Genomic DNA, 115,343 nt, shown 5'->3' with positions numbered 1-115,343 from the left:
CTGGTCGGTGCCGCGCCGGTCTACCACCTCAACGTGCTGCCGTCGAAGTACCGGGACGAGCTCGTCGCCAAGCTCGGCGCGGACGCCCGCAACGTCGACCTCAACGTCGCCTCCATGACGACCTCGAAGACGGCGTTCTCCTGGAACCACTCCAAACTCCTCGTGGTCGACGGCCAGTCCGTGATCACCGGCGGCATCAACGACTGGAAGGACGACTACCTGGAGACCGCCCACCCGGTCGCCGACGTCGACCTCGCCCTGCGCGGGCCGGCAGCCGCGTCGGCGGGCCGGTACCTGGACGAGCTGTGGTCCTGGACCTGCCAGAACAAGGGCAACATCGCCAGCGTCTGGTTCGCCTCCTCCAACGGCGCCGCCTGCATGCCCGCGATGGCCAAGGACACCGCCCCCGCCACGCCCCCGGCGACCCCGGGCGACGTACCGGCCGTGGCCGTCGGCGGACTCGGCGTCGGCATCAAGCGGAGCGACCCGTCGTCGGCGTTCCGGCCAGCGCTGCCCAGCGCCCCCGACACCAAGTGCGTCGTCGGCCTGCACGACAACACCAACGCCGACCGCGACTACGACACGGTCAACCCGGAGGAGAGTGCGCTGCGGACCCTGATCTCCAGCGCGAACCGGCACATCGAGATCTCCCAGCAGGACGTCAACGCGACCTGCCCGCCGCTGCCCCGCTACGACATCCGCGTCTACGACGCCCTGGCCGCGCGGATGGCGGCCGGCGTCAAGGTCCGCATCGTCGTCAGCGATCCCGCCAACCGCGGCGCCGTGGGCAGCGGCGGCTACTCGCAGATCAAGTCGCTCTCGGAGATCAGCGACACCCTGCGCGACCGCCTCGCCCTGCTGACCGGCGACCAGGGCTCGGCCAAGGCGACCATGTGCTCCAACCTCCAGCTGGCCACCTTCCGCAGCTCCCAGAGCCCGACGTGGGCCGACGGCCACCCGTACGCGCAGCACCACAAGGTGGTCTCCGTCGACGACTCGGCCTTCTACATCGGCTCCAAGAACCTGTACCCGGCGTGGCTCCAGGACTTCGGCTACGTGGTGGAGAGCCCGGCGGCGGCCGCCCAGCTGAACACCGGGCTCCTGGCCCCGCAGTGGCAGTACTCCCGCGCGACGGCCACGATCGACCACGAACGCGCCCTCTGCCAGTCCTGACCCCCTCCCACCACCCACGCGAAACCGCCCCCGGCAGCCACTGCCGGGGGCGGTTCTCGCGCTGCTCGTCGGCATCAGCCGTCGATGGGCCCTACGGGAGGGGTACGGGCAGCGGGGCGGTGCTCAGCGCGGGGATGGTCCAGCGCTGGGGGTTGGTGGCGTTGCAGTCCCAGAGGTAGAGCTGCGTGCCGGTGTTCATGTTGCTGGTGTCCAGGCAGCGGCCGGACTTGGGGTGGTAGATCGTGCCGTCGGCGTGCGGCAGGAACTGCTGGCCGTAGCTGCCGTTGCAGGGGTAGAGCCAGATGAGCGTGCCGTTGGCGGTGCCGGCGTAGGCGGGGTCGATGCACTTGCCCGCGACGCGGATGGTGCCGTCGGCCCGGATCTCGAACTTCTGGGCGTCGCCGCCGTTGATCATGTTGCAGTCCCAGGCCTGGATCTTGTTCCCGTCCGTGGTGCGGCCGTTGTCGTTGTCCAGGCAGTGGCTCGGCTTGGCCGACAGGGACATCGGGCCGGTGGCTCCGGGCGCGGTGAGGGAGGCGGCGTAGGGATAGACGGCGAGGTTGCTGATCCCGCCGGTGAAGCCCCCGAAGTAGTCGGGAGCGCCGTTGACCTTGTAGCGGCCGGACACGAGCGAGCCGCTGGGGGCGGGGCTGGCGGAGGCCACGTGGTGGCCCGTTGCGCTGAGGGTGCCGTTGACGTAGAGGCTCATCAGGGCGGTGTCGGCGTTGTAGACAGCGGTCAGCTGCGTCCATGCATCCGGGACGAAATTGGCCGAGTCGTTGACGCCCGCGTCCGACCAGTCGTAGGCCCAGCCGTCGACGTCGCCCTTGGCCAGGGCGAACCGCCACTGCTTGGTGGCGGGGTCGGCGTAGAGGGTGAACGCGCTGTTGCGGGTGTTGTCCTGGCTGAGGACCAGGGCGCCGGTGCCGGAGACCTTCGCCCACGTACTGATGGTGAAGCTCTTGCGGGTGTCGATCACCGACTTGTTGGTGGTCATGGTCGCCTGACCGCCGCCGAACGCCGCGTACGCGGTGCTGCGACCGCCGATGGTCGCGGTGGGCCAGGTGACCCCGCTCGTGGTCGCGGGGTAGTCACCCACGGCGCTCGGCGTGATGCCGCCGCTCTGCCCGGTGAGCTTCCAGTGCGCGGCGGGAGCGGAGAGGTTGCCGAGGAACGCCGGCGTCTGGCTGACGCCGGTGATGTTCAGCGGCTGAGCGGTACCGGTTCCGGCGAACGTGGCGAGCTGCCGGTTGGCGCTGACGGCCCACAGGTCGGCGAGCTTGTCGCCCGTGACGTCGCCCGAGGTGCCGATGGCCGGGAAGGCCGCCTGCTCCAGGCCCGAGGCGATCTTGACGCGGCCCGCGGCGTTGCCCCAGGTGGTCGGGTCCACGTTGCCGTCGGCACCCTTGCTGCCGTACGTGCGCAGCAGGTCACCGGTGGCGTTGTCACGCAGCCAGAGGTCGGGGACGGAGTCGCCGTTGAGGTCGCCGGGGGCGGCGACGGTGAACTTGTCCCAGTCGCCGTTGCCGACGAGTACGGGCTGGCCGTTGCTGTCGAGGGTTCCGAAGACACTGGTGTAGTAGGCCCAGAGCTGTTTGCCCTGCTTGACCAGGAGGTCGGGTACGCCGTCGCCGTTGAGGTCGCCGGGGGCGATGATCTGCTCGGCGTTGTACCAGTGGTCGTCGCCGTTCCAGTCGTCTCCGTAGTCGCAGCCCATGGCGGGGTCCTTGACGGGGCAGGCGACGGTGAGTTCGACGGGGTTGTTGACGGCGGTGCCCTGGCCGTTGTTCGCGTAGGCCCAGAGCTTCTTGCCGGTCATACCGGCGGGCTGCTGGAGGGAGACGAGGTCGTTGTACCCGTCGCCGTCCCAGTCGCCGAAGGTGTCGATCTGGGCGCCGCCGAAGGACACGCCGCCGTCGGCGGCCGGCGCGAACTTGCCGTTGCCCTGGCCGGCGTACATGAGGAGCGTGCCCCGGGAATCGACGGTCCAGATGTCGCGGTTTCCGTCGCCGTTGAGGTCCTTGGGGCCGTCCACGGTCTGCGAACGCGTCGCGTAGTACAGGTAGGACGCGGTGTCCGAGCGGTTGCCGGCCTTGTCCACGCTGTAGGCGTAGACGAAGTGCGGGCCGGATCCCGAGGGAGCGATGGTCACGCTGCCGCTCGCGGGCACCGGGCGGTTCCACGGTTCGAAGTCCGTCGAGTAGATGATCTCCTTCACGTCGGTGACGCCGTTGGCGTTGAAGGTGAAGGTGCCGGGGGTGCGGGCCTTGCCGGTGGTGGCGGGCCAGCCGTTCCTGCCGTCGGGGAACTGGGTGGAGCTGATGACCGGGGGCTTGCTGGGCCGGTTGCGGTCGACGGAGAACTTGCAGCTCGGCGACCACACGGAGGTGGCGCCGTCGCCGTCCTTCGTGCGGACCTGCCAGGTGTAGTCGCCGCTCGGCAGACTGGCGTCGGGGACGCTCCAGGTGGTGACCTTGCCGTTGTTGGCGGGGAGGGTCTGGGTGGCGACCGGGGTGCTCTGGCCGGTCTTGAAGACCTGGTACTCGGCGTTCAGGTTGCCGGCGTCACGGTCGGAGAAGGTGGCGTAGAGCCCGACGTGGGTGTTGCCGATCGCGCCTCCGTTGGTGCAGGAGGTGGAGGGGGAGGTGCCGAGTGCGGACGGGGTGTCCGGCGGGTTGTTGTACTCGGTCTCCAGCGTGATCGTCTTCGGGTCGAAGCGCTTCCACTGGTACTGGTCGCCCTCGTTCGGAGCGTAGAGGCCGAGCGTGAGGGAGGACCAGCCCTTGGAAGCGGACTCCTTGGCGAGGTCCGTGGCGTTGAACTCAAGGTTGCCCGCGCCGCATTCGGCGCGGCCCTTGGCGGCCGTCACGGTGTCGAGCTTGCGGCCCTTGCCGGGCTGGTTGTTCCAGGTCGTCTTCGGTGAGATGGCCCCGGTGCTCCAGAGCTCGACCGGCGTCGCCGTGCACGACCAGGACCACGTCTCCTTGACGCGGAACGTGGACTTCGTGACCTGGGCGCCCTTGAGGTTGGAGGTGTCGAGCTGGAAGAAGGACCGTGACAGGCCGTTGGTCTCGCTTTCGTAGCCGACGCGGACGTCCTGCTTGGTGTTCCAGTAGGAGTTGTTGGGCCAGCTGCGGTAGGCCCAGGCCCAGTTCTGGCGCTCGCCCCAGGCGACGGAGGGGTCGATGTAGACGGGGTACTTGGTGGCCGCGCCGGTCAGGAGGGCTTGGTCGGGCTTGATTTCCAGGTTCCCGCCGGCCACGGTCGTGGGCATCTGGGCGTCCTTGGCGCCGGAGGGCGGCACGAAGGCGTCGGAGGGTGCGGGCGGGGTTTCGCCGGCGGCGGCGAGCATGCCGGGTGCCGCGGTCTTGGACTTCAGGAGCATGCTCGCCCCGCCACTACCGCCGCCGGGGGTGGTGGTGGAGTCCCACATCATGGGGGTGGAGGCGGTGAAGACGCTCTGTCCGGCGGGGTTGACGGCGTTGATCAGGCCGGTCGTCGCGTCGGTGGTCACGTTCAGGCCGATGGTGTCGAGCTTGAACTTCAGTGTGGCGAGGTCGGGGTGCTGGGCCGCGGCCGGGGTCTTGACGACCAGGAGCTGGGAGAAGCCCTCGACTTCGGCTTTGAGCTGGAGGTCGACGTCGGGCAGGACGTTCGCGTAGGTGGCGACGTTCCCTGCGAGGGTGGGCTTGGGCAGTGCCTTGGGCCAGGTCAGGGACAGGGTCCGGCCGTCGCGCACACCGGTGAGGAGTGCTCCGGTCCCGCCGCCGGAGAAGGTGACGGAGACCGCGGAGGCCTTGGGGGCGACCCGTCCGTCGGGGGCGAACTGCAGGGTCGCGTCCGTGGGCAGCCACACACCGGCGCGCAGGATCCGCACGGTGGTTCCGTGCCGGTTGACCGACCACTTGCCCGTCGGCAAGGCCCACGTGTCGGACGACTCGGTCCGGGCGGAAGTCAGCTCGTAGGGCTGGCCGGTCTCTTTCGCCTTGGCGAGAGCGAAGTCCTTCGCACTCATCGAGCCCTCGGCCACCGGATCCGAAACGGCCGAAGCCGTCGCCGCAGGGTGCAGGACACCCAGACCGGAGGCAAGAATTCCGCCTGCCGCGGCCACGGAAGCGAGCCGTGAAATTCTGCGCCGGTAGGTCTTTTGGTGAGGGCTGGTTTTCATTGCCACGCAAACTCCAGTTGTCAGATATTCGGGGCGACTCTACTTGAATGCGCCGCGGGAGCGCTCGCACTGACCTGGGCTTTTTACGCCAGGCTTACCCTAACTGCCCGATTCGTCGACAAGATCCATTTTGCTGTGGTTGGAGATTTGAGGGGCGATCTTCCGCGAGATGTCCGGAGTGCCGGTCGAGGCAATTCAGCCTGTATTCTGCGGCGGAAAATTGCACAGGAACATGAGGTAAGTGTGAGAACATTTCGCATGCGAGGACTCTCTGTGGCATTGGCCGCAGCAGTCCTCTCAGGCATGCTGCCCGGCGCTGCCGCCGTGGCAGACAGCAAAGACCGGCCGCCGTTGCCGGGCATCAAGCAGCCGAAGGCCGTACCGGTCCAGCGGGTGCGCGCGGGCGGCGAGAAGAAGAAGGACGACGCCGACACCGGCCCCTGGAAGGCGCCGAAGGTCGTCTGGCCCGCAGCGGGATCGGCCGAGGTCGACCTGGCCTCCGGCTCCGTGTCGAAGTCGTTCCTGTCCGGCTCGGCCCGGACCCCGGCCATCGGCTCGGGACCGCGGAAGGCCGGCAAGCTCCCGGTCGCGGTGGACGTACTCCCCGGCAAGGCCTCCGAGGCCCCTGCCAAGGTGAACGTCACCGTCACCTCACACGACGCCGCACGCAAGGCCGGCGTGGACGGCGTCCTGCTGTCGGTGGGCCGCGCGGACAACGCCACGCAGTCGGCCTCCGCGAAGGTCGAGGTGGACTACAACTCCTTCCGCGGTGCCTACGGCGGCGACTACGCCGCGCGCCTGCGGCTGGTGGAGCTCCCGGCCTGCGCGCTGACCACTCCCGACCGCGCGGAGTGCCGTACGCAGAAGCCGCTGGCCACCGAGAACGACACCCGCGGCGGCACGCTGACGGCCCAGGTCACCACTCCCGGTACCACCGGCCGCTCGGCCAAGTCCGGGGAGACCTCGAAGTCGGCCCCGGCGGCCGCATCCGCCGCAGCTGCTCCCGCCATGGTCCTCGCGGCCACGGCGGACGCCTCCGGCCCGACGGGCGACTACAAGGCGACTTCCCTGCAGCCGTCCGGGTCCTGGACCGCGGGCGGTTCAGCGGGTGCGTTCTCCTGGTCCTACGACATCGCCACGCCTTCCGTGCCCGGCGGCTTCGCGCCGAAGATCTCCCTCGGCTACAGCTCCCAGGCGGTCGACGGCCGCATGGCGGCGTCCAACACCCAGGCGTCCTGGATCGGTGACGGCTGGTCCTGGGAGCCGGGCTTCATCGAGCGCCGGTACAAGTCCTGCGAGAACGACAAGACGGGCGGGACGAACACCACCAAGGTCGGCGACCAGTGCTGGTTCAACGACAACGCCACGTTGTCGCTGAACGGCAAGTCCACCGAGCTCGTGTTCGAGCAGGGCAAGGGCTGGCACCCGGCGGCCGACACCGGCGAGAAGGTGGAGAAGCTCACCGGGGCCGTCAACGGTGACAAGGGCACGGCGGGCGTCGACGGCGTGGGCGAGCACTGGAAGATCACCGCCACCGACGGTACGCAGTACTTCTTCGGCCTGAACCGCCTGCCGGGCTGGAAGGACAACGGCACCGCCGCCGACGATCCGACCACCAACTCCACCTGGACCGTCCCGGTGTACGGCAACCAGGCGGGCGAGCCCTGCTACAACGCCTCCTTCGCGAGCGCGTGGTGCCAGCAGGCCTGGCGCTGGCAGCTCGACTACGTCGTCGCGCCGACCGGCAACGCGATGGCGTACTACTGGAAGACCGAGACCAACAACTACGCCCGCAATTTCTCGCCGACGACGGGCAAGGGCACGGTCACCCCGTACGTCCGAGGCGGCTGGCTCGACCACATCGACTACGGCCTGCGCTCCGACTCGGTCTACACGGCCAAGGCCATGGGCCAGGTCACCTTCGACGTGTCCGAGCGCTGCCTGAGCACCTGCGGCACCTTCGACGAGACCAACGCCAAGAACTGGCCCGACTCCCCCTACGACCAGTTCTGCAAGGACGGTTCCACGGAGTGCAAGAACCAGTTCTCGCCGACCTTCTGGTCGCGGATGCGTCTGACCGGGATCAACACGAAGGTCCTGACCGGGGGCGTGTACAAGGACGCGGACTCCTGGACGCTCGATCACAGCTTCCCGCCCGCCGGTGACGGCATATCGACGCCGCTGTGGCTGAAGTCCATCACCCGCACCGCCAAGGCCGGTGACGCGGCGGACCTGCCGATGCTGCCGGTGACCTTCGCGGGCGAGCAGCGGCCCAACCGCGTCGACGCCCTCGGCGACGGTCTCGCCCCCTTCGTCCGCCTGCGCATGTACCAGGTCACCACGGAGACCGGCGGCACCATCGGCGTCACGTACTCGCAGCCCGACTGCACCGCCACGACGCTGCCCAAGCCGGACGCGACGAACACCACCCGCTGCTATCCGGTCAAATGGGCCTGGGAGGGTGACACCTCCAAGGTCGACTGGTTCAACTCGTACGTGGTCACCCAGATCGTCGAGGGCGACAACCTGGCCTCGACGCCCGACAAGGTGACGTCGTACAGCTACCTGGGCGGAGCGGCCTGGGAGAAGAGCACGGACGAGTTCACCAAGGCCGACGACCGCGTGCACTCGCTCGCCCGCGGCTACGAGCTGGTCCAGACCCGTACCGGCGCCGCGTCCGATCCGAAGACGCTGAGCGAGAAGCGCTACTTCCGCGGCATCGACGGCAAGGACGTGAAGGACTCGGCGGGGGTCGCGGTCACCGACCGCCCCGAGTTCGCCGGCATGCCGAGGGAGACCGCCACGTACGACGGCGACGACACGGGCAAACTGATCTCCGCCACCTCCAGTACGCCGTGGCGCTCGGCACTCGTGGCCAAGCGGACCCGCAGCGGCCTGCCCGACCTGGTCTCGTACAAGACGGGCACGGAGAAGCAGTCCACCCGTACCACCGTCACGGGCGGCACCCGCACGACCGAGACCGTCCGTCACTACGACGACTACGGCATGGTCGACTGGGAGTCCCAGCTCGGCGACACCGCCAAGACCGGCGACGAGCAGTGCACCACCACCAGCTACGCGCGCAACACCGCGAGCTGGATCCTGGGCAAGGTGAGCCGCGTCGAGACGGTGGCCGTGCCCTGTGGCACCGCCGCGAGCCGTCCGGCCGATGTCGTCGCCGACTCCCGTACCTACTACGACAACGGCGCGATCGACACCGTTCCCGGCCCGGGCCTCGTCACCAAGACCGAGAAGATCAACGCGAAGGGCGACGGGTACGACCCGGAGTCCTCCGTCCCCAGTACGTGCGGCCCGGCGAACAACCAGCTCTGCTACGACATCTACGGTCGCCAGCTGGTCGCGGCCGACGCGTACGGCAAGGTCACCACGACCGCGTACACCCCGGCCGCCGGTGAGGTCCCGACCGCCACGCTCGTGACCAACCCGAAGGGGCACACCGCCTCCTCCGAGCTGGACCCGGTGCGTTCGCAGCCCACGAAGACCACGGACGCCAACGGCAAGGTGACGACGACGGCCTACGACGCCCTCGGCCGGGTGACGAAGGTGTGGCTGCCGAACCGGCCGGCCGCGACGTTCCCCGACGCGCCGAGCCGGGTCTTCGACTACGCGATCCGCAACGACGGACCGAGCGTCATCACCAGCAAGTCGCTGACCCACGACTACAAGTACTCCGTCAGCTACTCCATCCAGGACGGTCTGCTGCGTGAGCGCCAGACCCAGACCCAGTCGCCCGACCTGTCCGGACGGCTGATCTCCGAGACGTTCTACGACACGAGGGGCCTGGCCTGGCGGACCTCGGGCACCTACTACGCCGACGGGGCCCCCGAGCCGCAGCTCGTGACCGGACAGGAGACCAATTACCCGGCCTCCACGGACACGGTCTACGACGGCGCCGGCCGGACCACGGCCGTCATCTCGAAGAAGTACGGGCAGGAGACCAAGCGGGCCACCACCCTCTACACGGGCGACACCACCACCGTCATCCCGCCGCAGGGCGGCACCGCGACGACCACGGTGGTGGACGGCATCGGCCGCACCGTCGAGACCAAGCAGTACACGGACGCGGCCCGTACGGCGTCCCAGTCCACGCTGTACGCCTACAACAAGCTGGGGCAGCTGGCCCAGGTCACCGACCCGGGCAACGCCAAGTGGACGTACACGTACGACGTCCGCGGCCAGCAGGTCGAGTCGAACGACCCCGACAAGGGGACCACGAAGACCGCCTACGACGCCGGCGGCAGGGTCACCGACGTGACCGATGCGCGGGGCGTCACGCTGCACAGTGAGTACGACGAGCTGGGGCGCCCCGTCGCCCTCAAGCAGGGTGCGACCACCCTGAGCGCGAGCGTCTACGACACGGTGGCCAAGGGCCAGCTGACGAAGTCGGTCCGTTACGTGGACGGCAAGGCGTTCGAGTCGGAGGTCACCGCCTACAACGACCTCTACCAGCCGCTCGCCTCGAAGATTACGATCCCGGCCACGACCGACACGGGCGCCCTGGCCGGCACCTACAACTGGACCAACACCTACAACATCACCGGCCAGCTCCTGACGACCAAGCAGCCGGCCATGGGCGACCTGCCGGCCGAGACGGTCGGCAGCACCTACAAGAGCGTCTCCGGTCTGCTCAACAACATGGCCGCGGGCAGTAGCCGTCTCGTCTCGGCCATGACCTACGACCACTACGGCCGCACCTCCCGCCAGGAACTGGGGGCGCTCGGTCAGCGGGTCTACCGGTCGACCGAGTACGACGAACACACCGGCGCTACCACCCGCTCCTACACCGACCGTGACGTGGCACCCCAGCGGATCGAGGACACCCGCTACACGACCGACCCCGCGGGCAACCTCACGTCCATCGCCACCGCGTACGGCCAGGACACGGCCCGCACCACCGACACCCAGTGCGTCAACCTGGACGCGCTGCGCCGCATCACGCAGGCCTGGACCAATGCGGGCGAGTCCTGCGCCGCATCGCCTTCCGCCGGTGTCATCGGCGGTGAGGACCCGTACTGGACGACCTACACCTACGACGCGGTCGGCAACCGCAAGACCGAGACCAAGCACAAGACGGCCTCCGGTCCGACGGCCGACACCGTCCGCACGTACGCGGCGCCCACGGCAGGCAAGCACGACCTGCCCAAGGTGACCCAGACGGGCACCGGTGCGCACGACGAGACGTTCACCTACGACGAGTCCGGCAACACCAAGACCCGCAAGAACGGTACCGACGAGACGCAGTACCTGACCTGGGACGCCGAGGGCCACCTCAAGTCCTTTGATCAGGGCCCGTCCAGCAGCTCGTTCACGTACGACACCTCGGGCCAGCGCCTGATGAGGAAGGACTCGACCGGTACCACCCTCTATCTGCCGAACGGCAACGAACTGCGCCTGGACAAGGCCGGGGCCCTCAAGGGAACCCGCTATTACGGCGACGTCGCCATGCGGACCGGCGGAAAGCTCGTCTTCGCCCTCGCCGACCACCACGGCACCGGCACGACCCAGGTCAGCGCCGATGCGGTGCAGACGGTGACGCGGCGCAAGACGGGGCTCTTCGGCGAGGAGCGGGGCACCAAGCCCACGAACTGGTCGGGCGAGAAGGGCTTCGTCGGCGGCACGAAGGACGCGGACAGCGGACTCACCCACATAGGCGCTCGCGAGTACGACCCCCTGATCGGCCGCTTCGTCTCGGTCGACCCGATCATGGATCTCAAGGACTCGCAGCAGCTCCACGGCTACACCTACGCCAACCAGAACCCGTTCACGTTCTGGGACCCGAGCGGCAAGCAGCTCGAAGAGTGCGCCAGCGGCATGTACAAGTGCCACAACGGCAACGATCCGTACGCCTACGGCAACCGCTACGAGACCATTGTGGACTCCGTCGGCGGAACCGTGTCGGACGACTATCTCAACTACAGGCACTACGGGTGCGTGGACTTCGCCTGCAAGAGGGGGAGCTCCGGAAGTTCCTCCACCAGTTCCTCCACCAGCAGGCCCACCCCGCCGCAGGCACCGAAGCCTCCGAAGAAGCACGACTTCAGCTGGTCCAACCCGGTCAGTGAGGCCTTCTACGGCATCATCGGAAACGTCGCACACGCCTCCTCCATGTTCGGCTGGATAGCCGACGGCGACTGCTGGAACGGCGGCGCAGGCGCTCCCGGCTGTGACTACGGGGGCGACTACGAGGAGTGGCTGCAGGACCAGGGAATCGACACCTCCAGCGACTGGTATGAGGTTCCTGTATTCCTGGGGGCGATGTTCTCCCACCGCGAAGCGGGCGTTGGCAGCGGGATCCGGGGCGGGAAGGGCAGTCAATGCTTCCTGGCCGGCACGCTCGTTCTCATGAGTGACGGTTCGACGAAGAAGATCGAGGACGTCGAGGTAGGCGACCAGGTCCTCGCGACGGATCCCAGGAGCGGTGAGTCCGCGCCTCATGCAGTCACCCAGCTGATCCGCTCGCAGGGACAGCGGGACCTCAACACCTTGTCGATCGAAACGCCGACCGGGGTGGAGGAGCTCACCGCCACCCGCGACCACCCGTTCTGGTCGCCCAGCGTCGGTGGCTGGGTGCACGCCGGGGACGTCAGTCCTGGCACGACGCTCCTCACCGATCAGGGTGCGGAGGTTCGCGTCTCGGCAAACCGTGCGTTCACCGAGTTCGTGAAGACGTACAACTTCACCGTCTCGGACGTGCACACGTACTATGTCCTGGCGGGCAAGACACCGGTTCTGGTTCACAATTCCTGTGCGCCTGCCGAGACAGTCAAAAACCTGCCGGAGGTCACGGCCCCAAAGCCCATTAAGCCTTCTCAGGCCGATCAGGCGTGGAGTGATTTCTTGGGGCCTGGTCCGTACACAAACATTCACCCGCGAACTGGGCAGGTGGATCCCAACCGTCTCGTATCTTCCGATGGGCGCCGTAGCATCCGGATGGGGGATCACGAGATGAACAGCAAGCCCACGAAGTTCCACTTCCATATGGAGACATGGGATTGGAACTCCGTCACAAACGAATGGACTGTCGGCAATACGATGCAGCGAGTTCCCTTGGGGGTGAAATGATGAGAGTAGAAGTTCTGCAAGTCCTGACCCCATCGCAAGGGATCGTGCGTTTCAAGTGCGAGTCTGGCATCGCATCTGGCCGCTGGATGGGGCCGAACCCCGCCGAAGTAGGTCAATTCGATGTCGAGATCGAAGTTCCGGAAGAGGTCGCAGATTGGACGGCGGGCCCCTCGGGCGCCACTTCCCTCTCGGAGGTCGGGGTGGATTCTGCCACCCTGATCACGGGCCGAGTTGTTAAATTCGACGATGGTGATGACTCGGTCGTGGAGATCAGAGTAGGGTCGGACATTCTCCTGATTGAAATCCCGAACCGAAGGTCGGAGCTTCCTGCGGAGGGTTTTATTTCCTTCCGGGCCTCCGAAATTCAGCTCTACCCGTATGATCTGTAAGTGACCTACCCGAAAGGTGTAGGTGTCAATCCCATGGGATTCACCCTGGAGGGCCCTGCGTGGGTTCTCGTGAGATTGGTGTTTGACTCTCGGTAGCTTCGGTCGACTGGGATTCCAATACCGCGATGAAGCCCCACCGAGCGTTTTCGGTGGGGCTTCTGGGATTCTTGACGGCAACGTCAGCGGACGCCTGCCGCGGCGGGTGGGTCGTTGGGGTCGTCGTTGACAGGTCCGAGGGCGCCGTTCAGGGTGTCAATGGCTTGGTGTTGCAGCGGACCTCACGTGGGCGTAGACGCCGGCGGTGACGCCGATGTGGGCGTGGCCAACAGTTCCTTGATGACGACGAGGTCGACGCCCTCTTCTAGGAGTAGGGTCGCGGTCGAATGCCGTAGGTCGTGGAAGCGGATGCGTCGGAGTCCGGCCCGGTTGAGGAAGCTGCGGAAGCGGCGGGTGAGGTTGGCAGGGTCGAGAGGCCCGCCAGTCGGCGTGGTGAAAACGAGTCCACTGTCCTTCCAGCCCGATCCGGCTGTCTCTCGCTCCTTGTCCTGCCGTTTCCTCTGCTCCTTGAGGGAGCGGAGGCATTCGGTCGGGAGGGCGATGCGGCGTTCGGAGGCGCAGGTCTTGGTGGGCAGGTGGGTGAGGCCACCGGTGCGGGTGCGCTAGAGCGAGCGGCGAATGGCGGCGGTGCCTACGCGGAGGTCGAAGTCTTCCCAGTGGAGGCCAAGGAGTTCGCCCTTGCGGAGGCCGGTTCGCAGAGCGAGTTCGTACAGCGCGTGGAGCCGGTCGGCGCGGGCGGCGTCGAGGATCTGGCGGGCCTCCGCTGTGGTGAGGGGCCGGAATCGCCGGGGCCGGGCCGTAATGGTCTTGACGTTCCGGGCGACGTTGCGGGGCAGCTCGTCTTCGCGGCAGGCGTGTTCCAGTGCCGACTTGAGTACTGAGTGCACGTAGGTCACGGTCAAGGCGGACAGCCGCTTCTGGCAGCACTCGCCGACCGCGCAGCACCTCTTCCGCCCGGCGTCGAGTGCCCGAGAGCCGGTGGAACATGCGTGTCCGCGTACGGTGACGGCCCTCGCATCGAGGTTTCACCGGTCCTTCCGGTGGGACCTCTGCCGTTCCCGGACTCTATGCAGAACGCCCCCGGGCGCAGCGTCGGCTTCATCCGGCGTTCGTTCGGGGCGCGCAAGCTCGGCCGGGAAGGACCCCCTCGTTTCGGCCACCACCGTGGCCCCCGCCCGGGAGCGACCATGACCTCTGCCCCGACGCCCTCCGCCCGGCCGCGCGAACAGCGCCTGCGCCGGTACCTGATGTGCCGCCCCTCCCACTTCGAGGTGGTCTACGCGATCAACCCCTGGATGGACCCGCGCAAGCCGGTCGACGCCGCTCTCGCCGTCCTCCAGTGGGAGCGGCTGCGCGACCTGTACCGCGCGCTCGGGCACACCGTCGAGCTGATCGACCCCGTGCCCGGACTGCCCGACATGGTGTACGCGGCCAACGGGGCCACCGTCGTCGGCGGCCGCGTCCTCGGCGCCCGCTTCCGCAACGCCGAGCGCGTCGCCGAGGGTCCCGCGTACCTGGACTGGTTCCGCGCGAACGGTTTCACCGAGCTGCACGACCCCGAGTACGTCAACGAGGGCGAGGGTGACTTCCTGGTCACCGCCGGCGCCGTCCTGGCCGGGTACGGCTTCCGCAGTGACGAGCGCGGCCACCGGGAGGCGGAGGCGTTCTTCGGCCGGCCCGTCATCAGCCTGGAGCTGGTCGACCCGCGCTACTACCACCTCGACACGGCGCTCGCCGTGCTCGACGGTGACGAGATCATGTACCACCCGCAGGCCTTCGCGCCCAGCAGCCGCGCAGTCCTGGAGACGCTGTTCCCCGACGCGCTGCTCGTATCCGCGGAGGATGCCGCCGTCTTCGGGCTGAACGCCGTCAGCGACGGCCTGAACGTGGTGCTCCCCGAGGCCGCCGCAGGGCTCGCCGGGCAGTTGCGCGGACGCGGCTTCCACCCGGTCGGCATGGACCTGTCGGAACTGCTCAAGGGCGGCGGCAGCGTCAAGTGCTGCACCCTGGAGATCCGGCTCTGATCCCTCCCCGTCCCGCCGCCGGTGTGCCGCGGCCCCGGGCGGGGCCGCGGCACACGGCTCGTGCGGACGTGCGGATACGGGGTCAGTGGAACAGCATCGACGCGTCGCCGGCCGCCGTCGTGACCGAGCCGGGGCACAGGAAGCTGCCCGAGGTCTTGGTCGCGGTGAAGGCCTGGTTGACGTACTTGCGGGTGGCTCCGTCCCGGTTCCACGTGATGTTCGTGGCCTTGTAACGGCAGGAGATGAAGCTCTGCTTGCCCGTGATGTCGATCGCGTCCGTCTTGGCGAGGCCGGCGGCGTCGTCGAAGGTGAACGCGGGGTTGTTGTTGAGGGAGGCGGTGATGCCGCCGTTGCAGCCGAGGTTGCCGCCGGGTGCGTTGATGGTGGTGCGGTCGACGGTCAGTGCGCTCGGGGGGTTGGCGCTGGTGCGTGCGTTGGTCCACGTACAGGTGTTGCCGGCGACGACGATGACGCCGTCGAGCCGCTGATCCGCGCTGGGGCCCAGGGCGGTCGCCGATGTCGCTCCACCGACGATCACCGCTGCTGCCAGTACGGTCGCGCCCGGCCATGTCGAGATCTTCATGCTGTCGCTCCTCTTCGCCACGTCCTTGTGGGGTGTGTAGCGGGGCCTTGGGGGGCCTCGCCGGCGTGCGCCCGGCCCGACGGTGGCGGTTCCGCACCGGCCGGGGGAGAGAGCTTTCGAGACACGCCAGGGAAGGTCCCACAGGGACCTTGAAATGTCAGGCCCATGTCAATCGATTGGCTGGAGTTCGCCCCGGCGCGCCGGACAGTACGAGGGCGCGCGGCGTGCCGACAGGTGCCGGCGCAGGCCGGGATGGCGCAAAAGGGACGCGAGCGTACGGGGAGCTTCCGCTTCTCCTGCGAGCGGTATGGAACGGATCGGTTCCCGATGATGTCTAGCCCTGTGCGCCGGTCCAGGCGGCGCCGCCGGACCGCAGGTCCGTGCCGACCAGGCCAGCGCAGAGAGTTCCCCTGATCCGTGAGTCTCACCAGCAGCACGCTCCTGACCGCCGTCGTACTCGCCACGGTGCTGGCCTTCGCCGCCGCGGTGTGGCTCTGGCCACGCCTCGGCCGCCGGGGCGGCCTGCCGGCGCTCGGTCGGGTCGGCGTCGTCCTGGCGCTCCAGGTGCTGCTGCTCGCCTCCGTCGGCCTCACCGCCAACCGCACCTTCCTGCTCTACGGCTCCTGGGCGGACCTCGCCGGGGCGGAGCGGCCGATGCCCTCCCTGGGCCAGGACGTGCCCGGAGGCTCGGCGGTCCGCGTCCTCGGCCGGCAGCCGACGGACGTGCCCGGCGGCGCGACGCCCCGCATCGGCGGTCAGATCGAGAAGGTCACGGTGCGGGGCGAGGGGTCCAAGGCCGTCGTCCAGGCGTACGTGTACCTGCCGCCCGAGTACTTCCAGAAGGGGAACGAGAACAGGAAGTTCCCCGCCACCGTGGTGCTCACCGGATTCCCGGGGATGGCCGAGAACCTGCTCAAGGGGCTGGACTACCCGAAGACGGCGTGGAGGCTCGCCAAGCAGAAGAAGATGCCGCCGATGATCATGGTGATGATGCAGCCCTCGGTGATACCGACCCGCAACAGCCAGTGCGTCGACGTGCCGGGCGGCCCGCTCAGCGAGACCTTCTTCGGTACGGACCTGCCCAAGGCGGTCTCCGGCGCGTACCGCGTCGGCACCTCGCCCTCGAACTGGGCCATCATGGGGGACTCCACCGGGGGGTACTGCGCGCTGAAGACCGCGTTGCAGCACCCGGAGCACTACGCCGCCGGCGTGGGCCTCTCGACGGACTACAAGCCGGAGCTGGACCAGTACTCCGGTGATCTCTTCCACGGGAACACCGCCGAAGAGAAACGATCCGACCTGCTGTGGAGCCTGGACAACCTGCCGCAGGGCAAGTCCTCCTTCCTGGTCGCCACCTCGGAGCAGGGCGAGCCGAACCGCAAGGACACGCAGAAGTTCATCGCGAAGGTGAAGGCCCCGGCACGCGTCTCGTCGATCACGCTCGACAGCGGCGGCCACGGTTTCAACACGTGGCGACGGGAGATCCCGCCCGCGCTGGAATGGCTCGGCGGCCGCGTCGGCGCCGAGTGATCCGGACTCACCCGACCGGAGCAGCCCGCGGCCGCGCGGATGCGGCGCCGGGCGTCCGGGCGGAGGCTGGGGCCATGCACCACGCGCCGATCCTCGTCCACCCGATCGCCCCGGCCGGCGGCCGCCGCGTCTCCCTGCGCGCCGAGGGCCGGGACGCCGTCCTCGGCCTGGCCTTCAGCGACGCCGACGTGATCGAGTTCCTGCGCCGGGCCGGCGTACCCGACCCCGACGAGGTGGTCCTCGGCGACTCGGAGCTCGTCGAATGGCAGGGCGACGAGCCGCACACCTACGAGGCGCAGCCCTCGGACACCGACATTCCGTGACTTCGTCCCCCGAACTCCCGCGCCCGGGCGACCGGGAAGGCACCATGGGGAGCGGTGGCTGACCCAAGCCGTCCGTTCAGGAGAAGAAGGGGAGACGGCATGCTGAAGGCCTTCACCGACCTGTCCACGCCGCTCGTGGCCGATGCCTGCGTCCGCGGCGGCGTGCCGGTGCGCGTGGCACCGCACGGCATCCGCGCGGTGCTGCCCGGCCACCGGGTCGCGGGGCGCGCGCTGCCGGTGCGCCACTACGGCAGCGTCGACGTGTTCATGGAGGCCTACGGATCCGCAGAGCCCGGCGACGTCCTGGTCATCGACAACGGCGGTCGGACGGACGAGGCCTGCGTCGGCGACCTCGCCGCGCTGGAGGCCGAGGGCGCCGGCGTGTCGGGCCTCGTGGTGTGGGGGCTGCACCGCGACACGCCCGAGCTGGCGGAGATCGGCCTCCCCGTCTTCAGCTACGGGAGCCACCCGCCCGGGCCGGCACGGCTGGACGAACGCGAGCCCGAGGCGCTGGTCACCGCCCGGTTCGGGCCGCATCTCGTCGGCGGCTGGGACTTCGTCTTCGGCGACGCGGACGGGGTGGTCTTCGTGCCCGCCGACCGCGTCGAAGAGGTGCTCGACACCGCCCTCGCGATCCGGGAGACCGAGCGCGAACAGGCCCGCCGGATCCGCTCGGGCGAGAGCCTGCGCAGCCAGACGGCCTTCGCCGACTACCTGGTCCTGCGCGAGGCCGACCCCTCGTACACCTTCCGCCGGCACCTGCGCCGGATGGACGGCGCGATCGAGGAGTGACGGCGCCCCCGCACGGACGGCGGGCGAGGACCGGTCACCCGGCGGCGGGCCGTCGTTCGCGCGGCCGGATCACCGGCGCGCCGCCGGGCACGCGGCGTCCCCCGCCGGCAGGGCGCCGTCGAGCAGATGGTCCTCGACGTAGGCGTCCACGCACGGGTTGCCGTTCTGGAACTGGCCGTGGTCGCCGCCCTCGACGGTGACCAGCCGCGACCCGGCCAGCCCCCGGTGGGCGCGCACGGCGGCCTCGTAGTACGTCGCCGGGTCGTTCTTCGAATTGAGCATCAGCACCGGCGGCAGCCCCTCACCGGTGACCTTGATGCGCGGCGCCTTGGAGCGCGGCCAGTTCGCGCAGACCGCCGCGTACGTCAACTCCCGCGCTCCGGCCAGCGGATGGCTGCGCGTTGCTTCGGCGCTCACCCTCACCCAGTACCGGCTGTCGCGGTTCCACGGGGTGTCCCCACAGGTGACCGCGAAGAAGTCGGCGACGAACTCCGCGCCGATCAGGTGCCGCAGCTTCCCGGCGACCGCCTTCCACGTCTGCTCCGGAGCCCGCTCCGGATGCTCCAGGAAGACCATGAGCGAGGCGAGGTCCGCGAACCGGTCCGCGTTGTAGAGGGCGTTCGTGGCCGCCGCGTCGAGGTGGTCGGGCGTGACGACCGTCCCCTCGACGTCCAGCGGCCGGTCGTGGAGGGCTGCCCGCACCCGCTCGTACGAGGCCTGCGCCTCCTCGGGGGTGCGCCCCTGGTGGTACGTGGCGTCGTTGGCCGCCAGCCACGGCAGGAAGTCCTGCTCGAAGCGGCGCTGGAAGCTCATCGGCTGCCCGGTCAGGAAGGACTGCCAGTCACCGGTGAAGTCGATGTTGCTGTCGAGGACGACCCGCTCCACGCGGCGGGGGAACCCGGTCGCGTAGTAGGCGCCGAGGAGGCTGGCGTACGAGGGCCCGTAGTACGAGATCCGCTCCGCGCCGAGCAACTCCCGGTACAGGTCCATGTCGTGGACGGCCTGATCGGTGGTGATGTACGGCAGCAGGGCGCCCGAATTGCGCTCGCAGTCCCGTACGAACTCCCGCGCGCGGTCGAAGGTCCGCCGGACGGCGGCCGCCGAGCGGTCGCGCAGATCGGCGCCGCCGAACAGGGCGTCGACCTCGTCCTGGTCCGAGCAGACGACCCTCGTACTCGCCCCCACCCCCCGCTGGTCGAAGCTGACGATGTCGTACGCGGCCGCCAGCTTCGGGCTGTACGAGGCGAGCCGGGCCGGCCGGGGGAGCCCCGAGGCCCCGGGGCCGCCGGCCGCCATCATGAGCACGCCCCGGCGCTTCGCGGTATCCGCCGCGCGGTGCCGGGAGAGCGCGATCGTCAGGTCCGGCCCGGAGTCCGGGTGGTACCAGTCCCGTGGCACGGACATCGAGGAGCACTCCAGCGAACCGCCCGAACCGCCTGAACCGCCCGAACCATCCGTACAGGGCTGCCAGTCGAGCTGCTGCTGCCGGTACCGGCCGGGCACCGGCGCAGTCGCGCCGACCGCCGCCGCGGGACCCGTGGGCCCCGCGGCGCTCGCCGGTCCGGCGGGCAGGGCCGCCGCGGCCAGCAGTGTGCAGGCGGCGGCCGCGAGCCGACGCCCGGGCTTCTTGAACACGTGCATGTCTGAACTCCCCCTGGGATCCGCTTGGTCTCCGTGATCGTCCCGCGCCGTCCCTCGCCCGCTCGATACCGCTGCCTTCCGCATCCGGGGTGGCACCAGTGCCACCACGCGGCGGTGCCGCGGCTTTGCCTCGGGGCGGGGAGTCTGTGGCAGAACCGATACTTCACGCCTCGGTGACGCGTATCGCACGCGGCGCTACATTGCCCACGCCCCGCGACTGCGGGGAGGTGCGGGCCGTTCGGCCGGGGGAGGGGCATCGACGATGGGCTCTGGAGTCTTCGCGAAGCTGGGAAGCGCGATCACCGTCAAAACGGCCGCCGTGGCCGCCGCGGGCGCCCTGGTGGTGTCGGGCGCGGTGGGGGCCGGGGTGTGGGCGCTGGGCGGCGGCCCGCAACTGGCAGTCGTCCAGCGCAGCGCCTCCGTATCGATCGCGGCGGGCGGGGAGCAGTCCGCGGTGGCCGCCTGCCTGCCCCACGAGAAGGCACTCGGCGGCGGGTACGCCGTCACCGGTACGGGCTTCGCCACGAGCAGCCTCTTCGCGGGTGATGCCTGGCTGGTGGCCGCGTACAACCCGGACGCCGCGCCCGCCACCCTCACCTCGTACGCGCTGTGCGTCAACGCGAAACCCGAGTTCCTGGGCGGCGCCACATGGTCGGAGCAGGCGCACGCCTTCCATGACCGGGGCAACAAGATGACCAGCGCCAGCGGCGGCGGGACGGTCCACGACCTGACGACCGACGGGCCGCTCGTGGACGCGGCCAAGCACGCCTCCGCCTCGCCCTCCTGCCCGGGCGACTTCACCTCGCTGGGCACCGAGTTCCGGTCGGGCCGCAGCGTGGCGGGCCGCGCGGTCGCACCGGTCCCGCTCGACAGCCTGACCACGAAGTCGGCGTGGGCCGGCGCCGCCAAGGCCGTGCCCTCCGTCACGCTCAACCCGGGCAGTCGGCTGAGCAGCGGGGTGTTCCCGATCCGCTCGTCCGATTTCATCACGCACCAGACCCGGATCGAGGACCCGCAGCCCCCGGAGGCGAACTACGCGGTCACCGTCCGGCCGATCTGCGTTCGGCTGGGGAGCGTGTCCGTGGCCACCGTCAAGGTGGCGGTGGCCGCGGGCGGCAGCGCGGACGCGGCCGTGTCCTGTCCCAAGGGGAAGCTGCTGGTCGGCGGCGGCTTCCAGTTCCCCGCGGCCAACGAGCAGGGCACCTCGGAGGCCCCGACGCGCTTCTTCGGCGACGGCTGGCTGTACGCCCCGGCCGACGCGCCGGCGGCCGGTGAGCCCTCGGGCCACAAGGTGACGGCCTGGCACGTCACCGGCAGGAACCAGCAGAAGGCCGGTCTCGACTACTACAACTCGGTCTGGGTCGAGCACAGCGACCGGGAGACGCTCACCGGGAACGGCTACTTCGACACGCACCGCCGCGGCCCGGACGACCAGGAGCTGCACGTCTCGCCGGTGCCGGACAGCCAGGAGCTGGTCGCCAGCGCGGTCTGCGCCACGATCGACGCCAAGGCCACCGAGCCCGCGAAGGCGCCTTCGCCGTCCGCCGTCACCAGGCCGGAACTGCCGCACGCCCTCGATCCGGCGCCGGGCCCGACGGACGGCACCGGCTCCGTGCCGCCCTCGTCCTCGCCCTCCGCCCCGGTGCCCGGCGCCTCGCCCACGACGGGCCCGTCCGCCTCGTCCGGTACCCCTGCGACCCCCGGCAGCCCCAACAGCCCCGGGACGCCGACCAGGACCGGCCCGACCCGGCCGGGCACCCCGTCGCAGAGCAGTTCGCCGACCCGACAGCAGCCGCAGGCCCCGGCGGTCACCATCCAGCAGCCCTCCGGCGGCGGCCAGTTGAGGCGCGGCTGCGAGGAGCCGTTCGCCGGGACGGCCCGGACCCGCCCGGGCGACCAGCCCCTCACCGACCCGCAGTACACGAGCTGGCGGATCAACGGGCCGAACGGGCCGGTGACACTGGGCGCGGGCGCGTCCGGCCGCTTCCTCGTCCCCCTGCTGCCGGACGGGACGTACAAGCTGGTGTTCACGGCCACCGATCCGGCGTCCGGACTCAGCGGCAGCGCGGAGACCTCCGTCAGGATCGTCGGGTGCCTGCGCTGAAGACCGGACACGGAAGACTGATCACTGAACACCTGCGGGGGGAACGGCGTCAGGAGGGTGGCCGGGGCCGGGCACGAAGAGGATCATGAGGAGGCGCCGGCCCGCCGGGCCCCGCCCCGCCACCGAGTCCAGGAGGTACGTGTGTCTGCCGCGTCGAGCACCGCGCCGTCGAGCACCGCGCCGTCGAGTTACGCATCCGGGGTCTTCGAAGTACCGCTGCTGGGCGACACGATCGGCGAGAACCTGGACCGCACCGTCCGACGGTTCCCCGACCGCGACGCCCTCGTCGACCTCGCCGCCGGGCGCCGGTGGACCTACGCGGAGTTCGCCGCCGACGTCGACGCCCTCGCTCTGGGCCTGCTGGACCTGGGCATCGGCAAGGGCGACCGGGTCGGCATCTGGGCCCCCAACCGCGCCGAGTGGACGCTGGTGCAGTACGCCACCGCCAAGATCGGGGCGATCCTCGTCACCGTCAACCCGGCGTACCGCTCGCACGAGGTGGAGTACGTCCTGCGCCAGGCCGGGATCCGGCTGCTCGTCGCGGCGGAGCGCTTCAAGTCCTCCGACTACGCCGGGATGATCGAGGAGGTGGGGCCGCGCTGCCAGGATCTGGAGTTCACCGTCCTGCTGGAGGGGCCGCAGTGGACCTCCCTCCTGGAGCGGGGCCGCCGCGGCGACCGGGCCGACCTGGTCCGCGCGGCGGCGGAGCTGAGTGCGGACGACCCCGTCAACATCCAGTACACCTCGGGGACCACGGGCTTCCCCAAGGGCGCGACCCTCTCGCACCACAACATCCTCAACAACGGCTTCTTCGTCGGCGAGTTGTGCCACTACACCGAGCAGGACCGGGTCTGCATCCCGGTGCCCTTCTACCACTGCTTCGGCATGGTGATGGGCAACCTCGCCTGCACCAGCCACGGCGCGGCGATGGTCATCCCGGCGCCGGCGTTCGACCCGGCGGCCACCCTCGCCGCGGTCGAGGCCGAGTCGTGCACCTCCCTGTACGGGGTCCCCACGATGTTCATCGCCGAGCTCGCCGCCCCCGGCTTCGACACGTACGACCTGTCCAGCCTGCGTACGGGCATCATGGCGGGCTCGCCCTGCCCGGTCGAGGTGATGAAGGAGGTCATCGACCGGATGGGCATGCGCGAGGTGTCCATCTGCTACGGGATGACGGAGACCTCACCGGTGTCCACCCAGACCCGCGCCGACGACTCGGTCGAGCGCCGGGTGTCCACGGTGGGCCGCGTCGGACCGCACCTGGAGGTCAAGGTGGTCGACCCGCAGTCGGGGCGGACCGTGCCGCGCGGGGAGCCGGGGGAGCTGTGCACCCGCGGCTACTCGGTGATGCTCGGCTACTGGGGCGAGCCCGAGCGCACCGCCGAGGCCGTCGACGCCGCGCGCTGGATGCACACCGGGGACCTGGCGGTGATGGACGGGGACGGCTACCTGAGCATCACCGGACGCATCAAGGACATGGTGATCCGCGGCGGGGAGAACGTGTACCCGCGGGAGGTCGAGGAGTTCCTCCACGGCCATCCGGAGGTCCTGGACGTGCAGGTCATCGGCGTCCCCGACGCCAAGTACGGCGAGGAGCTGATGGCGTGGGTGCGGATGCGCGAGGGGGCGCAGCCGCTGACCGCGGCGGCCGTCCGCGCGTACTGCGACGGACGGCTGGCCCACTTCAAGATCCCGCGGTACGTGCACGTCGTGGAGGAGTTCCCGATGACCGTGACCGGCAAGGTCCGCAAGGTCGAGATGCGCGAGACGGCGGCCCGCCTGCTGGGGCTCTCCTCGTAGCAGCGGTGCCGCCGCCCGGGCGCTTCAGTCGCGGGGGGACAGCTCGGCCATGGCGCTCCAGCCCTGGCCGGGCACCTCGACGTGGATGATCTCCGGCGTGCTGGCGATGGCACCTGCGAGGGTCTCCATACCGGCCTTGAAGTGGTCGGACGCCACGTGCGCGGCGCCCGCCTCGGCGTCGGTGAAGGCCTCCAGGAGCGTGTACTTGGTGGGGTCGTCGACGCTGCGCGACCAGTCGTAGAAGAGGTTGCCCGGCTCGTTGCGGGTGGCCCGGGTGAAGTCGTCGACGAGCGTGAGCCAGTTGTCGCTGTGCTCCGGACGGACGTCGAACCTGACGGCGATGAAGATCATGCCGACCAGCCTGGCACCCCTCCGGGTCCCGCGCATCCCCATCGCACCGTATTTCCGGCAGCGTCGGAAAACCGCCCGCCGGGCGGCCTCAGGCGCAGTCCGCCGCCGCTTGCCCGAGCGCGGTGCGGATCTCCCGGGGGCGCCGCCGGAACTCCTCGGTCGGCAGCGACACCGACAGGGCGTGCACCGTGTCGCCGTCGTGGTCCCGGCCGCGGGGCAGGGCGACGGCCAGGCAGGTGTACGCCGGATCGGCCTCGCCGATCGACAGGGCGAAGCCCTGTCCGCGGACCCGGGACAGCTCCGCCTCCAGAAGCTCTGCGCTGGTGATGGTGGCCCCGGTCAGGCGGGCCATCCCGTGCTCGGCCAGGTACCGCCGCCGCAGCGGCCGGGGCAGTTCGGCGAGCAGCACCTTGCCGTGTGCGGTGGCGTGCGCCCGCGTCTCCCGGCCGGGGGCGAAGGGATTCGCCGCGTCCGCGGCCGGGGCGGTGGTGTCGACGACCGTGATCAGGCCGCCCCGGTAGGCGGTGTAGTACGCCTCGGCGCCGGTGGTCCGGCGCAGCCGGGTCAGCAGACCGGCCATGCGCGGCGCCGGCTCCAGATGGCGCAGCAGGCTCCGGTGCAGCCCGGGGATCCGCGGCCCCAGCACGTACCCCCGCGCGGTGCGCACGAGGTACCCGCGTGCGGTGAGCGGGGCCAGGAGGTGGTAGGCGGTGGACAGCGAACACTCCATCCGGCGTGCCAGGGCCTTGGCGCCGACCGGTCCGGGCGCGTCGGCGACGGCGTCGAGGATCGCGAGCGCGCGATCGACGGACTGGGGACCGGTGGGCGGCATGCGGGGGTTCTCCCGGGTTGGTGACAGGACGGGTTGGTGACCGGACGGGGTGGTGACCGGACGGGTGGTGACCGGACGGACCCCCGAGCCTATGACGCAGTGGACGGGTGGCGTTCATCGGACGTTGACCCGACGCTGAGCCGGGGCGCGCACAGTTCTGCGTATGGACAGCGAACACGTCGCCCCCGCGAGGCCGCACAACCCGGCGGCTGCCGATCTCACCGGCGTCCGGGTCGCGCACCGCGCGATCCTGGCCGACATCGAGCGGCTCGCCGGGCTGCTCGCCGCTCTCGCCGCGGCCGCCGAACCGGCCGGGCCCGAGCGCGCGGAGGCCATTGCCGGGTACGTGCGCCGCTACAACGACGTCGTACGCGGCCACCACCGCGAGGACGAGATCCTGTGGCCGGTCGTCCTGGACGCCGTGCCCGACGCGGCCGAGGCGGTGGCCGGCATCGTCCGCTTCGTCGCCGACCGCCAGGCGCTCGACGCGCTGCAGGCCGACTGCGACGCGGTCGCCGTCCGCTTCGCCGCCGAACCCGGACGCCACGCAGGGCGGTTGGCCCGGATCCTGGCCGACCAGCGGGACCTGCTCGCCGCGCACATCGAAGCCGAGGAGGAGCACGTCCTCCCGGTCATCGCCCGCCGGGTGCCCGGCGCCGCCTATGCCGCCGCGCGGGCCCGCATCCGCGGGACGGACCGGTCGGCGGACCCGGCCTGGTCCCGCGCCTGGCTGCTGAGCCACGCCACCCGGGACGAGGCCGGCCGCCTGCTGCCCGAGGGCGCCGCGGCCCCGGCCGTCCTCGAACCGCAGCTGCGGGCGTACGCAGCCGAGGCGTCGGTGGTGTTCGCGGGCTGACCGGATGGTTCAGGGGTGCGTCCACTGCCGGGCGATCGAGGTGAAGGCGCGGACGACGGCGCTCTCGTACGCGCTCTCGCGGCGCAGCAGGACCACGGTCCGCGCCGGGAGGGCGGGCGTGAGCGGGACGGGGTGCAGCGGGGTGCGGTCGCGGGTGAGGGCGTCGGGGAGCACCGTGGCCAGCCCGGTGCGCCGGACGATCTCGGTGAGGGCGCTGATGGAGTCGGCCTCGACCGCGATCCGCGGTGCGACGCGGTGCCGGCGGAAGTACGCGTCGACGTGGGCCCGCGTGGCGAAGTGCCCGCTGAGCAACGCGAGCGGACAGGCGGGGAGTTCGGACACGGGCAGGGGTTCGGTGCGGCCGGCGTGCGGGTGGTCGGGGCCGACGACGAGCCCGAGGGTCTCGGTGAAGAGGTCGGTGGCGCCGATGCCGGGCAGATGAGCGCCCGAAAAGGCGATGCCGAGGTCGAGGGAGTCGTCCAGTAGCGCCGACTCCAGCTGCCCCTGCGTCATCTCCTTGACGTCCAGGGTGATTCCGGGATGGCGGGCATGGAGTTCCGCGGCGAGGGGGCCCAGGAGGTACGCGGTGAAGGTCGGGGTCGTCGCGAGGCGCAGGCTGCCGCGGGACAGGTCCGCGACGTCCAGTACGGCCCGTTCGGCGGCGGCCAGGTCCTGAAGTGCGCGGCGCGCGTAGGGGACGAAGGTTGCGCCGGCGTCGGTCGGCCGTACGGAGCGCCCCGTACGGTCCAGCAGCTGGACGCCCACGGTCCGCTCCAGCTGTTTGATCTGCTGCGACAGCGTGGGCTGCGAGATGTGCAGCTCCTCGGCTGCGCGGGTGAAGCTGCCGTGCTCGGCCACGGCCAGCAGATAGCGGAGGTGCCGCAGTTCCAGGGGCATGGAAGCAAGTATAGATCTCAGCAATAGCGATCATGCTCAGCATGTCTTGGACACTATAGACACAGGTCATGCATGGTGGATCTCGTCAGCCCGCCCGGGCAGGCACCACCGAAGGGAGTGACCGTGCACGACCTCAGCGACGGCCTCGCGCACTTTCAACAGGACGTCTTCCCGGCCAAGGCGGAGCTCTTCGCCCACCTGGCTACCACCCACCGGCCGCAGACGCTCTTCATCGGCTGCTCCGACGCCCGCGTCGTCCCGGAGCTGATCACCCAGCGGGAGCCCGGCGAGCTGTTCGTCATCCGGACCGCCGGCAACCTCGTACCGGCCCACACGGAGGGGGTGGACGGCGGGGACGGCGTCGCCGCCAGCATCGAGTACGCGGTAGCCGTCCTCGGCGTGAGCGACATCGTGGTCTGCGGACACTCCGCCTGCGGCGCCATGACCGCGCTCGCCGCCGGACAGGACCTCGCGGAGCTGCCCGCCATCGCCCGCTGGCTGCGCCATGCGGCCCCCGCCGGGGCCCCCGCCGGGGCTTCGGCCGACCCGCCGCCGCGCGAGCTCGGGGCCCTGGTCCGCGCCAACGTCGCCGCGCAGCTCGCGAACCTCGCCACGCACCCCGCGGTGGCCCGCGCCCTGGCCGCCGGGACCCTCACCCTGCACGGCTGGGTGTACGACATCCCCACCGGCACGGTCGAGCGGATCGACCCGGCCGTCGGCCGGTCCGCCGCCCTCGCGTCCTGAACGCCCTGCCGGCCGCCCCCCTGAACCCACCCCACCCCGTAGAGGAACCTCCCGTGATCCACGCCCAGTTCGACCCCTCCGCCCGCCAGGCCCTGGCCGTCGCCGCCGTCGACGCCAAGACCCGCAAGGACCTCTCCTGGCAGCAGATCGCCGACGCGGCCGGCCTGTCCGTCGCCTTCGTCACCGCCGCGGTGCTCGGCCAGCACCCCCTGCCCGCGGCCTCCGCCGAGGCCGTCGCCGAGCTCCTCGGCCTCGACGCCGACGCCGCGCGGCTCCTCCGGACCATTCCGACCCGCGGCTCGATCCCCGGCGGCGTCCCGACCGACCCGACGATCTACCGCTTCCACGAGATGCTCCAGGTCTACGGCACCACCCTCAAGGCCCTGGTCCACGAGCAGTTGGGCGACGGCATCATCAGCGCGATCAACTTCAGGCTGGACGTCAAGAAGGTCGCCGACCCGGACGGCGGGGAGCGCGCCGTCATCACCCTCGACGGCAAGTACCTCCCCACCAAGCCCTTCTAGCGACGGGTGGCGCCCGGCCGGGCGGGTGGGAGCTACCGGAGACGTGTCGCAGTCCGGATGAGGTCGGCGACGGCTCTGGACCGGCTGTGCGGCGGCCAGGCGATCACGGTGGTGACGGTCGGGGCGTCCAGCACGGGCACGGCGGCGAGGTCGTCGTGCAGTTGGGCCCGGCACGACTCCGGTGAGACCGCACAGGCACGGCCGAGCGCGACGAGCTGCAACAACTGCGCATGGTTGCGGACCTGCGGGCCGGGGCCGGGCGGGTAGGTGCCGTCGGGGGCGGGCCAGCGCGGGAGGGGCAGGCCCGGCAGTCCGGTGATGTCGGCCATGTGCACATGGGGCCGGGCGGTGAGCGGATGCCCGGCCGGCAGGACCACAACCTGACTCTCCGTGCTGAGCTCTTCGGTGTCGAATCCGGCCGTCGAGTCGAACGGCCGGTGCAGCAGCGCCACGTCGGCCCGGCCATCGCGCAGGAGTCGTTCCTGCTCGGCCGGACCGCACAGGATGACGTCGACGGGGACCGCGCCGGGTTCGGCGGCGTACGCGTCGAGCAGTCTCGCCAGCAGTTCCCTGGACGCGCTGGCCTTCGTGACCAGGACCACGCCGGGGCGGCCGGTCACGGAAAGGGCGGCGCGGCGGGTCCGACGCTCGGCGGCCTCGACCGCGTCGAGGGCCGCCCGGCCCTCGTCCAACAGCACCGAGCCGGCCTCGGTCAGCGTGACGGTTCGACTGGTCCGGTCGAACAATGCTGCCCCGAGTCGGCGTTCGAGCTGCTGGATCGTCCGTGACAAAGGCGGCTGCGCGATCCCGAGCCGCTGCGCGGCACGCCCGAAGTGCAGCTCTTCGGCGACAGCGACGAAATACCGCAGTTCCCGTGTCTCCATCCGGCCACGCTATCCCGGATCAATACCCTGACGGTATCGTTGCCCACCCGATCGGTCTTGGACGCCGCCGAGACCCGAAGGCAGCATCGTCCTCATGACTGAACGGACGATCGCGCTGGTCACCGGCGCGAACAAGGGAATCGGCTACGAGATCGCCGCGGGCCTGGGCGCGCTCGGCTGGAGCGTCGGCGTCGGCGCCCGGGACGAACGGCGCCGAAGCGCCGCGGTGGAGAAACTGCGCGCCGCCGGCATCGACGCGTTCGCCGTACCGCTGGACGTGACCGACGACGCGAGCGCGACCGCCGCCGCACGGCTGATCGACGAACAGGCCGGCCGCCTCGACGTGCTCGTCAACAACGCCGCCATCACAGGCGACATGCCACAGGAGCCCACCCGGATCGACCCCGCCACCATCCACACGGTCGTGGACACCAACGTCATCGGCGTCATCCGCGTCACCAACGCGATGCTGCCGCTGCTGCGCCGCTCCGCCGCACCACGGATCGTGAACATGTCCAGCAGCGTCGGCTCCCTCACCCGGCAGTCCGGACCCGCCGGCGAGCAGACGACAGGTCCGGTGTCCGCGGCGTACGCGCCGTCGAAGACGTTCCTGAACGCCGTCACCCTCCAATACGCCCGGGAACTGAGCGGTACGAACATCCTGATCAACACCGGCTGCCCCGGCTACGTCGCCACCGACCTCAACGGCTTCCGCGGCGTGCGCACCCCCGAACAGGGCGCGGCGATCGCCATCGAACTCGCGACCCTGCCCGACGACGGCCCCACAGGACAGTTCTTCGACGAAGCCGGCCCAGTGCCCTGGTGATCCCCGCGAGACCGCACAGCGTTCCGACCTGGCCGGCTGGGCCGAGCCGGGCCGCCATGCGCTCGCTGACCGCCTATGACCACCGACCCCTCGCATCATGCGTGGAGGTGGACGCTTCGAGGAGTGCCTCGGCGACCGCGGTGCGCGCGTACAGCACCGAGCGGCCCGCCCGGTGCGCGCTGGCCAGGCCCGCGTCGCGCAGCGCCGTCAGGTTCTGGGACACCCCGGCCGCCGACAGCCCCGTACGGCGGGCCAGTTCGGTGGTGGAGGCCGGCGCCTCCAGCTCCGTCAGCAGCAGGGTCCGGGTACGGCCGAGCACCGCGGCGACGGCATCCGCCCTCGCGGTCGGCGGCCGGGACGCCCACAGCGCGCCGACCCCGCGCGCCGGGTAGGCGATCTGCGGCGGATCCGGCGGAGTCATCCGGGTCAGCAGTCCCGGCCCGAGGAAGGCAGAGGGCACCAGCAGCAGCCCCCTGCCCGCCATCTCCCGGGTCAGCGGCCGGGTACGGCGCACCAGGCTCAGCGCGTTCTCATCCCAGCGCACCGCGCTGTGCAGCTCGTTGATGACCTGGCCGGCGCCCTGCTCGGCGGCCTGCCGGGCCCGGTGGAAGACATCGGCCTCCAGCACGGAGCGGATCCGCGCCCAGTACGGGGCGAGTGCCAGCTTCCAGTACGCCTCGACCTCGTGCGCCAACCGCGGCAGGCGGGCCGGGGGATCCGCGTACAGCGCCCGTGCGCGGGGGCCGGGCGCGCCCTGGTGGTGGCGCAGGTGGTCGAGGTTGCGGCGAACCGTCTCGGCGGGCGCCGCGACCAGTCCGGCCAGCTCTGCCGCCAGGGCGGGGGCCGGTCCGGCGGGCGCGGGATTGAGGAAGTGGGGCACGTACTTCGAGGACGGGATCAGCTCGGCGAGCCACCCCCGGTCCAGCCCGGCGGCCGCCAGCCGGGGCCGCACCTGCTCCGCCCAGGGCCGGTACACGGGCGACAGGCTCCCGTCGTCCAGCAGCCGACGGAAGCTGGTCACGACCTCCCAGAGCGGCGAGACGGCGAACCTCATCTGTGCCAGATCGCCCGCCGAGAACGCCAACTCCGCCAGCGGGACCACCCCTTGGATTCACACATGCCCGAATCAATGGCCCCGACCCTACCGCCCGCAGATCATTCCGGCATGACCTCCACCACCTCCACGACCTCCACCACCTCCATGACCTCCACCTCCTCCGCGACCTCCATGGCGTCCACACCGCCCCTGGCAGTCACCGCGGCCGCCTCCGGCACCTGGCGGCTCGGCGACCTCGAAGTGAACCGCCTCGGCTTCGGCGCGATGCGCCTGACCCAGAACGGCCCGGCTTTCGCCCCCGGCGCCACCCCCGGCGACCGCGGCCGGGCGATCGCCGTCCTGCGCCGCGCCGTCGAGCTCGGCGTGAACCACATCGACACCGCCGCCTTCTACTTCTCCCCGCTGCGCTCCGCGAACGAGCTGATCAACGCGGCCCTGGCCCCCTACCCGGACGACCTCGTCATCGCCACCAAGGTCGGCCCGGGCCGGGCCCTGTCGGGGGAGTTCCTGCCGCACGCCACGCCCGGGCAGCTGCGCGGCCAGGTCGAGGAGAACCTGCGCCAGCTCGGCCGCGACCACCTCGACGTGGTGAACCTGCGCATCGTCGGGACCGATTCGATCGCCGAGCGCTTCGGCGTCCTGGCCGAGCTGCGCGAGGCCGGACTCATCCGCCACCTCGGCCTGTCCAACGTACAGCCCGAGCACCTCGCCGAAGCCCGGGCCATCGCGCCGGTGGTCTGCGTACAGAACCTGTACGGGCTCGGCGCCCGGCCCGAGCAGGAGGCCTTCCTGCGCACCTGCGGGGAGCAGGGGGTCGCGTACGTGCCGTTCTACTCGATCGCCGGCGCGGGACGCGAAGCGGGCGCGAGCGGCGCCGAGCATCCGGAGGTGCTCCGCGTCGCCCGCGCCCACGGGGTGGGCACCGCCGGGATCCGGCTGGCGTGGACCCTGCACCGAGGACCGCACGTCCTGGCCATCCCGGGGACGGGGAACCCGGACCACCTGACCGCCAACGTGGCCGCGGCCTCCCTGCGCCTGTCCGGTGAGGACCTCGCCGTCCTGGACTCCGTGGGCCGCGACGACTGACGGCCGGGGCGGTGCGCGCCCCGGCCGTCACACCCGGCACCGTCAGCGGGGGCCGGCCGGCCCCTTCCCGGCGACGGTGTTGCCGGTGACCGCGCCGTCGGCGCCGGCCAGGGTCACCGCGTGCCGGACCCCGTCCGGACCGAGGACGACGGCCAGCCAGGCGCTGCCGCCGCCCTGCTGGGCCACGGCCCGCAGCGATTCGAGCTTGCCGCCCTCGACGGCGGCGGTGGCCTTTTCCACGGCCTGCGCCGCCGGCAGTGCGGGCAGCGGCACCGGGGCGGCCTTGGCGGAGCCGTCCGCCCGGCCAGCCGGACCGCGGCCCGCCGGCCCGCGGCCGCCCGGGAACGCGCGGTCGCCGTCGACGACCTCGGGCTCGCCGCCCTTGCGCGGCATCGGGCCCTCCCACCCCTCCATCGGCTCCTGCCCGGGCCCGTGCGCACGGACCTTGGCGGCGAAACCGCCCCGCATGTGGTCCCCGTGGCCGTGACCGTGTTCGGCCACGGCGACCGCCGCCAACCCGCCGCCGATCACGACGACCGCCCCGAGGGCCACCCATCTGGTACGGCCCTCACGGGCCAGCCGGACCAGCCGGCCGCGGCGGCCCGCCGCCGCACCGGTCGCGTCGGCCGCGGCCTTGGCCTCGCCCTGGCCCGCGGGCGGCTCGGTGGGCTGGGGACTGGACTGAGTCATCGACATGCTCCTCGCGTTCTCCGAGCCGTCTGCCCGGCTCGGCAGATCCTGCGCGCCGGAAGCTGAAGCCCTGCTGAAGCCGGCTGAAGACCTCTTCAGCAAGCGGCCGACGCGACCTGAGAACCTGTCCCCATGCGCGTACTGGTGGTCGAGGACGAACGGCGGCTCGCCGCCGCCCTCCAGCGGGGTCTGCGGGCCGAGGGCTTCACCGTGGACGTGGCCCACGACGGCCCGCAAGGGCTGTGGCTGGCGGGCGAGCACGACTACGACGCCATCGTGCTCGACATCATGCTGCCCGGACTCAACGGCTACCGGGTCTGCGCCCGGCTGCGCGCGAGCGGCTGCGAGTCGGGGATCTTGATGCTCACCGCCAAGGACGGGGAGTACGACGAGGCCGAGGCCCTCGACACCGGCGCGGACGACTTCCTCTCCAAGCCCTTCTCCTACGTGGTCCTCGTCGCCCGGCTGCGCGCCCTCATCCGGCGCACCGGCCGCCGCAGCCCGCAGATCATGGAGTTCGGCGATCTGGTGGTCGACCCGGCCCGGCAGCGGTGCACGCGGGCCGGCACCGAGGCCCGGCTGACCTCGCGCGAGTTCGCGGTCCTCGTGTACCTGGCCCGGCGGGCCGGAGAGGTCGTCCCCAAGCGGGAGATACTGGAGCACGTCTGGGACGCGGCGTACGAGGGCGACCTCAACGTCGTCGAGGTCCACGTCAGCGCCCTGCGCCGGAAGATCGACGCACCCTTCGGCCGGGCCGCCGTGGAGACCGTCCGCGGCGCGGGCTACCGGCTGGCGGCCGACGGTGGCTGAACGCGGCACCGGCAGCGCCGCCGCCCGTTTCCCCGGCCGCCTTCCCCGGCGCGCCTTCGGCCAGATCCGCGACCTCGCGCGGGGCCCGCGCCCGGAGTCCGTACGCGGCCTCGCGAGGCGGCTGCGCCCCCGGTCCGTCCGCGCCCGGGCCACGCTCGGCGCCTCCGCGGTGGTCGCCCTGGCCCTCGGCGCCGCGTCCTTCGCCCTGCTCGGGATCCTCGACGGCAACCTGATGAGCGACGCCCAGGCCGCAGCCGAACGCCAGGCCCTCTCCACCGCCGGGCTGGTGGCCGCGGGCGGCCGGTTCGACTCCGTGGTCACCCCCGGGCGCGGCGCCGACTTCGTCCAGGTCGTCGACGCCCAGGGCCGGGTCCTGGCGGCGAGCCCCAACCTCGCCGGCCGCCCCGCCCTCTCCCCGGCCCGTCCGGGCAGACCGGGCACGGTCCGCGACACCTGGAAGGAGGGCCCGGCGCGCGGCGACCGGCGCCACCGCGTCGTCCAGGTCACCACCGTCACCGCGGACGGGCTGGTCACCGTGTACGCCGGGACCTCCCTGCGGGAGGCCGACACCGCCGACGACGTCATCACCGGTGTGCTCGCCGTCGTGGTTCCGCTGCTCGTGCTCACCGTGGCCCTGGTCACCTGGAGGGTGACCGGCTGGGCGCTGCGGCCCGTCGAGGCGATCCGCGCCGAGGTCGCCGCGATCAGCGACCGCGACCTGCACCGGCGGGTGCCGGTGCCGAAGAGCCAGGACGAGATCGCCCGGCTCGCCGCCACCATGAACGCCACGCTGGACCGGCTGGAAGCCGCCGGGATCCGCCAGCGCCGGTTCATCGCCGACGCCTCCCACGAGCTCCGCAGCCCGATCACCGTGCTCCGCACCCAGCTGGAGGTCGCCCAGGCACACCCCGACCCGGCGCTGTGGGGCGAGCTGGTCAGCGGGGCCCTGGAGGACACCGTACGGCTGCAGGACCTCGCGGCCGACCTGCTCCTGCTGGCCCGCCTCGACACCGGGGAGGCGCCGCCGGACGCCTCGGTCGACCTGGCGGACGTGGCCCGGGAGGCGGCCCGTTCGCGTCGGCGGGACCGGATCCCCGTGGACATGGAGATCGCTCCCGAGGCCGTCGTACGCGGCAGCACGCTGTGGCTCTCCCGGCTCGTCACCAACCTGCTGGACAACGCCCAGCGCCACGCCGACCGGCGGGTCCAGCTGGTGCTGCGCGTCGACGCGCCCCGGCGCACCGCCGTACTGGAGGTCCGGGACGACGGTCCCGGCATTGCGGCGGCGGACCGGGAGCGGGTCTTCGAGCGGTTCACCCGCCTCGACGACGCCCGCAGCCGCGATGAGGGCGGCTCGGGCCTGGGCCTGGCCATAGCCCGCGACATCGCCACTCGCCTGGGCGGATCCCTCACTGCCGAGGACGCGCCGGCCGGCGCCCGCCTGGTGGCCAGGATCCCCCTGGAACCTGACGGAAGCGGGGCTGACACCGGGTTCTGATTGTTCCCCGTTCTGCTTTTTTCGCACCTGTCCAACTCTGTTCACTCCATGCTTGCTTCGGCTCCTGAAGGGGGGCGTGGCAACGCCATGAGCCGCATCCCGGACAGACACCAACCAGGCGCAAAAGCAGCCAGAGGACGGCGCGATGAAGAACAACCGGATGATCGTCACCGTGGTGGCGCTCTTAGCGATCTTCGCCTTCAGTGTGGTGATGGTGGTGGCGGGACAGCCCGTCGCGGCGATCACCGCCCTGATCCCGTCGGTCGCACTGGGAGTGCAGCAGATCGTGCAGGCGGGCACCGGGGTGGCCGAGAGCCGCCGCGAGCGGGCCGCCGCACAGGTGCCCGACCGGGACGAGGAGCCGCGGGGATGAACCTCCACTCCGCACCCCGGGACGTCCCCCAGGGCCGGCGCGGCAAGCCCGGCCGGCCGCTGGGTCCCATCGTCGAAGGCACCGGACCGGCGCACCGCGCCTGGCTGGAGCCGCTGCGCGAGGCCATCCACGGCAGGGGAGTGACGCTGGACGAGCTCCAGACACGCACCGGCCGGGACAAGGGCCACATCTCCGAACTGCTGCGGGCCGTCGGACGCTACCCCCGCTGGGTGTTCGTCCGTACGGTGCTCCTCGCGCTGGAGCGGCCCGGCCTTCCGTACGACACGATGCGGCTGCGCTGGGTGATCGCGGCCCAGGACATCGGCAAGCGCACCTCGTGGATCAAGGACTGTCTCCACGAGGGCGGCGCCCGCCACCGCACCGCGACCACTTCGGCCCCGCTGGACTTCCGGGCCTTCCAGCAGATGCACCGCCCGCACTACACCAGCTACGCCTCGGCGTTCCTGCGCCGGGGCGGACTGGTGGAGAAGGCGGTCGACGACGTCTTCACCCTCCTGCTGATGCTGTGGCACGACGCACTGGCCAGCGAGAACCCCGAGCGGTTCGCGTGGCCGATGCTGCGCCAGACCGTGCTCGAACGCGCCCCGAAGGAGAACGGCCGCCCCTCCCTCGTCGAGGCCGCCTTCGACACGGTCGCCCTCGACTTCGCCCCCGACCCGATCGGGCAGGTCGAGGAGTCGATGGCCCTGTTCCGGGCCGTCGGCGAACTCGCGCCCATGCAGCGGGACGTCATCGTCCTGCTGTACCTGTGCGGACTGGAGGAGGCCCGGGCGGCGGACGAACTGGGCGTCTCCCCGGCCTCCGTACGGTCCACCGCACGGCACGCCAAACGCAATCTGCACGCCGCCCTGTACCCGGACACCACCACCGAGGAGGAGGTCTCCGGTGACCTCGACCATTGACCAACTGCTGGCCCGCGCCCGCCTCCACACCACTTCGCACGCACCCGCCGACATCGCGGACACCGGCGGCGCGCCCCACCACGGGACGGCCGTCCGGTCGCCCGGCGCGGCGCCCGGCGAACCGCGCAGGGACATGCGGGGAGCCGCCCGCGACCTCCAGGCCCTGTGCGAGACGGCCGTCACGGGCACCGCCGTCACCGCACTCGGCGACTTCCTCACGCACAAACTGCCCCAGCCCTCCGGGGCCCGCGTCCTCGGCTGCATCCTGCTGCTCACCGACGCCGAGGACTCCGCCCGCTTCTGGTGGCAGTACGCGGCCGGCGCAGGGGACTCGATCGCCTCGTACTGCCTGTACCTCCACCACCTCGCGCTCGGCGAGAACCACGAGGCGGTCTGGTGGCGCCGCCAGACCGCCCCGACCGCCACCGGGCAGGCGGCGGACGCACCGGGAGCACCGGCCCCGTCGGGCGCGCAGGACGCGGCCACGGTGGTCTTCGACGGCGCCGAGCGCGACCTCGCCGCCGATGCGAGCCTGCCCACCACCCTGCGCGTCCTGCGGGCGCTACGGCCCGGCGGGGCCGGGACCAGGCGCGGCGCCGGTACCGTCAAGGCCGTCATGGAGTACGTGTCGGCCGCCGTCAGCTACGTCGACGACGATCTCGAACTTCCCCTGCCCGACCCGGACTTCACCGACCGCATCCGCGATCTGACGGCAGCGCCCGGCCGCCCGCCGAAGCCGGGCCCCCGTACCCCGCCCCGCCTACCGCCCCGCCTGCGGACTACGTGATCGGGTGGCAGGTTCGTCACCCGCTCGCTCTCCCGCACCGAGGCCGCGGGGATCGGCGGGGGTCAGCGCGAGCCGTGCTCCGGCAGGTCCTGCTCGGCCGGGGCCGCGGTCAGGGCCGGGAGCAGCGCGAAGCTGCGCTGGGCGGGGGCCGCCGACGGAGCCGCGGGCGGCGCCGGGGTCTTCTTCCCGCAGAACGCGCCTTCGAGCGTGCCGCCCAGTGCGGTGTTGGCCTCGCCCTTGTTCGAGGTGTTCGCCACCGCGGCCAGGCTGCGCTTCCCGTCGCGGGTGCTGAACGCGTACGTGTAGAAGCCCTGCACCGTGCCGGTGTGCCCGTACACCGAGGTACCGCACGACAGGTCGTAGCGGCGCAGGCCCAGCCCGTAGAAGCGGGTCTTCGCGGCGTCCGTCGGGGTCATGGTGAGCATGGCGTCCAGCATGCCCGGCGCCAGCAGCTTGCCGCCGAGCAGCGCGGACGTGAAGGTGTTCAGATCGGCCGCGTTCGAGATCATCGCACCGGCCGACTGCGCCCAGGACACCGTCTGCTCGGTGGAGTCGACCAGCGGCGCCCCCGCCTCGTCCGGGTGCAGGTAGCCGTGCAGGTGCGCGCCCTTGATCACCGTCGAGGGGTGTACGTACGAGGTGTTCTTCAGCTTCAGCGGCTTGATGATGCGGCGCTCGTACTCCTTGGCCACGCCGTGTCCGGTCGCCTTCTCGATGAGCATGCCGACGACCACGAAGTTGGTGTTGGAGTACTGGTACGAGACGCCCGGCTCGGTCGTGCGCGGCTCGCGCAGCGAGAGGGCGACCAGCTCCTGATACGTGAAGACCTTGTTCCGGACGGCCTCGAACCCCGGCACGGTCTTGTCGAACATCGCGTTCGTGTAGTCCGACAACCCGCTGCGGTGGGTGAGCAGGTGACGCACCGTGATGCGGTCGTCGGGCAGCAGGCCGGGCAGGTACTGGTTGACCGGGGCGTCCAGGCTCAGCTTCCCCTCCTCCACCAGCTGGAGCAGTACGACGCTGGAGAACGTCTTGGTGACGCTGCCGATCCGGAAGCGGCCGTTCACGTCCATGGCCGCGCCGGTGGTCCGGTCCTGGACGCCCACCGCACTGGTCAGCGGCGCACCGGAACCCGTGATGCGGACCATGGCGCCGGGGGCGCCGACGGCGGTGGTGTTCTTCAACGCCTGCGTCACGGCCTCCATATCGGGCTTCGGTGCGGCCGCCGCGGCAGCGGCCTGCGCCGCCGTCGGGGCGGAGAACGGGTTCGCGGCCGCGTGGGCGGCGGTCGCCGGCACCCCTGCGGCCACGACGGCGAGCAGGGCGGCACTGAGAGTCAGGCGTCGGTCGAGAGGTAGGCGCACGTTGTTCCTCAACTACGGGTAACGGAAGGGGTTTAGCTGTCGCAGTCGCGAACTCGCCGCCGCGGGGCGGTCAAGTCCGCGGGCTGTGATCGTACGTGCCCCCCGGGTACGGCTCGCGCGCCAGCCGCCTCAGGACCTGCAGGCGTGGCCACTTTTCAGCCACGCGATGCCCGTGCGCAGCCGGCAGATCTCCGCCAGGCGGGCGCCGGGGTCCGGGTTCCACAGCCGCACCGTGCCGTCGTTGCTGCTGCTGGCGACCGTCCACCCGTCGGGGGAGAAGACCACGCCCCACACCGCGCTGGTGTGGCCCGTCAGGGCCGCCCACAGCCGCCGCCCGGCCAGGTCCCACAGCCGCACCGTACGGTCGTTGCCGCTGCTGACCAGTCGGCTGCCGTCGGGGGAGAAGGCGATGGCGCGGACGGAGCCGGTGTGACCCGACAGCACGGCTCCGGCTCCGGCCTCGGCTCCTGCTCCGGCCCCCAACCGCCGGGCGTCCCACAGCCGTACGGTGCCGTCGTTGCCGCTGCTCGCCAGCGTCCGCCCGTCCGGGCTGAACGCCACGGCCCGTACCGCACCCGCGTGGCCGGTCAGCGTGGCCAGCGGCCGCCGCCCGGGGACGTCCCACAGCCGTACGGTCAGATCGTCGCCGGCGCTCGCGAGCGTGCGGCCGTCCGGGCTGAACGCCACGTCGTTCGCGAAGTCCGTGTGGCCGGTGAGCGTCTCCAGGGCGGTACGGGAGGCCGTGTCCCAGAGCCGGACCGTCCGGTCGGAACCGGCCGAGGCCAGCGTCCGCCCGTCCGGTGAGAAGGCCACCGCGTACACGATCCCGCTGTGTCCGGTGAGTGTGCCCAGAGCCGTACGGGAGGCCGTGTCCCAGAGCCGTACGGTCCCGTCGGAACCGGCCGAGGCCAGCATCCGCCCGTCCGGTGAGAAGGCCACCGAGAACACCGTCCCGGTGTGGCCCGCGAGCGTCCCGACCACCCGCCGCCCGGCCACCTCCCACAGCAGCACCGTGTGATCGGCGTCCGCGGTGGCCAGCAGCTTCCCGTCCGGGCTGTACGCGGCATGCCAGATCTCGGTGAACGGGCGCGAGGTCAGCACCGGACCCCGCAGGTCCCAGAGCACCACCGACTGGTCGAAGGCGGCGGTGGCCAGCATCGCGCCGCCGGAGTCCACGGCGACCCCGAGCACGTAGTCGGTGTGCCCGGCCAGCGTCGAGACCTGCCGGCCGCTGCGCACGTCCCACAGCCGGGTCGTGCCGTCGCCGCCCGCACTGACGACGGTGGTGCCGTCCGGGGTGTAGGCGACCGCGTTGATGTCGTCGTTGTGCCCCGTCAGCGCCATCGTCGGACGGCTTTCGGCCACGTCCCACAGACGCAGGGTCCGGTCGACGCCCCCGGAGGCCACCGTCCGTCCGTCCGGTGCGAACGCCACCCCCAGCACCTCACCGGTGTGCCCCGCGAGGACGGCCAGCTGACGTGCCGCCACCGGGTCCCACAGGCGTACGGTCTGGTCGGCGCCCGCCGACACCAGCGTCCTGCCGTCCGGCGCGTACGCCAGGGCGTCGACCCTCCCGGTGTGCCCGGCCAGTTCGGTCACGGCGGACCCGCCGCCCGCGGGATCGCACAGCCGGACGGTCCCGTCGGCGCCCGCGACGGCGAGCGCGTGCCCGTCGGGCGCGAAGGCCACGGCCCGGGCGTCCGCCGTCTGCGCGGGCAGCACCGCGATGGCGTGGCCGTCCGTGCCCCACACCCGGACCGGCCCTTCCGTGGAGGTCGCCGCGAGCGTCCGGCCGTCGGGCCCGAAGGCGATCGCGCGCACCTGGCCCGGCATGGTCAGGGTGACCGTCGTCCGCCGGTCCGCGACCCGGCGCAGCAGCACCTTCCCGTCGGAACCGGCGCTCGCCAGCAGCCGGTTCCCCGGGGCGAACGCCACCGCGTTGACCGGTCCGCCGTGCCCCCCGAGCCGGGCGAGGAACGGCTGGGACTGCGTGCTCAGCAGCGCTCCCCGCGATTCGGGGTTCGCCTCCGTGCCGTACGCCTCCTCCGCGAGCCGCATCGAGTCCTCGGGGCGACCGGTGGCGAGGGACGTGGACCGGACGGCGAGGGCTTGCGCCCGGGCGGTGCGCTCCTGGCCGAGGGCGCCCTCCCGCTGCCGGTACGCCACCGCCCCGGCGGTCAGGGCCAGGACCAGCAGGACGACGAGCAGCGCCAGCATCCGCTGCCGGAGGCGGACCTGGTGCCTGGCCTGCGTCCGCCGCGCGTCCTCGGCGGCCCGGCTCGCGCGCAGGAAGTCCGCCTGCCGGGGGCCGAGCCGGCTCCCGCCGTCGAGTTCGTCGGCCCAGGCGCCGGCGGCGCCCAGCCGGCTCCCGCGGTACAGCACGGACGGATCGCGGCCCTCGCGTTCCCACTCCTCGGCGGCTTGGGCCAGCTGCCGGTGGACCAGCAGTCCGTCCCGGTCGGCGTGGATCCAGCCGCGCAGCCGCGGCCAGGCGTGCAGCAGGGCCTCGTGGGTGATCTCGACGGTGTCGCTGTCCATCGTGATCAGCCGGGCCCGGACGAACGCGTCGAGGGCCGCCGCGGCCCGGTCCGCGCCGGCGAGCTGTTCCATCAGCTCGGTGCGGGCCGCACGCCGCCGTGTCGCCCCCGCGCCGTCGGCGACATGGACCAGTGCCACCAGGATCCGGCGGATCGTCCGCTGCTCTTCCGGGTACAGGCGGGCGAACACGCTCTCGGCGGTGTGCGCGACCGCGCCCTGGATGCCGCCCGTCTCCTCGTACCCCGCGACCGTCAGGGTGGCCCCGGCGCGCCGCTGCCAGGTGGCCATCAGCGCGTGGGAGACCAGTGGCAGCGCACCCGACGGCGTGTCACCGGGCGCGGCCGCCACGGCGCCGGCAGCCGCCGCGGGCTGCTCCCGCAAGCCCGCGTCGCGCAACAGCAGGGGGACCAGGCCCGGTTCGAGGGTGAGCCCGGCGAGCTCCGCCGGGCGGCTGATCGACTCGCGCAGCTCGGCGACCGACATGGGCGGCAGCACGAACAGCCCGTCGGTGCAGGCCGCGGCCAGCTCGGGCAGGTCAAGGCAGCTGCCGGTGAAGTCGGCCCGTACGCCGAGCACCACGACGGCCGGGTCGGGCTCCGTCGGCTCCGGCCCTGCCGCGGCCAGGGCGCACAGGACGCGGACGAAGCCGAGCCGCTCGTCCTCGTCGGTGCAGAGGGTGAAGAGTTCCTCGAACTGGTCGACGAGCAGTACCGGCCGTACGGAGGGCGGTCGGCTCTCTCCGGCCCCGTCCGGGGTGTGGTCCGCCGGTCCCTGGACGGCTTCGAGCAGCCGCCGCGGCCGGTCGCGCAACTCCCGTACGGTGATGCCGAGATCGCCGCCCAGCACTTTCGCGGTGCGGTCCAGCAGCTCCTGGAGGGGGTGCGCGGTCGGGGTGAACCGTACGACCGGCCAGCCGTCGGCGCCCGCCATGGGGAACCCGCCGGGGCGCCGCAGTGCCGGTACGAGACCCGCGCTGAGGAGGGAGGACTTGCCGGCGCCCGACCGGCCGACGAGTACCAGCGGGCCGCTGCCGGTCCGTTCGAAGACCCGCTCGACCAGGGCGGCGGTCACCCGGTCGCGACCGAAGTACCAGTCCGCGTCGCGCGAGGTGAACGCGGCGAGGCCGCGGTAGGGACATTCGCCCATCGACTGCGACGGCGACTGCGACTGCGACGGCCCGGCCGGCGCGGCGGTGCGGGGTTTCGGCACCTCGGCCTCCGGCACCAGCTGGAGGAGGGCGCCCCCCGCCTCCAGCACCCGGTCGCAGCGCAGCGCGACATCGTGGGTGACGCGCTTGGCGCCGGTCTCGATCTTGCTCAGGTAGCCCTTGCTGTAGTGCGTACGACGGGCCAGGTCGGCCAGCGAAAGACCGCGCTGCACCCGCAGCCGCCGCAACTGGGCGGGAAAGGCCGCGCCGGATCCGGCGGCCGAGGCCGCTTCGGGTGGATCGGGCTGGTGATCGGTGTGGTGATCGGTGTCGCGTCCGCGGTCCGGGTCCCCCACGGCATCCCCCATGGCACAGCGCGCCCAGGTCGTGAGATGGAACGTCCCAGGCTACCGCGGGGGTCGGACGGCGGAACGCGCATCGGGTCGGCGTGGCGGAAAACGCGCCGTACGGCAGCCTTCCGGGTCCGCCGGGGGAGCGGCGGACCCGGAAGGTCGCGAACAGGTGCCCGACTACGGGCGATTGAGGGTGATGGAGTTGATCGGCCCGAGGTCGGCGTAGACACCCGTGCCCTGGGCGATGGGGGATCCGCAGCCCTTGCCGTCGTAGCCGGTGCACAGGCTCGCCGTGGCCCCGCCGTACTGGTTGTTGAGGACCCAGTGGCGGCCGTACTGGTTGCTCAGGTTGTGGGCTCCGTAGCTGGTGAAGACGTGGCTCGGCTTGACCGCCGGGTTCTGGTCCTGCGGGTAGATGCAGACCGACCCGTACGGACAGCCGGCCCAGTCGTCGGCGGGCCTGGCGTCGGCCGGGCCGCTCAGTGCCACGACGGCCGCCGCGGCGGTGGCGAGCGCGGCGGCGCCGCGGATCATCTTGCGCATCATGTCCCCCTGTTGGGTTGCCTCGGTGTTGACGTCGGGAGACGGGAGGTCGTGTTCCTCCCGCCGTCCCGCCGTCCCGCTGTGCTGACGCCTTCAGCCTTGCCCGGCGGCCCGCGGGGGTCGACGGGTTTCCCGTCGCCCATGGCCGGTCCCGGCCGGGAAACCCTCCCTGACCTGCCCGGTCGCCGGACCGGAGGCAACCGTCACCGGTGGTCACCGGCCGGATCCCGTCCGGCGCCGTGATGTCTTCCTCCCCGATGGCGGGCAGAATTGAGGGGGCAGCCCGTGTCCGCCGTGCGGGCGCCGGTCAGCCGCGCGCGACGAGACGCGCGCAGAAGGGGGCCTGCCGATGCCATCGGACCGGTTGGGGGGCGCGGACGACCCCGGCCCGATCCGGTCCGAACCGGGGTCCTTGCTGGAACACGTGGTGGTGGCGGTCTTCGGCATCGACGACGAGGACCGGGTCTGCTACTGGGGCCCCGGAGCGCGGAACCTCTTCGGCCACGAGGCCGGGTCCGTCCTGGCCCGGCCCGCGGCACTCCTCTTCCCCGAGCCGGCCCCCGGCGACGGCCCCGGCACGGCCGCGCACCTCGCGGAGCGCGCCCGCACCCTCGGCTACTGGCGCGTACGGCTGCCCGCGCTCCACCGGGACGGCTCGGTGTTCAACTGCGGCTTCCGGGTCTTCCCGATGACCGGGGCCTCCGGAGCCTCCGTGATCATCGGACTGGCGAGCCGGGGCGACGAGCTGGACCGGGTCAAGACCAACCTGTCCTTCCTCGACTCCCTCTTCGAGACCTGCCCGATCGGCCTGGTGATGCTGGACGAGGAGCTGCGCTACGTCCACCTCAACCAGGCCTTGGCCGACATGGACGGGATCCCGCTCGACGCGCACCTGGGCCGCCGGATGGCGGACATCATGATCACCTCGGACGGCGGGGAGTACCAGCGCATGCTGCGGTCCGTGGCGGACGAGGGCCGGACCGTGATCGGCACCCTCGTGGGCCTGCGCACACCGGGCCACCCGGACCGCGACCAGGTGCGCTCGGTCAGCTTCTTCCCGCTCACCGGCGCGGGCGACACCCGGCGCGGGGTCGGCGGACTGCTGCTGGACGTCACCGACCGCGAGCAGGCCATCCTGGAGGCGACGGCCGCCCGGCAGCGCCTGGCCCTGCTCGACCGGGCGGCGGCGGGCATCGGCACCACCCTGGACCTGCACACCACCGCGCGCGAGCTGGTCGGCTCGGTCGTCCCGGAGTTCTGCGACGCCTCCGTCGTCGAACTCGTGGAGTGGATGGACGAGAGCGAGGCCTTCGACCCGGCGCTGCCCGTGACCACCCGCCGGATCGCCTCCGGCACCACCCTCCCCGAGCCCGCCGTCGAGCTCGTCAGCGGCCTGGAGGAGGTCACGTACCCGCCGGGCTCCAACATCCACCAGATGCTGAGCACGGGCCGCCCGCTCTGCTTCACGGTCGACGAGGACTTCGCCACCCGGACGGTGGTGCACCAGGAGCGCGCGCAGCTGCTGCTGGAGAGCGGGCTGACCTGCATCCTCATGGCACCGCTGATCGCGCGCGGCACGGTGCAGGGCATCGCCATGTTCGGCCGCTCCGCGGCGCGCCCGGCCTACGCCGAGGAGGATCTCGGCCTCGCCGGCGAACTGGCCTCCCGGGCCGCCCTGTGCCTGGACAACGCCCGGCTGTACGGCAAGGTCCGGGACATCGCCCTCACCCTCCAGCGGGCCCTGCTGCCCAGCGCCCCCGCGGCGGGACCGTACGTGGACATCAGCCACCGCTACCTGCCCGGCAGCCGCGGCACCGAGGTCGGCGGCGACTGGTACGACGCGATCACCCTGCCCGACGGCCGGGTGGCCCTGGTCGTCGGCGACGTGATGGGACACGGCGTACCGGCCGCCGCGGCCATGGGCCGCCTGCGGATCACCGCGAAGACGCTCGCCCGGCACACCGCCGAGCCCGCCGCCCTGCTCCAGGAACTCGACGCCTGCGCTCAGGAGGCCGGCATCGAGTGGGCGACCTTCCTGTACCTCGTGTACGACCCCCGTACCGGCCGCGCCCGCATCGCCAACGCCGGCCACCCGCCGCCCCTGGTACGGCACCGGGACGGGACCGTCCACGCCATCGGCGACGTGCTCGGGGTGCCGCTCGGGGTGGGCGGCGTACCGTACCGGTCGGTCGAGGTCGAGATTCCCGAGGGTGCCACGGTGGCCCTGTACACCGACGGCCTCGTCGAGGCCCGCGGCCAGGACATCGACACCGGGATCGAGGCACTGCGCGACCAACTGCGCGCACCGCTGGGCTCGCTGGAGGAGGGGGTCGACCGGATCCTCGCCAACCTGCTGCCCGACACGGCGACCGACGACACGGTCCTGGTCCTCGCCCGCATCAACGCGGTCCCCGGCCGCACTCCGGGTACGGGAACCGGATCACCGCGCCGGGCGTCGTCGTAACGTGCGAGGTCGGACGGAGAGCCGACCGGGAGCGGGAGCGGGGGCGCGTGGCTGAGCGGGAGGCGGGTCAAGCGGCGGGGCGGGGGCCCGGGCGACGGCCCCGGCCGTGGTCGTGGTCGTGGCGCGGCCGTGGACGCGTCCTCGTGTGTGCCGCGGTCCTCCTCGCCTGCCTGCTGGCCTTCCACGGCGCGGTGCCCGATGCGCTGCCGGGCCGCCCCGGCAGCCTGCTCGAAACGTTCCTGCCCTGGCTCGGCCTGGTCGTCCCGGTCCTCGCCGCCCTGGCCCTGCCGCGCCGTTCGGCCGCGGCCGGGCTCGCGGTGCTGCTGCCCGCCGCCGCCTGGACCGCCCTCTTCGGCGGCCACCTGCTGCCCGGCGACGACCGGGCACCGGGCCTCCTCGCCGTCCAGCACAACGTCAGCGACGAGAACCCCGATCCGGCGGGCACCGCCCGCGCCCTGGCCGCCACCGGCGCCGATCTCCTCGCGCTGGAGGAGCTGACGTCCGCCGCCGAGCCGGTGTACGCGGCGGTGCTGGCGCCGCAGTACCCCTACCACGCGGTGGCGGGCACGGTCGGAGTCTGGTCGAAGCACCCGCTGGCGGACGTACGGCCGGTGGACATCAGACCGGCCGGTGTCGGGGAGGACTGGAACCGCGGACTGCGGGCCACCGCCCGCACACCGCAGGGCGAAGTCGCCGTGTACGTGGCGCACCTGCCCTCCGTACGCCTGAGCACGGCGCACGGCTTCGGTTCCGTACGCCGGGACGAGAGCGCCGCACTGCTCGGCGCCGTGTTGGCCGCCGAGCCGACGGACCCGCTGATCCTGCTCGGGGACCTCAACAGCACCGTGGACGACCGCGGGCTGGACCCCGTCACCTCGCGGATGGACCCGCTGAGCCGGGACTTCGCGTTCAGCTGGCCCGCTTCGCTGCCGCTGGCCCGGATCGACCAGGTCATGACCCGTTCGGCGACCGTCACGCGGATCCGGTCGCTGCCCGCGACGGGCAGCGACCACCTGCCCGTCGCCGCTCACATCACGTGGCCCGCTCGTGGACGAGGTCGGTGAAGCGGCGCAGCCCGTGCTCGCTGTGGCCCAGGAAGAGGTTGGGCTCCACCAGCTCCAGCTCCATGACGACCGGCGCCCCGTCGTCCGCCGTCGCGATGTCGACCCGCGCGTACAGCAGGGCCCGCGACCCCGGCGCGGCCGCCAGCGCGGCCTCGGCCAGCGCCAGTTCGGCCGCGGACGGCAGGTGCGGAACCAGGTCCGGATGCGGCACGCGGTCGTTGTCGACGCCCCCGACGTCGGTCAGCACCGGTCCCTTGCGGATCGCGTGGCTGAAGGCGCCGCCGAGGAAGACGAGCGCCCTTTCGCCCTCGTCGATCCGGGTCAGGTACGGCTGCACCATCGCGGTCGATCCGGCCGCGTGCAGCGCCGCGACGTGCCCGGCGGCCGCATCGTGGTGGTGCTCCGCGTACCGGGCGGTGTCGCGGGCGCCGGCCGAGACGGTCGGCTTGACGACGAACTGGCCGTTCCCGGGCAGGTCGACGGCCTCGCCGGGGCCGATGAACCGGGTGGGAACGACCGGGACGCCGCGGCCGGCGAGCTCCCCGAGGTAGCGCTTGTCGGTGTTCCAGCGCACCAGAGCGGCCGGGTTGTCGAGCCGTGTCGCGCCCTGTACCGCGTCGGCCCAGGCCAAGTATTCCGGCCACCGCGCGGCATAGTCCCAGGTGGAGCGAATGACCACCGCCGCGCACCGCGACCAGTCGAAGTCCGGGGCGTCCCAGGCCGCCGCCACGGCGTCGACCCCGCGGGCGCGCAGCGCTCCGAGCACCAGCGGCAGGTCGGAGTCCCAGGCCAGGCCCGGGTCCGACGTGGCCAGGGCCACTCTGGTCGTGCCGGTCATCAGTTGCTCCCCGTCTCTTCGCCCGCGCGCGCCGCCGGCTGCCCCGGGCAGCCTAATGACCGGCCGGCCCCCCGGCCGGAGCCGGGGCCAGACCGTCGGCGACCAGCCCGGCGAGGACCGCCTCGCCCAGGGCGTGCACCGCGGACTGCGGCCTGACCATCACCGTGAACTCCTTGATCCGGCCGTCGTCGGCGAAGTGCAGCAGGTCGATGCCGTGGATCGCCTTGCCGTTCACCGTCGCCCGGAACAGCAGGATCTCCGACGGGGCCACGGAGCCGTCGACGCTCGTCTCGGCGCTGCCGGCGTACTGCCCCACGTAGTGGAAGTCCTCGAAGGTGCGCAGCAGCACCCCGAAGAGCCCCAGCACCATCGGCCGCCCCTCGAACGGCGCGAACTTCACGGGGCTGTACAGGCGCACGTCCTCGGTGAACAGGGCCTCCAGAGCGGCGAGGTCACGGCTGTCGACGGCGGCGCGGAAGCGGCTGCTGCGGTCACGGCTTCTCCCTGAGGGTCTACTCATCAATGTGATTAGTCAGTTTCTTGAGTATCATGCGGAGGGGGTCCGTGGACAGGGGCGCCCACTGGAACAGGGCGAGAAGGAGGCGATCCGATGGCTTTGCGCCACGCCGTACTGGCGGCGCTGCTGGACGAGGAGCTGAGCGGGTACCAATTGGCGAAGGCCTTCGACCTCGGCGTCGCGAACTTCTGGCACGCGCTCCCGCAACAGCTCTACGCCGAGCTGACCCGGCTGGAGCAGGACGGGCTGATCACGGGCCGGGAAGTGGTCCAGGACACCCGGCCCAACAAGCGCCTGTTCACCGTCACCGACGCCGGGCTCGCCGAGCTCGAACAGTTCACCGCATCCGCCACCAAGCCCTCCTCCATCCGCGACGACCTCATCGTCAAGGTCCAGGCCGCCGACCACGTCGACACCGCGACGCTCGTCGCGCAGCTCACCGAGCGCGCCGACTTCGCCCGGGCCAAGGTCGAGCTGTTCGGCGGCCTGCTGCGCACCATGCGACGCGACCGCTCCGAGGAGGACTTCCTGCGGGAGGGCGAGCGCATCGGCCCGTACCTGACCTGCCTGCGCGGTCTCGCCTTCGAGCAGGGCAACCGCGACTGGTGCGAGCGCACGATCGCGGTCCTGCGGGAACGGGAGGCGGCCCGTGCCGATCGCTGAGCACCCGTACCTGCGGTACGTGGCCCTGGGCGACAGCCAGACCGAGGGACTCGGGGACGGCGACGACACCACCGGCCTGCGCGGGCTGGCCGACCGGCTCGCCGAGCACCTCGCGCTCCACGGCCCCGGTGTCCGGTACGCCAACCTGGCCGTCCGCGGCCGCCTCGCCGGGCAGGTCCGCGCCGAGCAGCTCGGCCCCGCGCTCGCCCTGCGCCCCGACCTGGCCACCGTGGTCGCCGGGGTCAACGACGTGCTGCGGCCGCGGTTCGACGCCGACGAGGTAGCCGGTCACCTGGAGGCGATGTTCGGCGCGCTCACCGCCCAGGGCGCCCGGGTCCTCACCCTGACCTTCCCGGACCTCGCGCGGATCACCCCGCTCGCCCGCCCGCTCGCCCCGCGCGTGAGCGCCCTCAACGAGAGGATCCGCACGGCCGCCGGGCGCCACGGAGTGGTCGTCGTCGAGACGGGACACCATCCTGTGGTCACCGACCCCCGGCTGTGGAGTGCGGACCGGCTGCACGCCAGTCCGCTCGGCCACGAGCGGATCGCCGCCTCGCTCGCGCACGCCCTCGGCCTGCCGGGCAGCGACGACTCCTGGACCCACCCGCTGCCGCCCGACCGGACGGCCCGCCCCACGGTCGCCGCCGAACTGCGCTGGGCCGCCGCGTTCCTGGGGCCCTGGCTGGGCAGGCGCCTGCGCGGCCGCTCCTCCGGGGACGCCCGTACGCCGAAGCGCCCCGAGCTCCTGCCCGTGGCTCCCTAAAGGGTTGCCGCCGCCAGGCGGCGGCGCTGCACCGTGCGCGCGTAGAAGAGGTGGGCGATCGCCTCGGCGGCCAGCAGCAGCACCACCAGCCACGGCGGGAGGTGCCCGGCGGCCCAGACCACGAGCAGCGGGATGCCGATGCCGGGAACGGCCCAGACGGCGACGGAGGCCGGCGGCCGGCCGTAGCGCAACGCGATGGCGGCGTGGGCCGCGTGGTACAGGGCCAGGCCGCCGGCCAGGACCCACGCCGCGCCGGTCGGCAGCCGGGCGTGGTCGGCCTCCTCGACGGCGGTGGCCAGCCCGGCCGCCATGCACAGCACGCCCGCGGTCACGAAGAAGTGCAGGAAGCCGCCGACGTCGCGGGCGAGCAGGTAGGCCCGGCGGTCGTCGGCCCTGGCGAACATCAGTTCGGCCGAGGTCGAGCCGAAGTCGAAGTACGACCACCAGAGCGCGGCGAGCAGTACGAAGCCGAGGACGCCGACGACCCCGGCCCCCGGGGTCCAGGTGTGGTCGGCGGAGGTCACCAGCGCGATGACGGACTCGCCGAGCACGATGATGACGAAGAGGCCGACCCGCTCGACGACGTGCCCGGTGTCCAGTCGGGCGGGCAGCCCGCGGCCGCGCGCGGTGAGCAGCAGCGCCATCTCTGCGGCGATGAGCACCGCCCACACGACGTACTGCCAGGGCGCGGGTACCGCGGCGGATCCGGCCCACAGCAGGCCCGAGGCCAGGCAGTAGCTCAACGGGCGCCAGCGCGGGACGCGCAGGGGTTCGGGGTACTTGGTGGCCGGCCACCAGAGCCCGAGCAGCACCAGCCGGGTGCCGGCGTACCCGAGGGCGTAGACGGAGCCGCGGTCGGTGTCGGCCCCGGGCACGGCGCAAGCCATGACGGCGATGCAGAGCATGGCGGACAGCATGAGGAGCCGGCGGCGGGGGCTGTTGTCGACGAAGAGGTTCGCCGAGACCATCAGGTTGATCCACAGCCACCAGGGCGGGAAGTAGAGCCCCAGGAACACGGCGAAGTCGCGCGGGCTCGGATCGCCGTGGAGCTGGTGGGCGAGCTGGGAGGCGAGTGCGACGAAGACGAGGTCGAGGAAGAGTTCGAGCCAGTCGGCGTGCCTCCCCGCCTCCGGGTGACCGGCGTTGTCCGCCTCCGCGGCCGACTGGGGTGTGCTCATGCGTCCGCCCGGGTCCGTTCCGCCGCCCTCGCGGCCTGCTTCCCGTATGACATCACGGTATGACTAGTCGAGGGCGTGCGACGCGGCACGGGCCTCCAGGAGGTGCCGGCGTCCGGCGACGGAGGCGAGCAGGGCGCTCGTGGAGGCGAGGCAGACGACGAGGGAGGAGATGGTCAGGGACAGGGACACCGCCGGAGTGCCCACCGAGAGGGCGGAGGTCGCCAGCAGGGCGACGACCATGCCCGTGGCGTTGATCAGGTTGAGCCGGCGGCTCGCGTAGGCGTGCAGCACCTCGGCGCTGCCGGAGGGATGCTGACGCCGGGTCTGGAGCTGCTCCAGGAGGCTGGCCATGACCACGGCGACGGGGATCACGCCGGACCACTGCGCGTACTCCACGAAGAGCTCCAGGATCGTCGCGGCCAGGCAGACGAGCAGGCAGAACAGGTTGACCCAGATGACCCGGAGGACGTCCTTGCGGCGCGGCACGTAATCCAGCCGGAGCGTGGTGCGTTCGACCCGGTGGCCCCCTTCGCCGGCGGCCTCGTCGCCCTCCGCGGACTCCGCGGCCCGGGACTCCGCGAAGCGGACGACGAACTGCTCCGGCAGCCCGTGCGGGGCCTCGTCCTCCCCGTCGGACGGGGCGTGGGCCGGTTCGACGGCCCACCGCGCGTCGGACGTCCCGATGCCGGCCAGCTCGACCCCTTCGGGCGTGGGGACGGCCAGCTGGTTGCGGGCCTCGGTCGGCAGGCAGAGCTCCAGCTCCGCCGATACGCCGAGCAGCCCGCGCCGGCGCAGGACGCATTTGCCGTCGTAGCCGTAGTGCAATCGCGGGGAGGTGCCGTACGCGGTGTCCAACTCGGCGACCAGCGGGAGGTAGCGCGTGGCCGCGAGGATGCGGGCGCCGAGCTCGCCGCCCGTGACCTCGGTCGCCGTCGCCAGCAGCGTCGCGACGGTCTCGTGCTGGCGGCTCTGCACGGCCGAGCTGAGGGCGAGGGAGATCTCCCGGTGCGAGGTGCGGGCCTCGATACCGGGCCCGCGTCCGCGTCCGCGGCCGGTGTCGCCGTCGTCGCCCGCGTCTTCCCCGCTGTCGTCCGCGAGCCAGTACGAGACCGCGTTCGCGATGTACGACTGCACCTCGATCTGTTTCAGCGAGGGCACCACCCCGCCGTTCGCATCCCTGATGTCGAGCTTGTCCAGCGTCTCGCCGTAGTTCCAGGGGAAGATGTCGATCACCGCGTGGGCGTTCTGGATACCGGCGGCGTACAGCGTCGAGGTGATCGAGTGGTGCGCCCTGCGCCGGCCGACCACCTCGACCACGTGGTCGCGGACCATGACCGTGTGCGGGAAGTGCGCGAAGTCCTCCGCGACGGACAGGCTCGCCGACACCTCCGGCATGCCCCGCCGGTCCGAGCCCCGCCCGGCCTCCAGGGCCAGCGCCGCCGTCAGGGTAGGGGCGGGGGCCCGGCGTTCGCTGTAGTACGTGACCAGGTCGCGGGCGAGCCGGCCGATCCGCGCGGCGGCCAGGTCGCGCGGGGGCCGGGACCCGGCCAGGAGCCCGTCCAGACGTACGATCGCCCGGCCGTCGACCTCCGTCTGGGTGGCCAGGATCAGCGCGACCGACCGTACGACCTCCGCCAGCAGGGCCAGTTCGCGGGTGTCCGCCCCCGACGTGAGCGCGGCGGCCGCCGCCCGGCTCGCCGCCTCCGGATGGCCGGCGAGCAGGGCCGTGTGGCAGACGGCCGCCAGCCGGTTGAGGGCCCGGTCCGGGTTGGAACAGGCCAGGTGGCGGACCTGTTCGACGTACCAGCCGATCCTGTCGGTGTGGAACGGGTCGAGCGGCTGGTGGTAGTACGCGGCGGCCAGCCGGTGGGCGCGTCTGAGCGTCGCGTCCTCCTCCTCGCCGAGCCGGTCGAGGAGGTCCTTGCGCAGCAGGGGCCGCAGTCGGAACTCCTCGGTCGCCGCCATCGGGCGGGGCTCGATCACGGGCAGCCGTACCAGCGGCCCGCTGTCGGCCGGGACCCCGAGCGCATCGGCGGTGTACTCGACGATGTCCGGATCGAACCAGTCGTACACGCAGAGGTGTTCGAGCAGCGAGCGCCGGGCGGGCGGCAGCGCGGCGAACGTGCCGCGGATGCGGCGCAGGACGAGGTCCGTGTCCAGGGGTCAGCCCTCCCGGGTGAAGTGGGACAGGAACTCCGAGATCGCCGAAGGCAGCCCGTCCAGTTTGCTGCACAGCTCATCGGCGGAACCCTTGAGCTCTTCGATGCCGGCCAGGTCGATCCACTCCTGGACGGTCGCGGCGTCGAACGGGGGCAGGATCAGGTTCCGAACGGCGCCGGCGTAGGGGTGCGAGAGGCTGGGGACGCTCCGTCCGGCGAGGAGGACGGTGATGCGGCGGGTGGCCAGCAGGTCCGGCAGGAAGCTGGTACTGATCCAGCTCTGCAGCGGCGGCTCGCAGCGGTCGAAGCCGTCCAGGACCACGATCGGTCCGGAGCCGGGACCGGTGGCCGATTCCGCCAGGCGCGCGACGAGTTCGTCGCTCATGGCGGAGTTCTGGGTCTCGCGGTCGGCGTTGACGCTCAGGGCGATGTCGAGGTGCGAACGGTCCATCGACATCCCGTGGAAGTTCACGGTCGGCACCTCGCCGTAGCGCTGCTTGAGCGCGCGGAAGGAGTCCATCCGGATTCCCTGCCCGGAAGCCTGGCGGTAGATGTGGTTCAGTACGTCGAACGCCGCCCAGGTGGTGGCGAGGTCGACGTAGCAGACCGTGCTGTCACCGTGCCGCCGGTGGACCTCGATGAGCAGGGCCGTCTTGCCGATTCCCTCGTCGCCCTCGAAGAACAGGGCCCGGTGCGGGGCGCCGTCGCGGATCATCCGGGCGGTGTCCGCCAGTTGCCGGGCGCGGTCTACGTGCACGCTGTCTTCCCCCCCGGAAGTCCCCTGAGCGCTGCCGACCGGATCAGCTGGCGGGCTGCCCGCCGCCGCTGCCAGGTCCTGTACCCGTACCCGTACCCGTGCCCGTACCCGTTCCGGTGCCGGGCTCGGGGTCGCCGTCCTTGCGCACGACGATCCAGCTGTCCTTCACCTTGGTGTCGACGAGCCCGACCTTTGCGCCCTTGACGGTGCTGACCAGGGATTTCAGAATCTTGGAGCGCTTCGTGTGCACGGTCTGGTCGGCCGGGTCCCCCTCCGGGGCGGCCTCGACGGCGAGGCCCCACAGCCGCACCCGCAGCTTTTTGATCCGGTGCCGCATGGACCACAGGACGAGGCCCAGCACCAGCACGGCGACCCCGGCCACGGCGGCCTGCTGCCAGTTCTCGACGACCACGCCTACCCCCCTCGGTTGGCTTGATAGCGCCGAAGCATGGCACGGGGCGGACCGCTCGATTCCGAGTACCGATGGATTCAAGCCATGTGCGGATGTGTCGACAGCGCCGCCTCGACCGCGGCTTCGGCATGGATCCGTGCGGTGGGGAAGACGGGTACGGGGCTGTGTCCGGTGCCGATGAGCAGCTCGATCTCGGTGCAGCCGAGGATGATCCCCTGGGCGCCGGCGGCCACGAGCTCCTCGATGACGTGCTGGTAGGCGGCGCGCGATTCCTCGCGGACGATGCCCAGGCACAGCTCCTCGTAGATCACCCGGTGCACGAGCGCGCGCCCCGCGGCGTGCGGGACCGACACCTCCAGCCCGCTCGCGGCGAGTCGGCCGCGGTAGAAATCCTGCTCCATCGTGAACGCGGTGCCCAACAGGCCGACGCGCGTCAGCCCCGCCGCCCGCACGGCGTCGGCGGTGGCGTCGGCGAGGTGCAGCAGCGGCACCGAGATGCCGGCCTGGACCCGGTCGGCGACCTTGTGCATGGTGTTGGTGCAGATGAGGACGAGATCCGCACCGGCCGCTTCCAGCCGCCGGGCGGCCGCCGCCAGCACCTCGCCGGCCTCGGCCCACCGCCCTTCGGCCTGGAGCCGCTCGATCTCCGCGAAGTCCACGGAGTACAGCACGCACGGGGCCGAATGCAGCCCTCCGAGCCGGTCCCGGGTGAGCTCGTTCAACAGCCGGTAGTACTGGGCGGTCGACTCCCAGCTCATTCCTCCGAGCAGTCCGATCGTTTTCATAAGCGTGGAAGCTATCAGAGGAGATTTGTATAAGTATTCCTTTGGTGTGCTGGAGGGTGAACCACGCGCCGCCGGTGCCGGGGGTCCGGCGCCGGCGGCGCGTGGTTCAGTGGGTTGATCACCCCCAGATGTCAGGACTCCGCGGAGCCCTCGCGCATGACGTTTTGGAAGACCGTCATACACGGCATGCAGTGGAGGTCTGTATCGGCGTTGCCTCCCGGCTGGAGGGGGCGGCCGCACAGGGTGGCCCGGCGATCGCGGGCGACGACGTGCCATACGAGGCCAGGCCCTGTGGCCGCCTCACCGACCTGCATTTCATACATGAGAGTGCTCCATGTGGTGGACAGCTCCGTGTCTCCACCAAAGCAGTGCATGGCGCCGAAAGCCTGACGGGTGAGCCGTCCGGGTGACATCCGCCCGCCGGATTCGTTCACCTGTGCGAGGCGGGAGGGCGGGGGGTCGCAATACAGAAATACCCCGGACCAAATTGACGGCCGGGGTATTCATCAGCGTATATTTGATGTTTCACGCCCCAATGACGGCAGGGCATGAAAAAGCTTTACGAGGACATCGTATCGGTTCGGGAGTGGCATTGTCAACCGTGGAATTCCGTAATGAGCAGCAATTCATCGACGAGCTCTATGCGCGCCTGGACGACCTGCGAGACCAGGCGGAACGCGCCGTCCAGCAGGCCCTGTCCGGGGCGGGGACCGGCTTTCAGGCGAGGCTGGAGCGGGACGTGGTCGTCGCCGAGCAGTCCGGTCTGCTTTCCGCGCTGAACGCGGGCGAGAACGGCCTGTGTTTCGGCCGCCTGGAGTTCTCCGACGGACAGGACCACCACATCGGCCGAATCGGAATCAGGCAGGACGACGCGGACCGCACCCCCCTCGTCCTCGACTGGCGGGCCGAAGTGGCCCGTCCCTTCTACCTCGCCACCGGGCATTTCCCCATGGGGCTGCGCCGGCGCCGACACATCACCACCCGCGGCCGCGAGGTCACGGCCCTGCACGACGAGATCCTCGACCTCGCCGACACCGAGCGCACCGGCCACGAGGGGGCCGACGCCGACGCCGTGCTGCTCGCCGCGCTCGACGCCGCCCGCACCGGCCGCATGCACGACATCGTCCAGACCATCCAGGCCGAGCAGGACCGCATCATCCGCTCGCCCCACCGCGGCGTACTGGTGGTGGAGGGCGGCCCGGGAACCGGGAAGACGGCCGTCGCCCTGCACCGGGCCGCCTACCTCCTCTACGCCCACCGCGAGTTGCTCGCCAAGCGCGGCGTGCTGATCGTCGGACCCAACCCGGCGTTCCTCGGCTACATCGGCGAGGTGCTCCCCTCGCTCGGCGAGACCGGCGTCCTGCTGTCCACCCTCGGCGAGCTGTTCCCCGGCATCCGGGCGACCGGCACCGACCGCCCCGGCGCCGCCGCCGTGAAGGGCCGCGCCGAGATGGCCGACGTCCTCGCACGCGTCGTGCGCGACCGGCAGGCGCTGCCGGAGACGGTCCCCGCCGGCAGCGGCGAGGACAGCGCCGTGCTCCCGGAGCCGGCCGTGGAGATCGACCACGACGACTACGGCATCCTGCGGCTCGACCGGACCATGGCGTACGAGGCCCGTGACCGGGCCCGCGCCACCGGGCTGCCGCACAACCTGGCCCGCCCGTACTTCGCGTTCCGCGTCATCGACTCCCTCACGGAGCAGCTCGCCGACCGGCTCGGCGCCGACCCGTACGGCGGCCCCAACCTGCTCGGCGCCGACGACATCGCACAGCTCGGCAAGGAGATCGCGACCAGCGCCGAGGTGCACGCCGCGATCGACGCCCTCTGGCCGCCCCTCACGCCCCGGCAGCTCATCGCCGACTTCCTCGCCGAACCCACCCATCTCCCCTCCGCCGAGGCCGCGTTGATCCGGCGCACGACGGACGACTGGACACCCGCCGACATCCCGCTGCTCGACGAGGCCGCCGAGCTGCTCGGCTTCGACGACAGCGCGCAGCGCGCCGCCGAGGAGCGCGAACTGCAGGAGCGCATCGCGTACGCCCAGGGCGTCCTGGACCTGTCCCAGGGCTCCGAGTCGTACGAATTCGAGGACATGGAGAGCGAGTTCCTCGCCGCGCACGACATCATCGACGCCGAGCGGATGGCGGAGCGGCAGGAGGAGGCCGACCACCGCAGTGCCGCCGAGCGGGCCGCCGCCGACCGGACCTGGGCCTTCGGGCACGTCATCGTGGACGAGGCGCAGGAACTGTCCGAGATGGCCTGGCGGTTGCTGATGCGGCGCTGCCCCACCCGTTCCATGACGCTGGTGGGCGACCCGGCCCAGACCGGCGACGAGGCCGGCTGCGGATCGTGGCAGCGGATCCTGGAACCGTACGTCGGCGACCGGTTCGAGCTGGTGCGCCTCGGCGTCAACTACCGCACGCCCGCCGAGATCATGGACCTCGCGGCCGCCGTGCTCCGGGCCCGCCACCCCGGATTCGAGCCGCCGAGCTCGGTGCGGTCCACCGGGCGGCGGCCATGGGTCCGGGCGACGGACGACCTCGCCGCCGCGGTCGCGGAAGCGGTGCACGAAGGCGCTCCGGCCGAGGGGAGCGGCGGCCGGCTGGCGGTGATCGCTCCGCGCCCGCTGCACGCGGCGCTGGCGGCCGTGCTGCCCGGCGTACGGGCGGGGGAGGAGCCGGACCTGACCCGTACGGTCGTCCTGCTGGACCCGCGCCAGGCCAAGGGGCTGGAGTTCGACTCGGTGATCGTCGTGGAGCCCGCGGACCACGAGCCGAGCGATCTGTACGTCGCCCTGACCCGGGCCACGCAGACCCTCGGGGTGGTGCACACGGGCCGGCTGCCGGAGGGGCTGGCCGAGCAGTCGTAAGCGGGCCCGCGGGAGGGGCGGGGTGCGTCAGACCGCGGCCGGCGCGTGGAGTTCGAGCGGCTCGGACCACGCCGGCTGCTCCGGCCGCTCGCGGCGCTCCCGGCTCTCGAGCCGCTCAAGCCCCGCCAGCCGCTCCAGGCCCGCCCGGCTCTCCTCGTCGACCGGCACCATCGTCACCAGGCGCGGGCCCGCCGCCGGTCCGAGCCACAGATTGGTGTGCTCCAGGTGCAGCAGACCGACGTGCGCGTTGCGGACGTACTTGGTCTTGGCGCCCAGGCCGAGCACCTCGTGGCGTGCCCACAGCTCCCGGAACTCCGCCGACTCCGCCTCCAGCCGCGCCAGCAGGGCCTTCCATGCCGGCTCGGCGAGGTGCTCCGCCATCGCGGCCCGGAACTTGGCGACGATCGTGCGGTTCACCTCGGCGACGTCGGCCATCGACGCCCGCCAGTCCGCGTTGGTGAACGCCAGCCACAGGCAGTTGCGGTCCTCGGGCGGCAGCGCGTCCAGGTCGCACAGCAGCCGTCCGTAGCTGGCGTTGTACGCGAGGATGTCGTACCGGCTGTTCTGGATGCAGGCCGGGATGGGCCCGAGCTGGTCGAGCATCGACCGCAGCGCCGGGGTCACGCTCGGGCACGGCGCGTGCGGGGCCGGATCGAGGCTGCCGGCCAGCGCGAACAGGTGCGTACGCTCGCTGGCGTCGAGCAGCAGGGCGCGCGCCAGGGCGTCCAGGACCTGCGGGGAGACCTGGATCTCGCGGGCCTGCTCCAGCCAGGTGTACCAGGTGACACCGACGGCGGAGAGCTGGGCGACCTCCTCGCGGCGCAGCCCCGGAGTGCGCCGGCGGCGGCCGCGCGGCAGCCCCACCTGCTCGGGCGTGATCCGTTCCCGGCGGCTGCGCAGGAAGTCGGCCAGCTCGTGCCGGCGTACGTCGCTGTCGGAGGCAACTGTGGTCATGGAACCAGGGTGCCGCACCGCTCATCCCGTTGCCAGGTATTCCTGGTACCAGGATAAGAAGGCTCTGGTACCAGGCTGAGCGCGGGGCGATCGTTTCGGTGTGAGCGAAGCAACCGTACGCACCACCCGCCCCTCCCCGTCCGCCCCGACGGGCCGCCCGGCCCCCGGGCCCGCCCCGGCCGCGATCGGCCCGCTCGGGCTGTTCACCGTGCTGCTCGGCGCGGCCCTGCCCCTGATCGACTTCTTCATCGTCAACGTGGCGCTGCCCGCCATCGACAGCGACCTCGCGGCCGGTCCGGCCACGCTGGAACTGATCGTCGGCGGCTACGGCGTCGCGTACGCCGTGCTCCTCGTCCTCGGCGGCCGCCTCGGCGACACGGCCGGACGGCGCCGGCTCTTCCTGATCGGCATGGCCGCCTTCGGCGCCACCTCGCTCCTCTGCGGACTGGCGCCCACCGCATGGACCCTGGTCGGGGCGCGGGTGGCGCAGGGAGCCGCGGCCGCGCTGATGCTGCCGCAGGTGCTCGCCACCATCCAGGCGACCACCCAGGGGCCGCGCCGGGCCCGGGCGATGAGCCTGTACGGGGCCACCGCCGGGCTGTCGATGGTCGCCGGGCAGATCCTGGGCGGCGTCCTCGTCGCCGCGGACGTCGCCGGGCTCGGCTGGCGCTCGGTGTTCCTGGTCAACGTGCCGGTGGTGGTCCTCGGACTGCTGCTCGCCACCCGCGCCGTACCGGAGACCCGCTCGGACCGGCCGGCCTCGGTCGACGTACCGGGGACGCTGCTCCTCGCCCTGTCGCTGGTGTCCCTGCTGCTGCCGCTGACCGAGGGCCGGGCCGCCGGCTGGCCGCTGTGGACGTGGGTCTCGCTCGCGGTCTTCCCGTTCGCCGTCACGGCCTTCTACCGGACCGAGCGCCGCGCCGACCGCCTCGGCCGCACCCCGCTGGTGCCGCCGAGCCTGCTGCGCCTGCAGTCGCTGCGGCGGGGCCTGGCCCTGCTGGTGCCGTTCTCGATCGGCTTCAGCGGTTTCATGTTCGTCATCGCGGTGGTCCTGCAACAGGGGCTGCGGATGGACCCGGTGGAGGCCGGACTGGCGCTGGTGCCGATGGCGGTGGCCTTCTTCGCGGCCTCGCTCGCCGGGCCGCGGCTGGTCGGCCGGTTCGGGAGCCGCGTCGTCACCGCGGGCGGCGTCCTCCAGGGGGTCGGCGTCACCCTGCTCACCCTCGCGGTCCTGCGCGGATGGCCGGACCTCGGGCTGATGTCGCTCGCTCCGGGCGTGGCCGTCGCCGGCCTCGGCCAGGGGCTCCAACTGCCCGTCCTGATGCGGCTGATGCTGTCCGACGTACCGGCCGACCGGGCGGGCGTGGGCGGCGGGGTCATGATCACCACCCAGCAGTCCGCGCTCGCCCTCGGCGTCGCGACTCTGGGCAGCCTGTTCCTCGCCCTGATCCCGTCGGCGGGGATGCGGGACGCGCTCGCCCTCACCCTGCTGGCCCAGCTCGGCATGATCGCCCTGACGGTGCTCCTGAGCCTGCGCCTGCCGCGGGTCGTCCGGTAGGGGGTGTCGTCGAAGTAGCGTCGGGGCCGGGGGCTGCGGACCCCCGGGCGGGGTGTCACGAGACGCGTCCGCTCCCGTACAGTCCGTGATGCCCGCGCTCCGCCCGGGCCGGGACCAGCGGCGAACAGGAGAAGATCCGTGGCCACCGAAGCCGGCTTCGACGCCCGTCCGCCCGCTGGCCCGACGGGACGTCCGGTCCCCGAGGCGGACCCCGCCCTCGTGGAGCGGTGGCGCTCCGACGGGGCCGAACTGGTCGACCTCCTCACCCTGTTGCGCGATCGGCTCGGCGGGGTCGCGGCGTTCCGCCTCGGGCCGAGCCCCACGGTCCTGGTCACGGACCCCCGCGCGGTCCGGCACGTACTGGCCCTGCACCCCGACCGGTACGTCAAACGCTCCCACCGCGCCCGCCTGTTGATCGGCGACGGTGTGCTCGCCGCGACCGGCGAGGCCTGGAAGAGCCAGCGGCGGCTGCTGCAGTCCCAGTTCACCGGCACCGGCATGCGCCGCTACGAGCAGCGGATCGCTGAGGCAGCCCGCGTCACCGCCGGGCGCTGGGCCGCGTACGCCCGTACCGGGGAGCCCTTCGACGTCGGCCTGGAGATGCGCCGCTTCGCCCTGGACACCATCTGGCGCTCCCTCACCGGACACCCCCTCGACGACGGCACCGAGCGTGAACTGGGCGCCGTCGCCGCCGTGGTGGCCGCGATGCCCACCCTGCCGGCCGACACGGCAGGCGCCCGGGAGGCCGTCTCCGCCGACCTCGCCAGGATCGACGCCGTCGCGCACCGCGCCATCGGGGCCGCCCGGAGCGGCGAAGCCGGGCCTGACGGGCCGGGCCTCCTGCACCTCCTGCTCGGCGCCGCCGCCGAACGCCCCGAGTACACCGACCGGCTGATCCGCGACGAGCTGATCACGCTGCTCGTCGCCGGCCACGAGACCACCGCCACCACCCTGACCTGGCTCTACCTCCTGCTCGACCGGCACCCCGCGGCCCGTGGGGAGGCCCTCGCCGCAGGCGCCCCAGGCTCGGCGGAACGCCGTCGCGCCGTCGAGGCCCTGGTCCACGAGACGCTCCGGCTCTATCCGTCGGCGTGGATCCTGCCCCGGTACGCCGTCGAGGCGGACGTCCTGACCGGCTACGCCGTCGAAGCGGGCTCCGACGTGGTGGTCTGCCCGTACCTCACGCACCGCGACCCCGGACTGTGGCCGGACCCCGAGCGGTTCGACCCCCGCCGCTTCACCACCCCGGGCGGGCGCCCGACGCACCCCGGCGCCTACCTCCCCTTCGGCATCGGCCCGCGCGCCTGCCTCGGCCTCCGGTTCGCCCTCCGCGAGTCGACGGTCCTCCTCGAACAGCTGCTGCCCGCCCACGTCCCGGAGTTCCACTCCGTCCCCGCGAAGGCCGCGTACAGCATCACCGTCCGCCCCGACGGCCCCACCCCGGCGACCCTCACCCCGTAGAGCGCCTCTCCCGGCCCCCGCCCGCCCCGCGGCGCTCCCGCGCCCATCGGGACCACGCCCCGGGACGCTCCCCGTCACGGCCCGTGGCAGGCTTCCTCATGGCTCTGGGCCTCGCGCCGCGGCCCCGATCCGGGGGCGCGTGCGCCGAGTGGACCGCCGCCGGCCGGCGCCCGTCCAGGTCTGGCGTGAAGCAGTGAATCGGTGCTTCAATCCTTCCATGCCCTACCGTCGCCCGCCATCCGTGCAGGCCCGCCTCGACGCCCGGCGCGAGCGGGTGCTCGAAGCAGCCGTCCACCTGCTCTCCCGGGAGGGGTACGGCGGCTGCTCGGTCGCCGCCATCGCCGCCGAGGCCGGGATCTCCACCGGAAGCGTGTACCAGTCGTTCTCCGGGAAGTCCGAGCTGGCCGCCGCGCTCTTCCGCACCCTCGTGGCCAGGGAGCTGGAGGCCGTGGCCGCCGCGACGGAGCGCCCGGGCGGCGCCGCGCGCCGGGTGGCCGCGGCCGTCGAGACCTTCGCGTACCGGGCGCTGCAAGCGCCGCGGCGGGCCTTCGCCCTGCTGGCGGAGCCTGCCGACCCCGCCGTCGACACCGAACGCCTCGTCTTCCGGCGGGCGTTCCGCGACGTGTACGCCGAACAGATCGCCGCGGGCGTGGCGTCGGGGGAACTCCCTCCCCAATCACCCGAGTTGACGGCCGCCGCGCTCGTCGGCGCGATCGCCGAAGCGCTCGTCGGGCCGCTGGCCGACGGGGACGCGGCCCCGGGGGACGTCATCCCCGGTCTGATCACCTTCACCCTGCGTGCCCTTGGAGGACACGATGCCGCAGACGCATGAGGTCACCAACCAGGTGCCGCCGCACCTCGGTTACGACGCGGCCGCCGACCCGGCCCTGCTGGAGGCGGTCGCCCGCGAGGGCGCCGGGTGGGCGATACCCGAGATCCACCGGCTGGGCGCCCTCGCCGGCTCCGAACGGGCCGCGGAGTGGGGACGCGTCGTCAACGAGAACCCGCCGGTGCTGCGCAGCCACGACCGCTACGGCCACCGGATCGACGAGGTGGAGTTCCACCCGTATTGGCACGAGCTGATGGGCACCGCCGTCTCCCACGGGCTGCACGCCGCGCCCTGGGCGGACGACCGGGCCGGAGCGCACGTCGCGCGGGCCGCGAAGTTCCTCGTCTGGGGCCAGGTCGAGGCGGGCCACTCCTGCCCGGTGTCCATGACGTACGCCGCCGTACCCGCGCTGCGCGCGACCCCGGAACTCGCCGCCTGGCTGGAGCCGCTGCTCGCCTCCCGCACGTACGACTACGGACTGCGCCGGCCCGACACCAAGCAGGGCTTGATCGCGGGCATGTCGATGACCGAGAAGCAGGGCGGCTCCGACGTGCGCGCCAACACCACGACCGCCGTGCCGGCCCCGGACGGCACCTACCGGCTGACCGGCCACAAGTGGTTCACCTCCGCACCCATGTCGGACGTCTTCCTGACGCTGGCCCAGGCCCCGGGCGGGCTCTCCTGCTTCCTGCTGCCCCGGGTGCTGCCGGACGGCAGCCGCAACCGGCTGCTGCTCCAGCGCCTCAAGGACAAGCTCGGCAACCGGTCCAACGCCTCCGCAGAGATCGAGTACGACGAGGCGTTCGGCTGGCTGGTGGGGGAGGAGGGGCGCGGCGTCGCGACGATCATCGAGATGGTCAACATGACCCGCCTCGACTGCGTGCTCGGCGGAGCGTCCGGCATGCGCCTCGGTGTCATCCGCGCCGTCCACCACGCCACGCACCGGCGGGCGTTCGGCAAGGCGCTCATCGACCAGCCCCTGATGCGCAACGTCCTCGCGGACCTCGCCCTCGAATCCGAGGCGGCGACCGCCGTCGCGCTGCGCCTCGCCGGCGCCACGGACCGGGTCTCCCGGGGCAGCCGGGACGAGGCGCTGCTGCGCCGGCTGGGGCTGGCGGTCACCAAGTACTGGGTCTGCAAGCGTGCCCCGGGGCATGCCGCCGAAGCCCTCGAATGCCTGGGCGGCAACGGCTATATCGAGGACTCCGGGATGCCGCGCCTCTACCGGGAGGCCCCGCTGTCGTCGATCTGGGAGGGCTCCGGCAATGTCGCCGCCCTGGACTCGCTGCGGGCCATGGCCCGGCAGCCGCAGACCGTCGAGGCCTTCTTCGAGGAGGTCGGGCGGGCGGCGGGCGCCGACCGGCACCTGGACGCGGCGGTGGCCGGGCTCCACAAGCAGCTGGCCGATCCGGCCGAGGCCGAGTACCGGGCCCGGCAGCTCACCGAGACGATGGCCCTCGTCTTCCAGGCGTCGCTGCTGCTGCGCCACGCCCCGGGCGCGGTGGCCGAGGCCTTCTGCGCCTCCCGCCTGGGCGGTGAGCGCGGCGGCGCGTACGGGACGCTCCCGACGGGCGTGGACACGGCGGCCATCCTGGAGCGGGCGGTCACCACGGGCTGACCCCGCACCCGGGCCGTCCCCGGGCGCACTCCGGGTGACGGTCGCGCGGATGCGGGAAACCGTCCGGCGCGCCGTGGCCGTGGTGCACCTTTCGCCCTCTAATGTCGCGGTATGGCTGACATGTTCGATCACAATCCGCAGGTGTGGACCGCCGGCCGGCTCCGCGAGGCGCTGGCGGCACTGCCCGACGAGACCCCGATCCACATCGGCGTCGCGGACGGCCCCGGGGACTTCGAGGGCTACGGGGAGTTCGTCCTCGTGGACGCCGAGCCCGTCGAGGTGGACGTCGACTGCGAAGGCGAGGGCGGCCACGGCGGCGAGCCCGGCCCGCGGGTCCAGTTCACGCTGTTCGCCGACGCGGTCGCCGGGGCCTACCACCTCGACCTGGACTGACCTTCCCGGTCGGTCCCGAGGAACTCTGAGATCAGGCGGTTCGTCTGCGCGGACGCTGCCGTGGGCAGCGCGTAGTGGGTGAGATGCGGGAGCGTCTCGATCCGGGCGTGCGGTACGGCCTCGCGGGCGCGGGCGGCGACCTTCTCCGGATCGTGGGCGCCGCTGCGGCCCGCGAGCAGGACCAGCAGCGGGGCCCTCATCGCCCGGGCGTCCGGCCGGCGGCCGACGACCAGCTTCCGGTGGGCGACATCCGAGGCCGCCAGGGCGAAGAGCCGCTTCCACTGCGGGTCGGTGTCCGTGCCCGCCGTCTCGCGGTCGACGTAGGCGAGCACGCGGGCCGCCCGCGGGCGCACGAGCACGGGCAGTGAGCGCACCAGGAATCCGGGGCGGTATCCCGCGAAGCACTGGGTCGGGTCGAGGAGTACCAGCCGGTCGACCCGCTCCGCGGCGTGCAGCGCGTACGTCAGGGCGAGCCAGGCCCCGTACGAATGCCCCACGAGCGCGGCGCTCCGGACGCCGAGCCCGTCGAGGAGCGCGTCCAGCCAGGCCATCAGGTCGGCGGCCGTGCGCAGCGGGCGGCCCGCGCGCACGCTGCGGCCGGCGTCGCCGAGGATGTCGGCGGCGAGGACCCGGTGGTGCGCGCCGAGCGTCGCGGCGTTGGCGAACCAGACGGCGCCGGTGGAGCCGCCGCCGTGCAGCAGCAGGACCGCAGGGGCCCCGGCGGGGCCGTACGCGTGCACGCGGGTCGTTCCGTACGGGGTCGGGACGTCGAGCTCGGCCGTACCGGCCGGCCATCGCGCGAGCAGCGCGTCGTACGCACTGAAGAACTCCTGTGATGCGGGCACGGGCACGGGCAGGGGCGCAGGTACGGTCACGGCAGGCCTCCGGGGATCGTCGCATCGTCTCGTTGACCGAGTATCTCGCCCCACGAGATAATCGTCGAGTGAACGACGACGACACCCCTGCCATGCGGCTGGTCCACCTGCTGCGCGCGGTCACCGTGGAACTCCACCTGCGCGGTGCCGAGTTCGCGGCCGGCAACGGCCTGCACCCGACCGATCTGCGGGCGCTGATCCGCCTGCTGGACGCGGAGCGCGCGGGCGAGCCGGTCACCCCGGGGCGGCTCGGCGAGGCCCTGCGGCTCAACTCGGCGGGTACCACCGCCCTCCTCGACCGGCTGGAACGGCTGGGCCTGGTCCGCCGTAGCCGCGACCCGCACGACCGGCGCCGCGTCCTGCTGGCGGTGGAGCCGAAGGCCGTCGGGCTGGGCCGGTCCTTCTTCGGTCCGCTGATCGGCGGCCTGGTCGAGGCCGCCGAGGAGTTCACTGCCGCTGAACTGGACGTCGTGCGGCGCTACTTGACGGCGGCCCTGCACGCCGCCGCGCCCGGTGGAGAGCAGGAGGCGCCGTAGGGGCAACCCGGTGAACCCGGTGGCCGCGTCCGCGTCCCGGATGCGAGACTCGCGCCGTGGAAACGATCATCAAGGACATGGCGAATCGCCTGACCGGAGTGCCCGGTGTGGTCGGCGTCATGCTCGGCGGCAGCCGGGCCCGCGGAGAGCACCGGCCCGGATCGGACTGGGACCTCGGCGTCTACTACCGGGGCGACCTCGATCTCGACGCGCTGCGCGCGCTGGCCGGGCCCGGAGTGGACGTGGCCGCACCCGGCGGCTGGGGCCCCTGGGTCAACGGCGGCGCATGGCTGCAGGTCGAGGGGACCGCCGTGGACTGGATCCTGCGGGACCTGGACCGGGTCGCGCTGGTCTGGGAGCAGTGCCGAGAAGGCCGGTACGAGGTCGGCCTACAGGCGGGGCACCCGCTCGGGTTCTGGTCGCCCTGCTACGCGGGCGAGGTGGCGCTCGGGCAGGTGCTCGCCGATCCGACCGGCGAGCTGGCCGGCCTTCGACGGCAGACCGCCGACTATCCGGAGCCGCTGCGCCAGGCGCTGACGGCGGCGGCCTGGGAGGCGGAGTTCCTGGTCGAGGGCGCCGCGAAGGGCGCCGCCCGGGCGGACGCCCTGTACGTCTCGCTGTGCCTGTCCCGGGCCGTGGGCGTGCTGGTGCAGGCACTGTTCGCCGCGGACCGCCGCTGGTGCCTCAACGAGAAGGGCGCACTGGCCGTCGCCGAGACGCTGCCCGGCGCACCCGCCGACTTCGGTCGCGTCCGCGACCTGCTGGGCGCGCCCGGCACCACCGCCGAGGCGCTGACGGCCACCGTCGCCGAGGCCCGCGCCCTGGTCGCCCGGACCCGGGCAGCCCTCTGACGTATCGCTGCCGCCGCCCGCGGCCGCCGGTACGCCGCTCTGTTCCCGCACGCCCTGCTCGTCGTGCAGATCGGAGCGGGCCACGCCCCAGGGCTCGACGACCCCGAGCGGTCCACCGGGGCCGCCGCCGCGTCCGCTTGCCGCCGCGGGAGCCCCGAACCCGGCGTAGCCTGGTCTGACCGCCGTATCCGCCTGTGACCAGGGAGGCGGAGCATGACCGATCCGTACGGGTTCCTCCGGACCCCCCGCAACGCCGTCCCGTCGCGCCCCGCGGACCTGCGGCTCGGCGACTGGCGCGAGGTGCACGCCGGGCAGACGCTGCTGCCCCTGGTGTCGGAGCAGGCGAACCGCTGCATGGACTGCGGCGTCGCCTTCTGCCACGGCGGCTGCCCGCTCGGCAACCTCATCCCCGAGTGGAACGCCTATGCCGCGCACGGCGACTGGCGGGCCGCGGCCGAGCGGCTGCACGCCACCAACAACTTCCCCGAGTTCACCGGCCGGCTCTGCCCGGCCCCCTGCGAGGACTCCTGTGTACTGGCGATCAACGCCGACCCGGTGACCATCAAGAACGTCGAGCAGACCATCGCCGACCAGGCCTGGGAGCTCGGCTACGCCCCGCCGGCGCCGCCCGGCCGGCTCAGCGGTCAGACGGTGGCCGTCATCGGCTCCGGCCCGGCCGGGCTCGCCGCGGCCCAGCAGCTGACCCGGGCCGGGCACACCGTCGTCGTCTACGAGCGGGCCGACCGCATCGGCGGCCTGCTCCGCTACGGCATCCCCGCGTTCAAGATGGAGAAGACCCACCTGGACCGGCGGATCGCCCAGATGCGGGCCGAGGGCACGGTCTTCCGTACGGACGCCGACATCGGCGGCCGCGTGGACGCGGCGGAACTGCGCCGGCGCCATGACGCGGTCGTCGTCGCCGTCGGGGCCGAGGAGCGCCGGGAACTTGCCGCGCCGGGCCGCGACCTGCACGGAATCCACCAGGCCATGGAGTACCTGACCTGCGCCAACCGGGTCGGCGAGGGCGATTTCGCGGCGCCCGCTCTCACTGCCGAAGGCCGGCACGTGGTGATCGTCGGCGGCGGGGACACCGGCTCGGACTGCCTGGGCACCGCCCTGAGGCAGGGGGCGCTGTCGGTGGTCCAGCTGGACATCCGCCCGGAGCCGGGCCCCGAGCGGCCCGAGGGAGAGCCATGGCCGCTGGTACACCCGCAGGTGTACCGGATCTCCCACGCCCACGAGGAGGCGCGCGGGCGCCACGGCACCGACCCCCGCCTCTTCTCCAGCGCGACCCTGCACTTCGAGGGCGATGTGGACGGCCGGGTACGGGCCCTGCACCTCACGGCGGTCGAACCCGTGGAGCGCAGGCCCCTGCCGGGTACCGAGCGGGTCGTCGAGGCGGAGCTGGTCCTGCTGGCGCTCGGCTTCTCCGGTCCCGAGCGCGCCTGCCGGCTCGGCGAACAGCTCGGCCTCACCCGCGACGACCGGGGCAACTTCGCCCGGGACGCGGGCTACGCGGCCCTCGGCGGGCGGGGCGCGCCCCCGCCGGCGGCCCGTGCCGCGACGCCCAAGGCACCGCCCTGGGCCGAGGCCCCGGCGGCGGGCGTGCCGCCGGCCTGGGGCCCGCCGAGGGCGCGGCCCACCCGCCGCAGGCCCGACGGGGTCTTCGTGGCGGGCGACGCCGGGCGCGGCCAGTCCCTGGTGGTGTGGGCCATCGCGGAAGGGCGGGCGACGGCCGCCGCCGTGGACCGCTACCTCACCGGCTCGACGGCCCTGCCCGCCCCCGTCGGCGCCCACGACCGGCCGTTGTCGGCCTGACCGGCCCCCGCCGAACCCGGACCCGAAGGCCCGCTTCGCCCGACGCGGCTCCGGGCCGCCCCGCGGGGCGGCACAATCGTGGGGTGACTGCTGAAGATCGTTTCCTGTGGCTGGAAGACGTAGAGGGCGAGGACGCACTGGCCTGGGTGGCGGAGCGGAACGCGGAGACCGCCGCCGCGCTCGCCGACGACCCGGGCTTCGGGGCGTTGCGCGACGAACTGCGCGAGGTACTCGACGACGCCGACCGCATCCCGTACACCGCCCGGCGCGGGGCGCACCTCTACAACTTCTGGCGGGACGCGGACCGCCCGAAGGGCGTGTGGCGGCGTACGACGCTGGAGCAGTACCGCAAGGACGAGCCCGCCTGGGAGGTGCTCCTCGACATCGACGCCCTCGCGGCGCGGGAGGGCGAGGAGTGGGTGTGGGCAGGTGCCCGGGTGCGGTACCCGGACTACCGCCGCGCCCTGGTCCAGCTGTCCCGGGACGGCTCCGACGCCGTCGTCGTCCGCGAGTTCGACCTCGACGGCCGGGCCTTCGTCCCCGGCGAAGAGGGAGGCTTCCACGTCGCGGAGGCGAAGACCCGGATCGGCTGGATCGACGAGGACACCGTCTTCCTCGGCACCGACTTCGGACCGGGTTCGCTGACCGCCTCCGGCTATCCCCGTACGGTCCGCCGCTGGCGCCGGGGCACCCCGCCGGCGGAAGCCGAGCTCGTCTTCGAGGCCGAGGCCGGCGACGTGTCCGCCTCGGGCTGGCACGACCCGACCCCCGGCCACGAGCGCGACTTCGTCTCCCGTCACACCGACTTCTTCCACGACGAGCTGTACCTGCTCGCCGACGGCGACGGGCTCGTGAAGATCGAGGTCCCGGACGACGCCGGGAAGTACGCGTTCCGCCAGTGGCTGGTCGTCACCCCCAAGACCCCCTGGCTCGGACAACCGGCCGGCTCGCTCCTCGCCTTCGACTTCGACGCGTTCCTCGCCGGAGACCGCACCGCGCACGTGCTGTTCGCGCCGGACGAGCGCACCGCGCTGGCCGGGCACTGCTGGACCCGCCACCACCTGATCCTGGAGACGCTCGCCGACGTCGCCACCCGCATCGAGGTCCTCACCCCGGGCCCGGACGGCTGGAGCCGCCGGCCGCTGGCGGACGTGCCGGCCCTGTCCTCGGCGACCGTCACCGACACCGACGCGGACGTCAGCGACGAGTACTTCCTCAACGTCGACGGCTTCCTGCAGCCCTCCACCCTCGCGTACGGGCACATCGGTGCCGACTCCGAGCCGCTCAAGCAGGCCCCCGCCCGCTTCGACGCCCGCGGGCTGGAGGTCCGGCAGTTCTTCGCGACGTCCGCGGACGGTACGCGGGTCCCGTACTTCGTCGTCGGCCCCACCGACCGGAGCGGGCCGGGGCCAGCCCTGCTCTACGGGTACGGCGGCTTCCGGGACCAGCAGACCCCCGGCTACAGCCCGCTCACCGGGCGGGCGTGGCTCGCCCGCGGCGGTACGTACGCGGTCGCCAACATCCGCGGCGGCTCCGAATACGGCCCCGCCTGGCACCACGCCGCCCTCGGCGCGAACCGGGTACGGGCCTTCGAGGACTTCGCCGCCGTCGCCGCCGACCTCACCGCCCGGGGCATCACCACCCCCGACCGGCTGGGCATCACCGGAGCCAGCAACGGAGGCCTGCTCATGGGCGCCATGCTGGTCCGCCACCCCGAGCTGTTCGGCGCGGTCGTCGCGAAGGTGCCCCTCCTGGACATGCTCCGCTACCACCGCCTGCTCGCCGGGGCCTCCTGGGTCGCCGAGTACGGGGACCCCGACAGCGAGGCCGACCGACCCCACCTCGAAGCCCTCTCCCCGTACCACAACCTCCGCGGGGACCGGCCGTACCCGCCCCTGCTGCTGATGACCTCCACCCGCGACGACCGCGTGCACCCCGGACACGCCCGCAAGGCGGCCGCCCGGCTGCGGGAGCTGGGACACCGGGTGCTCTTCCACGAGAACACCGGCGGCGGCCACGGCGGAGCCAGCGACAACGAACAGGCCGCCGTCAACCACGCGCTCGCGTACACGTTCCTGTGGCGGCACCTGGGCGCCGGCACGCGGTGAGCGGCATGGGGTGACCGGCACGCGGTGACCGGCATGGGGTGAGCGGCGCGGTCGCGCGCCCGGGCACCGAAAATGCGTTGCCCGGGCGCGGGCGGCTCCCGCACGATGGCCCGCTGTGAGTACCGCCCGTTCCTCCCGCCTGCTTCCCGACCTCTCCCCGTGGCGTTCCAGCCGCGACTTCCGACTGCTCTTCTTCCAGGGCGCCGTCACGTACTTCACGTCCTTCATGGCGATGATCGCCCTCCCGCTCCAGATCAAGCACCTGACGGACTCGCCGCTCGCGGTCGGTGCGATGGGCGCGGTGGAACTCGTCCCGCTCGTCGTCTTCGGCCTCTACGGCGGGGCCCTGGCCGACGCGATCGACCGGCGGCGGATGATCCTGCTGAGCGAGGCCGGGCTCGGGCTGCTGGCCCTGATCCTGCTCGTCAACGCCCTGCTGCCGAACCCGCTGCTGTGGCCCCTGTACGTGGTCGCGGCCGGAGTCTCGGCGCTGGCCGGGCTGCAGCGCCCGGCCCTGGACTCGATGATGGCGCGGATCGTGCCGCACGAGCAGATGACCGCGGCCGCCGCGCTCAACGCGCTGCGCTACCAGATCGGTGCGATCGCCGGACCGGCGCTCGCCGGCCTGGTCGTCGCCTACGCCGGCTATCCGGCCGCCTACGGCGTCACCGTCGCCGGCTTCCTGCTGTCCGTCCTGCTGTGCGCCCGGCTGACGCCCGCGCCGCCGTCGCCCGACGCGGAACGGCCCTCGCTGCGCGGGATCGCCGAGGGCGCGCGCCACGCGTGGAGCCGGCCGGTGCTGCTGGGCACGTACGCGGTGGACCTGGCGGCCATGTTCTTCGCCTTCCCGAACACGATCTTCCCCTTCCTCGCGGACGAGCTCGACGCGGCGTGGGCGCTGGGGCTCATGTACTCGGCGGGCGCCGTCGGCTCCCTGGTCCTCGGGATGACCAGCGGCTGGACGTCCCGCGTGCGGCGGCACGGCCTGTTCGTCGTGTGCGGGGCGGCGGTCTGGGGCGTGGCGATCGCGGCGGCCGGCTGGTCCACCGACATCTGGGTGGTGCTGGCGTGCCTGGCGGTCGCGGGCGCCGGCGACATGCTGAGCGGCCTGGGCCGGGCGACGATCTGGAACCAGACCATCCCCGAGGAGCTGCGCGGCCGGCTCGCGGGCATCGAGGTCCTCTCGTACAGCGTGGGCCCGCAGCTGGGCCAGGTCCGCGCGGGGACGGTCGCGGGCTGGACGGGCACCCGGTCGGCGTTCTGGAGCGGAGGCCTGATGTGCGTGGCGGCGGTGGCGGCCCTGTCCGCGATGCTGCCGAAGCTGGTGACGTACGACGCCGATACGGACGAGGACGCACTGCGGCGCCGCGCCGCGAAGGAGCGCGCCGAGGGGGACCGCGGCGGGGCGGAGACGGGGCCGCTTCCCACGCCCACCTCCTGACCGGACGGTCGTGTTCCTGTCGTGCTCCGCTCGGCTTCGAGCGGACAGCCCTAGGCCGGCGGCGTTGCGGGTCCCCTCGCCGGGTCCGGGCCCCGCGGGGGCGGCGGGCGGTCGCCGGGTTCGGGCCGGGGCCGCGGGCGGACGACGTACTGGTTCTCCACGAGGTGCTCGTACACCTCGAAGTCGACGGCCTGCCACCGGTCCATGTCGCCGTGGACGGCCCGGAACTGGGCCGGAGTCGGACTGACCACCCTTCTCACCTCCACGTTCTCTCCCCCAGGCGGACGCCTCATACGACGCTAGAACACTTCGGGAACCCGTGCACTACGTGGTGACGGGTTCACCCGTGAGGCCGGTCAGGTGCAGCGCGCGGTGCATGGCGGGCAGGTCCCACTCCTCGTCCCGGTCCTCGTTGCCGGTGCTCGCGACCAGGGCGTCCAGGGCCCGGGGTGCCAGCCGGTACTCCTCGGCGGCCTCCAGGAGCTCCTCCGCGGCCGGGCCGTGGCCGGCCAGCAGGCCGAGGACTTCCCGCCGGTCGACGAAGCGGTCCATACCGCAGTCCAGGCCGTCGTCCTTGAGGTCCTCCGGGTAGGGCGCGCGGGCCCAGGCGCCGTTCTCATACCAGTAGACGCACCCCAGCTCCCAGCCCTCCAGCAGGTCGTGCAACCTCTCGTACGGGAGCCAGTCCGGGCCCTGCGCCAGCATGTCGACCGCGGGCTCGTGCCACTTGACGCCGCTCGACTCGTCCTCGCCGTAGAGCACGAAGCGGCCCCGGCCCATCCGGGCCAGGGCCCACCACGTGCAGCCGGCGTCGTCGAGACGGAGCGCGGCGCCGTCGATCCAGTGGCCGGTGCGGTGGATGCCGCGGCTCTCCGCCGCGGTGGTCGCCTCCAGTACGGCGACCAACGCCCACCGGGCCCACAGCAGTTCCGCCGCGGGCAGGTCCGTGGGCCGGCCCGGCCGGTGAATCGTCATGCTGTTCCTGCTCCTCGTGCCGGTGACGTACGCGTACCGGCACGAGGGTATCGGGCGGGCGGTGTCCGGCCGCCGCCGTCAGCCCGTCAGGGCCTCGCCTGCCGCGGGACGTCGGTGCACAGGGCCCAGATGACGAACACGCCGATGCCGATGGCGATGATCGACCAGAGCGGCTGGTAGGGCAGCCACATGAACTGGGCGATCACGTACAGGCAGGCCAGAGCGATACCTGCGATCCGGCCGGCCTCCATGCCCTTGAGGATCGCCGCACCGGCGAGGAGCACGAGGATGCCGACGATGAGATGGATCCAGCCCCAGGTGGTGAGGTCGAACTTGAAGGTGTAGTCGCCGACGCGCTGGGACACCTCGTCCTTCGCGAGGGCGACGATGCCCTCGATGATGCCGAAGATGCCGCTGACGATCATCAGGACACCCGCGAACGTCGTGCCGCCCGCCGCCCAGGCACTGTTGGTACGGGTCGGCATGCCACTTCCACTCGGCGTGCTGGTCATCGCGCCGCCTCTCTCTCGGGTGCGGGACCCAGGTCTTCGTGCCACATCGGTCCCGAAGTCCATCGTGCGTACTGGCGGCGCATGGCGCACCTCGGGGCGTGACCGCCCTGCTCGCAGAGCGCGAGCAGCCGGGCGGCCTGGCGGCCGGGCGACGGGATACCGGCCAAAGACAGGGGGCCCGGCTTGTCCGGGGGAGGCGCTGGGCAGGGCTTCGGGCATGTTGAGGCCTCAGCGTGAGCTGCCCCGCCAGATCTCCGACGCGCACGTCGACGCCCTGGTCGCGCTCGACCCGATCACCGGCACCTACCTCGGCACCTCCGTCGGCGCCGGCGGACTGCCGGACTTCTCGCCCGACGGGGCCGCCGCCGAGGCCGCTCTCGCGCGCGAGACCCTCGTACGGCTCGCCGGGAGCGCCCCCGCCCCCGACCCGGACTCCGGGGCCGACGCGGACGTCGAGAGGCGGTGCGCACGGCTGCTGCGGGAGCGGCTCGATGCGGAACTCGCCCAGTACGAGGCGGGTGAGCACCTGCGCGCGGTGAACAACGTCTCCTCGCCCCTGCACCGGGTCCGCACGGTCTTCGCGGTGATGCCGACCCGTACGCCGGAGGACTGGGCGGCGATCGCGCGACGGCTGCGGGCCGTGCCCGACTGCCTCGGCGGATACCGGGCCTCCCTCGCCGAGGGCGTGGGGCGTGGACTGGCCGCGGCGCCGCGCCAGGTACGGGCCAATGTGGCCCAACTGGAGGAGTGGCTGGGCTCCGGGGGCTCCACGGGCTCCGGGGGCGGTGGCTTCGCCCCGCTGGCCGCCGGGGCGCCGCCGCAGCTGCGCGCCGAGGTGGAGGCCGCGGCGCTGGCGGCGACGGGCGCCTTCGCCGAGCTGGGGGAGTGGTTCCGGCGTGAGTACGAGGCGGGGGCCACCGGGGCCGGAGCCGAGGACGCCGTCGGCCGCGAGCGCTACGGCCGTTTCGCCCGCTACTACACCGGCGCGGACCTGGACCTCGACGAGGCGTACGCGTACGGCTGGGAGGAGTTCCACCGGCTGCTGCCCGAGATGCGCGCCGAGGCGAAGCGCATCCTGCCGGGCGGACAGGACCCCTGGGTGGTACTGGCCTGGCTGGACGACCACGGCAAGAGCGTCCACGGAGTGGAGGAGACCAGGGTCTGGCTCCAGTCCCTGATGGACGAGGCCGTGTCGGCCCTGGACGGGCGGCACTTCGACATCGCCGAGCCGGTCAGGCACGTCGAGTCGTGCATCGCGCCCCCCGGTGGGCCCGCGGCCCCGTACTACTCGCAGCCCTCCCTGGACTTCGCCCGCCCCGGCCGGACCTGGCTGCCGACGCTGGGCCGGACCCGCTTCCCCACCCACAACCTCGTCTCGACCTGGTACCACGAGGGCTTCCCCGGGCACCATCTCCAGCTGGGGCACTGGACGTTCGCCGGCGACCGGCTCTCCCGCTACCAGACCAACGTCGCCAAGATCAGTGCCGCTACCGAGGGTTGGGCCCTGTACGCCGAACGGCTGATGGACGAGCTGGGGTTGCTGGCCGTCCCCGCGCACCGGTTGGGCCACCTCGACGCCCAGATGATGCGGGCCGTCCGCGTGGTGATCGACATCGGCATGCACCTGCGGGCGGCCATCCCCGCGCACTCGCCGTTCCGGCCGGGGGAGCGGTGGACTCCCGCGCTGGCGCGGGAGTTCCTCGGCCGCTACTCCAGCCGGCCCGCGGCCTACCTGGACAGCGAGGTCGTCCGCTACCTGGGCAGGCCCGCCCAGGCGATCTCGTACAAACTCGGCGAACGGGCCTGGCTGGAGGGGCGGGAGCGGGCCCGGGCCAAGCAGGGCCCGGACTTCGACCTCAAGCGCTGGCACATGGCCGCGCTCTCGCTCGGCTCGCTCGGTCTGACGGATCTGAGCGACGAACTCGGATCCCTGTAGGCGGGATCAGCGGCGGGCGGCGGTGTGCTCCAGGACGGCGCGGACCTCCGCGGTGATCGCGGTCTCGTTGCGCTCGAACTCGGGGCCCGTCAGCAGGCCCGGGTCCGCCGGGAGGCCGGTGAGGACCGGGGTGTGCAGGTGGCCGCCGGGCAGCTGCGGGGCGAGTTCGGCGCGCAGCCGGTTGGAGCGGTAGGCCACCTCGTTGGACAGGTAGCCGCCCCCGCCGCCCTCCACCGCCCGCGAACCGGGGGTCGGCCCGTCCGCGCGGTCCACCGGCTCGGCGGCGCCCGCCGGGATCTCGGTGACGGCGGTGTTGAGCAGCACCGGGTACGGGCTCTGCACGGCGTCGGTCGCCGCCCCGGTCGGGAGCGTGGTCCGGATGAACTCCGCGCCCGGGCCGAGGCCGGGGGCGGTCACCGGGTGCTCGCGGGTACCGCCGGAGAGGGAGCCGGTGTTGTCGGGGTACGGATCCGCCGACCGGGACCGGCCCGCCCAGGCCTCCAGGGTGAAGATGCCGGGGTAGCCCTGGCTGATCGTGGTGATGACGTCCGCGGCGCCGGGGCCGCCGGTCAGGCGCGGGGCGAAGGCGCGCTCCACGATGCCGGCGTCGAAGTCGGCGTACCGCACGGGCAGGACGACGGCCCGGATCTCGGCGCGGCTGCCGTCGGCGAGGGTGATCCGGCGCCCGTTGAGCTGGAGGGCGGCGGAACCCGAGGGGTTGGCGCGGCGCAGTTCGGAGTCGAGCCCGAAGGGGTCGAAGCCGCTGATGAAGACGCGTCGTATGCCCGCAGGCGTCCGGAAGCCGTTGTCGGCGAGGCCGCGGGAGGCGTCCTCGAAGCGGGCGCGCAGCGCGGCGCGGTCGACGGTGAACCCCGGTTCCCAGCGGGCGAGCGCGGTGGTCATGGACAGCCGGGTCCAGTACAGCGGGCGGTCGTCCCCGGCCGGGAGGTCGCCGCCGGGCCGCTGCCCCTGGGCGCGGCGCACGGCGGACTGCCAGAGCGCCTCGCCCCAGCTGTCGAGCAGCCGCTCGGCCTCGGCGGGGCCGCGCACTGCGCACAGCGCGGCGGGGAAGCGCCGTACGAAGTCACCGAACCCGGCGCGTTCGACGAGCGCGGTGGACCGTGCATCCGCGAGCCGCGCCTGCTCGGTGTCGAGGGGAGCGAAGGGTGCCGTACGGCAGGAGGAGGCGTCGTCCGCGTGCGCGGGCGCGGCGACGGCCAGGGGGAGAACGGTGGCAAGAAGGACCGCGAGCGAGGCGGTACGCCGTAAAAGCATCATGCGATGTGACATTACACAGTGGGTGCAACGCCCCACCAGACACCTTTTCGCGGGTCTGGCCGGTTCCCGTCACCCCGCCTCAGGCGTGTCGCGGCGGTGCCTGCGCAGTGTCGCGTCGAGGGCGGCGGACAGCTCGGAGACCGACGGCCTGTCCGCCGGATCGGGCCGCAGGCAGCCGTCGATGGCCGCCGCCAGGGCCGGCGGCAGGCGCCGGCGTGCGCACACCGGCGGGGCCGGACCTTCGAGCTGCGGATACCAGTCCGTGGCCTCACCGCCCGTGGCGGTCGCCCCGTCCGTCGTCCCGTCCGTCGTCCCGTCCGTCGTCGCGCCGATATCGAACGGGACGTCCCCGGTGGCGAGTTCGTACAGCGTGATGCCGATGCCCCATACGTCGGCCGCCGCCGACAGGGCCCCGCCGCGGGCCTGTTCAGGGGACATGTAGCCGAACGTGCCGACTCCGGCGGGTGCGGTGCCGGGGGCGTGGGCGACGCTGAGGTCGAGCACCTTCGCGCGGGCGCACTCCACCACGACGTTGGCCGGCTTCAGGTCCAGGTGCAGCAGTCCCTGGCCGTGCAGGTAGTGCAGCGCGGAGCACAACTGCACGCCCAGGACGGCCACGTCCTCGGCCGCCGCCCGCCGCGGCAGCCGGTCGATGAGGTGGGCCAGCGTCTCGCCCGCCAGTGTTTCGAGAACGACGAGCGGCTCGGGCGAGGTGAAGGTCTCGTACGCGCGGACCAGGTGCGGATGCGTAAAGCGCTGGAGCCAGCGGCCCTCGCGGACCAGCCGCTCGGCCAGCCGTCCTTCCCCGCGGCGGTCGGGGCGCAGGACCTTCACGACGCACCGGCAGTCCCGTTGCTCGCTCCAGCCGTCGTACAGGTCGAGCCAGCCGGTGCGGGCCAGGTGCGCCAGGATCTCGTACCCGGTCGCGGGCGTCGAACCGGGTGGGAGGGGCGGGGCCGCGGGGCGGGTCGCGGTCGGGGTCGCGAGGCTCATGAGGGGACCTTGAGCGGGGAGGCGGGAGCGGAGCCGGGCACCCTGCCGTTCATGCCGGGCGCGCCGCCGTTCATTCGGTGCAGACGGGCGTAGACACCGTCCCGTACGAGCAGTTCCTCGTGGGTGCCGCGCTCGGCGACCCGGCCCCGCTCCAGCACCACCGTGGCGGTGGCGTCGCGGACGGTCAGCAGGTTGTGGGAGATCACGATCGTGGTCCGACCGGCCATCAGCCGGCGCAGCGGTTCCATGATCCGGCGGGCCGACTCGGCGTCCAGACCGGTGGTCGGTTCGTCCAGGAGGAGTACGGGCGCGTCCCTGACCATCGCGCGGGCGATCGCCAGGCGCTGGGCCTGCCCGCCGGACAGCGTCCGGCCCCGCTGGCCCACGACGGTGTCGTAGCCCTCGGGCAGGAGCCGGATGAACCCGTCCGCGTCGGCGGCGCGCGCCGCCGCGACGATGTCCGCCTCCGTCGCACCGGGCCGCCCGTACGCGATGTTCTCCCGTACCGTGCCGTGGAAGACGAGCGTCTCCTGGAGCACCACCGCTACGTTCTCGCGCAGTTCGGCCAGCCGCAGCTCCCGCAGATCGGTGCCGTCGAGGAGGACCGCCCCCTCGTCCGGGTCGTAGAAGCGCAGTTGCAGCTTCCCGACCGTGGACTTGCCGGCGCCGCTCGCCCCGACCAGCGCCAGTGTGGCGCCGGGCCGCACGCGGAAGGACACCTCGCGCAGCGCCCATTGCGCCGTGCCCGGATAGCGGAACGAGACGCCGCGGAACTCGACATTGCCCCGGGCGCGTCCGATCCTCCGGGCACGGGCGGCTTCGACCTCCGCGACCTGGGGGTGCTGGTCGAGCAGTTCGATGATCCGCTCGGCCGACGCGGACGCCGCGTAGAAGGTGGTCGTGAGCTGGGACAGGTCGCGGATCGGGCTGTAGAGCCGGCCCAGCAGGGCTACGAAGACCAGCAGCCCGCCCAGGGTGAGTTGGCCCTGCGCCAGCTTCCACGTACCCAGGCCCATCACGGCCAGCGCGCCGGCCAGTTCGATCACCTCGACGATGGGGCCGTACACGGAGCGGATGCGGGCCGAGACCATCGCCGCGCGGAAGCGGCCCACGCTCTCGCGGGTGAACCGGCTCTCCTCCGTCCCCTGCCGGTTGTACGCCTGCACCAGCGCGATGTTGCCGAGCGACTCCTCGGCGATCGCGCTGATCGAGCCGCTGCGCCGCCGCCGCTCGCGCGAGGCGGCCTTGATCAGCCGGGAGAAGCGCCGGGCCGCGCCCCAGAACAGCGGCACGATCACGAGCGCGAGGAGGGTCAGGTCCCAGCTCAGGTAGAAGAGCAGGCCCAGGAAGACGCCCAACTGGATGACGTAGTAAAGGGCATTGGCCACGCCGGAGAGGAGGAACGTCTCGATCGCGTCGACGTCGCCGGTGATGCGTGACAGGACGTCACCCAGCCGCCGCCGCTCGAAGAACCCGAGGGAGAGCCCCTGGACGTGCCGGTAGACATCCGACCGAAGGGCCAGCAGAAAACGTTCGCCGACCCACGTGGACAACACGTCGTCGGCGAACTCCAGAATGCCCGAAGCGAGGACCAGCCCGAGGTAGGCGAGGGCGATCCAGAGGAACGGGCGCAGGTCGCGCGGAACGAGCACCTCGTCCACCACGACCTTGAAGAGCCAGATCTCGGCCGCGTCGATGAGGGGGCCGATGACGCTGAAGAGAAGGATCGGGACGAGCCAGCGGCGGCCGCCCCGGGTGTAGGGCCAGAACCGGCGGAACGCCTCGCGCGGAGTGACGGGGGGCGCGGCGGCGACGACCGCGTCGGGGTCTTCTGCCACCGAGAGCAGCCGCCGCACCACATGCCGCGCGACCCGTCCCATGGTGGTTACCAGTTGTTGCCGTGGTGGCCGTGGTTACCGGTGTTGTGGGTGCAGTGGCGGCGACGGTGACGGCGCCGGCCGGTGTTGTCGTTGTGTTCCGAGGTCATGTTCCTCTTTCCGCGACGGCGGTGCTTTGCGGGAACGAGGTGGGTGAAGATCGCCATGAGTCTTCCTCCATGAGTCGTCTCCTGGAGAGGCTTCCACAGGGGCATACGCTCCAGAGGGCTCGGGAGATTGCCCTTTCCGGAAAAATTCACTTTCCGAAATCCTCCGGATCGCCTTCCGAACGGCGGTCGCGCACCGCAGACAGGGCCCACGTCCGGGTGAATCGGCCGGGTTCGGGCCGGGCTGGTATGGGATGGCCCCCGCACACCCTCATGCGATGGGAGACCCACATGAAGATCCGTACCCTGGCCGTTGCGGCCTGTCTGCTCGGTGCGACGCTCGGCGGGATCGGCAGCGCCTCCGCCGACGCCAAGGCCGAGGGCTACGCCATCGGCTCGCCGGGCATCCTCTCGGGCAACGTCGTCCAGGTGCCGATCCACATCCCGATCAACATCTGCGGCAACAGCGTCAACATCATCGGGGTGCTGAACCCGACCGCCGGGAACACCTGCATCAACGCCTGATCCGTCGCGCCCGCGGTGTCTGCCGGTCCTTCCGGTGACACCGCGGGCGTGCCCGGTTCCACGGCGTTGCGGCAGGTCCCACGGGGTTCCCGTCAGGCCTACGGAACCCCGCGGATACGGCGGACCAGCACCGATCCCGCCAGGGCCAGAGCGCCCGCGAGTGCGTACAGCGCCGTGTACCCGCCGAAGTGCGTGACCACCGGCGCGGCGATCACCGGAGCCAGTACCTGGGGCAGCGCGTTGGCGATGTTGATGACGCCGAGGTCCCGGCCGCGGTCCTCCGCCGTCGGCAGCACGTCCGTCAGCAGGGCGAAGTCCACCGACGTGTAGACGCCGAACCCGACCCCCAGGACCAGCGAGGCGACGATCGCCCCGGTCCAGGTCTGCCAGACGGCGAGCAGCAGGGTGGCCGCCGAGATGACCAGCCCCGCGCCGATGACGTAGACCTTCCGGCGCCCCGTACGGTCGGAGCGGACACCGCCGACCACCACCGTGGCCAGCAGGGTGAGCGCGTTGAGCGCCGTCAGGACCAGTACGCCGGTGTCGGCGTCGCCCCCGTAGTGCACCGCGTCGGTCAGGTAGTACAGCAGGTACATCGTGCTGACGGAGTACGACAGGTTCATCAGGAACCGCGTCAACCAGGCCCAGCCGAAGTCGGGATGGCGCCTCGGGTCGATCCAGAAGCCGGTGGCGAAGGTCCGCCAATGGAACGCGGGCCGGGCGGCGGGCAACAGCCGTGCGTCGCGCCGCATCACCACGTACGGGACGGCCGCGAGCACCGAGAAGGCGGCGCAGGCGAGGTATCCGGCGGCGATGCCGCCCGCCAGCGTGGCCAGCGCGGTGCCGACCAGGATGCCGCCGACCTGCGAGACCCCGAGCCAGCCGCCGACCAGCCCCCGCCGGCGCGGCGGGACCTGGTCGGGCACGGCGGCGGTGAGGGCGGCGAAGGCCGCGTTGAGGGCGAGTTGGACCAGGCACCAGCCCGCCATCACCAGGGCGACGCTCGAAGCCCGTGCGAGGACGAGCAGTCCGGCCGCCCCGCCCGCGACCCCCGCCACCACCCAGGGGATCCGCCGGCCCACCGAGGCCGTCGTACGGTCCGACAGGGCTCCGAAGACCGGGTTGGCGACCATGGAGACGGCCGCCCCCACCCCCGTCACCAGGGCGAGGGTGGCCGCCTTGTGGTCCGGGGTGAGCTGCTCCGCCTGGCGGGCCAGGAGCAGTTGGAGCGGGCCGAACCAGCCGACCCAGACCCCGAGGTTGGCGAGGGACAGGGCGCTCACCCACCGCCCGCCGACCGGGCCCGCGGGATCGGCCGGGCCGGCGGTCCTCGACGCCGTCCCCCCGACGGTCATCTGCCGCCCTTGATCACGTCGCGGTACCAGGCGTACGACTCCTTCGGGCTCCGCTCCAGCGTCTCGTAGTCGACGTGGACCAGCCCGAACCGCTGCCGAAACCCCTCCGCCCACTCGAAGTTGTCGAGGATGGACCAGATGAAGTACCCCCGGACGTCGACTCCGTCCGCCATCGCCCGGTGCAGGGCGGCCAGATGGCCCGCGTGGTACGCGATCCGGCGGGTGTCGGCGATCCGCCCCGTCACGGGATCGGGGCCGTCCGCGTACGAGCAGCCGTTCTCGGTGATGTACAGCGGGGGCAGGCGCTCGCCGTAGCGCTCGCGCAGGGAGACGAGCAGCTCCCTCAATCCGTCGGGGACCACCGGCCAGCCGAAGTCGGTGTGGGGGTACCCCTCGATCGGCCGGACGGAGAAGGGGAGGTCGGCGGGGATCTCGATGCCGCCGAACTCGGACGCGGCGGCGGCCGGTCGCGGGGCACCGACGAGCATCGGGTTGTAGTAGTTGATCCCGTACCAGTCCAGCGGGGCCGAGATCACCTCCAGGTCCTCGGCCACCGGTCCGGGCAGCAGCGAGGCCAGGCCCTCGTCGGGATAGGCGCCGGTCAGGATGGGGTCGGCGAAGAGCCGGTTCGTGAGCATGTCGTACAACTCGGCGGCGCCGCGGTCCTCCGCGCCGTCGCTCGCCGGCCACACCGGGCTGTGCGAGGCGGCGATGCCGATCCGGCGGGCGCCCGCGGCCCGCAGCGCCTGCACGCCCAGGCCGTGGGCCAGCAACTGGTGGTGGGCCGCGGGCAGGGCGTCGAAGACGAGATTCCTGCCGGGGGCGTGCTCGCCGAGGCCGTAGCCCAGGAGGGTGACCTCCGCGGGCTCGTTGATGGTGATCCACATCGGGACGCGGTCGGCGAGCCGCTCCGCGACGACGGAGGCGTACGCGGCGAACCGCTCGGCGGTGTCGCGGTCGAGCCAGCCGCCCTTCTCCTCCAGGCCGAGCGGGGTGTCCCAGTGGAACAGCGTGGGCACCGGGGCGATGCCGGCGGTGCACAGCGCGTCGACCAGGCGGTCGTAGAAGTCCAGCCCCTTGCGGTTGACCTGCCCGTGGCCGTCCGGCAGGACCCGGGACCAGGACACCGAGAACCGGTAGGCGCCCACGCCGAGTCCGGCCATCAGGGCGACGTCCTCGCGGTAGCGGCGGTAGTGGTCGGTGGCCACGTCCGCGTGCGAGCCGTCCTTGATGCGCCCGGGCTCCTTGGTGAACGCGTCCCAGGAGGAGGGACCCCGGCCGTCGGCGGTGGGCGAGCCCTCGATCTGGAACGCCGAGGCGGAGACGCCCCAGAGGAAATCGGCGGGGAACGCGGGTATGGACGCTGTCATACGGGCTCACTTCGGTCGGGGCGTGCGCGGGCGCTGACGGCACACTGTTGGCCCGCGGCGCCCGCCCTGTCAATGGAAAGTGAACAATCCTCTACTCTTCTCGCCGGGCGGTGCCAGAGCCCGGGTCCGAGCCCGGTCCCGGTCCGCCGAGACGGACCCCGGTACAAGAGGCACCCTGGAGGCATGGCCAGGGCCAACGAGAAGGTCGAGGCGCTGCTGCAGGAGTACGCCGACCTCATCTCGATCAGCGGAGGCGACGCCTTCAAGGCGCGCGCGTACGAGAAGGCCGCCCGTGCCATCGGCGGCCACCCGGCCGACGTCGCACAGCTCGACGTCAAGGGCCTGCGGGAGATACCGAACGTGGGCAGGTCGATCGCCGAGAAGGTCGTCGAGTACCTGAGCACCGGGCACGTCCCGGACATCGAGGCGCGCAGGGCCGCCGTCCCGGCCGGGGTGCGGGCACTGACCGCGATCCCCGGGCTCGGACCCCGCAAAGCCCTGATCCTGTACGAGGAGCTGGGCGTCTCCTCCGTCGAGCAGCTGGAGGACGCCATCCGCAAGGAGCGGCTGCGCGACCTGAAGGGCTTCGGAGAGCAGACCGAGCAGAACATCCTGCACGGAATCTCCGTACTCCGGAACGCCGACGGCCGCATCCTGCTCGGCGCCGCGATGGACATCGCCGAGCAGATCGTCGCCGAGATGGAGCGGATCCCGGGGTGCGTGCGGTGCACGTACGCGGGCTCGCTGCGCCGGATGCGCGAGACCATCGGCGACATCGACATCCTGGTGGCGGCCGACACCTCCGCGCCGTTCATGTCGGCCCTCGCCGGCCTCCCGCTCGTGGCCGACGTCATCGCGCACGGCGCGAAGAAGACCTCCGTCCGCACGGGCACCGGCCTCCAGGTCGACCTGCGCGTCCTGCCGCCCGCCTCCTGGGGAGCGGGCCTGCAGTACTTCACCGGATCGAAGGCGCACAACATCCGCACCCGCGCCCTGGCGGTGCGCCAGGGGCTCAAGCTCTCCGAGTACGGGCTCTTCGACGCGGAGAGCGGCAAGAGCCTCGCCTCGGAGACGGAGGAGGAGGTATACGGCCGGCTCGGCCTGCCCTGGATCCCGCCGACGCTGCGCGAGGACCGCGGGGAGGTCGCGGCGGGGCTGCGGGGTGAACTGCCCGCCCTCGTGGCGGAGGGCGACATCCGGGGCGACCTGCACACCCACACCGACCTCACCGACGGGCTCGCCTCGCTGGAGGACATGGTGGCCGCCGCTGCCGCGCGCGGCTACGCGTACTACGCCGTCACCGACCACGCGCCGGACCTCGCCATGCAGCGCATGACCGAGGAGAAGATGCTGGCGCAGCGCGAGCAGGTACGGGCCCTGGACCGCACGGTGCGCGGGATGCGGCTGCTGCACGGCACCGAACTCAACATCGGCCCGGACGGCGGCCTGGACTGGCCCGACTCCTTCCTCGCCGGCTTCGACCTGTGCGTGGCCTCCGTGCACTCCCACTTCGGCCAGAGCCGGTCCGCCATGACCCGGCGCTTCATCCGGGCCTGCGAGAACCCGTACGTCTGCGTGATCGGCCACCCCACCACCCGGCGGATCGGCCGGCGTCCGGGCGTGGACGCCGACTTCGACGCCGTGTTCGAGGCCTGCGCGCGGACGGGTACCGCCCTGGAGATCAACGCGCATCCGGAACGGCTCGACCTCGGCGACGAGGACATCCTGCGGGCGAAGCGCCACGGGGTGAAGTTCGCGGTGAACTCGGACGCGCACGCCACCACGCACCTGCCGTACCTGCGCTACGGGGTGGGCACGGCGCAGCGCGGCTGGCTGACCGGGGACGACGTCATCAACACCTGGCCGTGGACCCGCTTGCGCCGGTTCCTGCGGGGCAAGCGGCCCTGACACGGGTCGGCCCGCCCCCGGGGGTCGGGGGCGGGCCGGGGCGTGCGCCGGGTGGGTCAGTTGTTCTGGGTGGCGTCGGAGTCCGCCTGGGCGGCCGCGCTCTCGGCGTCGTCCAGCTCCTGCTGCATGTCCTTGACCGTGGACTCGTCGGCGCCGCTCACGGACTGGGTGCCGCCGGGCTTGGCGGTCGCGCCGGGAGAGCAGCCGGTGAGCAGCAGCGCCGTCGCCGCGGCCAGGGTGACGAGCGCCGCGGCGGCGCGGCGGGGCGCGGTCACCCGGGTCACTTGGACTCCTGCGCGGAACACCAGGTGCTGACGGCCTTCAGGTCGTCCTGCCGCTTCTGGAGGGTGGGCAGCAGGCTCTTGCGGAAGGTCAGGCGGTCGTTCAGGTAGGTGTGGACCTCCGTGTGGCCGGCGGTCTGGGCGTTCGCGACGCGCTGCTCCAGGCGTGCGACGGAACCGAGGACGGTGGCATCGCCCTTGAGCCGGTTGATGGCCGTGCTGAGACGGGTCTCCGTCTTGGGCAGGCGCTTGCAGATCGCCTTGGCGCCGTCGCCCTTCGGAGCGGACTTGGCCGTCTTCGGCGCGGCGGGTGCCGGGCTCGCCGAGTCGGCCTGCGCGGGGGCGGCGGAGATCAGGGCGCCGGCCAGCGCGAGGGCGCCGATCGCGGCGGCGGCGGTCCTACGGTTCGGGAGCATGGCTGTTTCCCCTTCGGTGCTCACGGGCCGGCTCACTGGCGGCCGACCCGTCAGGACGGTAGGGGGTGTCTTTGTGGAAACTTTGTGAGTCCACGGGGACCGCAGTCCGGCGCCGTCAGTCGCCCCGGGAGACCCGGTAGTCGCCCCGGGAGATCCAGTCGCGCCGCTTCGGCAGCCGCAGGGTCGGGGCGTCGGCCGCCGACAGCGGCAGGCGCACCTCGAAGCGGGTGCCCGCACCTCCGGGCGGCGTCCCGATCTCGACCGTGCCCCGGTGCAGCGCGACCTGCTGGGCGACGAGCGTCAGCCCGAGCCCGGAACCGGGGCTGCCGGGGCGGTGGTGGAACCGCCGGAAGACGGCCTCCCGTTCGCCGGGCGCGATGCCGGGCCCGGCGTCGTCCACGGTGAGCACCGCGTGCCCGCCCTCGGCGTGCAGCCGTACCGTGATCCTGGCCGGCTCATCCGGCATGTGGCCGTGCACCGCCGCGTTGCCCAGCAGGTTGGCGAGCAGGATGGCCAGCCCCGCATCCCATCCGAACACCCTCAGCTCCGCGGGGAGCTCCGCGTCCAGCCGCGCCTCGGGATGGCGGCGGGCGCTCTCGCCGACCACGGTGTCCACCAGCTCGGACAGGTCGAGGGAGGCGAACGCGGACACCTCCACCAGATCGCCCCGGGCGAGCATCCGCAGGGCCGTGAGCAGGTCCAGCAGGCGGGCGTGGTCGCGCTGCAAGTCCCGTACGATCTCGGCCCGTTCGGCGGGGGAGAGGTCGGGATGGGCGGCCAGGACGTCCAGGTCGGTCCGCATGCTCATCAGCGGGGTGCGCAGCTCGTGCGAAGCGGCGGCGGAGAACGAGCGCGCGGTGTCCAGCGCCTGCGCCGTGCGGGCGGCCTGCTCCTCGTACCGGGCCAGCAACTGGCCGATGGCCAAGGACAGTTCGTCCACCTCGGCGATGTTCACGGGCGCGCTGGCGAAGGCGGCCGCACCTGCGCCCGGGTCGAGTTCGGCGGCCCGGCGGCTCAGCCTGCGTACGGAGGCGGTGGCGCGGCCGGCCAGCCCGTACGCGAGCAGACCGGCGACCGGCGCAGCCAGCAGGGCCACCAGCAGGACCCGGCGGCGTACGGCGACGACCTGCGGGTCGGCGGCCGAGGCCGGGGTGAACAGCCACAGCGTGCCCGGCGCGGGACCTGCCACCGGGACGGTCAGCACCCGCCAGGCGCGCCCCTTGGCCCGGACCGTGACCGGTCCGTCCGGGGTCCGCTCCGGCAGCCGCACCGGGTCGGCGGGCTGCGGGCCGCCCTCCAGGACGACGGCACCTTCCGCGGTACGGACGCGCAGGCCGGCGTCGAGCACGTCACCGAGGACCTTGCGGTGCTGGTTCTGCTCCACCTTCGGCTTCCCGTTGCGGTCGGCCGCGAGGAGCGTCTTGACGTCGGGGAGGACCGCGGAGGCCCGGTCCTGGAGCCGGGTGTCCTGCTGCTGGTGGAGATCGCGGCTGACCAGTCCGAGCACCAGCAGGCCGGCTGCGAGCACGAGCAGGGGCACCACCACCGTCACCGAGAGGGCGATGCGGGTGGCGAGCTTCACGGCCCGCCCTCCCGGGCCCCGGGGACGCGCAGGACGAAGCCGACGCCGCGCACGGTGTGGATCAGGCGCGGGCGCCCGCCCTCCTCCAGCTTGCGGCGCAGATAGCTCACGAAGGTGTCGACGGCGTCGCTGCGGACCTCGAAGTCGTACCCCCACACCCGGTCCAGCAGCTGGTCCCGGGTGAGGACGATCCCGGCATTGCGCACCAGCTGGAGCAGGAGCTCGAACTCGCGCCGGGTGAGGTGCAGTTCGGCCTGCTCGTGGAGCACCTGGCGGCGGGCCTCGTCGATCACGAGCGGACCCGCGCGCAGTACGTCCGAGGCGGGATCGGGGGTCGGGCGCCGCCGCAGCAGGGCGTGCAGGCGCAGGACGAGCTCCTCCAGGGCGAACGGTTTGACCAGGTAGTCGTCGGCCCCGGCCTGCAGTCCGGCGATCCGGTCCGCGACCTCGTCGAGGGCCGAGAGCATCAGGACGGGAGTCTCGTCACCGCGGGCGCGCAGGCCGCGGCAGACCTCGGTGCCGGTCAGGCCGGGCATCGAGACGTCCAGTACGAGGACGTCCGGGCTCTGGTCGGCGAGCAGGGCGAGTGCGGCGGGCCCGTCCTCGGCGAGCAGGACGGTGAAGCCGCTCAGCCGCAGCCCGCGCTCCAGGGAGCGGCGGATGGCGGCGTCGTCGTCCGCCACCAGTACCCGTCCGGTGGATGTACTGCCGGTGCCGGTCACACTGCCCTCCTCGCGCGCGGCCCCGTCGCGGAGCCGGGGCGACCATCTCACGGCCGCCGGAACGCCCGGAAGGCGGGGTGCGCAAGGCCGGTCTCCTTCCGGAGGCTCGCGGCGAGGTGCCCGCCGGTGTCCCGCAGGGCGCGGGGGACGCGGGCGCCGCGTTCGATGCTGAGGGTCGTGCGCGCCAGGGCGTTCAGGGCCCGGACGGAGCCGATGTCCGGGACGGACTCGACCAGCCCGGACAGCCGCGCTTCCGTCTCGCGCCAAGCGCCGGCCCGGGCGAGTACGGAGGCCAGCTCGGTGGAGAACAGCGACCGGTAGGCGGGTGCGCCACCCGCGGCCGCCGCTTCGTGGAGGAGGGACGCGGCGCCGTCGGGATCCCCCAGGTCGGCGAGGGCCAGACCGTGGTGACCGTCGAGTTCCGACCGGTCGAACCACCAGGTCCAGGACGGATCGCGCTCGCAGGGCCCGTCCGCCAGGAGTTCCCGGGCCGTGGCGAGGGACCGCAGCGCACGGCGGCCGTGCCCGATCCGGGCGAGTGCGCGGGCTTCCCGTACGTGGAAGATGGCGGCCACGCGCGCCGGGAGGTCCCGGCCGGCCAGGACCGACGAGGAGATGCGCAGCGATGCGGCGGGGCGCCCGAGGTGCTCCTCCTGCAGGCACAGCACGGACAGGACGAGCAGCTCGACGGAGCGGGCCTCCTCGGGGAGGGTGCGGGCCAGGGCGAGCGCCCGGCGGCTGAGCCGCTGCGAGATCCCGTGCCGCTCGGCGTCGAAGAGGATCCAGGCGGCGACCTGTAAGAGCTCCATCAGCGCCGACCGTTCGGCCGTGGAGGCGCTCCGGAGCGGGGTTCGGCCCGCGGCGGCGACGGAGGTGACGGAGGCCACGGCCCGCAGCGCCGCCGGGGCGGCCCGGCGCGCTCCCGCCGTGCGGTCCGTTTCGAGGAGCTCCGCGGTCAGTGCGGCGAGGTGTTCCATGGTCCAAGCCTGCGGCCTTCCGTACGCGGCGAACGAGTGCATTTCCGCACCCGGCATGATGGGGGCCGAGAAAAGCCGCCGATGCGGCACCACCGCCACCGAGGAGGAGCGGCATGTCCGCCCGGCCCACGCCGTATCCCGAACGCCCCGCGCAGGCCCCGGTCACCGGAGGCGGTCTCGCGGAGCTCCTGCGCAGGGTCCGCTACGAGGTCCTGCCGGCGAAGGCCACCGAGGACAAGGTCCTGGCGCACGTCCCGGCCGACGTGCCGGTCACCGTCACCGCCTCCCCGGCCAAGGGCATCGGCCCGACCCTGGACCTGGCCACCCGCCTGGCCGGGCACGGCTACCGGGTCGTCCCGCACCTCCCGGCCCGGCAGATCACCGACGCCGGCCACCTCGCGGACGTCGTGGACCGGCTGGTCGCCGCCGGCATCGAGGACGTCTTCGTACCCGCGGGCGACGCCGACCCGCCGGCCGGTCCGTACGACGCGGCCCTGCCCGTACTGCGCCGCCTCGGCGAGCTGGGCAGCCCGTTCGCGCACGTCGGCATCACCGGCTACCCGGAGACCCATCCCCTCATCGACGACGAGGTCGCTGCGCGGGCGATGTGGGACAAGCAGCCGCACGCGACGTACATCGTCAGCAACCTGTGCTTCGACCCGGCGACCCTGCGTCAGTGGCTCGGGCAGGTACGGAGCCGGCAGATCGTGCTGCCCGTGCACGTCGGGGTCGCCGGCCCCGTCGAGCGCGCGAAGCTGCTGGCCACGGCCACGAAGATCGGGGTGGGGGAATCGGCCAAGTTCCTGACCCGGCACCCCTCTTGGTTCCTGCGCTTCGCTGCGCCCGGCGGCTACTCCCCGGAACGGCTGCTGCGCCGCAGCGCCCCCGCGCTCGGAGCGCCCGGCGCGGCGGTGGCCGGTCTGCACCTGTTCACGTTCAACCAGATCGCCGAAACGGAGCGCTGGCGCCGCGCGATGCTGGACCGCATCGGAGGCTGATCGGGGCACATCCCGTCGGGGCACGTCCCGTCGGAGCACGTCGTCGTACACCTGGAATTCGCCTGACTCGACCCGGACTTGCACGCTGCCCCGCTAGCGTTCGCCTCGACGCCGGATCTACATGTACAGGTCAGGAGATGATGTGCGCAGCCTGCTGTCGCCGACGAGGACGATGAACGAGGACGCCGGGGCCGGGGCCTCCCGCCGGAGGCGGCGGTGGGCCGGATTCCGTCGGACCGCGACCACCGCCGGGCTCGGGGCCGCGGCGCTCGTGATGGCCCTTCCGGCCGTCGCCGTCGCCGACGTGATACCGGCCCTGCCGCAGAACGCGGACGGCCTCGAACAGACCTTCTCGCCCGCCTTCGACTACGACGGGGACGGCTGCTACGCCACCGCGGCGATCAGCAGCAGCGGCGTGCTCAACCCCGGACTCAAGCCCGGGGGAGCGGTGAACGGCCACTGCCGTGACCTCGTGCAGCTGCAGAACTCCAACACGTACTCCCGCGCGAAGTGCAACAACGGCTGGTGCGCCGTCATGTACGCGGGCTACTTCGAGAAGGACCAGGCCACGCTCGGCCCGCTGGCCATCGGACACCGGCACGACTTCGAGCACGTGGTGGTCTGGATCAAGGACAACGTGGTCCAGTACGTGTCGACTTCGCAGCACAGCGGCTGGAAGTGGTACCCGCGCTCGCAGGTCCGTTTCGACGGGACCCATGCCAAGGTCGTCTACCACAAGGACGGCGCCTCGACGCACTTCTACCGGCTGGCCAACGGCAACGACGAGCCTGCCGAGAACCACACCGGCAACTGGTTCTACCCGCGCCTCGTCGGCTGGAACGGCTACCCGGCGGGCCTGCGCGACAAGCTCATGAACGCCGACTTCGGCTCGGCCACCATCAAGATCACCGATGGTCGCTTCAACGACGCGCTGAACGCCTCGAAGCCCCCGATCACCTTCGACCCGTACGCGTAGCATCCGGCGGGGAACGTGACGGGGCCCGGGAGCATATCCAGCTCCCGGGCTCCAGCTTGCCACCCAATTGCGCACACCGGCGGCGTTTAAGAGTCGCGGATCATTCTGAGATCGACGTGTTCTGCCTTTGAACTACCGCGCCACGAGAGAGGCGCAGAGGGGACTTGAACCCCCATCCATCGATGATCGTCCGCGCTCGGTCGATCCGGCGTTCGGCGGCGAATGCTGAGACTGGAGCGAGAATCTGAGTTTCACGGGGCCGCCTCTGCCGGCTTGGGCCACCCCGGCACGTGTGCCGGGGGAGGGATTCGAACCCCCAACTGACACCCCTTGGTCAGCTTCAACATCAGTTTCAGCTTTGCGCGCTGTGCGCGCACCCCCTCGCTCGCACAAGGGGCGATCTTGAGGCTACCGGAACAGGTAGCCGAACACCGCATCCCCGACGCGCTGGTCGGTGACCTCGGTGCCGTTGGCCTCCTCGCGGGCGAACTTGACGGCCTGCTGGAGCTTTTCGACGCGGTCGAGGAGTTCGTTGACCCGGCGGGCCGGCAGCGCTCCGGAGAACTTCACCGTCGTCCAGTAACCGACCGGGACGTCCTCGTAGTACACCTCGACCTGTGCCGGGTGCTTCTCGGTGGCCTCGGCCTTCACGTGGTTGCGCGGCACCTTCTTGGTGCGGATGGTGCGGACCGGGTCCGTCTTCCACGAGTCCGTGGAGGGGTCGAGGTTCCAGGCCTCCGACGCGTCCAGCACCGGGAGCTTGCGTACGAACGTGTGCAGGTCGGTGAGCTGCTTTTCGAGGAACAGCAGGTACGGGACCGGCACTTGGGGCAGCAGGACCGTGCCGTCGACGACGACGTCCGCGGCCGCCGTGCGGTTCGCCCAGTCCTTCGTCGCCGTCACGTCGAACAGCCGCGTCAGCGTCCCCGCCGTCGCGCGCAGCACGTCCTCGGCCTTGACCTGCACCCGCGTGGACTCGGGCGGCAGCTGCTCACCCTCCTCGTCCTTGGGCTGGTACGTCCGCGAGATGCCGGAGAGCAACGCGGGCTTCTGGACGTCCTGATGGGCTTGGGTGAGTTCCTGGAGAGACTTGGACTTGACGCCCTTCTCCACTGCGATGATCTGATTCAACTTCGGCACACGGGGAACGTAGCAGCACGACTGTCCACCGCACACCTGGGTTTCGGCGCCCCCGGTCCGCCCCGCACACGCCCGCGGCCCGCTCCGCCGCCGTGGTGGGCGGTGGAACGGGCCGCGGGTGGCGCGGGGGTGCGACGGGTCAGACCGCCGGGGACGGGTACGTCGGGTACTCGACGCCGGAGACGTGCTGGACGACCCGGATGACCTGGCACGAGTAGCCGAACTCGTTGTCGTACCAGAGGTACAGGATCGCGTTGTCGCCGTCGACCTTGGTGGCGCCGGCGTCGACGATCGACGAGTGGCGCGAGCCCACGAAGTCCATCGACACGGCGTCGGGTGCGGTCGTGAAGTCGATCTGGCGCTTCAGCGGGGAGTTCAGCGAGACGTCGCGGAGGTAGTCGAGGACCTCCTCGCGCGTGGTCTCGCGGCCGAGGCGCAGGCTCAGGATCGCGATCGAGACGTCCGGGACGGGGACGCGGATCGAGCTGCCCGTGATCGGCGCCTTGAGGTCCGGCAGCGCCTTGGCGACGGCCGAGGCGGCACCGGTCTCGGTGATGACCATGTTGAGCGGCGCGGAACGGCCGCGGCGGTCGGCCTTGTGGTAGTTGTCCAGGAGGTTCTGGTCGTTGGTGAACGAGTGGACGGTCTCCACGTGGCCGCGCAGCACGCCGTACTCGTCGTCCATGGCCTTCAGCGGCGGGACGATCGCGTTGGTGGTGCAGGAGGCGCAGGACAGGATCTGCTCGTCCGGCTTGATCGTGTCGTGGTTGACGCCGTGCACGATGTTCGGGACGTCGCCCTTGCCGGGAGCGGTCAGGACGACCTTGTCGATACCGGGGCGCAGGTGCTTGGAGAGGCCCTCGCGGTCGCGCCACTTGCCGGTGTTGTCGATGAGGATGGCGTCCTTGATGCCGTACGCCGTGTAGTCGACCTCGCTCGGGTCGTTGGCGTAGATCACCTTGATCGCGTTGCCGTTGGCGACGATCGTGCTGCTCGCCTCGTCGACCGTGATCGTGCCCTGGAACTGGCCGTGGATGGAGTCGCGGCGCAGCAGCGACGCGCGCTTGACCAGGTCCGCCTCGCCGCCACCGCGGACGACGACGGCACGCAGGCGCAGTCCGTTGCCGGAGCCGGCCTTCTCGATCAGGAGGCGGGCGACGAGGCGGCCGATCCGGCCGAAGCCGTACAGGACGACGTCGCGGCCCTCGCCGCGCTCGATCTTGTTGGCACCGGTGGCCCCGGCGACGGCCTCGGCGGTGAAGCGGTCCACGGACAGGCCGCGGTCGTCGGCCTTGTAGGTGGCGGCGAGCATGCCGATGTCGATCTGGGAGGGACCCAGGTCCAGCGTGGTGAGCGCCTGCAGGAACGGCAGGGTCTCCGTGACGGAGAGCTCCTCGCCGGCTATCTGGCGGGCGAATCGGTGCGTCTTCAGGATGCTGACCACCGACTTGTTCACCAAGGAGCGGCTGTGCAGCAGGATCGTCACGTCCTGCTCGCGGTGCAGCTTCCCGATGATCGGGATCATCGACTCCGCGATCTCCTCGCGGTTCTTCCAGTTGGTGAACGAGTCGTCATTGACAGTCACAGGTTTATCTTTCGAGCTAGGCGGCGCTCACATGCTAACCCCACGCCACTTTGGACGCTCAAGGGGTACCGTCCTGGTGGCCTTTTGGGGTGATATGTCGTATTCGCCCTTGGGTGATCCTCCGAGCGGCTCACGCGCACGCGAAAGAGCACGGGGAGGCGCGGGAGGGAGGCGGGGGAGGGGCGAGGGGGCGCCATGCCGTCGCGGAGGCCGACGGGCCGTCCGGGGGGCGCAGGGGTGAAGACGTTCCCATCATGACAGGTCAGAGGGCGTTTTCGTAGGATCGAGGGCACAGTCGTTTGCCCTTGTTCGGGCCCCTGCGCGGCTTTGAGAATCATCGTCATGAATCACTCGGCGAACATCAATCACGACGCAGTCCTCCGAGCCCGGGTCGCCCTCCTGGGATCGGCGAAGCCGCCGGTCCGCGAGCGGGTCGCGGCCTACCGCGTCCTGGTCCAGGTGAGCCCCCTGGCCTATCTGCCCCTGCTGTCCGCCGCACTGTGGAAGTACAGCCGCTACGAGTTCGCGCACCGGCCGGAGATCGCGCTGGCCCTGCGCGCCGAGTCCGTCGCCGCCGCGCGGCGCATGTGCGCGCTGGAGCCCGGCTGGGGCGATCTTCTCGTCACCGCGCTGACCAACCACCGGGAGCTGTTGATCCTCATGGACCGGCAGGAGGAGCTGCGCGCGGTGGAGGAGGAGATCACGCGCGCCGTGTCCGGCGAGCGGTAGCCGGTCGCCGGGGTGCCCGGACCAGCCCCGCGGCCGGTCCGGGCACCCGCGTACGGGGTCAGCCGGCGATGGGGTACATGGTTCCCCGGCGCCCCTCCGCCGAGGTCAGCCACTCCAGCTTCTCCGCCGTGTCGGTGGCCGGCAGCGGGGTGTGCAGCACGATCGAGAGGTCGGGCCGTGCCGGTACGCGCAGCTGCGTCGACTCGACGAACAGCGTCCCCACGACCGGGTGCTCGATCTCCTTGCGTATCTGGCCGCCGGGCCGGACGTCGCGCTGCTCCCACAGCGCGGCGAACTCGGGGCTGAGCTCCCGCGCTTCGTCGATGACGGCCCGGAACCCCTCGTCCTGGGGCCACTCCGAGCTCGCCGCCCGGAACTGGGCGACCACGTTGCAGGCGTTCTCCTCCCAGCGCGGTGATCGGGCCTTGTAGATGGGGTCGGTGAAGAACGCGATGAGGCAGTTCTGCACGATCTCCGGGCGCATGCCGAGCACGAGCGCGGCCGCGTCGTTGTAGAGGACCGTGTTCCAGTACACGTCCATGATGTGCGCGGGGAACGGCATCCAGGCGTCGATCAGCCGCTTCAGCCCCTGGCACATGTCCCGGTCGGCGGGCGCCACTTCGAGCGCGGGCGGGTTGAGCCCCGCCAGTACGTACAGGTGCCGGCGCTCGGCGCTGGACAGTTTGAGGACCCGGCCCACGGAGTCGAGCACCTGGGGGGACACCGTGATGTCGCGGCCCTGTTCCAGCCACTGGTACCAGGACACCCCGACGCCCGCGAGCACGGCGACCTCCTCCCGGCGCAGGCCGGGGGTGCGGCGACGGGCCCCGCCGTCGGGCAGGCCCGCCTCGGTGGGGGTGACCCTTGCCCGTCTGTTCATCAGGAACTCGCGCAGCTCGGAACGGCGGTGCTTGTCGATCGGTGTAGCCACTCACTCCCCCTGTCGGCTGCCTGGTGGTGCCACCAACAGGATAAGTTCCCACTCTCCACGGGCATTCCCGGGCCGCGAGGCTGTGGCCATGGCGATCGATTCCCAGACAACGACGACTGCAACGACGACGACTGCAACGACAACGACGGCGGCGACGAAGGCCACGACCGGCGGTCTCGGGGCGGCGGCCCCCGCGGGCGAACGGCTCACCGGCCGGGCCAAGCTGGTCCTCTTCGTGCTCTGCGCCGCCCAGTTCATGGTGGCGCTCGACTTCTCCGTACTGAACGTGGCCCTGCCGGTGCTCGGCAAGGACCTGGGCCTGAGCCGGTCGGCCCTCCAGTGGGCGGTCACCGCCTTCGCTCTCCCCTCCGGCGGGTTCCTCCTCCTCTTCGGCCGGATCGCCGACCTGTACGGCAGGAAGAAGCTGTTCCTGCTCGGCCTCGCCCTCTTCGGCGCGGCCTCGCTGCTGGCCACCCTGGCCTGGGACCCGGCGTCCTTCCTGGCCGGGCGCGCCCTCCAGGGCCTCGGCGCGGCGGTCATCGTGCCGACCGGCATGTCCCTGCTGACCACGACCTTCCCCGAGGGCCCGCTGCGCGACAAGGCCCTCGGCATCTCCGGCACCCTGCTCTCCCTCGGCTTCACCATCGGCATGGTCCTGGGCGGCGTCATGACCGACACCCTCGGCTGGCGCTCCACGATGGGGCTGCTCGCGGTCACCGCCGTGATCGTGCTCGCCCTCGCTCCCGGCCTGCTGCCCGAGTCGCGGACCCCCGACCGGCCGCGCCTGGACGTACCCGGCGCCGTCACCGTCACCGGCGGGCTGCTCGCGCTCATCTACTCCCTGTCCACGGCCGCCCAGCGCGGATTCGGCGGCGTGGACGTGTGGGGCACGCTGCTCGCCGGCCTGGCCCTGCTGACCGCCTTCGCCGTGGTGGAATCGAAGACCCCGGCCCCGCTGGTCTCGCTGCCGATGCTGAAGCGGCGCACGATCGCCTGGGGGAACATCGCCGGCCTGGTGACCTTCTCGATGATGTCGACGGTCGTCTTCGTCCTGACCCTGTACCTCCAGGAGACGCTGGGACTGTCCTCGTTCCAGACCGGTCTGGTCTTCGGCGTCCAGGGCATCGCCTCCGCCTTCGCCGGCTCGTACGCACCGAAGGTCATCGGCCGGTTCGGCGCCCGGCGCACGCTGACCGGCTCGCTGCTCGGCCAGGGGCTGTTCACCGCCGCGCTGCTCACCGTGGGCGCCGAGTCGGGTGCGCTCGTGGCGACCGTCGCCGTCTCGCTGGCCAGCATGTTCCACCTCGGCGCGATCATCTCGTACGGGCTCACCGTGACGAGCGGCGTGCCCGACGCGGAGCAGGGGCTGGCGACCGGCCTGGTCACCACCACGCAGCAGGTCGGCCTCACGATCGGCATCCCGCTGCTCGGTGTCCTCGCCACCACGCAGGCCTCGCTCTTCGGCGGGGTCCGCACCGTCCTGGTGGTCGACGCGGCGATCGTGGTCGCGGCGGCGGTCCTGGTGGGCCTCGGCCTGGGCGGCGGCCGTACGCACAAGGCCTGACCGGGATCGGGGACCGGGGACCGGAAGCGGGGGCACCCTCCGCCGACCGGTCCCCGTCCGGCGTTCGGTGGCGGCGACTCCCGTGCGGCGATACTCGGCAGGACGGAGCCCTCGGCGGCCCCAGCTGCACGACGCGGATCTGACGATCAGTGCCGTCCGGCCGGTCGCGGGCCGGATCCGCGCCGGTCGGTGACCGCCCGGCCCGCCCCCGCCCGCAACGGGATCAAGCCCGCATCCACCGGGGAGGGTTCGCCGGGGAGGGGGGCGCGGGCGCGGGCTCGGCGCCGCGCAGGTGCAGATTGCGGACGGTGGCCGCGGTCTCCCTTTCGAAGTGCTCCCAGGAGATCAGCCGCCGCCAGGCAGGATCCGGCCGTCCGGGTACGGTGGCCCCCCGCGCCGCCCACTCCCGGGCGAGCTGCTCGAACAGCGGGGCGGACACGGCCGCGTGGGCCGGCTGCCGGGGAGCGGGAACGTACAGGGGGCGGTCGCCGTCATCCGCAGCTGCCCGGTGTCGCGCCGCGGTGGCGAGCGTGGAGCGCGTCGTCGTCATGCCTGCGCAAACGATTCGCTGGGCTCCGGGGACACGGATGCCCGGGTGCCGGGGACATCGTGCCTGGTCGGCCACCAGGTGGCCAGGACGGTGCGGTCGGAGGTGAAGTGGCCGAGGCGCTTTGCGATGCGCCGGCCCGGAGGCAGGTGCGGTTCCCACGAGGTCGTCGCCCTGTTCGGTGGAGATTGCCCTTCCCCTCATTATGGCCGTCGGGCGCATTCGCAATGGCGCGCCGAATCCCTTCGAAAGGAAACCGCCGGGCGGTGCGGTTTCGGCCCCCGGGGCCGGAAGTCCGTGGTGACGTCACCGATCGATTTGGCGGTGCGTTCCTCTTGTCTCATCATGTGAACAGACATCAGGTCGGCGCTGCGCTCGTCAACTGTTTGCAAGGCCCGCATTGTTGACTGATCAACGGATGAGAGTGGTGTGAGTTCCACCACTCCCCGATGTGCGCGCCACCTGTCTCCCGCCTATTCCAACTTTCATCTTTCATCTTTCGAGGTAAAGGCAGCATGCCCGTCCAGCAGTTTTCAGACCTCGTGCGTTTCGCCCGCGACCGTTCCCCTTTCTACGCCGAGCTCTACGCGGACCTGCCGCCGCACGTGAGCCGGATCACCGACGTGCCCGTCGTGGACCAGGACGCCTTCTGGGCCGCCAACACCCTGCACGGCAACCGCGTCCTGACCGCCCCCCTCGGGGAGGCGGTCGTGTTCAAGACAGGCGGTACCACGGGCACGCCGCGGTTCTCCTGCTACACCCGTGAGGAATGGCAGGAGTTCGTCACCGCCTTCGGCTCCGGCATGGTCGACGCGGGCCTGCGGCCCGGCCACCGGGTGGCGGACCTCTTCTACGCCGGTGAGCTCTACGCCAGCTTCCTGTTCATCCTGGACTCCCTCGCGCACGCCCCCGTCGCCAACGTGCGCCTGCCCATAGGCGGCGGCGCCCCGCTGGATTCGACGCTCGCCACGATCGAGGACTTCGCCGCCGACGTCATTGCCGGTACGCCGACCACGTTGTGCCGCCTCGCCGAGCACCTGACCTCCGCCGGCCGCAAACTGCCCGCCGTGGAGTTCCTGTTCTTCGGCGGCGAAGCCCTCTTCGACGACCAGCGCCGCCTCCTCTCGGCGGCCTTCCCCCGGGCCACACCCCGCTCGCTCGGCTATGCCAGCGTCGACGGCGGCCTCCTCGGACGGCCGGTGGCGGACGCGCGCGAGGACACGCGTACGCACCGCCCGTTCGCCCCGCACACCCTCGTCGAGATCCTGGACGATACGACCGGCGAGCCGATCCGCGAGGCGGGCCGCCCCGGACGGGTCGTCGTCACCCAGCTGTACCGCCGGCTCATGCCCGTCATCCGCTACCCCGCCGGCGACCGCGCGGAGTGGACCGACACCGAAGGCGGCGCGTTCCGCATCCTCGGCCGCGCCGAGGAAGGCGTGCGCGTCGGCCCCGTCTCGCTGTACTGGCAGGACGTCACGAACGCCGTCGCCGAGGCCGACACCGACTGCCGTGTCACCGGCACGCAGCTCGTCGTACGCCGCTGGGACGGGCGCGACGGCCTCGTGCTGCGCCTCGCCACCCCCACCGCCCCCGGCCAGGACCCGGCCGGCCTGGAGGTCCTCGCCAAGGAGGTCGTCACCGGGCTGAACGCCGCCCGGCCGCTCTACCCCGACAGCGTCGCCGCCGGATTCGTACACCCGCTGCGCGTCGAGTGGGCCCGCCACCGCGACCTGGTGGTCAACTCCCGCTCCGGCAAGCTCGTCCGCGTCCTCGACGAGAGGCCGACCGCATGACGACGCCGACCCCGACCCCGACCCAGTCCGCCCCGACCCCGACCTCCGGCCGTCGACCGCCCCTCGTCCTGCGCAACCGCGCCTTCGGCACCGTGTGGCTGGGACAAGTCCTCACCCAGGCCGCCGTGCGCATGTTCCAGGTGGGGATCTCCTGGTGGCTCATCAGTGACGCCGCCTCCGGTGACGGCGGTTTCGCGGCCGGCCTGTTCATGGCCGTCAGCACGCTGCCCGCCGTGGTCCTGGCCCCGCTCGTCGCCCGTGCCATCGCCCGCTTCGCCCACCGCTCGCTGCTGCGCACCGCGGCCGCGGGAGCCGGAGTCGCCGCCGCTGCGCTGGCCGTGTGGGCCTGCGCGAGCGACCTCCCGGTCGCCGCCGCCTACGCCGCGGCCCTGGCCCTGGCGACCTGCCAGGCCTTCTTCGACCCCTGCCTGACCACCTCGGTACCCGAGCTGGTCGACGACGCGGACATCGAGGCGGCGACCGGCTTCGAACTGTCCACGCAGTCACTGGCGAGCCTCGGCGGCGCGCTGCTCGGCGCCCTCGTCGTGGACGCGGCCGGGGTGGCCGGCCTCGCCGTCGGCTGCGCCGCCGCCTACGCGACGGCCGCACTGCTCATCGCGACCGCACGGTTCCGCACCGCGGCGCACCCCGACACCACCAACACCCCCGACACCACCGAGGCCGCAGGCACCGCCGGCGCCGCCGGAGGGGAGCAGCCGCGGCAGCGGACCCTGCGTCAGCTGCTGGGCTCCATGCCCTACGTTCGCGCCATCCTGCTCTGCTTCACCGCTGCCAACCTCTTCACCACGGCCGTCTTCGTCGTCATGCCGCTGTACACCGCCTCCGTGCTGCACGGCGACGGCTCCACCGTCGCCCTCCTGGAGGCCTCGCTCGGAGTGGGCACGCTCGTCGGCTCCTTCACCAGCGCCCGCGTGCCCGGCCGGCCCGCCGTGGTCGGCACCGCGTGCCTGGGCGCGATGGCGGCCGCCCTCGCCGTCCCCGGACTGATCGCCGCGCGGCCCGTCATCGCCGGGTCCCTGCTGCTGACCGGCTGGTGCGTCGGGGTGATCGGCGTCCGCTTCGTGGCCCTGTTCCAGCGGCTGGTCCCGGCCGCCGACAAGCCCGCGTTCTTCGCCGTCATGCAGGCCGTCCTCGGGGCGACCTTCCCGGTGGCCTCGCTGCTCTTCGGATTCCTCGGCGACCACCTCTCCGCCCAGACGCTCTGCCTGATCCAGGCGGCCGGACTCGTTCCCGCCGCCCTCGCCCTGGCCCTGCTGCCCGGCCACTCCCGCCCGGCGGACGCACCCGACCCGGCTCCCGCGCCGGAGCCCACCCCCGCAGGAGGCGCGCGATGACCGCCGCGATCGAACAGGCCGCCCCGGACGACATCGCCGATCTCCGCCAGCTCTACTACGCCGTCTACGGCCCGCACTATCCGACGGCCCTCGGCACCGACCCCGCCGAGATGTCCCGGCTGATCCAGGATCCGCACACGCTGTGGCTCGTCGCACGCTGCCCCCGTACCGGCGCCCTCGCCGGATCGGCGGCGGTCCACAGCGAACCCGGCAGCCGCATCGGCCGCCTCGAAGGGCTCGCCGTCCACCCCGACCAGCGCGGGTCCGGGCTCGCCGGACAGCTCACCGAGGCCGTGTGCGCCGGCACCCTCGATGCCGGGAAGCTCGACTCGGTGTACGCCACCGTCCGTACGGTCAGTGCCGGACCCCAGCGCGTCGTGGCCCGAAACGGCTTCCGCCCGCTCGGCATCCTGCCCAACGCCGTGGATCTCAGCAGCCGCGAAAGCCTCGCACTCTACGCGCGTCACTCGCCCGGGGTGCTGGACCGCCGGGTGCCCGTCGGCGAGGTCCCCGCCTCCCTGCTGCCGCTGCTGCGCACCGCCGAGGCCAGCCTCGGCATCAGCTACGCGGACGCCCGGCCCGCGCCGCCGCTGCCGGTGCCCGCCGGACCCGCCCCCCGCCGACTGGAGATGATCGAGGCGCCGGCCTTCGTGCGCCGCCGCTTCCACGAGCACTTCCCCGACACCGGCCGCTGGTTCTACCCGCTGCACACCCCCAACATCCTGCTCACCCCCGACGACGGCGGCTTCGAGGTGTACGCCTACCTCAACCGCACCGGCGGCTATTGCGCCCTGGTCACCGCCCACCCCGACCCGGCGGCCGCCGCCGGCTGGCTGGAGCCGGTCACCCGTACGCTGACCCGCGCCGGCGCGGGCTACGTGGAGGCGCTCGTACCGCTGGAACACCACGCCGCGCTCTCCGCCTTCGCCGCCCAGGGCTTCATCGCCGGGGCCCTGTATCCGGCCATGCGCCGGGACGGGGACGGCTTCCACGACTACGCGGTGATGTCCCGGACCGCCGAACACATCGATTTCCGCGGGCTGGTCGTCGACCCGCCGCTGCGGCCGTTCCTCGATTCCTACGTGTCGGCCTGGGCGTCGACGCATCTGCCCGTACGTGAGGTTGCTTCATGACCCCTTCCACGCCCCCTTCCACGCCGCCTTCCGCGCCCCCGTCCAAGCCCGCTTCCGCGACCCCCGCGAAACCCCATCTCGCCCCCGTCGACGTCCCCGACGCCACCGCTCTCGGCCGGGTGCAGCAGCTCTGCGACCTGACGGGGCCCTACACCTCCGGTCCCGCCGAGGAGGAGCTGTTCGCCGCCGCCATGGCGGAGATCAACGACTGGCACCGCGACCGCTCCCCGTTCTTCCGCAGCCTGTACGACGACGGCGCGCGGCCGGACACCCCGTACCGTGCGCCCCTGGTGCACGCGAACTTCTTCAAGCGCCACGAGGTCCTGTCCATACCCGAGGAAGAGGTCCACCTCCACCTGACCTCCTCCGGGACCACCGGGCAGAAGTCGCAGATGTTCTTCGACGAGTGGACCATCCGCTCCGCCCAGCGCATGGTCGCCCGCATCTTCGACCACAACGGCTGGATCACCCCCGACCAGCCGGTCAACTACCTGCTCTACAGCTACGAGCCCGCCCGCGACCTCAACCTGGGCACCTCGTTCACCGACAACTACCTGTGCGACTTCGCCCCGGCCCGGCAGGTCGAGTACGCCCTGCGCAACACCGGCAACGGGCACGAGTTCGACCCGTTCGGCTGCGTCGCCGCACTGCGCCGCTTCGCCGAGGACGACGTACCCGTCCGCATCCTCGGATTCCCGGCGTTCCTCTGGTTCACGCTGGAGCGGATGCGGTCCATGGGCCTCCCGCCGCTGGAGCTGCCGGAAGGCTCGCTGATCATCCTCGGCGGCGGCTGGAAGGGCCACACCGACCGGCAGATCGGGAAGCACGAGCTGTACGCCCGCGTCACCGAGCAGTTGGGCGTTCCCTCGGAGCGGATCCGGGACACCTTCGGCTCGGTCGAGCACTGCATCCCGTACATCGAGTGCGCGCACCACAACCTCCACGCGCCCGTGTGGTCGCGCGTCTTCATCCGCTCGACCCGCACCCTCGAACCCCTCCCGTACGGCGAGCGCGGCTACCTGCACCTGGTGTCCCCGTACATCACCTCCGTGCCGGCGCAGAGCGTCGTCATGGGCGATCTCGCCTCGCTCCACCCGGGTGAGGACTGCGGCTGCGAGCTGACCACCCCGTGGTTCACGATCCACGGCCGGGCCGGGGTCAGCCGCAACCGCAGCTGTGCCGTGGCCGCCGCCGAACTGATGAAGGGAATGTCGTGACCGACACCGTCAACCTCAACCACCACTACTGGCAGGGCACCTTCATCGGGGACGAGGAAGCCGCCCGCCGGCTGGCCACCCTGCCCGCGGCCGTCGAGGCCGCGCTCGCCGCGCCGCTGGACACCGAGACCGTCCTGGCCGCCTGCGACGCGCTCTCCCGCGCCCTGCGCGACCCCGGCCACCGGGTACGGGAGCGGCTGGCCCCGCACCTGCCCGAGGGCGGTGACGCCGAACGGGAGGAACTCCTGGCCGAACTCGCCGAGTTCCTCGGCCGCGGCTCCCTGACCCGCAAGCTCCGCCGCGAGCTGGGCGGCACCGCCCCGCAGCGGCTGAACCGCCCCGACGCCAAGGAGACGGTGTACGAGGCCTGGGCGCCCGTCGGCCTCGTCGCCCACATAGCCCCCGGCAACGCCGCCACCGTCGCCCCGCTCAGCCTGGTCGAGGGACTCCTCGCCGGCAACGTCAACGTCCTCAAGACCAGCACCGCCGACACCTTCCTCGCCCAGCACCTCCTCGCCGAGCTCGCCGCGCAGGATCCGACCGGCGCCCTCGCCGAGCGCACCATCGTGCTCCGCTTCCCCTCCTCCCGCCAGGACTGGCTGCGCCTGATGTGCGCGCCCGCCGACGCCGTCGCGGTCTGGGGCGGCGAGAGCGCCGTCGAGGGCGTCGCCGCCCACGTCCCGGCCGGCTGCCGCCTGGTGGAGTGGGGACACAAGATTTCCTTCGCCTACCTCACCCAGGACGCGTGGGCCGACGCGGAGACGCTGGCCGCCCTGGCCGCGGACGTCTGCCTCTTCGAGCAGCAGGCCTGCTCCAGCCCCCAGGTCGTCTACCTCGACACCGATGCCGGGAACACCGAAGCCCTGCACGCGTTCGCCGAACGCCTCGCCGCCGCCCTGGCCGCGCAGCCCGCTCCGGCCGCGGCGGATCGCGACCTCGATCCGGCCGAGTACGCCGAACTGACCACCACCGAACACCTCGCCCGTCTGGAGGAGCACCTGGGCCTCACCCGCGTCCTGGCCGCCCCCGACGGCACCTGGCGCGTCATGGCCGACACCCGCGCGGCCCTCACCGCGTCCCCGCTGCACCGCAGCGTCTGGGTGAAGCCGCTGCCCCGCAAGGACCTCATCGGCACGCTGCGCCCCATGCGCCGCTACCTCCAGACGGCGGCGATCGCGGGCAGCCGCACCGACATCGCCGAGCTCTCCGCCCTGGTGCTGGCGGCCGGGGCCACCCGCGTCACCCCCGTCGGGGCCATGACCGCGGGCTACGCCGGTGAACCGCACGACGGCGTCTACGCCCTGCAGCGCTACAGCCGCCGGGTCGCCGTCCAGGCCGACGCGCGCTTCGCCGCCACCGCCTGCCTCGACGACCTCGCCCGCCCGGCCGTCTTCGCGCCGCCCACCGGACCGCTGCTGGACAAGGCCGCCGTCCAGGACCTCAACCGCGGGGTCGACCGCGGCGACGCCGAGCTGTACTTCCGCAGCGGCGGCAGCACCGGTACGCCCGCCCTGTCGCTGTTCACGTACGAGGACTACGACACGCAGATGCACGCCGCCGCCCGCGGCCTCCTCGCCGCCGGCTACGACCCGGCCCGGGACCGTACGGCCAACCTCTTCTACTGCGGCGGCATGTACGGCGGGTTCATCAGCTTCTTCTCCATCCTGGAGCGGCTCGGCGGCGTCCAGATGCCGATCGCCGCGGGCCCCGACCACCGGGCCACCGCGGAGATGATCGCCTCGTACGAGGTGGACACGCTCTTCGGCATGCCCTCCTACCTCTGGCAGCTCCTGCACGAGCAGGCGGACCTGCTGCGCTCGTACGGAGGCCTGCGCAAGATCTACTACGGCGGCGAGCACTTCACCGACGAGCAGCGCAGGACGCTGACCGAGACGTTCGGCATCGAGGTCGTCCACTCCATCACCTACGGCAGCACGGACCTCGGCCCGCTCGGCTACCAGTGCACCGAGAGCGGCGGCAGCGTCCACCACCTCCACGCCGACCTGCACACGCTGGAGATCGTCGACGCCGACGAGGACCGGCCCGTGGCCCCGGGGGACACCGGCCGACTCGTCTTCACCACCCGCGCCCGGCGCGGCCAGCACCTCGACCGGTACGTGATCGGCGACCTCGGGCGCGCACTGCCCGGGCGCTGTCCGTGCGGCAGCCACGCGCCGCGCTTCGAGCTGCTGGGCCGGCTGGGCGAGGTGATGCGGGTGGCGACGTACTTCCTCAACTACCGGCGTTTCGTGGCCATCGCGGGAGAGCGGCTGGGGTACGGCGGTGAGCTCCAGGCCGTCCTGACGGCCGGTGCCGCGCGCGAGGGCCTCACCCTGCGGATGGAGAGCGCCCACGCCCCGGATCCGGACCGGGCGCGGGAGGCGTTCCTGGCCGCGTACCCGGAGGTGCGGTCGGCGGTGGGGGAGAAGCTGCTCGACTTCGCGGTCGAGGTGGTGGACGGAGCCGACCTGGACCGTACGGCGACCAGCGGGAAGCTGCTGGCGGTGGTGGACCGCCGGCGGTAGTGCCGCACACCTCCTAGGGGGTGTCTCGCCGCTCATGCCGGCCTGATCGGCAACACCCCTAGCCGTCGGCAGGGGCGGCGAGGGCCCCCGCCCGGGCCGCCGCGGCCGCGGCGCGGGCGGCTCGGCGGGGGAGCGCGGGGTCGGGTGCGGACCGGAGCAGCAGGAGCTCGTGGTAGAGCGGGGCCGTCGCGGTGACGAGCACGGCGCGCGGGTCGGTGGCCTGGGGAGCTTCACCCCGGGCCACCGCCCGCGTGACGACCGGCGCCGAGCGCGCGTGGCGGTCGTCCCAGAAGCGGCTCAGGGCCCGGGCGGCGTCGTCGAATCGGAAGGACGCCGTGATCAGGACCGTCGTCAGGGTCGGGCCGTCGGCGAGGGCGTCGAACACCTCCTGGTTCAGGGCCGCGAGGTCCTCCTCCAGCGAGCCCGTGTCCGGCGGGCTCCAGGAGTCGTCCGCCGCGGAGTCGAGCAGATCGGCGAGCAGCCCGCCCGCATCCCGCCACCTGCGGTAGACGGTCGTGCGGTGGACGCCCGCGCGGCCGGCGACCGCGTCCACGGTGAGCCCGTCGCAGCCGTCCTCGACCAGCAACTCCCCGACCGCCGCGAGGACCTGGGCCCGGACGCGGGCGGCGCGGCCGCCGGTGCGCCTGCGGACGGCGGGTTCAGGAAGGTCGCTTGCGGAGTGGGGAGAGTCCATGCCAGGATCTTAACGCAACCGACGTCGCTTTTAGGGAGTGGTTCCGATGGTCCGCAGCAGCGCGCACACCACGCACGCACCAGCGCCCGCCACCCACCGCGACCGATCGGCACGCCCCCATGACCCCACAGCTCAGCGCCCTTGACGTCACCAAGTCCTACGGCGGCCGCCTCGTCCTGGACGGGATCAGCTGCTCCGTTCCCGCCGGAGGCCGCCTCGGCGTCGTCGGGGAGAACGGCTCCGGCAAGTCCACCCTCCTCCGCCTCCTCGCCGGGCTGGAGCGACCCGACCGCGGCGAGGTCTTCGCCCAAGCCGACGGCGGGATCGGCCACCTCGCACAGGAGGAGCGGCTCCCCGCCCGCCACACCGTGCAGCGGATCCTCGACCGCGCCCTGAGCGGACTGCGCGCCATGGAGCGCCGGATGCGCCTGCTCGAAGCGGCCATGGCCGACGGGATCGAGCACCTGCCCGGACAGGGCGCGGGCCGGCTGCCCGTCCTCGCGGAGTACGCCGAGCTGCTGGGCGCGTACGAACTGCGCGGCGGTTACGACGCCGAAGCGCGCGTCGAGCGGACCCTGAACGGCCTCGGCCTGGTGAAACTGCCCCGGGACCGCGTCGTCGGCGCTCTCTCGGGCGGGGAGCGGGTCCGCCTGCGCCTCGCCGCGCTCCTGGTGGCCGCTCCCGAGGTGCTCCTCCTCGACGAACCCACCAACCACCTCGACGACAACGCCCTGTGCTGGCTCGAGGAACACCTGCGGGGCCGCGCCGGCACGACGGTCGCCGTCTCGCACGACCGCGTGTTCCTCGACCGGGTGGCCACCGTGCTGTGGGAGGTGGACGGTGACAGCCACACCGTCACCCGGTACGGCAACGGCTACGCCGGCTACCTGGCCGGGAGGACCGCCGAACGGCGGCGCCGCGCCGACGCCCATGCCGCCTGGCGCGCGGAGGCGGCCCGGCTGCGCGAGACCGCCTCGGTGACGGCCCGCCGGGTGGCGCCCGGCCGGGCGATGAAGGACGGCGACAAGATGGCCTACGACCGTGCGGCGGGCCGGGTGCAGGCCTCCCTGTCCTCCCGGGTCCGCAACGCCCGGGAGCGCCTGGACCGGCTCCTCGCGCACCCGGTCCCCGCGCCGCCGGAGCCGCTGCGCTTCTCACCCCGGCTGCGGGGCGGCGGTGCGCGGGGCCCGCTGCTGGAGGCGACGGGCGTCGCGGTGGCGGGGCGGCTGGCGCCCGTGGACCTGAGCCTCGAGGCCGGTGACCGCATTCTGGTCACGGGCGCGAACGGGGCCGGGAAGAGCACCCTGTTGGGCGTCCTGGCCGGCGCGGTCGCCCCGGACCGGGGCCACGTCGTACGTCCCGGCGGGGTGCGGGCGGCGTACCTGCCGCAGCCGGCCGAGCCCGGTCCGGCCGGCCACAGCGCGCTCGCCGCGTTCGGCCAGGGCCGGGCGGGGAGCTCCGACGAGCATGCCGAACAGCTGCTGGCCTTGGGGCTGTTCGACCGGTCCTGCCTGGACCTGCGGATCGCAGACCTCTCCGCGGGGCAGCGGCAGAGGCTGGCGCTGGCCCGCGTGGTCTGCGAACCGGCCGACGTGCTCCTGCTGGACGAGCCGACCAACCACCTTTCCCCCGCGCTGGTCGAAGAGCTGGAGGCGGCCCTCGCCGACTTCCCGGGAGCGGTCGTCCTGGTCAGCCACGACCGGATGCTGCGCTCCCGGTGGCGGGGCCGGCGGCTGGCGCTGCAGGCGTGCGCCCGGGCGGCCGCGCCGGCCGCATGACGCTCTTACGTCCAGGTCCCAGCCCCCACCTCCGGAAAGAGGCACCCGTGTCAGTACCTTCTCCGACGGCTCCCGAACCCTCCGGGCCGGGCGCGCTCACCGCGTTCCCCGTCCCGGATCCGGCCTCGGGCCCGTACGCGCTCGCCGCCGGCCCCGACGGCGCGCTGTGGTGCACCCTCGTCCATGCGGGCGCCGTCGCCCGTCTGGCTCCCGACGGGCAACTCGCCGCGTACGCCCTGGATTCGCCTTCCTGTGGACCGTCGCTCATCACCGCCGGACCGGACGGCGCCCTCTGGTTCACCCGTACCGGGGACCACCGGATCGGCCGCATCACGACGGGCGGCGAGGCCTGCTCGTACGCCCTCCCCGGCACCGGCGGCGGCCCGTACGGGATCGCCGCGGGCCCCGACGGCGCCCTGTGGTTCACGCAGATGCACGCCGACCGGATCGGCCGGATCACCACGGACGGCGAGGTCCGGGAGTTCCCGCTGCCCGTGGCCGGCGCGTTCCCGGCCATGATCACGGCGGGGGAGGACGGGGCGCTGTGGTTCACCCTCAACCAGGCGCACGCGGTCGGGCGGATCACCACGGACGGGAACGTCACCGTGCACCCGCTGCCCACCGCACGGGCCGCACCCGTGGGGATCTGCGCGGGCGCAGACGGGGCGCTGTGGTTCACCGAGATCGGGGCCGGGCGGATCGGCCGGATCACGCCCCGCGGTGAGATCACCGAGTTTCCGCTCGCCGACGCGGCCTGCCGCCCCCACGCGATCGCCGCCGGGCCGGACGGCCGCCTCTGGTTCACCGAGTGGGGCACGGGCCGGATCGGCGGCATCACCCTCGCGGGCCGCGTCGGCTCGTACCCGCTCGACCCGCCCGGGAGCGAGCCCCACGGCCTGGTCTTCGGCCCGGACGGCGCCCTGTACGTGGCATTGGAGCACGGCGCGATCACGCGGTTCGACGTGGGCCGGGCGGGGGCGGGGCCGTGCGAGCCGGGCAGATCTTAGTCGAGGGACGGGAGGTTTTCCGTCAAATCTCCCGTTTCCCCCCACACTTGCGCGCACGCTCAGTAGCGTCAGCCTCACAAGTGGTCCGGTGTGCAGCGCGAGCGCGCACCGGCCGTGAACGCGGAGAAGAGGGAGCGGGCGCCGATGGCGAATGTGGAAGTCTCGTTGAAGGAGACGATGACCTCGATCGAGGGCACCCTGGGGGTCGCCCTGGTCGACTACACCAGTGGGATGGCACTGGGAACGCTGGGTGGCGGCAAGGACCTCGACTTGGCGGTCGCCGCGGCGGGTAACACCGATGTGATCCGGGCCAAGGTCCGCGCCATGGAAATGCTCGGCCTGGACGACGAGATCGAGGACCTGCTCATCACCCTCGGGAATCAGTACCACCTGATCCGGCTGCTGCGCGGCCGGGGGACCAACGGGCTGTTCCTGTACGTCGTGCTGAACAAGGCGAACTCCAATCTCGCCATGGCCCGGCACCAGCTCAAGCGCATCGAATCCGCTTTGGAGATCTAGGCGCGGCTTCGTCGAGCCCACGCATGCCCACGAATTGAAGAAATCTTCAATCCGGCACATCCGAAATTGGTCAAGCGGGGGCGCACGTGGGCCCATCGGACGGAATGATGGGTGAGGGGGGCGGGGAGCGGGCAACTCACCGGCCCCGGGCCGCATATACGGGTCGAAGCGACGGCGGGAGCGTTCGTGGGCAAGCAGGTACCCCTGTACCAGGCGAAAGCCGAGTTCTTCCGCATGCTCGGACACCCCGTCAGGATCCGGGTCCTGGAACTCCTGCAGAACGGTCCGAGGCCCGTGCGTGAACTCCTGGCCGAGATCGACATCGAGCCGTCCAACCTGTCCCAGCAACTGGCGGTCCTGCGCCGATCCGGCATCGTCGTCTCCACGCGCGACGGCGCGACCGTCAACTACGCCCTCGCCGGAGGCGACGTCGCCGATCTCCTGCGCGCGGCCCGCCGCATCCTGACCGAGCTGCTGGCGGGCCAGAGCGAACTCCTCGCCGAGCTGCGGCAAGTGGAACCCCGCACCGGTTTCGGCACCGGTCATGCGGGGACCGGAGCCGGAACCGGTCGTGCCGGAACCGGTGCGGGACCCGGTCGCTGAGCCGCCGCGTCGGCCGCACGCGCCGGGGCGTCCGGCGCCGTGGTCCCGTGCGTCGATCATCGGGTCGGTCGAGCCGTGGTCCGGCAGCCGGGCCGGGGCGTGCCGGACGGCGGACGGCGGACGCGTACGGGACGCGGCCCGGGGATACCGGCCGATCGGCCGGGCGGTGGCTAGCCTGGATGCATGAACCCCTCCGCCGAGCCCGGCCCCGCCTCCGCATCGGCCCCCGACCGGTACACCGTCGTCCTGCGCCCGGGGCTCGCCGAGCCCGGGGATTCCGCCCGGCGCGGCGTGCTGCGCACGGCCGTGGTCGAGGCCACCGGTGAATTCGGGGCCTCCGGCTATCCGCGCTACGCGGGCGAAGGCGTTCAGGCCGACATCGACCCCCTCACGCGCACCGTCGAAGCGGTGACGCTCGACGGCGCGGAGCTTCCTTACGGCTGGGTGGCGCAGCTGGCAGAAGGCTAGAACCGACGGTCGCCGCGCTGCTGGGTCGCGAGGGCACGTGGACCGCGCCGGCTCCGCCCCGGGCGGGGGCGGTCCTGATCACGGGCCATCCGGTACACCGCCCGGGCGCTGGAGCTGCTGCCGGCGGCCTGTCAGCGGTAGTCGTCGGGGTGGCCCTGCATCCAGGTGTTGATCTTGTCGCGGGTGCCGATCAGCGTGGTCTGGTGCTTCTGCAGGTTCTCGAAGGAACGGTCCCCGGCGAGCTCCGCGTCGAGCTTCTTGATCAGGGCGATCGGCTCGGGGAAGTGGCCGGGGCCCTTCGCGTCGGCCTTCATCGCCGCGTCCATGCGGTGCAGTTCGTCGTAGACCCGTCCGAGGAAGTAGGCACAGTTGCCCGGGGTGCACGATTCGCCCAGGGTGGCCTGGAGCCCCGCGAAGGCGTCCCGGACCAGGCTGACCGGCTCGGAGCCCTGCGGCGAGGGCGTACGGAAAGCCGCCGGGGGCGATGCGGGCGCGGCCACGCCGGGGTCCGCGGACGCCGCGGGACCCGCTGCGCTCGGGGTCGCCGCGGGTGCGGACGAGGCGGCGGCCGGCGCGCTCTCCTTCGGACTGGCGCTGCAGGAGACGCTGAGCGCCGCCAGCGCCGCGGCGAGGACCGCCGCACCCCGCAGCGCGGACAGGGATCTGGGCATGGATATGGGCATGGGCATGGCTTCCCCCGTGATCGTCGAGTCGGCTGACTCTACTCGGGCGGCGGCGGGGGCCGTCGAGGTCCTGCGCCGGCTCGGGGGCCCGTCCGCGGTGGCGCTGCGGAGATCCGCCGGCCCGGCGGGCGCGCGGCGCACGTGCGGGCCGCGGGCGGTGCTGGTGGAATGGCCTCTTCGGCTGCCGGGGCCGGGGAGGTGCCTTGTCGGAGCATGACGGGAGGTCCGCCGGGCCACGGGGGGAGTACGAGGCGCTGCGCGCGCGGCTGCGTGCGATGGAAGCCGCGGCCGAGCAGATCGGGACGAGGCTCGACGAGAGCGCCACGTGCGAGGAGCTGGCCGGCTTCCTGTTCCGCAACCTGTGCGACGCCGTGGCGGTGGAACTGCGGGCCGATGACGGCGGCCTGAGACGGGTCGCGGTGGCGGGAGCGGTCGGGCTGCTGACCGCGCGGACCGGTGAGTCGCTCTCCGTACGCGCCATCGACGGCGGGCACCCCCTCTCCGAGTGGGCGGCGGTCTCGGGCGGCACGCGGGTGCACCTCGTGTCGGTTCCGCTGCTGACCCGCAACCGGGTCCACGGCGCGGTGCTGGCCGTACGGGCCCACGTCGGATTCAGCGACCACGAGGCGGCGGCGGTCCACTTCACGGCCCGGCTGGCGGCGGTACACCTGGGCCACGCCCGGGAACTGGCCGCCACCCAGGACACGGCGCTGAACCTGCAGCGGGCGCTGGTGTCGGAGCCGGGCCGCCCGCACCCCAACCTGGAGACGGCCAGCCGCTATCTGCCGGCCGGCTCCCGGGCCCTGGTGGGCGGGGACTGGTTCGAGACGGTCCGGCTGCACTTCGGCCGCACCCTGCTCGTGGTCGGGGACGTGATGGGCCACGGGCTCGACGCCGCCGTCGACATGAACGCCTACCGCTCCACGCTGCGCGACGTGGCCTCCACGGATCTCGCCCCGCACCGCGTGCTGCGCCAGCTGGACGCGCTGGTGGCCGAGGACCCGGCCCGGCGGCCGGCCACCTGCCTGCTCGTACGGGTCGACCCGGCCCGCGGCGTCGCGGACTTCGCCGGCGCCGGCCATCTGCCTCCGGCGGTCTTCGGGGCGGACAGTACGGCGGTCCTGGCCGACGTGCCGGTGGGGCCGCCGCTGGGCACCGGGGTGGGCGGCTACGAGGGCGTCACCCGGCCGATCACCGCCGAGGAGACCCTGCTGATGTTCACCGACGGGCTGGTGGAGCGGCACGGCGAGGACATCGACGTCTCGCTGGCCCGGCTGGCCGGGCTGCGGCTGCCGGTGGGCGAAACGGTGGAGGAGATGGTGGACGCGGTGGTGGCCGCCCTGGACGCCCGCCACGCCGAGGACGACGTCGCCGTACTCGCGGCCCGCATCCGCCCCCGCCGGCCGTAGGTTCGCCGCATGCCGGTGCAGCGGGAACAGACCGTCGCGGACGACCCGGCCGCGGCTCCGTGGCGGGGCGGCGGTAGCGCGAGACGGGTTCGCGGGCGACCGGACGCCGACTGAGCGGCCGGTGACCTGGCACCGCCGGGACCGACGCCCACCGGACCGGACCGTGGGGGGCCGGAAGCGACGGAACGCGTTCCCGTTCGTCGCCGTCGCACCGTCTCGCGCTGCCGGACGCCGGTGATCGCCTCCACCATGTCGCCGAGCGACTCCAGGTGCTGGATGTGACCGTGGTCACGGCGTCGGTGCCCGCCCGCACCAGCTCCTCGACGTCATGCCACCGCTTGGCGTTGCGCGAGCCGGGGACGTTGGATTGCGCGCCGCCACGTCCAGGCCGTGCAGCATCACCTCCGTGCGCGGCCGGCCGTGGTGCTCGGCGAAGCCGACGACGCCGACGTCCGGTGCCGAGCCGAGGTGGATCCGGAGCCTTCCGCGTCTCATCCGGTGCCGACTCGCGCAGGTAGTTGCTGTGCTCGAAGTCGTCGGTCGTGATCCCGGAGGGGCCTGCGGGGGAGGCCGGGTCCTCCTGCCGCCGGGTGGCGGCCCGCAGCCGGGCCAGCAGCTCGTCCTTGCTGAACGGCTTGGTCACGTAGTCGTCCGCGACGGCGTCCAGGGCGCGGATCCAGTACGAGGATCGGCGCCCTGGCTCCAACCGCGGACGCTCCTGATCACTTCCACACGCCGTCCATGTCCGGCAGGCCGAGGTCCAGGAGGATGACGTCCGGTGTGCGGCGGCGGCGAGCCGGACGGCCGGGCGGCCATCAGCTCTCGGTCAGTGCCTTGAGCGCGGTGTTCAGCTCCAGGACGTTGACGCGGGGCTCGCCCATGAAGCCGAGCGCGCGGCCGGCGGTGTTGTCCTTCACCAGCTTCTCGACCTGCCGGACGTCGAGGCCGTTCCGTTCGGCGACCCGGTGGACCTGGATCTTCGCGTACTCCGGGGAGATGTCCGGGTCGAGGCCGGAGCCGGAGGAGGTGACGGCGTCGGCCGGCACGTCCTCGGGCTTGACCTCGTACGTCGCCGTGGAGTTGTCCGCGATCACGGCGTCCTTGGCCTCGGTGACCAGCTTGACCAGGTCCGGGTTGTCGGCCGCCTTGTTGGTGGCGCCGGAGAGGATCAGGGAGTACTGCTGGTTGACGCTGTTGGAGCCGAGGCCGCGGGAGGGGCGCGGCTGGAACCACTTCAGGTCCGGTTCGGCCGCCTGCTCGGGGTCGTCGCCCGTAGCCGGACCAGAGGGAGCCTGCTTCGGCAGGGTGTAGGTCTGTCCGATGAGGGACGAGCCGACGACCTGACCGCTCGCGTCCTTGATCTGGGAACCGTTCGCCTTGTCGCCGAAGGCGAGCTGCGCGATGCCGGTCACGGCGAGCGGGTAGAGCACGCCGCAGATGACGGTCAGGACGAGGAGGGCACGCAGTCCGGCGCCGAGCAGGCGGGCGGTGTTGCCTACGGAGTTGTTCATGGCAGATCAACCGATTCCGGGGATGAGGGTGATGAGCATGTCGATGACCTTGATGCCGATGAACGGGGCGACGAGGCCGCCGAGTCCGTAGATCCCCAGATTGCGCCGGAGCATCTTGTCGGCGCTGGTGGGCTTGTACTGGACGCCCTTCAGGGCGAGCGGTACCAGCGCGATGATGATCAGCGCGTTGAAGACGACCGCGGAGAGGATCGCCGAGTTCGGCGAGTGCAGGCCCATGACGTTGAGCTTGTCGAGGCCCGGGTAGACCACGGCGAACATGGCCGGGATGATCGCGAAGTACTTGGCGACGTCGTTGGCGATGGAGAACGTGGTGAGCGCGCCCCGGGTGATGAGGAGCTGCTTGCCGATCTCGACGATCTCGATGAGCTTGGTGGGGTTGGAGTCCAGGTCCACCATGTTCCCGGCCTCCTTGGCGGCCGAGGTGCCCGTGTTCATCGCCACGCCGACGTCCGCCTGGGCCAGGGCCGGTGCGTCGTTCGTACCGTCACCGGTCATCGCGACGAGCTTGCCGCCGGCCTGCTCCCGCTTGATGAGGGCCATCTTGTCCTCGGGGGTGGCCTCGGCGAGGAAGTCGTCGACACCGGCCTCCCGCGCGATGGCCCTCGCGGTCAGCGGGTTGTCGCCCGTGATCATGATCGTCTTGATGCCCATGCGGCGCAGCTCCTCGAACCGCTCGCGCATGCCTTCCTTGACGACGTCCTTGAGGTGGACGACACCGAGGACCCGGGCACCCTCCTCGTCCTCGACCGCCACGAGGAGCGGGGTGCCGCCGGCCTCGGAGATCCGGTCGGCGAGGAGGTCCGCGTCTTCGGCGACCCGGCCGCCCCGCTCCGTCACCCATGCGATGACCGAACCGGCGGCGCCCTTGCGGGTCTTCCTGCCGTCGACGTCCACGCCCGACATGCGGGTCTGGGCGGTGAAGGCGATCCACTCGGCCTGGGCGAGCTCGCCCTGGTGGCGCTCGCGCAGCCCGTACTTCTCCTTCGCGAGGACCACGATCGAGCGGCCCTCGGGGGTCTCGTCGGCCAGCGACGACAGCTGGGCGGCGTCGGCCAGTTCGGCCTCCGTCGTGCCCTTGGCCGGGACGAACTCGGCGGCCTGGCGGTTGCCGAGGGTGATCGTGCCCGTCTTGTCGAGCAGCAGGGTCGACACGTCACCGGCGGCCTCGACCGCACGCCCCGACACGGCCAGGACGTTGCGCTGGACCAGCCGGTCCATGCCGGCGATGCCGATGGCCGAGAGCAGGGCGCCGATGGTGGTGGGGATCAGGCAGACCAGCAGGGCGGTCAGCACGATCATCGACTGCTTGGCGTCCGCGTAGATCGCGAACGGCTGCAGGGTGACGACGGCGAGCAGGAAGACGATGGTGAGCGATGCCAGCAGGATGTCGAGGGCGATCTCGTTGGGCGTCTTCTGCCGGGCAGCGCCCTCGACGAGCGCGATCATGCGGTCGATGAAGGTCTCACCGGGCTTCGTCGTGATCTTGACGACGATCCGGTCCGAGAGGACCTTCGTACCGCCGGTCACCGCGCTGCGGTCACCGCCCGACTCGCGGATGACGGGGGCCGATTCACCGGTGATGGCTGATTCGTCGACCGAGGCGACGCCCTCGACGACGTCACCGTCGCCGGGGATGACGTCGCCGGCCTCGCAGACCACGAGGTCGCCGATGCGGAGGT

The 115,343-nt window shown here is 72.5% G+C and carries 94 protein-coding genes and 3 pseudogenes (2 of these 97 running past the window's edge); 52 read left to right on the top strand and 45 right to left on the bottom strand.

The window, feature by feature from the left end:
- On the top strand, positions 1-1,173 hold the 3' portion of the coding sequence (locus ACIBAD_RS00760; RefSeq protein ID WP_398903427.1) for a phospholipase D-like domain-containing protein. 486 nt of this gene lie to the left of the window's left edge; the window shows 1,173 of its 1,659 coding nt (coding positions 487-1,659); its start codon lies beyond the left edge, outside the window; the stop codon is at positions 1,171-1,173.
- Between the two features lie 91 nt (positions 1,174-1,264).
- On the opposite strand, the gene ACIBAD_RS00755 is transcribed toward ACIBAD_RS00760, so the two are convergent.
- The gene (locus tag ACIBAD_RS00755; protein ID WP_166681932.1) at positions 1,265-5,188 is read right to left on the bottom strand and encodes a ricin-type beta-trefoil lectin domain protein; all 3,924 of its coding nucleotides are present in this window, start codon (positions 5,186-5,188) and stop codon (positions 1,265-1,267) included.
- Between the two features lie 477 nt (positions 5,189-5,665).
- Here ACIBAD_RS00755 and ACIBAD_RS00750 point away from each other — a divergent pair, with 477 nt between their 5' ends.
- Together ACIBAD_RS00750 and ACIBAD_RS00745 are read left to right on the top strand one after the other, a co-directional pair.
- Entirely contained in the window at positions 5,666-12,424 is a 6,759-nt protein-coding gene (locus ACIBAD_RS00750; RefSeq protein WP_398903424.1) for a polymorphic toxin-type HINT domain-containing protein, read from the top strand.
- Between the two features lie 44 nt (positions 12,425-12,468).
- The gene (locus ACIBAD_RS00745) at positions 12,469-12,813 is read left to right on the top strand and encodes a hypothetical protein (RefSeq protein WP_398903422.1); all 345 of its coding nucleotides are present in this window, start codon (positions 12,469-12,471) and stop codon (positions 12,811-12,813) included.
- Positions 12,814-12,992: 179 nt separating this feature from the next.
- Here ACIBAD_RS00745 and ACIBAD_RS00740 read toward each other — a convergent pair.
- A pseudogene (locus tag ACIBAD_RS00740) lies at positions 12,993-13,835 on the bottom strand (tyrosine-type recombinase/integrase); the annotation flags it as partial.
- Positions 13,836-14,057: 222 nt separating this feature from the next.
- On the opposite strand from ACIBAD_RS00740, the gene ddaH reads away from it, so the two are divergent.
- Positions 14,058-14,894, top strand: a complete 837-nt coding sequence (gene ddaH / locus ACIBAD_RS00735) for a dimethylargininase (RefSeq protein ID WP_208328880.1) — start codon at positions 14,058-14,060, stop codon at positions 14,892-14,894.
- A gap of 82 nt (positions 14,895-14,976) precedes the next feature.
- Here ddaH and ACIBAD_RS00730 read toward each other — a convergent pair whose 3' ends face one another.
- Positions 14,977-15,477, bottom strand: a complete 501-nt coding sequence (locus tag ACIBAD_RS00730; RefSeq protein ID WP_134068019.1) for a hypothetical protein — start codon at positions 15,475-15,477, stop codon at positions 14,977-14,979.
- Positions 15,478-15,894: 417 nt separating this feature from the next.
- Between ACIBAD_RS00730 and ACIBAD_RS00725 the strand changes: the two genes are divergently transcribed.
- The 3 genes from ACIBAD_RS00725 (at position 15,895) to ACIBAD_RS00715 (ending at position 18,122) form a co-directional block, all read left to right on the top strand.
- Positions 15,895-17,007, top strand: a complete 1,113-nt coding sequence (locus ACIBAD_RS00725) for an alpha/beta hydrolase-fold protein (RefSeq protein ID WP_134068018.1) — start codon at positions 15,895-15,897, stop codon at positions 17,005-17,007.
- A gap of 74 nt (positions 17,008-17,081) precedes the next feature.
- Positions 17,082-17,330 (top strand): hypothetical protein, encoded by a 249-nt coding sequence (locus ACIBAD_RS00720; RefSeq protein WP_398903419.1) that lies wholly within the window; start codon positions 17,082-17,084, stop codon positions 17,328-17,330.
- A gap of 99 nt (positions 17,331-17,429) precedes the next feature.
- Complete coding sequence (locus tag ACIBAD_RS00715) at positions 17,430-18,122, top strand: RraA family protein (protein ID WP_134068016.1); 693 nt, start codon at positions 17,430-17,432, stop codon at positions 18,120-18,122.
- Positions 18,123-18,191: 69 nt separating this feature from the next.
- Here ACIBAD_RS00715 and ACIBAD_RS00710 read toward each other — a convergent pair whose 3' ends face one another.
- On the bottom strand, positions 18,192-19,763 hold the full coding sequence (locus tag ACIBAD_RS00710; protein ID WP_398903417.1) for an alpha/beta hydrolase: 1,572 nt from the start codon (positions 19,761-19,763) through the stop codon (positions 18,192-18,194).
- Between the two features lie 262 nt (positions 19,764-20,025).
- On the opposite strand from ACIBAD_RS00710, the gene ACIBAD_RS00705 reads away from it, so the two are divergent.
- Together ACIBAD_RS00705 and ACIBAD_RS00700 are read left to right on the top strand one after the other, a co-directional pair.
- Entirely contained in the window at positions 20,026-21,867 is a 1,842-nt protein-coding gene (locus ACIBAD_RS00705) for a hypothetical protein (RefSeq protein ID WP_398903415.1), read from the top strand.
- A 141-nt stretch (positions 21,868-22,008) separates the two neighbouring features.
- Positions 22,009-23,667: an AMP-binding protein gene (locus ACIBAD_RS00700; protein ID WP_398903413.1), complete on the top strand. Its 1,659-nt coding sequence runs from the start codon at positions 22,009-22,011 to the stop codon at positions 23,665-23,667.
- 24 nt (positions 23,668-23,691) lie between these two features.
- Here the strand turns inward: ACIBAD_RS00700 and ACIBAD_RS00695 are convergent, their stop codons facing one another.
- Positions 23,692-24,018 carry a putative quinol monooxygenase gene (locus ACIBAD_RS00695; RefSeq protein ID WP_134068012.1) on the bottom strand — a complete coding sequence of 109 codons (327 nt, stop codon included), beginning with the start codon at positions 24,016-24,018 and terminating at the stop codon, positions 23,692-23,694.
- Positions 24,019-24,106: 88 nt separating this feature from the next.
- The gene (locus ACIBAD_RS00690) at positions 24,107-24,850 is read right to left on the bottom strand and encodes an IclR family transcriptional regulator (RefSeq protein ID WP_398903410.1); all 744 of its coding nucleotides are present in this window, start codon (positions 24,848-24,850) and stop codon (positions 24,107-24,109) included.
- 163 nt (positions 24,851-25,013) lie between these two features.
- Here ACIBAD_RS00690 and ACIBAD_RS00685 point away from each other — a divergent pair, with 163 nt between their 5' ends.
- On the top strand, positions 25,014-25,706 hold the full coding sequence (locus ACIBAD_RS00685; protein ID WP_134068010.1) for a hemerythrin domain-containing protein: 693 nt from the start codon (positions 25,014-25,016) through the stop codon (positions 25,704-25,706).
- Positions 25,707-25,715: 9 nt separating this feature from the next.
- Here ACIBAD_RS00685 and cynR read toward each other — a convergent pair whose 3' ends face one another.
- Positions 25,716-26,603, bottom strand: coding sequence for a transcriptional regulator CynR (cynR, locus tag ACIBAD_RS00680; RefSeq protein WP_398903408.1), 888 nt, complete (start codon positions 26,601-26,603; stop codon positions 25,716-25,718).
- A 123-nt stretch (positions 26,604-26,726) separates the two neighbouring features.
- Between cynR and ACIBAD_RS00675 the strand changes: the two genes are divergently transcribed.
- Both ACIBAD_RS00675 and cynS read left to right on the top strand, forming a co-directional pair.
- On the top strand, positions 26,727-27,347 hold the full coding sequence (locus tag ACIBAD_RS00675; protein WP_134068008.1) for a carbonic anhydrase: 621 nt from the start codon (positions 26,727-26,729) through the stop codon (positions 27,345-27,347).
- A 53-nt stretch (positions 27,348-27,400) separates the two neighbouring features.
- Positions 27,401-27,871: a cyanase gene (gene cynS, locus ACIBAD_RS00670; RefSeq protein ID WP_134068007.1), complete on the top strand. Its 471-nt coding sequence runs from the start codon at positions 27,401-27,403 to the stop codon at positions 27,869-27,871.
- A gap of 32 nt (positions 27,872-27,903) precedes the next feature.
- Here cynS and ACIBAD_RS00665 read toward each other — a convergent pair whose 3' ends face one another.
- A complete protein-coding gene (locus ACIBAD_RS00665) occupies positions 27,904-28,755 on the bottom strand; it encodes a LysR family transcriptional regulator (protein WP_398903405.1) in 852 nt (283 codons plus the stop codon).
- Between the two features lie 94 nt (positions 28,756-28,849).
- Here ACIBAD_RS00665 and ACIBAD_RS00660 point away from each other — a divergent pair, with 94 nt between their 5' ends.
- Positions 28,850-29,581, top strand: a complete 732-nt coding sequence (locus ACIBAD_RS00660) for an SDR family oxidoreductase (RefSeq protein ID WP_134068005.1) — start codon at positions 28,850-28,852, stop codon at positions 29,579-29,581.
- 73 nt (positions 29,582-29,654) lie between these two features.
- Here ACIBAD_RS00660 and ACIBAD_RS00655 read toward each other — a convergent pair whose 3' ends face one another.
- Entirely contained in the window at positions 29,655-30,635 is a 981-nt protein-coding gene (locus tag ACIBAD_RS00655; RefSeq protein ID WP_208329046.1) for a winged helix-turn-helix domain-containing protein, read from the bottom strand.
- 147 nt (positions 30,636-30,782) lie between these two features.
- On the opposite strand from ACIBAD_RS00655, the gene ACIBAD_RS00650 reads away from it, so the two are divergent.
- Positions 30,783-31,724, top strand: a complete 942-nt coding sequence (locus ACIBAD_RS00650) for an aldo/keto reductase (protein WP_398903953.1) — start codon at positions 30,783-30,785, stop codon at positions 31,722-31,724.
- 42 nt (positions 31,725-31,766) lie between these two features.
- On the opposite strand, the gene ACIBAD_RS00645 is transcribed toward ACIBAD_RS00650, so the two are convergent.
- Complete coding sequence (locus ACIBAD_RS00645) at positions 31,767-32,414, bottom strand: hypothetical protein (protein WP_398903403.1); 648 nt, start codon at positions 32,412-32,414, stop codon at positions 31,767-31,769.
- Positions 32,415-32,546: 132 nt separating this feature from the next.
- Here ACIBAD_RS00645 and ACIBAD_RS00640 point away from each other — a divergent pair, with 132 nt between their 5' ends.
- From ACIBAD_RS00640 to ACIBAD_RS00620, 5 genes are all read left to right on the top strand, one after another.
- A complete protein-coding gene (locus ACIBAD_RS00640; protein WP_398903401.1) occupies positions 32,547-33,224 on the top strand; it encodes a response regulator transcription factor in 678 nt (225 codons plus the stop codon).
- A gap of 121 nt (positions 33,225-33,345) precedes the next feature.
- Entirely contained in the window at positions 33,346-34,722 is a 1,377-nt protein-coding gene (locus ACIBAD_RS00635) for an ATP-binding protein (RefSeq protein WP_398903951.1), read from the top strand.
- 145 nt (positions 34,723-34,867) lie between these two features.
- Positions 34,868-35,095 carry a hypothetical protein gene (locus ACIBAD_RS00630; RefSeq protein ID WP_134068002.1) on the top strand — a complete coding sequence of 76 codons (228 nt, stop codon included), beginning with the start codon at positions 34,868-34,870 and terminating at the stop codon, positions 35,093-35,095.
- Entirely contained in the window at positions 35,092-36,018 is a 927-nt protein-coding gene (locus ACIBAD_RS00625; protein WP_398903398.1) for a sigma-70 family RNA polymerase sigma factor, read from the top strand. Before ACIBAD_RS00630 ends, ACIBAD_RS00625 begins: the two co-directional genes overlap by 4 nt.
- Positions 36,002-36,805, top strand: a complete 804-nt coding sequence (locus ACIBAD_RS00620) for a hypothetical protein (protein WP_134068000.1) — start codon at positions 36,002-36,004, stop codon at positions 36,803-36,805. The genes ACIBAD_RS00625 and ACIBAD_RS00620 overlap by 17 nt, the downstream gene beginning before the upstream one ends.
- A 62-nt stretch (positions 36,806-36,867) precedes the next feature.
- Here the strand turns inward: ACIBAD_RS00620 and ACIBAD_RS00615 are convergent, their stop codons facing one another.
- From ACIBAD_RS00615 to ACIBAD_RS00605, 3 genes are all read right to left on the bottom strand, one after another.
- Positions 36,868-38,169 carry a serine hydrolase domain-containing protein gene (locus tag ACIBAD_RS00615; RefSeq protein ID WP_398903396.1) on the bottom strand — a complete coding sequence of 434 codons (1,302 nt, stop codon included), beginning with the start codon at positions 38,167-38,169 and terminating at the stop codon, positions 36,868-36,870.
- Positions 38,170-38,298: 129 nt separating this feature from the next.
- A complete protein-coding gene (locus ACIBAD_RS00610; RefSeq protein WP_398903394.1) occupies positions 38,299-42,210 on the bottom strand; it encodes a helix-turn-helix domain-containing protein in 3,912 nt (1,303 codons plus the stop codon).
- A gap of 174 nt (positions 42,211-42,384) precedes the next feature.
- Positions 42,385-42,750: a hypothetical protein gene (locus tag ACIBAD_RS00605; RefSeq protein WP_134067999.1), complete on the bottom strand. Its 366-nt coding sequence runs from the start codon at positions 42,748-42,750 to the stop codon at positions 42,385-42,387.
- A 349-nt stretch (positions 42,751-43,099) separates the two neighbouring features.
- Between ACIBAD_RS00605 and ACIBAD_RS00600 the strand changes: the two genes are divergently transcribed.
- Both ACIBAD_RS00600 and ACIBAD_RS00595 read left to right on the top strand, forming a co-directional pair.
- Positions 43,100-45,214, top strand: a complete 2,115-nt coding sequence (locus ACIBAD_RS00600; RefSeq protein WP_134067998.1) for a SpoIIE family protein phosphatase — start codon at positions 43,100-43,102, stop codon at positions 45,212-45,214.
- Positions 45,215-45,261: 47 nt separating this feature from the next.
- Positions 45,262-46,278, top strand: coding sequence for an endonuclease/exonuclease/phosphatase family protein (locus ACIBAD_RS00595; RefSeq protein WP_398903391.1), 1,017 nt, complete (start codon positions 45,262-45,264; stop codon positions 46,276-46,278).
- Here the strand turns inward: ACIBAD_RS00595 and ACIBAD_RS00590 are convergent.
- Positions 46,247-47,116: a RimK family alpha-L-glutamate ligase gene (locus ACIBAD_RS00590; RefSeq protein ID WP_398903389.1), complete on the bottom strand. Its 870-nt coding sequence runs from the start codon at positions 47,114-47,116 to the stop codon at positions 46,247-46,249. The genes ACIBAD_RS00595 and ACIBAD_RS00590 overlap by 32 nt on opposite strands.
- A gap of 52 nt (positions 47,117-47,168) precedes the next feature.
- Positions 47,169-47,636, bottom strand: coding sequence for a nuclear transport factor 2 family protein (locus tag ACIBAD_RS00585; protein ID WP_398903387.1), 468 nt, complete (start codon positions 47,634-47,636; stop codon positions 47,169-47,171).
- A gap of 90 nt (positions 47,637-47,726) precedes the next feature.
- Between ACIBAD_RS00585 and ACIBAD_RS00580 the strand changes: the two genes are divergently transcribed.
- Both ACIBAD_RS00580 and ACIBAD_RS00575 read left to right on the top strand, forming a co-directional pair.
- Complete coding sequence (locus ACIBAD_RS00580; RefSeq protein ID WP_134067994.1) at positions 47,727-48,296, top strand: PadR family transcriptional regulator; 570 nt, start codon at positions 47,727-47,729, stop codon at positions 48,294-48,296.
- A complete protein-coding gene (locus ACIBAD_RS00575) occupies positions 48,289-49,059 on the top strand; it encodes an SGNH/GDSL hydrolase family protein (protein WP_398903948.1) in 771 nt (256 codons plus the stop codon). The genes ACIBAD_RS00580 and ACIBAD_RS00575 overlap by 8 nt, the downstream gene beginning before the upstream one ends.
- Here ACIBAD_RS00575 and ACIBAD_RS00570 read toward each other — a convergent pair.
- The 5 genes from ACIBAD_RS00570 to ACIBAD_RS00550 form a co-directional block, all read right to left on the bottom strand.
- On the bottom strand, positions 49,056-50,237 hold the full coding sequence (locus ACIBAD_RS00570) for a low temperature requirement protein A (protein WP_398903385.1): 1,182 nt from the start codon (positions 50,235-50,237) through the stop codon (positions 49,056-49,058). The two genes, ACIBAD_RS00575 and ACIBAD_RS00570, sit on opposite strands and share 4 nt — an antisense overlap.
- Before the next feature lie 63 nt (positions 50,238-50,300).
- Positions 50,301-52,310, bottom strand: coding sequence for a hypothetical protein (locus ACIBAD_RS00565; protein ID WP_398903383.1), 2,010 nt, complete (start codon positions 52,308-52,310; stop codon positions 50,301-50,303).
- Between the two features lie 90 nt (positions 52,311-52,400).
- Complete coding sequence (locus ACIBAD_RS00560; RefSeq protein WP_398903381.1) at positions 52,401-53,153, bottom strand: hypothetical protein; 753 nt, start codon at positions 53,151-53,153, stop codon at positions 52,401-52,403.
- A gap of 43 nt (positions 53,154-53,196) precedes the next feature.
- Positions 53,197-53,565, bottom strand: a complete 369-nt coding sequence (locus tag ACIBAD_RS00555; RefSeq protein WP_134067990.1) for a hypothetical protein — start codon at positions 53,563-53,565, stop codon at positions 53,197-53,199.
- Positions 53,566-53,642: 77 nt separating this feature from the next.
- Complete coding sequence (locus tag ACIBAD_RS00550; protein WP_398903379.1) at positions 53,643-54,350, bottom strand: aspartate/glutamate racemase family protein; 708 nt, start codon at positions 54,348-54,350, stop codon at positions 53,643-53,645.
- A 535-nt stretch (positions 54,351-54,885) separates the two neighbouring features.
- On the opposite strand from ACIBAD_RS00550, the gene ACIBAD_RS00545 reads away from it, so the two are divergent.
- Positions 54,886-57,219 (top strand): HelD family protein, encoded by a 2,334-nt coding sequence (locus ACIBAD_RS00545; protein ID WP_398903946.1) that lies wholly within the window; start codon positions 54,886-54,888, stop codon positions 57,217-57,219.
- Positions 57,220-57,246: 27 nt separating this feature from the next.
- Here ACIBAD_RS00545 and ACIBAD_RS00540 read toward each other — a convergent pair whose 3' ends face one another.
- On the bottom strand, positions 57,247-58,173 hold the full coding sequence (locus ACIBAD_RS00540) for a helix-turn-helix domain-containing protein (protein WP_398903377.1): 927 nt from the start codon (positions 58,171-58,173) through the stop codon (positions 57,247-57,249).
- A 100-nt stretch (positions 58,174-58,273) separates the two neighbouring features.
- On the opposite strand from ACIBAD_RS00540, the gene ACIBAD_RS00535 reads away from it, so the two are divergent.
- The 5 genes from ACIBAD_RS00535 to ACIBAD_RS00515 all read left to right on the top strand — a co-directional run bounded on the left by ACIBAD_RS00535 (position 58,274) and on the right by ACIBAD_RS00515 (position 64,032).
- Positions 58,274-59,731, top strand: coding sequence for an MFS transporter (locus tag ACIBAD_RS00535; RefSeq protein ID WP_134067986.1), 1,458 nt, complete (start codon positions 58,274-58,276; stop codon positions 59,729-59,731).
- A 138-nt stretch (positions 59,732-59,869) separates the two neighbouring features.
- Positions 59,870-61,192 carry a cytochrome P450 gene (locus tag ACIBAD_RS00530; protein ID WP_398903374.1) on the top strand — a complete coding sequence of 441 codons (1,323 nt, stop codon included), beginning with the start codon at positions 59,870-59,872 and terminating at the stop codon, positions 61,190-61,192.
- 217 nt (positions 61,193-61,409) lie between these two features.
- Positions 61,410-62,024, top strand: coding sequence for a TetR/AcrR family transcriptional regulator (locus ACIBAD_RS00525; RefSeq protein ID WP_398903372.1), 615 nt, complete (start codon positions 61,410-61,412; stop codon positions 62,022-62,024).
- Positions 62,008-63,639 (top strand): isovaleryl-CoA dehydrogenase, encoded by a 1,632-nt coding sequence (locus ACIBAD_RS00520; protein WP_398903370.1) that lies wholly within the window; start codon positions 62,008-62,010, stop codon positions 63,637-63,639. Before ACIBAD_RS00525 ends, ACIBAD_RS00520 begins: the two co-directional genes overlap by 17 nt.
- A gap of 111 nt (positions 63,640-63,750) precedes the next feature.
- Positions 63,751-64,032 carry a DUF6225 family protein gene (locus ACIBAD_RS00515; protein WP_134067983.1) on the top strand — a complete coding sequence of 94 codons (282 nt, stop codon included), beginning with the start codon at positions 63,751-63,753 and terminating at the stop codon, positions 64,030-64,032.
- On the opposite strand, the gene ACIBAD_RS00510 is transcribed toward ACIBAD_RS00515, so the two are convergent.
- Positions 64,011-64,907 (bottom strand): alpha/beta fold hydrolase, encoded by an 897-nt coding sequence (locus ACIBAD_RS00510; protein ID WP_398903367.1) that lies wholly within the window; start codon positions 64,905-64,907, stop codon positions 64,011-64,013. The two genes, ACIBAD_RS00515 and ACIBAD_RS00510, sit on opposite strands and share 22 nt — an antisense overlap.
- A gap of 92 nt (positions 64,908-64,999) precedes the next feature.
- Here ACIBAD_RS00510 and ACIBAD_RS00505 point away from each other — a divergent pair, with 92 nt between their 5' ends.
- From ACIBAD_RS00505 to ACIBAD_RS00485, 5 genes are all read left to right on the top strand, one after another.
- Positions 65,000-65,443 (top strand): MarR family transcriptional regulator, encoded by a 444-nt coding sequence (locus ACIBAD_RS00505; RefSeq protein WP_134074013.1) that lies wholly within the window; start codon positions 65,000-65,002, stop codon positions 65,441-65,443.
- A gap of 77 nt (positions 65,444-65,520) precedes the next feature.
- Positions 65,521-66,294, top strand: coding sequence for a nucleotidyltransferase domain-containing protein (locus tag ACIBAD_RS00500; protein WP_398903944.1), 774 nt, complete (start codon positions 65,521-65,523; stop codon positions 66,292-66,294).
- A 213-nt stretch (positions 66,295-66,507) separates the two neighbouring features.
- Complete coding sequence (locus ACIBAD_RS00495; RefSeq protein ID WP_398903365.1) at positions 66,508-68,112, top strand: glutamate synthase subunit beta; 1,605 nt, start codon at positions 66,508-66,510, stop codon at positions 68,110-68,112.
- A gap of 83 nt (positions 68,113-68,195) precedes the next feature.
- Positions 68,196-70,220, top strand: coding sequence for a prolyl oligopeptidase family protein (locus ACIBAD_RS00490; protein WP_398903364.1), 2,025 nt, complete (start codon positions 68,196-68,198; stop codon positions 70,218-70,220).
- A gap of 115 nt (positions 70,221-70,335) precedes the next feature.
- A complete protein-coding gene (locus ACIBAD_RS00485; RefSeq protein ID WP_398903362.1) occupies positions 70,336-71,661 on the top strand; it encodes an MFS transporter in 1,326 nt (441 codons plus the stop codon).
- A 50-nt stretch (positions 71,662-71,711) separates the two neighbouring features.
- Here the strand turns inward: ACIBAD_RS00485 and ACIBAD_RS00480 are convergent, their stop codons facing one another.
- From ACIBAD_RS00480 to ACIBAD_RS00470, 3 genes are all read right to left on the bottom strand, one after another.
- On the bottom strand, positions 71,712-71,912 hold the full coding sequence (locus tag ACIBAD_RS00480; RefSeq protein ID WP_398903360.1) for a hypothetical protein: 201 nt from the start codon (positions 71,910-71,912) through the stop codon (positions 71,712-71,714).
- Positions 71,913-71,985: 73 nt separating this feature from the next.
- Positions 71,986-72,636, bottom strand: coding sequence for a hypothetical protein (locus ACIBAD_RS00475; RefSeq protein ID WP_398903358.1), 651 nt, complete (start codon positions 72,634-72,636; stop codon positions 71,986-71,988).
- A gap of 86 nt (positions 72,637-72,722) precedes the next feature.
- On the bottom strand, positions 72,723-73,121 hold the full coding sequence (locus ACIBAD_RS00470) for a hypothetical protein (RefSeq protein WP_398903356.1): 399 nt from the start codon (positions 73,119-73,121) through the stop codon (positions 72,723-72,725).
- Positions 73,122-73,365: 244 nt separating this feature from the next.
- Between ACIBAD_RS00470 and ACIBAD_RS00465 the strand changes: the two genes are divergently transcribed.
- Entirely contained in the window at positions 73,366-75,084 is a 1,719-nt protein-coding gene (locus ACIBAD_RS00465) for a DUF885 domain-containing protein (protein ID WP_398903354.1), read from the top strand.
- A 6-nt stretch (positions 75,085-75,090) separates the two neighbouring features.
- Here the strand turns inward: ACIBAD_RS00465 and ACIBAD_RS00460 are convergent, their stop codons facing one another.
- The 3 genes from ACIBAD_RS00460 to ACIBAD_RS00450 all read right to left on the bottom strand — a co-directional run bounded on the left by ACIBAD_RS00460 (position 75,091) and on the right by ACIBAD_RS00450 (position 79,235).
- Complete coding sequence (locus ACIBAD_RS00460; protein ID WP_398903351.1) at positions 75,091-76,362, bottom strand: pyroglutamyl peptidase; 1,272 nt, start codon at positions 76,360-76,362, stop codon at positions 75,091-75,093.
- Positions 76,363-76,431: 69 nt separating this feature from the next.
- Complete coding sequence (locus tag ACIBAD_RS00455) at positions 76,432-77,355, bottom strand: serine/threonine-protein kinase (protein WP_398903349.1); 924 nt, start codon at positions 77,353-77,355, stop codon at positions 76,432-76,434.
- Positions 77,352-79,235 (bottom strand): ABC transporter ATP-binding protein, encoded by a 1,884-nt coding sequence (locus tag ACIBAD_RS00450; RefSeq protein WP_398903347.1) that lies wholly within the window; start codon positions 79,233-79,235, stop codon positions 77,352-77,354. Before ACIBAD_RS00450 ends, ACIBAD_RS00455 begins: the two co-directional genes overlap by 4 nt.
- Positions 79,236-79,630: 395 nt before the next feature.
- Between ACIBAD_RS00450 and ACIBAD_RS00445 the strand changes: the two genes are divergently transcribed.
- The gene (locus tag ACIBAD_RS00445; RefSeq protein ID WP_398903345.1) at positions 79,631-79,864 is read left to right on the top strand and encodes a chaplin; all 234 of its coding nucleotides are present in this window, start codon (positions 79,631-79,633) and stop codon (positions 79,862-79,864) included.
- Positions 79,865-79,962: 98 nt separating this feature from the next.
- On the opposite strand, the gene ACIBAD_RS00440 is transcribed toward ACIBAD_RS00445, so the two are convergent.
- Together ACIBAD_RS00440 and ACIBAD_RS00435 are read right to left on the bottom strand one after the other, a co-directional pair.
- On the bottom strand, positions 79,963-81,219 hold the full coding sequence (locus ACIBAD_RS00440) for an MFS transporter (protein WP_398903343.1): 1,257 nt from the start codon (positions 81,217-81,219) through the stop codon (positions 79,963-79,965).
- Complete coding sequence (locus ACIBAD_RS00435) at positions 81,216-82,589, bottom strand: GH1 family beta-glucosidase (protein ID WP_398903341.1); 1,374 nt, start codon at positions 82,587-82,589, stop codon at positions 81,216-81,218. Before ACIBAD_RS00435 ends, ACIBAD_RS00440 begins: the two co-directional genes overlap by 4 nt.
- Before the next feature lie 183 nt (positions 82,590-82,772).
- Here ACIBAD_RS00435 and polX point away from each other — a divergent pair, with 183 nt between their 5' ends.
- Positions 82,773-84,497: a DNA polymerase/3'-5' exonuclease PolX gene (polX, locus tag ACIBAD_RS00430; protein WP_398903339.1), complete on the top strand. Its 1,725-nt coding sequence runs from the start codon at positions 82,773-82,775 to the stop codon at positions 84,495-84,497.
- A gap of 56 nt (positions 84,498-84,553) precedes the next feature.
- Here the strand turns inward: polX and ACIBAD_RS00425 are convergent, their stop codons facing one another.
- The 5 genes from ACIBAD_RS00425 to ACIBAD_RS00405 all read right to left on the bottom strand — a co-directional run bounded on the left by ACIBAD_RS00425 (position 84,554) and on the right by ACIBAD_RS00405 (position 88,475).
- Positions 84,554-84,781 carry a hypothetical protein gene (locus tag ACIBAD_RS00425; RefSeq protein ID WP_398903336.1) on the bottom strand — a complete coding sequence of 76 codons (228 nt, stop codon included), beginning with the start codon at positions 84,779-84,781 and terminating at the stop codon, positions 84,554-84,556.
- Positions 84,778-85,194, bottom strand: coding sequence for a hypothetical protein (locus ACIBAD_RS00420; protein ID WP_398903334.1), 417 nt, complete (start codon positions 85,192-85,194; stop codon positions 84,778-84,780). The genes ACIBAD_RS00425 and ACIBAD_RS00420 overlap by 4 nt, the downstream gene beginning before the upstream one ends.
- Before the next feature lie 115 nt (positions 85,195-85,309).
- A complete protein-coding gene (locus ACIBAD_RS00415) occupies positions 85,310-86,776 on the bottom strand; it encodes a sensor histidine kinase (protein WP_398903332.1) in 1,467 nt (488 codons plus the stop codon).
- On the bottom strand, positions 86,773-87,498 hold the full coding sequence (locus tag ACIBAD_RS00410; RefSeq protein ID WP_134067966.1) for a response regulator transcription factor: 726 nt from the start codon (positions 87,496-87,498) through the stop codon (positions 86,773-86,775). The genes ACIBAD_RS00415 and ACIBAD_RS00410 overlap by 4 nt, the downstream gene beginning before the upstream one ends.
- A 47-nt stretch (positions 87,499-87,545) precedes the next feature.
- Positions 87,546-88,475: a DNA-binding protein gene (locus ACIBAD_RS00405; RefSeq protein WP_398903330.1), complete on the bottom strand. Its 930-nt coding sequence runs from the start codon at positions 88,473-88,475 to the stop codon at positions 87,546-87,548.
- Between the two features lie 113 nt (positions 88,476-88,588).
- On the opposite strand from ACIBAD_RS00405, the gene ACIBAD_RS00400 reads away from it, so the two are divergent.
- Both ACIBAD_RS00400 and ACIBAD_RS00395 read left to right on the top strand, forming a co-directional pair.
- Positions 88,589-89,473, top strand: coding sequence for a methylenetetrahydrofolate reductase (locus tag ACIBAD_RS00400; protein ID WP_134067964.1), 885 nt, complete (start codon positions 88,589-88,591; stop codon positions 89,471-89,473).
- A gap of 274 nt (positions 89,474-89,747) precedes the next feature.
- Positions 89,748-90,449, top strand: a complete 702-nt coding sequence (locus tag ACIBAD_RS00395) for an NPP1 family protein (protein ID WP_398903942.1) — start codon at positions 89,748-89,750, stop codon at positions 90,447-90,449.
- A 408-nt stretch (positions 90,450-90,857) separates the two neighbouring features.
- Here the strand turns inward: ACIBAD_RS00395 and ACIBAD_RS00390 are convergent, their stop codons facing one another.
- Both ACIBAD_RS00390 and ACIBAD_RS00385 read right to left on the bottom strand, forming a co-directional pair.
- Positions 90,858-91,589, bottom strand: a complete 732-nt coding sequence (locus ACIBAD_RS00390; protein WP_134067963.1) for a hypothetical protein — start codon at positions 91,587-91,589, stop codon at positions 90,858-90,860.
- A 139-nt stretch (positions 91,590-91,728) separates the two neighbouring features.
- A complete protein-coding gene (locus ACIBAD_RS00385) occupies positions 91,729-93,174 on the bottom strand; it encodes a glyceraldehyde-3-phosphate dehydrogenase (RefSeq protein WP_134067962.1) in 1,446 nt (481 codons plus the stop codon).
- A gap of 342 nt (positions 93,175-93,516) precedes the next feature.
- Between ACIBAD_RS00385 and ACIBAD_RS00380 the strand changes: the two genes are divergently transcribed.
- A complete protein-coding gene (locus tag ACIBAD_RS00380) occupies positions 93,517-93,903 on the top strand; it encodes a hypothetical protein (protein WP_119096825.1) in 387 nt (128 codons plus the stop codon).
- A 58-nt stretch (positions 93,904-93,961) separates the two neighbouring features.
- On the opposite strand, the gene ACIBAD_RS00375 is transcribed toward ACIBAD_RS00380, so the two are convergent.
- Positions 93,962-94,783 carry a helix-turn-helix domain-containing protein gene (locus tag ACIBAD_RS00375; protein WP_134074009.1) on the bottom strand — a complete coding sequence of 274 codons (822 nt, stop codon included), beginning with the start codon at positions 94,781-94,783 and terminating at the stop codon, positions 93,962-93,964.
- A 139-nt stretch (positions 94,784-94,922) separates the two neighbouring features.
- On the opposite strand from ACIBAD_RS00375, the gene ACIBAD_RS00370 reads away from it, so the two are divergent.
- On the top strand, positions 94,923-96,398 hold the full coding sequence (locus tag ACIBAD_RS00370; RefSeq protein ID WP_134067961.1) for an MFS transporter: 1,476 nt from the start codon (positions 94,923-94,925) through the stop codon (positions 96,396-96,398).
- Positions 96,399-96,621: 223 nt separating this feature from the next.
- On the opposite strand, the gene ACIBAD_RS00365 is transcribed toward ACIBAD_RS00370, so the two are convergent.
- Positions 96,622-96,948 carry a hypothetical protein gene (locus ACIBAD_RS00365; protein ID WP_134067960.1) on the bottom strand — a complete coding sequence of 109 codons (327 nt, stop codon included), beginning with the start codon at positions 96,946-96,948 and terminating at the stop codon, positions 96,622-96,624.
- A 512-nt stretch (positions 96,949-97,460) separates the two neighbouring features.
- On the opposite strand from ACIBAD_RS00365, the gene ACIBAD_RS00360 reads away from it, so the two are divergent.
- Genes ACIBAD_RS00360 through ACIBAD_RS00340 form a run of 5 tightly spaced genes read left to right on the top strand, consistent with a single transcriptional unit; the run spans position 97,461 to position 104,971 of the window.
- Positions 97,461-98,741, top strand: coding sequence for an AMP-binding protein (locus ACIBAD_RS00360; RefSeq protein WP_134067959.1), 1,281 nt, complete (start codon positions 97,461-97,463; stop codon positions 98,739-98,741).
- The gene (locus ACIBAD_RS00355) at positions 98,738-100,096 is read left to right on the top strand and encodes an MFS transporter (RefSeq protein ID WP_398903325.1); all 1,359 of its coding nucleotides are present in this window, start codon (positions 98,738-98,740) and stop codon (positions 100,094-100,096) included. The genes ACIBAD_RS00360 and ACIBAD_RS00355 overlap by 4 nt, the downstream gene beginning before the upstream one ends.
- A complete protein-coding gene (locus tag ACIBAD_RS00350; RefSeq protein ID WP_398903323.1) occupies positions 100,093-101,229 on the top strand; it encodes a GNAT family N-acetyltransferase in 1,137 nt (378 codons plus the stop codon). The genes ACIBAD_RS00355 and ACIBAD_RS00350 overlap by 4 nt, the downstream gene beginning before the upstream one ends.
- The gene (locus ACIBAD_RS00345) at positions 101,226-102,446 is read left to right on the top strand and encodes an acyl-protein synthase (RefSeq protein WP_398903321.1); all 1,221 of its coding nucleotides are present in this window, start codon (positions 101,226-101,228) and stop codon (positions 102,444-102,446) included. Before ACIBAD_RS00350 ends, ACIBAD_RS00345 begins: the two co-directional genes overlap by 4 nt.
- Entirely contained in the window at positions 102,443-104,971 is a 2,529-nt protein-coding gene (locus ACIBAD_RS00340; protein ID WP_398903319.1) for an acyl-CoA reductase, read from the top strand. The genes ACIBAD_RS00345 and ACIBAD_RS00340 overlap by 4 nt, the downstream gene beginning before the upstream one ends.
- Positions 104,972-105,029: 58 nt before the next feature.
- Here the strand turns inward: ACIBAD_RS00340 and ACIBAD_RS00335 are convergent, their stop codons facing one another.
- Entirely contained in the window at positions 105,030-105,665 is a 636-nt protein-coding gene (locus ACIBAD_RS00335) for a TetR/AcrR family transcriptional regulator C-terminal ligand-binding domain-containing protein (protein WP_398903317.1), read from the bottom strand.
- Positions 105,666-105,784: 119 nt separating this feature from the next.
- Between ACIBAD_RS00335 and abc-f the strand changes: the two genes are divergently transcribed.
- The 5 genes from abc-f (at position 105,785) to ACIBAD_RS00310 (ending at position 110,040) form a co-directional block, all read left to right on the top strand.
- Entirely contained in the window at positions 105,785-107,443 is a 1,659-nt protein-coding gene (gene abc-f / locus ACIBAD_RS00330; RefSeq protein WP_134067955.1) for a ribosomal protection-like ABC-F family protein, read from the top strand.
- Between the two features lie 47 nt (positions 107,444-107,490).
- Positions 107,491-108,450 carry a virginiamycin B lyase gene (locus ACIBAD_RS00325; protein ID WP_398903315.1) on the top strand — a complete coding sequence of 320 codons (960 nt, stop codon included), beginning with the start codon at positions 107,491-107,493 and terminating at the stop codon, positions 108,448-108,450.
- 144 nt (positions 108,451-108,594) lie between these two features.
- Positions 108,595-108,969, top strand: coding sequence for a hypothetical protein (locus ACIBAD_RS00320; protein WP_134067953.1), 375 nt, complete (start codon positions 108,595-108,597; stop codon positions 108,967-108,969).
- A gap of 186 nt (positions 108,970-109,155) precedes the next feature.
- Complete coding sequence (locus ACIBAD_RS00315) at positions 109,156-109,572, top strand: ArsR/SmtB family transcription factor (protein ID WP_398903312.1); 417 nt, start codon at positions 109,156-109,158, stop codon at positions 109,570-109,572.
- A 183-nt stretch (positions 109,573-109,755) separates the two neighbouring features.
- The gene (locus ACIBAD_RS00310) at positions 109,756-110,040 is read left to right on the top strand and encodes a hypothetical protein (RefSeq protein ID WP_398903310.1); all 285 of its coding nucleotides are present in this window, start codon (positions 109,756-109,758) and stop codon (positions 110,038-110,040) included.
- A gap of 131 nt (positions 110,041-110,171) precedes the next feature.
- On the opposite strand, the gene ACIBAD_RS00305 is transcribed toward ACIBAD_RS00310, so the two are convergent.
- A complete protein-coding gene (locus tag ACIBAD_RS00305; RefSeq protein WP_398903308.1) occupies positions 110,172-110,711 on the bottom strand; it encodes a hypothetical protein in 540 nt (179 codons plus the stop codon).
- A gap of 215 nt (positions 110,712-110,926) precedes the next feature.
- Between ACIBAD_RS00305 and ACIBAD_RS00300 the strand changes: the two genes are divergently transcribed.
- Positions 110,927-112,132 (top strand): PP2C family protein-serine/threonine phosphatase, encoded by a 1,206-nt coding sequence (locus tag ACIBAD_RS00300; protein ID WP_398903306.1) that lies wholly within the window; start codon positions 110,927-110,929, stop codon positions 112,130-112,132.
- 209 nt (positions 112,133-112,341) lie between these two features.
- Here the strand turns inward: ACIBAD_RS00300 and ACIBAD_RS00295 are convergent.
- The 4 genes and pseudogenes from ACIBAD_RS00295 to kdpB form a co-directional block, all read right to left on the bottom strand.
- Positions 112,342-112,627, bottom strand: a pseudogene (locus ACIBAD_RS00295) (histidine kinase); the annotation flags it as partial.
- 34 nt (positions 112,628-112,661) lie between these two features.
- Positions 112,662-112,949, bottom strand: a pseudogene (locus ACIBAD_RS00290) (response regulator transcription factor); the annotation flags it as partial.
- Positions 112,948-113,643 carry a potassium-transporting ATPase subunit C gene (locus ACIBAD_RS00285; RefSeq protein WP_134067950.1) on the bottom strand — a complete coding sequence of 232 codons (696 nt, stop codon included), beginning with the start codon at positions 113,641-113,643 and terminating at the stop codon, positions 112,948-112,950. The pseudogene ACIBAD_RS00290 and the gene ACIBAD_RS00285, both read right to left, overlap by 2 nt.
- A 6-nt stretch (positions 113,644-113,649) precedes the next feature.
- Positions 113,650-115,343, bottom strand: the 3' portion of a protein-coding gene (gene kdpB / locus ACIBAD_RS00280) for a potassium-transporting ATPase subunit KdpB (protein WP_398903304.1). 406 nt of this gene lie beyond the right edge of the window; the window shows 1,694 of its 2,100 coding nt (coding positions 407-2,100); its start codon lies off the right edge, out of view; its stop codon occupies positions 113,650-113,652.

The sequence above is a fragment of the Streptomyces sp. NPDC051109 genome (assembly GCF_044455885.1).
In the GTDB taxonomy this organism is placed as follows: Bacteria; Actinomycetota; Actinomycetes; order Streptomycetales; family Streptomycetaceae; genus Streptomyces.
Note: the sequence above shows the minus strand (reverse complement) of the source record. Positions and strands in the feature narration are given on the sequence as shown.

Coding starts and splice junctions, on each gene's coding strand:
- ACIBAD_RS00755 (WP_166681932.1), bottom strand. CDS start 5,188: ATGAGTGCGAAGGACTTCGCTCTCGCCAAGGCGAAAGAGACCGGCCAG.
- ddaH (WP_208328880.1), top strand. CDS start 14,058: ATGACCTCTGCCCCGACGCCCTCCGCCCGGCCGCGCGAACAGCGCCTG.
- ACIBAD_RS00730 (WP_134068019.1), bottom strand. CDS start 15,477: ATGAAGATCTCGACATGGCCGGGCGCGACCGTACTGGCAGCAGCGGTG.
- ACIBAD_RS00720 (WP_398903419.1), top strand. CDS start 17,082: ATGCACCACGCGCCGATCCTCGTCCACCCGATCGCCCCGGCCGGCGGC.
- ACIBAD_RS00715 (WP_134068016.1), top strand. CDS start 17,430: ATGCTGAAGGCCTTCACCGACCTGTCCACGCCGCTCGTGGCCGATGCC.
- ACIBAD_RS00710 (WP_398903417.1), bottom strand. CDS start 19,763: ATGCACGTGTTCAAGAAGCCCGGGCGTCGGCTCGCGGCCGCCGCCTGC.
- ACIBAD_RS00705 (WP_398903415.1), top strand. CDS start 20,026: ATGGGCTCTGGAGTCTTCGCGAAGCTGGGAAGCGCGATCACCGTCAAA.
- ACIBAD_RS00695 (WP_134068012.1), bottom strand. CDS start 24,018: ATGATCTTCATCGCCGTCAGGTTCGACGTCCGTCCGGAGCACAGCGAC.
- ACIBAD_RS00690 (WP_398903410.1), bottom strand. CDS start 24,850: ATGCCGCCCACCGGTCCCCAGTCCGTCGATCGCGCGCTCGCGATCCTC.
- ACIBAD_RS00685 (WP_134068010.1), top strand. CDS start 25,014: ATGGACAGCGAACACGTCGCCCCCGCGAGGCCGCACAACCCGGCGGCT.
- cynR (WP_398903408.1), bottom strand. CDS start 26,603: ATGCCCCTGGAACTGCGGCACCTCCGCTATCTGCTGGCCGTGGCCGAG.
- ACIBAD_RS00665 (WP_398903405.1), bottom strand. CDS start 28,755: ATGGAGACACGGGAACTGCGGTATTTCGTCGCTGTCGCCGAAGAGCTG.
- ACIBAD_RS00660 (WP_134068005.1), top strand. CDS start 28,850: ATGACTGAACGGACGATCGCGCTGGTCACCGGCGCGAACAAGGGAATC.
- ACIBAD_RS00655 (WP_208329046.1), bottom strand. CDS start 30,635: ATGAGGTTCGCCGTCTCGCCGCTCTGGGAGGTCGTGACCAGCTTCCGT.
- ACIBAD_RS00650 (WP_398903953.1), top strand. CDS start 30,783: ATGACCTCCACCTCCTCCGCGACCTCCATGGCGTCCACACCGCCCCTG.
- ACIBAD_RS00645 (WP_398903403.1), bottom strand. CDS start 32,414: ATGACTCAGTCCAGTCCCCAGCCCACCGAGCCGCCCGCGGGCCAGGGC.
- ACIBAD_RS00640 (WP_398903401.1), top strand. CDS start 32,547: ATGCGCGTACTGGTGGTCGAGGACGAACGGCGGCTCGCCGCCGCCCTC.
- ACIBAD_RS00630 (WP_134068002.1), top strand. CDS start 34,868: ATGAAGAACAACCGGATGATCGTCACCGTGGTGGCGCTCTTAGCGATC.
- ACIBAD_RS00625 (WP_398903398.1), top strand. CDS start 35,092: ATGAACCTCCACTCCGCACCCCGGGACGTCCCCCAGGGCCGGCGCGGC.
- ACIBAD_RS00605 (WP_134067999.1), bottom strand. CDS start 42,750: ATGCGCAAGATGATCCGCGGCGCCGCCGCGCTCGCCACCGCCGCGGCG.
- ACIBAD_RS00600 (WP_134067998.1), top strand. CDS start 43,100: ATGCCATCGGACCGGTTGGGGGGCGCGGACGACCCCGGCCCGATCCGG.
- ACIBAD_RS00590 (WP_398903389.1), bottom strand. CDS start 47,116: ATGACCGGCACGACCAGAGTGGCCCTGGCCACGTCGGACCCGGGCCTG.
- ACIBAD_RS00585 (WP_398903387.1), bottom strand. CDS start 47,636: ATGAGTAGACCCTCAGGGAGAAGCCGTGACCGCAGCAGCCGCTTCCGC.
- ACIBAD_RS00580 (WP_134067994.1), top strand. CDS start 47,727: ATGGCTTTGCGCCACGCCGTACTGGCGGCGCTGCTGGACGAGGAGCTG.
- ACIBAD_RS00570 (WP_398903385.1), bottom strand. CDS start 50,237: ATGAGCACACCCCAGTCGGCCGCGGAGGCGGACAACGCCGGTCACCCG.
- ACIBAD_RS00550 (WP_398903379.1), bottom strand. CDS start 54,350: ATGAAAACGATCGGACTGCTCGGAGGAATGAGCTGGGAGTCGACCGCC.
- ACIBAD_RS00545 (WP_398903946.1), top strand. CDS start 54,886: ATGACGGCAGGGCATGAAAAAGCTTTACGAGGACATCGTATCGGTTCG.
- ACIBAD_RS00540 (WP_398903377.1), bottom strand. CDS start 58,173: ATGACCACAGTTGCCTCCGACAGCGACGTACGCCGGCACGAGCTGGCC.
- ACIBAD_RS00525 (WP_398903372.1), top strand. CDS start 61,410: ATGCCCTACCGTCGCCCGCCATCCGTGCAGGCCCGCCTCGACGCCCGG.
- ACIBAD_RS00520 (WP_398903370.1), top strand. CDS start 62,008: ATGCCGCAGACGCATGAGGTCACCAACCAGGTGCCGCCGCACCTCGGT.
- ACIBAD_RS00515 (WP_134067983.1), top strand. CDS start 63,751: ATGGCTGACATGTTCGATCACAATCCGCAGGTGTGGACCGCCGGCCGG.
- ACIBAD_RS00505 (WP_134074013.1), top strand. CDS start 65,000: ATGCGGCTGGTCCACCTGCTGCGCGCGGTCACCGTGGAACTCCACCTG.
- ACIBAD_RS00500 (WP_398903944.1), top strand. CDS start 65,521: ATGGCGAATCGCCTGACCGGAGTGCCCGGTGTGGTCGGCGTCATGCTC.
- ACIBAD_RS00495 (WP_398903365.1), top strand. CDS start 66,508: ATGACCGATCCGTACGGGTTCCTCCGGACCCCCCGCAACGCCGTCCCG.
- ACIBAD_RS00475 (WP_398903358.1), bottom strand. CDS start 72,636: ATGACGATTCACCGGCCGGGCCGGCCCACGGACCTGCCCGCGGCGGAA.
- ACIBAD_RS00470 (WP_398903356.1), bottom strand. CDS start 73,121: ATGCCGACCCGTACCAACAGTGCCTGGGCGGCGGGCGGCACGACGTTC.
- ACIBAD_RS00465 (WP_398903354.1), top strand. CDS start 73,366: ATGTTGAGGCCTCAGCGTGAGCTGCCCCGCCAGATCTCCGACGCGCAC.
- ACIBAD_RS00460 (WP_398903351.1), bottom strand. CDS start 76,362: ATGATGCTTTTACGGCGTACCGCCTCGCTCGCGGTCCTTCTTGCCACC.
- ACIBAD_RS00455 (WP_398903349.1), bottom strand. CDS start 77,355: ATGAGCCTCGCGACCCCGACCGCGACCCGCCCCGCGGCCCCGCCCCTC.
- ACIBAD_RS00450 (WP_398903347.1), bottom strand. CDS start 79,235: ATGGGACGGGTCGCGCGGCATGTGGTGCGGCGGCTGCTCTCGGTGGCA.
- ACIBAD_RS00445 (WP_398903345.1), top strand. CDS start 79,631: ATGAAGATCCGTACCCTGGCCGTTGCGGCCTGTCTGCTCGGTGCGACG.
- ACIBAD_RS00440 (WP_398903343.1), bottom strand. CDS start 81,219: ATGACCGTCGGGGGGACGGCGTCGAGGACCGCCGGCCCGGCCGATCCC.
- ACIBAD_RS00435 (WP_398903341.1), bottom strand. CDS start 82,589: ATGACAGCGTCCATACCCGCGTTCCCCGCCGATTTCCTCTGGGGCGTC.
- polX (WP_398903339.1), top strand. CDS start 82,773: ATGGCCAGGGCCAACGAGAAGGTCGAGGCGCTGCTGCAGGAGTACGCC.
- ACIBAD_RS00420 (WP_398903334.1), bottom strand. CDS start 85,194: ATGCTCCCGAACCGTAGGACCGCCGCCGCCGCGATCGGCGCCCTCGCG.
- ACIBAD_RS00405 (WP_398903330.1), bottom strand. CDS start 88,475: ATGGAACACCTCGCCGCACTGACCGCGGAGCTCCTCGAAACGGACCGC.
- ACIBAD_RS00400 (WP_134067964.1), top strand. CDS start 88,589: ATGTCCGCCCGGCCCACGCCGTATCCCGAACGCCCCGCGCAGGCCCCG.
- ACIBAD_RS00395 (WP_398903942.1), top strand. CDS start 89,748: ATGGCCCTTCCGGCCGTCGCCGTCGCCGACGTGATACCGGCCCTGCCG.
- ACIBAD_RS00380 (WP_119096825.1), top strand. CDS start 93,517: ATGAATCACTCGGCGAACATCAATCACGACGCAGTCCTCCGAGCCCGG.
- ACIBAD_RS00375 (WP_134074009.1), bottom strand. CDS start 94,783: ATGAACAGACGGGCAAGGGTCACCCCCACCGAGGCGGGCCTGCCCGAC.
- ACIBAD_RS00370 (WP_134067961.1), top strand. CDS start 94,923: ATGGCGATCGATTCCCAGACAACGACGACTGCAACGACGACGACTGCA.
- ACIBAD_RS00365 (WP_134067960.1), bottom strand. CDS start 96,948: ATGACGACGACGCGCTCCACGCTCGCCACCGCGGCGCGACACCGGGCA.
- ACIBAD_RS00360 (WP_134067959.1), top strand. CDS start 97,461: ATGCCCGTCCAGCAGTTTTCAGACCTCGTGCGTTTCGCCCGCGACCGT.
- ACIBAD_RS00355 (WP_398903325.1), top strand. CDS start 98,738: ATGACGACGCCGACCCCGACCCCGACCCAGTCCGCCCCGACCCCGACC.
- ACIBAD_RS00350 (WP_398903323.1), top strand. CDS start 100,093: ATGACCGCCGCGATCGAACAGGCCGCCCCGGACGACATCGCCGATCTC.
- ACIBAD_RS00345 (WP_398903321.1), top strand. CDS start 101,226: ATGACCCCTTCCACGCCCCCTTCCACGCCGCCTTCCGCGCCCCCGTCC.
- ACIBAD_RS00335 (WP_398903317.1), bottom strand. CDS start 105,665: ATGGACTCTCCCCACTCCGCAAGCGACCTTCCTGAACCCGCCGTCCGC.
- abc-f (WP_134067955.1), top strand. CDS start 105,785: ATGACCCCACAGCTCAGCGCCCTTGACGTCACCAAGTCCTACGGCGGC.
- ACIBAD_RS00320 (WP_134067953.1), top strand. CDS start 108,595: ATGGCGAATGTGGAAGTCTCGTTGAAGGAGACGATGACCTCGATCGAG.
- ACIBAD_RS00310 (WP_398903310.1), top strand. CDS start 109,756: ATGAACCCCTCCGCCGAGCCCGGCCCCGCCTCCGCATCGGCCCCCGAC.
- ACIBAD_RS00305 (WP_398903308.1), bottom strand. CDS start 110,711: ATGCCCAGATCCCTGTCCGCGCTGCGGGGTGCGGCGGTCCTCGCCGCG.
- ACIBAD_RS00285 (WP_134067950.1), bottom strand. CDS start 113,643: ATGAACAACTCCGTAGGCAACACCGCCCGCCTGCTCGGCGCCGGACTG.